The sequence below is a fragment of the Streptomyces sp. NPDC050535 genome, from assembly GCF_044457665.1.
Taxonomy (GTDB): domain Bacteria; phylum Actinomycetota; class Actinomycetes; order Streptomycetales; family Streptomycetaceae; genus Streptomyces.
Genome location: NZ_JBITHE010000002.1, coordinates 291,229 through 406,090 on the forward strand (window position 1 = coordinate 291,229; position 114,862 = coordinate 406,090).

At 71.3% G+C, this 114,862-nt stretch carries 98 protein-coding genes, 1 tRNA gene and 1 pseudogene (2 of these 100 running past the window's edge); 50 read left to right on the plus strand and 50 right to left on the minus strand.

Translation table 11 applies throughout. The features are described from left to right. Positions 1–1,497, plus strand: partial view of a S8 family serine peptidase gene (locus ACIBLC_RS06270; protein WP_399209546.1) — the 3' end only. The gene continues 1,812 nt to the left of window position 1, outside the view; the window shows 1,497 of its 3,309 coding nt (coding positions 1,813–3,309); its start codon lies beyond the left edge, outside the window; it ends in the stop codon at positions 1,495–1,497. A gap of 145 nt (positions 1,498–1,642) precedes the next feature. On the opposite strand, the gene ACIBLC_RS06275 is transcribed toward ACIBLC_RS06270, so the two are convergent. Both ACIBLC_RS06275 and ACIBLC_RS06280 read right to left on the minus strand, forming a co-directional pair. After that, positions 1,643–2,356: a hypothetical protein gene (locus tag ACIBLC_RS06275; protein ID WP_399209547.1), complete on the minus strand. Its 714-nt coding sequence runs from the start codon at positions 2,354–2,356 to the stop codon at positions 1,643–1,645. A gap of 1 nt (position 2,357) precedes the next feature. After that, positions 2,358–2,891, minus strand: coding sequence for a sigma-70 family RNA polymerase sigma factor (locus ACIBLC_RS06280; protein WP_399209548.1), 534 nt, complete (start codon positions 2,889–2,891; stop codon positions 2,358–2,360). A gap of 258 nt (positions 2,892–3,149) precedes the next feature. Between ACIBLC_RS06280 and ACIBLC_RS06285 the strand changes: the two genes are divergently transcribed. Continuing rightward, positions 3,150–4,166 (plus strand): aspartate-semialdehyde dehydrogenase, encoded by a 1,017-nt coding sequence (locus tag ACIBLC_RS06285; protein ID WP_399209549.1) that lies wholly within the window; start codon positions 3,150–3,152, stop codon positions 4,164–4,166. Between the two features lie 190 nt (positions 4,167–4,356). On the opposite strand, the gene ACIBLC_RS06290 is transcribed toward ACIBLC_RS06285, so the two are convergent. Beyond that, positions 4,357–4,830 carry a DUF1203 domain-containing protein gene (locus tag ACIBLC_RS06290; RefSeq protein WP_399209550.1) on the minus strand — a complete coding sequence of 158 codons (474 nt, stop codon included), beginning with the start codon at positions 4,828–4,830 and terminating at the stop codon, positions 4,357–4,359. A gap of 112 nt (positions 4,831–4,942) precedes the next feature. Between ACIBLC_RS06290 and pepN the strand changes: the two genes are divergently transcribed. Further along, complete coding sequence (gene pepN / locus ACIBLC_RS06295; protein ID WP_399209551.1) at positions 4,943–7,528, plus strand: aminopeptidase N; 2,586 nt, start codon at positions 4,943–4,945, stop codon at positions 7,526–7,528. 17 nt (positions 7,529–7,545) lie between these two features. On the opposite strand, the pseudogene ACIBLC_RS06300 reads toward pepN, so the two are convergent. Then, positions 7,546–8,481, minus strand: a pseudogene (locus ACIBLC_RS06300) (EamA family transporter); the annotation flags it as partial. A gap of 194 nt (positions 8,482–8,675) precedes the next feature. Between ACIBLC_RS06300 and ACIBLC_RS06305 the strand changes: the two are divergent. Continuing rightward, on the plus strand, positions 8,676–9,176 hold the full coding sequence (locus ACIBLC_RS06305; protein ID WP_399209552.1) for a MarR family winged helix-turn-helix transcriptional regulator: 501 nt from the start codon (positions 8,676–8,678) through the stop codon (positions 9,174–9,176). A 116-nt stretch (positions 9,177–9,292) separates the two neighbouring features. Here the strand turns inward: ACIBLC_RS06305 and ACIBLC_RS06310 are convergent, their stop codons facing one another. The 4 genes from ACIBLC_RS06310 to ACIBLC_RS06325 all read right to left on the minus strand — a co-directional run bounded on the left by ACIBLC_RS06310 (position 9,293) and on the right by ACIBLC_RS06325 (position 12,856). After that, on the minus strand, positions 9,293–9,541 hold the full coding sequence (locus ACIBLC_RS06310; RefSeq protein ID WP_399209553.1) for a hypothetical protein: 249 nt from the start codon (positions 9,539–9,541) through the stop codon (positions 9,293–9,295). Between the two features lie 59 nt (positions 9,542–9,600). Then, positions 9,601–11,730: a 4-alpha-glucanotransferase gene (gene malQ / locus ACIBLC_RS06315; RefSeq protein ID WP_399209554.1), complete on the minus strand. Its 2,130-nt coding sequence runs from the start codon at positions 11,728–11,730 to the stop codon at positions 9,601–9,603. Continuing rightward, positions 11,731–11,988: a hypothetical protein gene (locus tag ACIBLC_RS06320; RefSeq protein WP_399209555.1), complete on the minus strand. Its 258-nt coding sequence runs from the start codon at positions 11,986–11,988 to the stop codon at positions 11,731–11,733. A 331-nt stretch (positions 11,989–12,319) separates the two neighbouring features. Continuing rightward, entirely contained in the window at positions 12,320–12,856 is a 537-nt protein-coding gene (locus ACIBLC_RS06325) for an HNH endonuclease (protein WP_358819353.1), read from the minus strand. A 273-nt stretch (positions 12,857–13,129) separates the two neighbouring features. On the opposite strand from ACIBLC_RS06325, the gene ACIBLC_RS06330 reads away from it, so the two are divergent. The 14 genes from ACIBLC_RS06330 (at position 13,130) to ACIBLC_RS06395 (ending at position 32,284) form a co-directional block, all read left to right on the plus strand. Next, positions 13,130–14,230, plus strand: a complete 1,101-nt coding sequence (locus tag ACIBLC_RS06330; protein ID WP_399209556.1) for a mechanosensitive ion channel family protein — start codon at positions 13,130–13,132, stop codon at positions 14,228–14,230. A gap of 330 nt (positions 14,231–14,560) precedes the next feature. Next, positions 14,561–15,772, plus strand: coding sequence for an ROK family transcriptional regulator (locus tag ACIBLC_RS06335; RefSeq protein WP_399209558.1), 1,212 nt, complete (start codon positions 14,561–14,563; stop codon positions 15,770–15,772). A gap of 69 nt (positions 15,773–15,841) precedes the next feature. Next, a complete protein-coding gene (locus ACIBLC_RS06340; RefSeq protein WP_399209559.1) occupies positions 15,842–17,179 on the plus strand; it encodes an ABC transporter substrate-binding protein in 1,338 nt (445 codons plus the stop codon). Between the two features lie 6 nt (positions 17,180–17,185). Beyond that, the gene (locus ACIBLC_RS06345; RefSeq protein WP_399209560.1) at positions 17,186–18,130 is read left to right on the plus strand and encodes a carbohydrate ABC transporter permease; all 945 of its coding nucleotides are present in this window, start codon (positions 17,186–17,188) and stop codon (positions 18,128–18,130) included. A 4-nt stretch (positions 18,131–18,134) separates the two neighbouring features. Next, a complete protein-coding gene (locus ACIBLC_RS06350; protein WP_399209561.1) occupies positions 18,135–19,037 on the plus strand; it encodes a carbohydrate ABC transporter permease in 903 nt (300 codons plus the stop codon). Positions 19,038–19,039: 2 nt separating this feature from the next. Then, positions 19,040–20,305, plus strand: a complete 1,266-nt coding sequence (locus tag ACIBLC_RS06355) for a 6-phospho-beta-glucosidase (RefSeq protein ID WP_399209562.1) — start codon at positions 19,040–19,042, stop codon at positions 20,303–20,305. Beyond that, positions 20,302–21,315 carry an N-acetylglucosamine kinase gene (locus ACIBLC_RS06360; protein ID WP_399209563.1) on the plus strand — a complete coding sequence of 338 codons (1,014 nt, stop codon included), beginning with the start codon at positions 20,302–20,304 and terminating at the stop codon, positions 21,313–21,315. Before ACIBLC_RS06355 ends, ACIBLC_RS06360 begins: the two co-directional genes overlap by 4 nt. A gap of 248 nt (positions 21,316–21,563) precedes the next feature. Then, positions 21,564–23,087, plus strand: a complete 1,524-nt coding sequence (locus ACIBLC_RS06365) for a hypothetical protein (protein ID WP_399209564.1) — start codon at positions 21,564–21,566, stop codon at positions 23,085–23,087. Between the two features lie 29 nt (positions 23,088–23,116). Then, positions 23,117–24,136, plus strand: a complete 1,020-nt coding sequence (locus ACIBLC_RS06370) for a glutamate ABC transporter substrate-binding protein (protein WP_399209565.1) — start codon at positions 23,117–23,119, stop codon at positions 24,134–24,136. 82 nt (positions 24,137–24,218) lie between these two features. Further along, complete coding sequence (locus tag ACIBLC_RS06375) at positions 24,219–25,544, plus strand: hypothetical protein (protein ID WP_399209566.1); 1,326 nt, start codon at positions 24,219–24,221, stop codon at positions 25,542–25,544. A 65-nt stretch (positions 25,545–25,609) separates the two neighbouring features. Continuing rightward, positions 25,610–28,099, plus strand: coding sequence for a tetratricopeptide repeat protein (locus ACIBLC_RS06380; RefSeq protein WP_399209888.1), 2,490 nt, complete (start codon positions 25,610–25,612; stop codon positions 28,097–28,099). Beyond that, positions 28,100–29,464: a protein phosphatase 2C domain-containing protein gene (locus tag ACIBLC_RS06385; RefSeq protein ID WP_399209567.1), complete on the plus strand. Its 1,365-nt coding sequence runs from the start codon at positions 28,100–28,102 to the stop codon at positions 29,462–29,464. Between the two features lie 161 nt (positions 29,465–29,625). Further along, a complete protein-coding gene (locus ACIBLC_RS06390; protein ID WP_399209568.1) occupies positions 29,626–30,972 on the plus strand; it encodes a VWA domain-containing protein in 1,347 nt (448 codons plus the stop codon). Positions 30,973–31,045: 73 nt separating this feature from the next. Then, on the plus strand, positions 31,046–32,284 hold the full coding sequence (locus ACIBLC_RS06395) for an FHA domain-containing protein (protein WP_399209569.1): 1,239 nt from the start codon (positions 31,046–31,048) through the stop codon (positions 32,282–32,284). 9 nt (positions 32,285–32,293) lie between these two features. Here ACIBLC_RS06395 and ACIBLC_RS06400 read toward each other — a convergent pair whose 3' ends face one another. Next, positions 32,294–33,286: a methyltransferase domain-containing protein gene (locus ACIBLC_RS06400; RefSeq protein ID WP_399209570.1), complete on the minus strand. Its 993-nt coding sequence runs from the start codon at positions 33,284–33,286 to the stop codon at positions 32,294–32,296. Positions 33,287–33,392: 106 nt separating this feature from the next. Between ACIBLC_RS06400 and ACIBLC_RS06405 the strand changes: the two genes are divergently transcribed. After that, positions 33,393–33,797, plus strand: a complete 405-nt coding sequence (locus tag ACIBLC_RS06405) for a globin (protein ID WP_399209571.1) — start codon at positions 33,393–33,395, stop codon at positions 33,795–33,797. Positions 33,798–33,818: 21 nt separating this feature from the next. Here ACIBLC_RS06405 and ACIBLC_RS06410 read toward each other — a convergent pair whose 3' ends face one another. The 4 genes from ACIBLC_RS06410 to ACIBLC_RS06425 form a co-directional block, all read right to left on the minus strand. Beyond that, complete coding sequence (locus tag ACIBLC_RS06410) at positions 33,819–34,499, minus strand: hypothetical protein (protein ID WP_399209572.1); 681 nt, start codon at positions 34,497–34,499, stop codon at positions 33,819–33,821. Continuing rightward, complete coding sequence (locus ACIBLC_RS06415) at positions 34,496–34,906, minus strand: acyl-CoA thioesterase (protein ID WP_399209573.1); 411 nt, start codon at positions 34,904–34,906, stop codon at positions 34,496–34,498. The genes ACIBLC_RS06410 and ACIBLC_RS06415 overlap by 4 nt, the downstream gene beginning before the upstream one ends. Before the next feature lie 2 nt (positions 34,907–34,908). Continuing rightward, positions 34,909–36,573 carry an energy-dependent translational throttle protein EttA gene (gene ettA / locus ACIBLC_RS06420; protein WP_399209574.1) on the minus strand — a complete coding sequence of 555 codons (1,665 nt, stop codon included), beginning with the start codon at positions 36,571–36,573 and terminating at the stop codon, positions 34,909–34,911. Between the two features lie 221 nt (positions 36,574–36,794). Beyond that, positions 36,795–37,451 carry a TetR/AcrR family transcriptional regulator gene (locus tag ACIBLC_RS06425; RefSeq protein WP_399209575.1) on the minus strand — a complete coding sequence of 219 codons (657 nt, stop codon included), beginning with the start codon at positions 37,449–37,451 and terminating at the stop codon, positions 36,795–36,797. Positions 37,452–37,535: 84 nt separating this feature from the next. Between ACIBLC_RS06425 and ACIBLC_RS06430 the strand changes: the two genes are divergently transcribed. Then, a complete protein-coding gene (locus tag ACIBLC_RS06430; RefSeq protein WP_399209576.1) occupies positions 37,536–39,734 on the plus strand; it encodes an MMPL family transporter in 2,199 nt (732 codons plus the stop codon). A gap of 155 nt (positions 39,735–39,889) precedes the next feature. On the opposite strand, the gene ACIBLC_RS06435 is transcribed toward ACIBLC_RS06430, so the two are convergent. Then, positions 39,890–39,962, minus strand: a tRNA-Arg gene (locus tag ACIBLC_RS06435). A gap of 310 nt (positions 39,963–40,272) precedes the next feature. On the opposite strand from ACIBLC_RS06435, the gene ACIBLC_RS06440 reads away from it, so the two are divergent. The 4 genes from ACIBLC_RS06440 to ACIBLC_RS06455 all read left to right on the plus strand — a co-directional run bounded on the left by ACIBLC_RS06440 (position 40,273) and on the right by ACIBLC_RS06455 (position 46,243). After that, entirely contained in the window at positions 40,273–41,880 is a 1,608-nt protein-coding gene (locus ACIBLC_RS06440; protein WP_399209577.1) for a dynamin family protein, read from the plus strand. A gap of 5 nt (positions 41,881–41,885) precedes the next feature. Beyond that, the gene (locus ACIBLC_RS06445; RefSeq protein WP_399209578.1) at positions 41,886–43,913 is read left to right on the plus strand and encodes a GTPase; all 2,028 of its coding nucleotides are present in this window, start codon (positions 41,886–41,888) and stop codon (positions 43,911–43,913) included. A 209-nt stretch (positions 43,914–44,122) separates the two neighbouring features. Continuing rightward, positions 44,123–44,569: a single-stranded DNA-binding protein gene (locus ACIBLC_RS06450; RefSeq protein ID WP_399209579.1), complete on the plus strand. Its 447-nt coding sequence runs from the start codon at positions 44,123–44,125 to the stop codon at positions 44,567–44,569. 264 nt (positions 44,570–44,833) lie between these two features. Then, positions 44,834–46,243 carry a TQXA domain-containing protein gene (locus ACIBLC_RS06455; RefSeq protein ID WP_399209580.1) on the plus strand — a complete coding sequence of 470 codons (1,410 nt, stop codon included), beginning with the start codon at positions 44,834–44,836 and terminating at the stop codon, positions 46,241–46,243. A 223-nt stretch (positions 46,244–46,466) separates the two neighbouring features. Here ACIBLC_RS06455 and ACIBLC_RS06460 read toward each other — a convergent pair whose 3' ends face one another. Continuing rightward, entirely contained in the window at positions 46,467–47,195 is a 729-nt protein-coding gene (locus tag ACIBLC_RS06460) for a YcnI family protein (RefSeq protein WP_399209581.1), read from the minus strand. A 30-nt stretch (positions 47,196–47,225) separates the two neighbouring features. Next, a complete protein-coding gene (locus ACIBLC_RS06465; protein ID WP_399209582.1) occupies positions 47,226–47,807 on the minus strand; it encodes a hypothetical protein in 582 nt (193 codons plus the stop codon). A gap of 127 nt (positions 47,808–47,934) precedes the next feature. Here ACIBLC_RS06465 and ACIBLC_RS06470 point away from each other — a divergent pair, with 127 nt between their 5' ends. Next, positions 47,935–48,894, plus strand: a complete 960-nt coding sequence (locus ACIBLC_RS06470; RefSeq protein WP_399209583.1) for a D-2-hydroxyacid dehydrogenase family protein — start codon at positions 47,935–47,937, stop codon at positions 48,892–48,894. Positions 48,895–48,980: 86 nt separating this feature from the next. On the opposite strand, the gene ACIBLC_RS06475 is transcribed toward ACIBLC_RS06470, so the two are convergent. Continuing rightward, positions 48,981–49,523, minus strand: coding sequence for a DUF2087 domain-containing protein (locus ACIBLC_RS06475; protein ID WP_399209584.1), 543 nt, complete (start codon positions 49,521–49,523; stop codon positions 48,981–48,983). 185 nt (positions 49,524–49,708) lie between these two features. On the opposite strand from ACIBLC_RS06475, the gene ACIBLC_RS06480 reads away from it, so the two are divergent. Beyond that, positions 49,709–49,981, plus strand: coding sequence for a chaplin (locus ACIBLC_RS06480; RefSeq protein ID WP_399209585.1), 273 nt, complete (start codon positions 49,709–49,711; stop codon positions 49,979–49,981). A gap of 99 nt (positions 49,982–50,080) precedes the next feature. On the opposite strand, the gene ACIBLC_RS06485 is transcribed toward ACIBLC_RS06480, so the two are convergent. From ACIBLC_RS06485 to ACIBLC_RS06525, 9 genes are all read right to left on the minus strand, one after another. Beyond that, positions 50,081–50,947 (minus strand): tyrosinase family protein, encoded by an 867-nt coding sequence (locus ACIBLC_RS06485; protein ID WP_399209586.1) that lies wholly within the window; start codon positions 50,945–50,947, stop codon positions 50,081–50,083. Next, complete coding sequence (locus tag ACIBLC_RS06490) at positions 50,931–51,395, minus strand: tyrosinase family oxidase copper chaperone (protein WP_399209889.1); 465 nt, start codon at positions 51,393–51,395, stop codon at positions 50,931–50,933. The genes ACIBLC_RS06485 and ACIBLC_RS06490 overlap by 17 nt, the downstream gene beginning before the upstream one ends. A gap of 216 nt (positions 51,396–51,611) precedes the next feature. Then, positions 51,612–52,127 carry a hypothetical protein gene (locus ACIBLC_RS06495; RefSeq protein WP_399209587.1) on the minus strand — a complete coding sequence of 172 codons (516 nt, stop codon included), beginning with the start codon at positions 52,125–52,127 and terminating at the stop codon, positions 51,612–51,614. A 107-nt stretch (positions 52,128–52,234) separates the two neighbouring features. After that, complete coding sequence (locus ACIBLC_RS06500) at positions 52,235–52,819, minus strand: vitamin K epoxide reductase family protein (protein ID WP_399209588.1); 585 nt, start codon at positions 52,817–52,819, stop codon at positions 52,235–52,237. Next, positions 52,819–53,316: a DUF5949 family protein gene (locus ACIBLC_RS06505; RefSeq protein ID WP_399209589.1), complete on the minus strand. Its 498-nt coding sequence runs from the start codon at positions 53,314–53,316 to the stop codon at positions 52,819–52,821. Before ACIBLC_RS06505 ends, ACIBLC_RS06500 begins: the two co-directional genes overlap by 1 nt. Positions 53,317–53,547: 231 nt before the next feature. Further along, positions 53,548–53,787, minus strand: coding sequence for a chaplin (locus ACIBLC_RS06510; RefSeq protein ID WP_399209590.1), 240 nt, complete (start codon positions 53,785–53,787; stop codon positions 53,548–53,550). A 102-nt stretch (positions 53,788–53,889) separates the two neighbouring features. After that, a complete protein-coding gene (locus ACIBLC_RS06515; RefSeq protein WP_399209591.1) occupies positions 53,890–54,192 on the minus strand; it encodes a hypothetical protein in 303 nt (100 codons plus the stop codon). 233 nt (positions 54,193–54,425) lie between these two features. Next, the gene (locus ACIBLC_RS06520) at positions 54,426–55,166 is read right to left on the minus strand and encodes a hypothetical protein (protein ID WP_399209592.1); all 741 of its coding nucleotides are present in this window, start codon (positions 55,164–55,166) and stop codon (positions 54,426–54,428) included. Positions 55,167–55,399: 233 nt separating this feature from the next. Next, on the minus strand, positions 55,400–55,639 hold the full coding sequence (locus tag ACIBLC_RS06525; RefSeq protein ID WP_399209593.1) for a chaplin: 240 nt from the start codon (positions 55,637–55,639) through the stop codon (positions 55,400–55,402). 344 nt (positions 55,640–55,983) lie between these two features. Between ACIBLC_RS06525 and ACIBLC_RS06530 the strand changes: the two genes are divergently transcribed. The 9 genes from ACIBLC_RS06530 (at position 55,984) to ACIBLC_RS06570 (ending at position 67,027) form a co-directional block, all read left to right on the plus strand. Beyond that, the gene (locus tag ACIBLC_RS06530) at positions 55,984–57,081 is read left to right on the plus strand and encodes a DUF3344 domain-containing protein (protein WP_399209594.1); all 1,098 of its coding nucleotides are present in this window, start codon (positions 55,984–55,986) and stop codon (positions 57,079–57,081) included. A 40-nt stretch (positions 57,082–57,121) separates the two neighbouring features. Continuing rightward, entirely contained in the window at positions 57,122–58,342 is a 1,221-nt protein-coding gene (locus ACIBLC_RS06535; RefSeq protein ID WP_399209595.1) for a glycosyltransferase, read from the plus strand. Next, positions 58,339–59,775, plus strand: coding sequence for an exopolysaccharide biosynthesis polyprenyl glycosylphosphotransferase (locus ACIBLC_RS06540; RefSeq protein ID WP_399209596.1), 1,437 nt, complete (start codon positions 58,339–58,341; stop codon positions 59,773–59,775). The genes ACIBLC_RS06535 and ACIBLC_RS06540 overlap by 4 nt, the downstream gene beginning before the upstream one ends. A gap of 4 nt (positions 59,776–59,779) precedes the next feature. Continuing rightward, positions 59,780–61,174, plus strand: a complete 1,395-nt coding sequence (locus ACIBLC_RS06545; RefSeq protein ID WP_399209597.1) for an O-antigen ligase family protein — start codon at positions 59,780–59,782, stop codon at positions 61,172–61,174. A gap of 428 nt (positions 61,175–61,602) precedes the next feature. Next, on the plus strand, positions 61,603–63,375 hold the full coding sequence (gene murJ, locus ACIBLC_RS06550) for a murein biosynthesis integral membrane protein MurJ (protein ID WP_399209890.1): 1,773 nt from the start codon (positions 61,603–61,605) through the stop codon (positions 63,373–63,375). Further along, on the plus strand, positions 63,359–64,117 hold the full coding sequence (locus ACIBLC_RS06555) for a polysaccharide deacetylase family protein (protein WP_399209598.1): 759 nt from the start codon (positions 63,359–63,361) through the stop codon (positions 64,115–64,117). Before murJ ends, ACIBLC_RS06555 begins: the two co-directional genes overlap by 17 nt. Further along, complete coding sequence (locus ACIBLC_RS06560) at positions 64,117–65,229, plus strand: glycosyltransferase (RefSeq protein WP_399209599.1); 1,113 nt, start codon at positions 64,117–64,119, stop codon at positions 65,227–65,229. Before ACIBLC_RS06555 ends, ACIBLC_RS06560 begins: the two co-directional genes overlap by 1 nt. Positions 65,230–65,246: 17 nt before the next feature. Beyond that, positions 65,247–65,903, plus strand: a complete 657-nt coding sequence (locus ACIBLC_RS06565; protein ID WP_399209600.1) for a lipopolysaccharide biosynthesis protein — start codon at positions 65,247–65,249, stop codon at positions 65,901–65,903. Beyond that, the gene (locus ACIBLC_RS06570) at positions 65,900–67,027 is read left to right on the plus strand and encodes a GNAT family N-acetyltransferase (protein ID WP_399209601.1); all 1,128 of its coding nucleotides are present in this window, start codon (positions 65,900–65,902) and stop codon (positions 67,025–67,027) included. The genes ACIBLC_RS06565 and ACIBLC_RS06570 overlap by 4 nt, the downstream gene beginning before the upstream one ends. Before the next feature lie 31 nt (positions 67,028–67,058). Here ACIBLC_RS06570 and ACIBLC_RS06575 read toward each other — a convergent pair whose 3' ends face one another. Further along, complete coding sequence (locus tag ACIBLC_RS06575) at positions 67,059–68,378, minus strand: glycosyl hydrolase (RefSeq protein ID WP_399209602.1); 1,320 nt, start codon at positions 68,376–68,378, stop codon at positions 67,059–67,061. Positions 68,379–68,560: 182 nt separating this feature from the next. Between ACIBLC_RS06575 and ACIBLC_RS06580 the strand changes: the two genes are divergently transcribed. Together ACIBLC_RS06580 and ACIBLC_RS06585 are read left to right on the plus strand one after the other, a co-directional pair. Beyond that, positions 68,561–69,823, plus strand: a complete 1,263-nt coding sequence (locus tag ACIBLC_RS06580; protein ID WP_399209603.1) for an ATP-grasp domain-containing protein — start codon at positions 68,561–68,563, stop codon at positions 69,821–69,823. Continuing rightward, a complete protein-coding gene (locus tag ACIBLC_RS06585) occupies positions 69,823–71,070 on the plus strand; it encodes an FAD-dependent oxidoreductase (RefSeq protein ID WP_399209604.1) in 1,248 nt (415 codons plus the stop codon). The genes ACIBLC_RS06580 and ACIBLC_RS06585 overlap by 1 nt, the downstream gene beginning before the upstream one ends. Positions 71,071–71,116: 46 nt before the next feature. On the opposite strand, the gene ACIBLC_RS06590 is transcribed toward ACIBLC_RS06585, so the two are convergent. The 3 genes from ACIBLC_RS06590 to ACIBLC_RS06600 form a co-directional block, all read right to left on the minus strand. Further along, a complete protein-coding gene (locus ACIBLC_RS06590) occupies positions 71,117–71,728 on the minus strand; it encodes a chaplin (RefSeq protein ID WP_399209605.1) in 612 nt (203 codons plus the stop codon). Between the two features lie 135 nt (positions 71,729–71,863). Then, positions 71,864–72,121, minus strand: a complete 258-nt coding sequence (locus tag ACIBLC_RS06595; protein WP_399209606.1) for a chaplin — start codon at positions 72,119–72,121, stop codon at positions 71,864–71,866. A 215-nt stretch (positions 72,122–72,336) separates the two neighbouring features. Beyond that, a complete protein-coding gene (locus ACIBLC_RS06600; protein WP_399209607.1) occupies positions 72,337–72,753 on the minus strand; it encodes a rodlin in 417 nt (138 codons plus the stop codon). Between the two features lie 255 nt (positions 72,754–73,008). On the opposite strand from ACIBLC_RS06600, the gene ACIBLC_RS06605 reads away from it, so the two are divergent. After that, positions 73,009–73,422 carry a rodlin gene (locus tag ACIBLC_RS06605; protein WP_399209608.1) on the plus strand — a complete coding sequence of 138 codons (414 nt, stop codon included), beginning with the start codon at positions 73,009–73,011 and terminating at the stop codon, positions 73,420–73,422. Between the two features lie 196 nt (positions 73,423–73,618). After that, positions 73,619–74,029, plus strand: a complete 411-nt coding sequence (locus tag ACIBLC_RS06610; protein ID WP_383681288.1) for a rodlin — start codon at positions 73,619–73,621, stop codon at positions 74,027–74,029. 54 nt (positions 74,030–74,083) lie between these two features. Here the strand turns inward: ACIBLC_RS06610 and ACIBLC_RS06615 are convergent, their stop codons facing one another. From ACIBLC_RS06615 to ACIBLC_RS06630, 4 genes are all read right to left on the minus strand, one after another. Further along, entirely contained in the window at positions 74,084–76,036 is a 1,953-nt protein-coding gene (locus tag ACIBLC_RS06615) for an AMP-dependent synthetase/ligase (RefSeq protein ID WP_399209609.1), read from the minus strand. 116 nt (positions 76,037–76,152) lie between these two features. Beyond that, a complete protein-coding gene (locus tag ACIBLC_RS06620) occupies positions 76,153–77,766 on the minus strand; it encodes a von Willebrand factor type A domain-containing protein (RefSeq protein WP_399209891.1) in 1,614 nt (537 codons plus the stop codon). A gap of 153 nt (positions 77,767–77,919) precedes the next feature. Beyond that, positions 77,920–78,783: an ABC transporter permease gene (locus ACIBLC_RS06625; protein ID WP_399209610.1), complete on the minus strand. Its 864-nt coding sequence runs from the start codon at positions 78,781–78,783 to the stop codon at positions 77,920–77,922. After that, a complete protein-coding gene (locus ACIBLC_RS06630) occupies positions 78,780–81,437 on the minus strand; it encodes an alpha/beta fold hydrolase (protein WP_399209611.1) in 2,658 nt (885 codons plus the stop codon). The genes ACIBLC_RS06625 and ACIBLC_RS06630 overlap by 4 nt, the downstream gene beginning before the upstream one ends. 116 nt (positions 81,438–81,553) lie before the next feature. On the opposite strand from ACIBLC_RS06630, the gene ACIBLC_RS06635 reads away from it, so the two are divergent. Next, positions 81,554–81,964 carry a GNAT family N-acetyltransferase gene (locus tag ACIBLC_RS06635; RefSeq protein WP_399209612.1) on the plus strand — a complete coding sequence of 137 codons (411 nt, stop codon included), beginning with the start codon at positions 81,554–81,556 and terminating at the stop codon, positions 81,962–81,964. Between the two features lie 27 nt (positions 81,965–81,991). On the opposite strand, the gene ACIBLC_RS06640 is transcribed toward ACIBLC_RS06635, so the two are convergent. From ACIBLC_RS06640 to iolC, 6 genes are all read right to left on the minus strand, one after another. Beyond that, on the minus strand, positions 81,992–83,401 hold the full coding sequence (locus ACIBLC_RS06640) for an APC family permease (protein WP_399209613.1): 1,410 nt from the start codon (positions 83,399–83,401) through the stop codon (positions 81,992–81,994). A gap of 428 nt (positions 83,402–83,829) precedes the next feature. Then, a complete protein-coding gene (gene mmsA, locus ACIBLC_RS06645) occupies positions 83,830–85,332 on the minus strand; it encodes a CoA-acylating methylmalonate-semialdehyde dehydrogenase (protein WP_399209614.1) in 1,503 nt (500 codons plus the stop codon). Positions 85,333–85,346: 14 nt separating this feature from the next. Beyond that, positions 85,347–87,290, minus strand: a complete 1,944-nt coding sequence (gene iolD / locus ACIBLC_RS06650; protein ID WP_399209615.1) for a 3D-(3,5/4)-trihydroxycyclohexane-1,2-dione acylhydrolase (decyclizing) — start codon at positions 87,288–87,290, stop codon at positions 85,347–85,349. After that, positions 87,287–88,102, minus strand: a complete 816-nt coding sequence (iolB, locus tag ACIBLC_RS06655) for a 5-deoxy-glucuronate isomerase (protein ID WP_399209617.1) — start codon at positions 88,100–88,102, stop codon at positions 87,287–87,289. Before iolB ends, iolD begins: the two co-directional genes overlap by 4 nt. 7 nt (positions 88,103–88,109) lie before the next feature. Continuing rightward, positions 88,110–88,961: a deoxyribose-phosphate aldolase gene (locus tag ACIBLC_RS06660; protein ID WP_399209892.1), complete on the minus strand. Its 852-nt coding sequence runs from the start codon at positions 88,959–88,961 to the stop codon at positions 88,110–88,112. Positions 88,962–89,116: 155 nt separating this feature from the next. Next, positions 89,117–90,067 carry a 5-dehydro-2-deoxygluconokinase gene (gene iolC, locus ACIBLC_RS06665; protein ID WP_399209618.1) on the minus strand — a complete coding sequence of 317 codons (951 nt, stop codon included), beginning with the start codon at positions 90,065–90,067 and terminating at the stop codon, positions 89,117–89,119. 122 nt (positions 90,068–90,189) lie between these two features. Here iolC and ACIBLC_RS06670 point away from each other — a divergent pair, with 122 nt between their 5' ends. Next, positions 90,190–91,143, plus strand: a complete 954-nt coding sequence (locus tag ACIBLC_RS06670) for a sugar phosphate isomerase/epimerase family protein (protein ID WP_399209619.1) — start codon at positions 90,190–90,192, stop codon at positions 91,141–91,143. 242 nt (positions 91,144–91,385) lie between these two features. Continuing rightward, positions 91,386–91,586, plus strand: coding sequence for a helix-turn-helix transcriptional regulator (locus ACIBLC_RS06675; protein WP_399209620.1), 201 nt, complete (start codon positions 91,386–91,388; stop codon positions 91,584–91,586). A gap of 99 nt (positions 91,587–91,685) precedes the next feature. Here ACIBLC_RS06675 and ACIBLC_RS06680 read toward each other — a convergent pair whose 3' ends face one another. Beyond that, the gene (locus ACIBLC_RS06680) at positions 91,686–92,720 is read right to left on the minus strand and encodes a zinc-dependent alcohol dehydrogenase family protein (protein WP_399209622.1); all 1,035 of its coding nucleotides are present in this window, start codon (positions 92,718–92,720) and stop codon (positions 91,686–91,688) included. 279 nt (positions 92,721–92,999) lie between these two features. Between ACIBLC_RS06680 and ACIBLC_RS06685 the strand changes: the two genes are divergently transcribed. Further along, complete coding sequence (locus ACIBLC_RS06685; RefSeq protein ID WP_399209623.1) at positions 93,000–93,239, plus strand: heavy-metal-associated domain-containing protein; 240 nt, start codon at positions 93,000–93,002, stop codon at positions 93,237–93,239. A 124-nt stretch (positions 93,240–93,363) separates the two neighbouring features. Next, on the plus strand, positions 93,364–95,628 hold the full coding sequence (locus tag ACIBLC_RS06690; protein ID WP_399209624.1) for a heavy metal translocating P-type ATPase: 2,265 nt from the start codon (positions 93,364–93,366) through the stop codon (positions 95,626–95,628). A gap of 587 nt (positions 95,629–96,215) precedes the next feature. Here the strand turns inward: ACIBLC_RS06690 and ACIBLC_RS06695 are convergent. From ACIBLC_RS06695 to ACIBLC_RS06705, 3 genes are all read right to left on the minus strand, one after another. Beyond that, complete coding sequence (locus ACIBLC_RS06695; protein WP_399209625.1) at positions 96,216–97,505, minus strand: citrate synthase; 1,290 nt, start codon at positions 97,503–97,505, stop codon at positions 96,216–96,218. A gap of 273 nt (positions 97,506–97,778) precedes the next feature. Further along, positions 97,779–100,031, minus strand: coding sequence for an ATP-dependent RecD-like DNA helicase (locus ACIBLC_RS06700; RefSeq protein WP_399209626.1), 2,253 nt, complete (start codon positions 100,029–100,031; stop codon positions 97,779–97,781). A gap of 42 nt (positions 100,032–100,073) precedes the next feature. After that, positions 100,074–101,246, minus strand: coding sequence for a hypothetical protein (locus tag ACIBLC_RS06705; RefSeq protein WP_399209627.1), 1,173 nt, complete (start codon positions 101,244–101,246; stop codon positions 100,074–100,076). A 268-nt stretch (positions 101,247–101,514) separates the two neighbouring features. Between ACIBLC_RS06705 and ACIBLC_RS06710 the strand changes: the two genes are divergently transcribed. The 5 genes from ACIBLC_RS06710 to rbsD all read left to right on the plus strand — a co-directional run bounded on the left by ACIBLC_RS06710 (position 101,515) and on the right by rbsD (position 107,500). Continuing rightward, positions 101,515–102,531: a LacI family DNA-binding transcriptional regulator gene (locus ACIBLC_RS06710; RefSeq protein ID WP_399209628.1), complete on the plus strand. Its 1,017-nt coding sequence runs from the start codon at positions 101,515–101,517 to the stop codon at positions 102,529–102,531. After that, positions 102,528–104,093 carry a sugar ABC transporter ATP-binding protein gene (locus tag ACIBLC_RS06715; RefSeq protein WP_399209629.1) on the plus strand — a complete coding sequence of 522 codons (1,566 nt, stop codon included), beginning with the start codon at positions 102,528–102,530 and terminating at the stop codon, positions 104,091–104,093. Before ACIBLC_RS06710 ends, ACIBLC_RS06715 begins: the two co-directional genes overlap by 4 nt. Further along, positions 104,083–106,038 (plus strand): substrate-binding domain-containing protein, encoded by a 1,956-nt coding sequence (locus ACIBLC_RS06720; RefSeq protein WP_399209630.1) that lies wholly within the window; start codon positions 104,083–104,085, stop codon positions 106,036–106,038. The genes ACIBLC_RS06715 and ACIBLC_RS06720 overlap by 11 nt, the downstream gene beginning before the upstream one ends. Before the next feature lie 116 nt (positions 106,039–106,154). After that, entirely contained in the window at positions 106,155–107,114 is a 960-nt protein-coding gene (locus tag ACIBLC_RS06725; RefSeq protein WP_399209631.1) for a ribokinase, read from the plus strand. Continuing rightward, positions 107,111–107,500: a D-ribose pyranase gene (gene rbsD, locus ACIBLC_RS06730; RefSeq protein WP_399209632.1), complete on the plus strand. Its 390-nt coding sequence runs from the start codon at positions 107,111–107,113 to the stop codon at positions 107,498–107,500. Before ACIBLC_RS06725 ends, rbsD begins: the two co-directional genes overlap by 4 nt. A 38-nt stretch (positions 107,501–107,538) precedes the next feature. Here the strand turns inward: rbsD and ACIBLC_RS06735 are convergent, their stop codons facing one another. The 3 genes from ACIBLC_RS06735 to ACIBLC_RS06745 all read right to left on the minus strand — a co-directional run bounded on the left by ACIBLC_RS06735 (position 107,539) and on the right by ACIBLC_RS06745 (position 110,174). Beyond that, positions 107,539–108,420, minus strand: coding sequence for a hypothetical protein (locus ACIBLC_RS06735; RefSeq protein ID WP_399209633.1), 882 nt, complete (start codon positions 108,418–108,420; stop codon positions 107,539–107,541). Between the two features lie 104 nt (positions 108,421–108,524). Beyond that, positions 108,525–108,941 carry a hypothetical protein gene (locus tag ACIBLC_RS06740; protein ID WP_399209634.1) on the minus strand — a complete coding sequence of 139 codons (417 nt, stop codon included), beginning with the start codon at positions 108,939–108,941 and terminating at the stop codon, positions 108,525–108,527. Between the two features lie 171 nt (positions 108,942–109,112). Further along, a complete protein-coding gene (locus tag ACIBLC_RS06745; RefSeq protein WP_399209635.1) occupies positions 109,113–110,174 on the minus strand; it encodes an ArsR/SmtB family transcription factor in 1,062 nt (353 codons plus the stop codon). 450 nt (positions 110,175–110,624) lie between these two features. Between ACIBLC_RS06745 and ACIBLC_RS06750 the strand changes: the two genes are divergently transcribed. Further along, positions 110,625–111,614, plus strand: a complete 990-nt coding sequence (locus ACIBLC_RS06750; RefSeq protein WP_399209636.1) for a helix-turn-helix domain-containing protein — start codon at positions 110,625–110,627, stop codon at positions 111,612–111,614. 189 nt (positions 111,615–111,803) lie between these two features. On the opposite strand, the gene ACIBLC_RS06755 is transcribed toward ACIBLC_RS06750, so the two are convergent. The 3 genes in view from ACIBLC_RS06755 to ACIBLC_RS06765 are tightly spaced (at most 26 nt apart) and all read right to left on the minus strand, a layout consistent with a single transcriptional unit that may run on beyond the window. Beyond that, entirely contained in the window at positions 111,804–112,619 is an 816-nt protein-coding gene (locus tag ACIBLC_RS06755; protein WP_399209893.1) for a sugar phosphate isomerase/epimerase family protein, read from the minus strand. Between the two features lie 26 nt (positions 112,620–112,645). Continuing rightward, positions 112,646–113,797: a dihydrodipicolinate synthase family protein gene (locus ACIBLC_RS06760; protein ID WP_399209637.1), complete on the minus strand. Its 1,152-nt coding sequence runs from the start codon at positions 113,795–113,797 to the stop codon at positions 112,646–112,648. Continuing rightward, positions 113,794–114,862: the 3' portion of a Gfo/Idh/MocA family protein gene (locus ACIBLC_RS06765; protein ID WP_399209638.1), read on the minus strand. 83 nt of this gene lie beyond the right edge of the window; 1,069 of the gene's 1,152 nt are visible here — the last part of the coding sequence; its start codon lies beyond the right edge, outside the window; its stop codon occupies positions 113,794–113,796. The genes ACIBLC_RS06760 and ACIBLC_RS06765 overlap by 4 nt, the downstream gene beginning before the upstream one ends.

Genomic DNA, 114,862 nt, shown 5'->3' on the forward strand with positions numbered 1-114,862 from the left:
GAGCAGAAGGGCATCGACCTCACCCCGGCCACCCTGCGCACGGCTCTCGCCTCGACCGCCGATCACATCAAGGGTGTTCAGGCGTACGAGGAGGGCGCGGGCCTCATCAACATCCCGGACGCGTGGCGGTCCATCAAGGCAGGCGCGACCGCTCACGAGTACACGGTGAAGGCGCCGGTCGACACCGCGATCGACTACGCGCTGAAGACCCCGGGCTTCGGCACCGGCCTGTACGACCGTGAGGGCGGCCTCAAGGCGGGCCAGAAGAAGACGTACGACGTCACGATCACGCGTACGTCCGGCGCCGACAAGGCGATCCGCCACGAGCTGTACTTCGAGAACAACGCCGCCGGCACCTTCAAGGTCGTCGGCGACGACGTGGTGAAGCTGCCGCTGAACCAGCCGGTGACCGTCAAGGTCCAGGCCGCGCCGAAGTCGGCCGGTCTCAAGAGCGCGATCCTCGAGGTCGACGACCCGAAGACCGAGGGCGTCGACAAGCAGGTCCTGTCGACCGTCGTCGTCTCCGCGCCGGTCAAGTTCACCTACTCGGCGTCGGGTTCGGTGCAGCGCAACAGCACCACGTCGTACTTCGTCACGGTCCCCGAGGGCGCCACGTCCCTGGAGGTCGCGATCGGCGGGCTGAAGGGCCTGAGCCAGACGCGGTTCATCGCGATCCACCCGTACGGCGTTCCGGTCGACAACACCTCGACGCCGTACTGCTACAACAACTATCTCGACGGCAACGGCTGCAAGCCCGACGTGCGTTCGTACGCGGACCCGCAGGCCGGCGTCTGGGAGATCGAGGTCGAGTCGCGCCGTACGTCGCCGCTGCTCGACAACCCGTACAAGCTCGACGTCTCCGTGCTCGGCGTGGCCTTCGACCCGGCCGTCGTGACCGTCCCCGAGGCCAAGGTCGGTGTCCCGGCCCCCGCTTCCTGGACCGTGACGAACAACTACGCCGCGCTGGAAGGCACGTTGAAGGGCGGTCCGCTCGGCTCCTCGCTGACCGCGCGGCCGACCATCGCCGACGCCGCGACGCAGACGACGACGGTCGAGGTGCCCGCGGGCGCCGAGTCCCTCGACGTGTCCATCGGCAACGTCTCGGACCAGGCCGCCGACCTCGACCTGACGGTGTACAACGCCGCCGGGACCGTGGTCGGTTCGTCCGCCGACGGTGACTCCGAGGAGGCCGTCTCGGTCGCCTCGCCGGCCGCGGGGACGTACACCGTCGAGGTCGTGGGCTACTCGATCCCGTCGGGCTCGACCGCCTACGACTACCAGGACGTGTTCTTCTCGTCCGCGCTCGGCACGGTGTCGGTCGACCAGTCGACGCCGGTCAAGCTCGCCACCGGCGCTTCGGCCTCGGTGTCCGCCTCGGTCACCGCCGCGGCGGCGGCGCCCGAGGGACGCGAGTTCTTCGGGCAGGTCCAGCTGGTGAACGCGCGCGGCACGGTCGCGGGCCTCGGCAGCGTGAAGATCGAGAAGGTCACGCCGTAGTCGTCACGCACGGCTGATCGTGGGGCGGGCGTCCGGTTGCGGGCGCCCGCCCTTTCTCGTGCGGCCTGTCATTCGCGGGCGCCCGGGCCCGGCCGTTCGCTGGCGCCCGGCTGTTCGCCGCCGCCCGGCGTTCACCGTCGCCCGGCTATTCGCAGTCCAGGGCGCGGGAGTCGGGCAGCGCCTGCTCGATCGAGGTCCGGTCACGGGCGATCTCCCGCTCGCCCGTGATCCAGATGTCGGGCGACGCCTGGTCCCTCGGGATGGCGACCAGGACGTGGTCGCCCGTGCGGAGCCGGGGGCCTGCGTTCTCGTCCATCAGGAAGGTGATCCGGCCCTTCCCCCTGTCCGGCTTGTAGTAGCGGCTCACGTCCAGGGTGACGCTGTCCCGGGTCGCGCCGGGGACCTGCTCGACCCGCGCGACCGTGCCCTCGGCGACGAGGCGGGAGCAGGCGAGATAGCCCGGGGCGCTGAACGAGGATCCGCCGCTGTCCTCCGCCTTCGCCCCGCTGTCACTGTTGCTGCTCATCGCTCCGCTCCCGCCCTGCGCGAGGAGCCAGCTCATGCCGACCACCACCGCGGCCACGGTGACCACGGCGAGAGTGCCCAGAGTCAGGACCAGCGGTCGGAGCCTGCGTTTCCTGGGCGCTCGCACAGACACAGGCACCGGGTTCGGGTCCGCCGCTTCCGTCCGGTCCGCCAGCACGTCCCCGAGGACCGTCAACTGCTCGCGCAGCAGCGCCACATCCGCGGTCGCCGCCCCGTACTCCGCCATGAACTCGGCGTCGTCCTCGGCTCCTTCGGGCAGCGGTTCGTCCGTGATCGCGGCCAGGAGCGCGTCGGCACCTTCGTACTCAGCCACGTCACACCACCTCGTCCTCGTGCAGGCGGGCGCGCAGAGCCCGAACCGCCGTGTGCAGCCTGCTCTTGACCGTGCCCTCCGGGATGCCCAGCTCCTCGGCGATTCCGCGGACGGGCAGGTCGGCGTAGAAGCGCAGGACGAGGACCTGACGCTGGGAGTCGGGCAGTTCGTCCAGCCCCTGGGCGACGGCGAGCGAGAGCACGCTGGAGTCCTCGTCACGGGCGTCCGCGGGCTGCCGGAGCGAGGCCAGCCGCTCGCCCAGCCGCTCCTGACGCCGCTTGGCCCGGTGCCAGTCCATCGCCAGGTTGGAGGCGACGACCGCGGCCCACGCGGACACGTCGCGCGGCGCCTCGTCCCCCTTCGCCGCCCGCTCCAGCAACCGCAGGCGGACCTGCTGCACCCCGTCCGGCAGGTCCGCCTGCGGAACCCCGCCGAGCGCGAGCACCGCCCGCACCCGGCGTTCCTGCGCCGCGTCCAGCGGGTCGTCCACCCCCTGGACGTCCCCCTGACCGCGGCGGGCCTTTCTGCGCAGCACAGCACCCCTCCCCTCCCGCGTTTCCCCTACGACGCCGGGGCGGGCCGAAACGTTCGCCCGATCCGGCGTTCTTTTTCCGCGTTCCTTGCGGCGAGAGTCCCGGCGAAGTACGTCACACCGGTCCGGGACCCGGCGTTCCCGCGACCTCTCCGCGTCCCATTCCTCGGGCGGCAGGGCGAAAGGATTGGACACACGGGCACTGGTCAGACGCATGATGGAAGCGCCGGACCACGTCATACGCAAGCAGAGGGAGTCGCCGTGAGGGTCGGAATCGTCGGAGCCACCGGTCAGGTCGGCACAGTGATGCGCAGGATCCTGGTCGAGCGGAGCTTCCCCGTCGACGAGCTGCGCCTGTTCGCCTCGGCCCGCTCGGCCGGTTCGGTGCTCGACGGTGTGACGGTCGAGGATGCCGCCACGGCCGACTACTCGGGCCTGGACATCGTGCTCTTCTCGGCGGGCGGCGCGACCTCCAGGGCACTGGCCGAGAAGGTCGCCTCCCAGGGCCCGGTCGTGATCGACAACTCCTCCGCCTGGCGCAAGGACCCGGACGTACCCCTCGTGGTCTCCGAGGTGAACCCGCACGCGATCGCGGACCGCCCCAAGGGCATCATCGCGAACCCGAACTGCACGACGATGGCCGCGATGCCGGTCCTGAAGCCGCTGCACGAGGAGGCGGGGCTCGAGGCGCTCGTCGTCGCGACCTACCAGGCGGTCTCCGGATCCGGTCTCGCCGGTGTCGCCGAGCTGCACGGCCAGGCCCTCAAGGTCGTCGCCGAGGCCGACAGGCTCACCCATGACGGCGCGGCGGTCGACTTCCCCGAGCCGCAGGTCTACAAGCGCCCCATCGCCTTCAACGTCCTCCCCCTCGCGGGCTCCGTCGTCGACGACGGTCTGAACGAGACCGACGAGGAGCAGAAGCTCCGCAGCGAGTCCCGCAAGATCCTGGAGATCCCCGCCCTCAAGGTCTCCGGCACCTGCGTCCGCGTCCCGGTGTTCTCCGGGCACTCGCTCCAGGTGAACGCCCGTTTCGCGCGTCCGCTGAGCGCGGAGCGCGTCACCGAGCTGCTGGCCGGTGCCCCGGGCGTCGTCCTCTCCGACATCCCGACCCCTCTCCAGGCGGCCGGCCAGGACGCGTCGTACGTCGGCCGCATCCGCCCCGACGAGACCGTCGACCACGGCATCGCGCTGTTCATCTCCAGCGACAACCTCCGCAAGGGCGCGGCCCTCAACGCGATCCAGATCGCGGAGCTGGTGGCAGCGGAGCTGAACGGCTGACCCCGGGTTTCCTCGCCCCCTCCGCCCCTTCCCGTCCCGTACCTGAGGGCTGCGCCCCCAGACCCCCCTTTCGCGCTCCGCGCTCGTCCTCAAACGCCGGAGGGCTGAAAGATTTCAGCCCTCCGGCGTTTGAGGAGCGGGGTCCGGGGGCGGAGCCCCCAAGGGACGGGAAGGGGCGGAGGGGGCGAAATCACTCCCCCCTGCGCACCTCGTACAGGAAGCACCCGTACTCCACCGCCCGGACGTGGACCAGGGCCACCTCCGGATCGGCGAACGCCTCCGCGAACACGGCCGGCTCCAGGACGTCCACCAGGCGCCCCCCGAGGATGCGCCCCTCGGCGGAGTAGCGGCGGACGGTGCGGTGGGCCCCGGCGAAGGGGTAGCCGTGCGGGTCCGGCCCCGGACACTCCCGCGCGTGGATGAAGACCGGCCCCTGCTCGTCGTACGCCCCCGGATCGGCGCCCGTTTCCGCGGCCCAGCGACGCAGCGGGGCGTACGAGACCAGGGCGATCAGCTCTCCTGGCTCGCTGCGGCGCAGACAGCAGCGCAGCGGCGCCCCGCCTTCCTCGTCGGTCACGGAATCCCGCTCGCGTCCCGCGTCGTCGGCGACACGCAGCTCCTTGAGGATCACGGGAGTGATGGGTCGTGCGGTGTAGGTCGTCATGGCTCCAGCGTCACGCGCGCCCGCCCGGTTCTCCGGCGGTAAACGGACATCGCGTTCCGCGTGGCTCCCGTGGAAGGATGGCGCAACCCACCCATAACGAGGAGATGACCGCGTGCCTGGCACAAACCTGACCCGCGAAGAGGCGCAGCAGCGGGCGAAGCTGCTCACCGTTGACTCGTACGAGATCGATCTCGACCTCTCCGGCGCGCAGGAGGGCGGCACCTACCGGTCCGTGACCACGGTGCGCTTCGATGTCGACAAGAGCGGCGACGACAGCGGCGCGGAGTCCTTCATCGACCTGGTGGCCCCGGCCGTCCACGAGGTCACCCTGAACGGCGACCCGCTGGACGTCGCCGCGGTCTTCAAGGACTCGCGGATCGCGCTCCCGGGCCTGCTGGAGGGCCGCAACATCCTGCGTGTCGTCGCGGAGTGCGCCTACACCAACACCGGTGAGGGACTGCACCGGTTCGTCGACCCGGTCGACGAACAGGCCTACCTCTACACCCAGTTCGAGGTCCCGGACGCCCGCCGCGTCTTCGCGTCCTTCGAGCAGCCCGACCTGAAGGCCACCTTCCAGTTCACCGTGAAGGCGCCCTCCGGCTGGACCGTCATCTCCAACTCGCCGACGCCCGAGCCCAAGGACGACACCTGGGTCTTCGAGCCGACGCCGCGGATCTCGACGTACATCACGGCCCTCATCGCCGGCCCGTACCACAGCGTCCACAGCGTGTACGAGAAGGACGGGCAGACCGTTCCGCTCGGTATCTACTGCCGTCCCTCGCTCGCCGAGTTCCTCGACTCGGACGCCATCTTCGAGGTCACCCGGCAGGGCTTCGACTGGTTCCAGGAGAAGTTCGCCTACGCGTACCCGTTCAAGAAGTACGACCAGCTCTTCGTGCCGGAGTTCAACGCGGGCGCGATGGAGAACGCGGGCGCGGTGACGATCCGGGACCAGTACGTGTTCCGGTCCAAGGTGACCGACGCCGCGTACGAGGTGCGCGCGGAGACGATCCTGCACGAGCTGGCGCACATGTGGTTCGGCGACCTCGTGACCATGGAGTGGTGGAACGACCTGTGGCTGAACGAGTCGTTCGCCACCTACACCTCCATCGCCTGCCAGGCGTACGCCCCCGACTCGCGCTGGCCGCACTCCTGGACGACGTTCGCCAACTCCATGAAGACCTGGGCGTACCGGCAGGACCAACTGCCGTCCACGCACCCGATCATGGCGGAGATCCGCGACCTGGACGACGTGCTCGTCAACTTCGACGGGATCACCTACGCCAAGGGCGCGAGCGTCCTGAAGCAGCTCGTGGCGTACGTCGGCATGGACGAGTTCTTCAGCGGTGTGCAGGCGTACTTCAAGGCGCACGCGTACGGCAACACGCGGCTCAGCGACCTGCTGGGCAAGCTGGAGGAGACCAGCGGGCGTGACCTTCGGACCTGGTCGCAGAAGTGGCTTCAGACCGCGGGCATCAACATCCTGCGCCCGGAGATCGAGACGGACGCGAACGGTGTCATCACGTCGTTCGCGATCCGCCAGGAGGCGCCGGCCCTGCCCGCCGGCGCCAAGGGTGAGCCGACGCTCCGCCCGCACCGCATCGCCGTCGGGCTCTACAGCCTGGACGAGAACAGCGGCAAGCTGCTGCGCGACGAGCGCGTCGAGCTGGACGTGGACGGCGACCTGACGGCCGTACCGGAGCTGGTCGGCAAGCGTCGCCCGGACGTCTTCCTGCTCAACGACGACGACCTGTCGTACGCCAAGGTCCGCCTCGACGAGGACTCCCTCGCCTTCGTCACCGAGCACCTGGGCGACTTCGAGTCCTCGCTGCCCCGCGCCCTGTGCTGGGCCTCGGCCTGGGACATGACGCGCGACGCGGAGCTCGCGACCCGCGACTACCTGTCGCTCGTCCTGTCGGGCATCGGCAAGGAGTCCGACATCGGTGTCGTGCAGTCGCTCCAGCGTCAGGTGCAGTTGGCGATCGAGCTGTACGCCGACCCGAACGCCCGCGAGGCCCTGCTGACCCGCTGGACGGACGCGACGCTGGCCCACCTGCGGTCCGCCGAGGCCGGCAGCGACCACCAGCTGGCCTGGGCGCGTGCCTTCGCGTCGACCGCCCGTACGCCGGAGCAGCTCGACCTCCTGGAGGGCCTGCTCGAGGACCGCGAGACCATCGAGGGCCTCGCCGTCGACACCGAGCTGCGGTGGTCGTTCGTGGGCCGGCTCGCGGCGGTCGGACGCTACGACGAGGCGGAGATCACCTCCGAGTACGACCGGGACAGGACGGCGGCGGGTGAGCGGCACGCGGCCACCGCCCGGGCCGCGCGTCCCACCGAGGAGGCGAAGGCGGTGGCCTGGGCCCAGGTCGTCGAGTCCGACAAGCTCCCGAACGCCGTGCAGGAAGCGGTGATCGGCGGCTTCGTGCAGACCGGCCAGCGCGAGCTGCTCGCCCCGTACACGGACAAGTTCTTCGCCGTGGTGAAGGACATCTGGGACTCCCGTTCGCACGAGATCGCCCAGCAGATCGCGGTCGGCCTCTACCCGTCCGTGCAGGTCTCCGAGGAGACCCTCGCCAAGACGGACGCCTGGCTGGCCTCCGCGGAGCCCAACGCGGCCCTGCGCCGGCTGATCTCGGAGTCCCGCTCGGGCGTGGAGCGGGCCCTGCGCGCACAGGCGGCGGACGCCGCCGCGTCGTAGTCGGTCGTACGAGACTGCGGCGCGGACGCTGCTCCGCCGTAGTCGGTCGTACGTGACCGGGGGCGTCCGGCGTTGCGCCGGGCGCCCCTCTTCGTCCCCAGCTGCCCGAACACCGTCGCCCCGAACGCCACCGCCATGCCCGCGAGTTGCACCGGTGTCAGGGTCTGCCCCAGCGCCGCCCAGCCGATCACGGCCGCGGTCAGCGGTGAGAGCGGGCCGAGGAAGGTCACCTGGGTGGCGGTGAGCCGGCCGATTCCGCGGAACCAGAGCCAGTACGCGACCGCGGTGTTCGCCAGCGCGAGATACAGGTATCCGCCGACCGCGCGGCCGTCCAGCGCGGGCGGCGCGCCCTCGACGACGAGGGCGAGCGGCGCGATCAGCAGCCCGCCGGCCGTCAACTGCCAGGCGGTGAGCGCCAGTGGGCCGACGCCGTCCGGGCGCCCCCAGCGTTTGGTGAGCACCGTGCCGGTGGACATCGACGCGGTCGAGGCGAGCGCCGCGAGCACGCCCACCGGGTCGAGCGCGCCCGCCGCCTCCAGGACGACGAGGCTGACTCCGAGGGCGGCGGCGATACCGGTGAGGAGCGTACGGAGGGTCGGGCGGTCGCCGAGCAGCAGCGCCGAGAGCCCGGCGACCAGGAGCGGCCCGATCGAGCCGACGACCGCCGCCATACCGCCGGGCAGCCGGTACGCGGAGAGGAACAGCAGCGGGAAGAACGCCCCGATGTTCAGCGCGCCCAGCACCGCCGCCTTCCCCCACCAGATGCCGCGCGGCAGCACCCGGGCCAGCGCGAGGAGCAGCAGCCCGGCGGGCAGCGCTCGCATCAGCCCGGTGAACAGCGGCCGGTCGGCCGGCAGCAACTCGGTGGTGACGGCGTAGGTGCTGCCCCAGGAGATGGGGGCGAGGGCGGTGAGGGCTATGAGGAGGGCGGGGGCGGGGCGGTTCGCGGCCATGGGGCATCCGATTCGCAATAGGGGCCGTTCGAAGCAGACCGGCAGAAGTTGGCCGGCAGAGGCAGGTCGGCAAAAGCAGGTCAATAGCAAGTAGCTTAGCCCTAAGGTACTTTTCGTCAAGCCACTTTGCACCAAGCAACTTGCCATCAAGCTACTTTCTTGCGACCGACCGACCCGCGACGGATACTCACCCCATGAACACGCCCAGGGACCCCGTCGACGCGATCATCGAGCAGTGGGCCTCGGTGCGGCCCGACCTCGACACCGCGGCGATGGAGGTCTTCGGCCGGATCTACCGGCTCTCCCGCGCACTGGGCGACCGCACGGAGAAGGCTTACGCGCCCTTCGGCATCTCGCGCGGCGAGTTCGACGTACTGGCGACCCTGCGCCGCTCGGACGCCCCGTACACGCTCTCGCCCCGGCAGCTCTCGGCGACGCTCATGATGACCACGGGCGGCATGACCGGACGCCTCGACAAGCTGGAGCGCGCGGGCCTGCTGCGCCGCTCACCCGACCCGCACGACCGGCGCGGACTCCAGGTGACGCTCACCGACGAGGGCCTGCGCCTGATCGACCGGGCCGTCGGCGCGGGGCTCGCCGTCCAGACGGAAGCCCTCTCCGCGCTCGACGACGAGCAGGCCGCCCAACTGGCCGAGCTGCTCCGCCGGTTGCTGGCGGGCTCGCCGGGCTCCTAGCGGGCACGCCGGGACCGGGAAACGCGTCGAGGGAGTCGGCGGACCCTACCGGGTGCGCGGACTCCCTCGACGGAAACGCATCACGAACTTGGAGTTGGGGACGAGAGGAAGCGGACCTAGCCCGCCTTGCCCCGACCCAGGTTCTTGTCGGACTTGTCGAGAACCATCACGAGGCCGGCGATGACCGCGAACAGCAGGATCGGGGCCGCGACGTAGAGTCCCAGCGTGTCGATCACGCTCAGGCCCGGACCGGGGTCGTCACCGTCGTCGCGGCTGATCGCGAGCGCGGGAGACGTCATGAGCAGCATCATCAGCGTCGTACCGGCAGCCAGGGCGCCGGCGCGCAGGGCGTTCTTCTTGTCCACGGTGCCAACGTAGCGAACGCCCGGGCGGGCCGCGCGCCCGGGGGTGCCGTACGGAGGTCTCAGCGGCTCCCGTCCACATCGCCGGCCGTGTCGGGATCGGCCTCCCCGCCGGTTCCCGTACGGGTCCGCAGTACGTCGATCAGCGCGTGCAGCCGGGGCGAGGCCGCCAGTTCCTCCAGTGTCACCGGCCGCCCCTCGGCGTCGGCGATGGGCAGCCGCCAGTTCGGGTACTGGTCCCAGGTGCCCGGCAGGTTCTGCGGGCGGCGGTCGCCGACCGTGTCCGGGAGCCAGACGCCGACCAGCCGGGCCGGGGTGCGCAGCAGGAACCGGTGCACGGCCTGGATCTCGGCCTCCTCCGAGACCGACGAGAACCCGCCGGTCGCGCCCTGGAGCAGTCCGAGCCGGGCCAGCAGCGCCAGCCACTCCCCCGTCTCCGCGGCGGCCGCGGCCCGTTCCTGGTCCAGCGTGCCGGTCAACAGGCCGAGCCGGTCACGGAGTTCGACGTGCTCGCCGGTCAACCGGGCGGCGGTGGAGGGGAGATCGTGGGTGGTGGCGGTGGCCAGGCAGTCGGCGCGCCAGAGTTCGGGGGGAAGGGGCTGTCCGTCGCCGTCCCAGTCCCGTTCGAACCACAGCACCGACGTGCCGAGCACCCCGCGCTCGTGCAGCCTCTCGCGCACCCCGGGTTCGACGGTGCCGAGGTCCTCGCCGATCACCAGCGCCCCGGCGCGCGAGGCCTCCAGAGCCAGTATCGCGAGCATGGCCTCGGCGTCGTAGCGGACGTACGTGCCTTCGGTGGGCGGCTGTCCCTGCGGGACCCACCAGAGCCGGAACAGCCCCATGACGTGGTCGATGCGCAGGGCGCCCGCGTACCGGAAGAGGGCGCGCAGCAGGCGGCGGTAGGGGGCGTAGCCCGACTCGGCCAGGCGGTCCGGTCTCCAGGGCGGCAGGCCCCAGTCCTGGCCGCGCGCGTTGAAGGCGTCCGGGGGCGCGCCGACCGACATGCCGGCCGCGAAGTACTCCTGCTGGGCCCATGCGTCGGCGCCGTCCGGATGTACTCCGACGGCGAGGTCGTGCACCAGCCCGACGGGCATGCCCGCGTCGCGCGCGGAGCGCTGGGCGGTGGCGAGCTGGGCGTCCGTGAGCCAGGCGAGGCGGCTGTGGAAGTCGACGCGGTCCATCAGCTCACCCCGGGCACGGGCGGTCTCGGGCGAGCGCGGGTCGCGCAGACCGATCGGCCACTGCTGCCACCGGGAGCCGTACACCTCGGCGAGCGCGCACCAGGTGGCGTGGTCCTCCAGCGCCTCGCCCTCCTCGGCGAGGAAGTCGACGTACGCGGCCCGCCGTCCGGGTCCGAGGGGCACCTCGTGCACCAGTTCCAGCGCCGCGCGCTTGAGCTCCCACACGGCGTCGCGGTCGATCAACTCGCCTTTGCGCAGCACGGATTCACGCAGCCGCGCGGCACCTTCCAGCAGCGTACGAAGCTGCTCCTGGTCGTCGACGTAGGCGAACTCGGCGACGTCCTCGACCCGCAGATGCACCGGGTCGGGAAAGCGGCGGGAGGAGGGCCGGTAGGGGGAGGGGTCGGTGGGGGTGCCGGGCACGGCCGCGTGCAACGGGTTGACCTGCACGAATCCGGCGCCCAGCGCCCGGCCGGCCCAGGCGGTGAGCTCGGCGAGGTCGCCCAGGTCGCCCATGCCCCAGGAGCGGCGGGAGAGGAGGGAGTAGAGCTGGACGAGGATGCCGTACGTGCGTCCGGGCGGCGCGGGCAGCCGGGCGGGGGCCACGACGAGGTGGGCGTCGGCGGTGCGGCCGTCGGGGGCGGTGGCGTGCAACGTGTGCACTCCGAGCGGGAGTTGCTCCGCGGACGCGCGGGTCTCGCCCTGTTCGGTGTCGATGCGGACGCGGGTGCCGTCCGGCAGTCCGGTCAGTTCCCCGGGTACTTCGCCGCCCCAGCTCACCACCGTCGGCGGCAGCAGCCGGTCCCGTGCCGCGGTCTCCCCGGAGGCGAGGGCGGCGGCGACGGCCTCCGGCGTGGTCGCGTCGACGCCGAGCGCCGCGAGGGCCGCGACGACGGCGGTGTCCGAGGCCGCGACCGTGCGGTCCGGGGACGGGTGGTAGGAGGTGCCGACGCCGTGCAGTCCGGCGAGCCGGGACAGCGGCGTGGGGGGCGGGTCCGCGGGCCTTGCCATCTAGACCCCCGACGCGGCGCCGGTGGAGGTGGGCTCGCTCGTCAGGTGCGCCGCGTCGGCCAGCGGCGGCTCACTGGTCAGCGGTTCGGCGTCGGGGAGCGGGGGTTCGCTGGTCAACGGCGTTTCGGCACTGCTGCCCTCGGCGCTGAGGACACCCAGCGGCGGGTCCTCGCGCGGACAGGAACGCTCCAGGTCGTCGGACAGCTCCGCCTCGTGTTTGGAGAGGGCCGAGAGCAGAAGGTGTGCCGATGCGGCCACGAGGGCTCCTTGTCGTCGTACGGCGGCCCAGGGCCTCTCGAGCCCCGGCGGGTCACCGGCAGCCCTACCCAGCGGGCGCGACGGCAGACGTACACGGACGGACAACATGGCAGTGGTCACATTCCGCTCCCCGGGGACCTCTCAAGACTCGTACAGACTGGCGATTTCGGCCACTCTCGACGCCGACCCACACACTCGGCGGAAACCACGCCAGGCGTGACATTTCGCACAGTCTCCCCGCACACGGCGAAACTTGCCCTGTTGCGGCTCCCCCGGGAGGCACGGGGGGCCTTCCGGGGAGCCGGAACAGGGCAAGACGAAGGCCCGGATCTCAGGCGGAGATGCCGTCGATCCGGGCCATCGCGTCGTCCGCGCCGTACGGCTGGAGGTATGGCAGCCAGCGCGGGTCCCTGTGTCCGGTCCCGATGATGCGCCACGCGAGCCCCGTCGGCGGGGCGGGTTTATGGCGCAGGCGCCAGCCGATCTCGACCAGGTGGCGGTCGGCCTTGGTGTGGTTGCAGCGGCGGCAGGACGCCACCACGTTGTCCCAGGCGTGCTGACCTCCGCGGGAGCGCGGGATGACGTGGTCGACGCTGGTTGCGACGCCACCGCAGTACATGCACCGGCCGCCGTCGCGGGCGAAGAGCGCGCGACGCGTAAGTGGAACGGGCCCCCGATAAGGGACCCGTACGAACCTCTTCAGCCGGACCACGCTGGGTGCGGGGACAGTAACGGTCGCGCTGTGCATGAAGGCGCCGGATTCCTCGAGGCTGACAGCCTTGTTCTCCAGGACGAGGACGAGCGCGCGGCGGAGCGGTACGACGCCGAGCGGCTCGTACGACGCGTTGAGGACCAGGACGTGCGGCACGGATGCCTCCTTGTACGCCGGCGGCGCGTGGCTCGCGCCGGGACGATCTGTGGCCAGTGTCCCCGAACGCCTGGTGGAAGCGCCACCATGTGCCGGTAACGGGCTGGGAGTGTTTTCGACCACACCTCTCCACATCCCCAGGTGAGTAGGGCCTCTCCCCTGAACATCGCGACGATCGACACACAATGCCCCGTTAGTGTGGTGGTTCTGCCCGATCGGTGTCCCCCATATGTCCCTGCCGCGGGCGGACAGCTACGCCTGGAGGTACCTGCCGTGTCCTTGCCCGTCCTATTGGCCGCCGTTACGCCGTCGCCCTCCCCCTCTCCTTCGTCCTCGGCGACGAACCCGGCGACCGCAACGCTCCAGGACGCTCAGGAAAGCGCGACGAACGCCGCGAGCTGGGTCGAGCAGAACTGGTCGACGTGGCTCAGCATCGGCCTGCGGGTCCTGCTGATCGTGGTGATCGCGGCCGTGCTCCGGGTGGTGGTACGGCGCTCCATCAGCAAGCTGATCGAGCACATGAACTCCACCGCTCAGGCGGTGGACGGCACCGCGCTCGGCGGCCTCCTGGTGAACAACGAACGCCGCCGCCAGCGCTCCCAGGCCATCGGCTCGGTGCTCCGCTCGGTCGCGTCCTTCGTGATCATGGGCACGGCCGCGCTGATGGTCCTCGGCACCTTCGAGATCAACCTGGCGCCGCTGCTCGCCTCGGCGGGAGTCGCGGGCGTGGCGATCGGTTTCGGCGCCCGCAATCTCGTCACGGACTTCCTCTCCGGCGTCTTCATGATCCTGGAGGACCAGTACGGCGTCGGGGACACGGTCGACGCGGGCGTCGCCTCCGGCGAGGTCATCGAGGTCGGCCTGCGCGTGACGAAGCTTCGCGGCGACAACGGCGAGGTCTGGTACGTCCGCAACGGCGAGGTCAAGCGCATCGGCAACCTCTCCCAGGGCTGGGCCACGGCCGGCGTCGACGTCACGGTCCGCCCCTCGGAGGACCTGGACCGAGTCCAGTCCGTCCTGCACGAGGTCGGCGAGGCCATGAGCAAGGAAGAGCCCTGGAGCGAGCGGCTCTGGGGCCCGATCGAGGTCCTCGGCCTCGACAACGTCTTCCTCGACTCGATGGTCGTCCGCGTCTCGGCGAAGACGATGCCCGGCAAGGCGCTGAGCGTCGAACGCGAACTGCGCTGGCGTATCAAGCGGGCCTTCGACGCCGCCGACATCCGCATGGTCGGCGGCCTCCCGGTCCAGCCGGACGGCGAGCCCTCGGCCGCCGACCCGACCGCGGGCATGGCGGCCCCGTCCGCCTATGCCTCCTCCACGTCCCCGCAGTCCCAGGCGGCTTCCCCGCTGGCCCCGTCGAACGTGACGAAGTAGCCGGCCCCACCGCCGATCCCCGGCCTCGGCGCCGGCCCCGGCCCCGGCCTCGCCCCCGGCGCCGTCCCCGGCCCACCGCCCGAACACAGCACGGCCGCACGGTCACCCGGTCGGGCAGCCCACCCACGAGGGCGCCCCCATGTCCAGGGGCGCCCTCAGCCATTCGCAGGTAACGAGTTCGTTGCCACCGGCGGCCGCTATTGACGCCCCCGTTGACCGCGGCTTACTTTCCTCCCATCAATAGGAAACCTTCCTAACAATGATCTTCCAGTGGACTTCGCGGCGCCCACGCTGAGAAGCTGAGCGGCTGAAAGGCAGGTGGCGACACACATGGCAGGATCCGCGGGCACGCCGGGTACTCCAAGCGTTCTGCGCGCCATGAACGACCGCGCCGCGCTGGACCTGTTGCTCGCGCACGGCCCGCTGTCGCGGACCCGGATCGGCAAGCTCACCGGGCTGTCCAAGCCCACCGCCTCACAGCTCCTCGCCCGCCTGGAAGCGGCCGGACTCGTCCTCGCCACCGGAACCAGCGAGGGACGCCCGGGCCCCAGCGCCCAGTTGTACGTGGTCAATCCAGGCGCGGCCTACGCGGCGGGCCTGGACGTCACCCCCGAGCGCATCCTCGCCGCCGTCGCGGACGTCACGGGGCGGACCGTGGGCGAGTACGAACTGCTCACCCCTGGACGCCGTCCCGCCCAGTCCGTCGCACGCCAGGTCACCGACGCGCTCGACGGCGCGGTGAAGGCGGCGGGGCTCGCCAGGGACGACGTACGCCGGGTCGTCATCGGGACGCCCGGCGCCTTCGACCCCAACACCGGCCGGCTGCGCTACGCCTCGCACCTGCCCGGCTGGCACTCCCCCGGCATTCTCGACGAGCTGGCGGCCGCGCTGCCCATGCCCGTCGAGTACGAGAACGACGTCAACCTCGTCGCCATCGCCGAGCAGCGGCTCGGTGCGGCACGGGGGCACGAGGACTTCGTACTCCTGTGGAACGAGGGGGGACTCGGCGCCGCCCTCGTCCTCGGCGGGCGGCTGCACCGCGGCTGGACCGGCGGCGCGGGCGAGGTCGGCTTCCTGCCGGTCCCGGGCGCGCCGCTCGTACGGCAGGTGACCAAGGCGAACAGCGGCGGCTACCAGGAGCTGGCCGGTTCGCAGGCCATCCCCAAACTGGCACGAGAGCTGGGCATCCGGCCCGTACCCCACGGTCCGTACGCCGAGGTCGCCGCCGCCCTCGTCCAGCAGGCCGCCGCCCGGAACGAGGGCCCCCACCGGCAGCTTCTGGAGACGTACGCGACCGGGCTCGCCACCGGTCTGGCCTCGCTCGTCTCCGTGCTCGACCCCGAACTCGTCGTGCTCAGCGGCTCCTCGCTCACCGCGGGCGGCGAACCCCTGCGCGCGCTGGTCCAGGCCGAACTGGAGGAGCTGGCCCCGTCCCGGCCGCGCCTCGTGATCGGCGACGTACACGAACACCCCGTGCTGCGCGGCGCGTTGGAGAGCGCCCTGGCAGCCACCCGCGACGAGGTCTTCGACACCTCCCGCTGAACCCGTAAGCCCGTTTCCGGCCTCACCACCGCCCAGTCCAGCCCCGCCCTGCCCTAGGGAGACCTCGCCATGCCCGGAATGTCCCGAAAGGCGGCTGCCGCGCTCGCCGCCTCCGCCTCCATAGCCCTCCTCGTCTCCGCCTGTACCGGCTCCACCGAATCCGGTGCGGACGACGACGCTTCCAAGGACACCACGATCAACTTCTGGCACGCCTGGAGCGCGCCCGGCGAGGTCGAGGGCGTCAAGACCCTGGTCGCGGGCTTCGAGAAGTCGCACCCCAACATCCATGTCAACGTCGTCGGCAACATGACGGACGACAAGGTCAACCAGGCGCTGCGCGCGGGCGGCAGCAAGGCCCCCGACGTCGTCTCGTCCTTCACCACCAACAACGTGGGCAAGTTCTGCTCGTCGGGCGCCTTCGTCGACCTCAATCCCTTCTTCGAGAAGGCGGGCATCGACCCGGAGAAGACCTTCCCGAAGGCCATGAACGAGTACACCCAGTTCGAGGGCAACCGCTGCACGGTCCCGCTGCTCGGCGACGCCTACGGGCTCTACTACAACAAGACCGCCTTCGAGGCGGCGGGCATCACCAGTCCCCCCAAGACCTGGTCCGAGTTCGAGGCCGACGCCAAGAAGTTGACCAAGTCCAAGGGCGACAGCTTCTCCCAGCTCGGTTTCATGCCGAACTACCACGGCTGGGAGTCGACGACCGAGCACTACTTCGGGCAGTTCTCGCCGACGTACTTCGACTCGTCCGGCAAGTCGAACATCGCCAAGGACCCCGCTTTCGAGGCCGGTTTCACGCTTCAGAAGAAGCTCGTCGACGAACTCGGCGGCTATCAGAAGCTGGAGAAGTACCGTTCCAAGCTCGGTGACGAGTGGGGCCCCAAGCACCCCTTCCACACCGGCCAGGTCGCCATGCAGCTGGACGGCGAGTGGCGGCTCGGCATGGCCGAGGAGGCCAAGCCCGGCTTCGAGATCGGCGTCGCGCCGCTGCCCGTCCCCGACGACCAGGCGGACCAGTACGGCAAGGGCTACATCACCGGCACCATCGCGGGCGTCGCCGCCACCAGCAAGAAGCAGAACGCGGCCTGGGAACTGGTGAAGTACATGACCACGGACACCGACGCCGTGGTCGGATTCGCCAACGCCATCCACAACGTGCCCTCGACGCTCGCCGCCCTCAAGTCGCCGAAGCTGAAGTACGACCCGCGTTTCAAGACGTTCCTGGACATCGCGTCGAACCCGGACTCGACGACAACTCCCGCGTCCATCAACGGCGGTACGTACCTCGTGACGATCCAGCAGTTCGGATACGACTACGAGAGCGGCAAGGAATCCGATCTGAAGGCGGGCCTGAAGAAGGCCGCCGCGCAGATCGACACGGACATCGCTCAGGCCAAGTAGCCCGCGATGAGCGCCACTTACACACTGCGCGCCAAGCGCCGCCGGGCGGCGCTGAAAACGGCCGCCTTCATGTCGCCCTGGCTGATCGGTTTCACGGTCTTCTTCGCTTACCCGCTGCTCTCGACGGTCTACTTCTCGTTCATGCACTACGACGGCTTCAAGCCGCCGACCTGGGTCGGAACGAAGAACTGGGCCTACGTCTTCGAGAACTACCCGCTCTTCTGGCCCGCCCTGCGCAACACCCTCTGGCTCGTCGTCGTCATGGTCGGCCTCCGGGTCCTCTTCGGACTCGGGGTCGGCCTGCTGATCACGAAGATCAGGACCGGCACGGGCGTCTTCCGGACCCTCTTCTACCTGCCCTACCTCGCCCCGCCGGTGGCCGCCACGATGGCCTTCGCGTTCCTCCTCAACCCCGGTACGGGGCCGGTCAACTCGATCCTGGAAGGCATCGGGATACCGGCGCCGGGCTGGTTCAACGACCCGTCCTGGTCGAAGCCGGCCCTGACCATGCTGGCCCTGTGGGGCGTCGGCGACCTCATGGTCATCTTCATGGCCGCGCTGCTCGACGTGCCCAAGGAGCAGTACGAGGCGGCGGAGTTGGACGGCACGTCGGCGTGGCAGCGGTTCCGGTACGTGACCCTGCCGAACATCTCGCCGATCGTGATGTTCGCGGTGGTCACCGGCGTGATCCAGGCCATGCAGTACTACACGCAGCCGCTGATCGCCGGGAAGGTCGCGTCGGGCGTCATCCAGGGCGCGGGAACCCAGTTCGAACCCGGCTATCCCGACAAGTCGACGCTCACCCTCCCCCAGCTCGTCTACAACCTCGGCTTCCAGCGCTTCGACTACGGCTCCGCCTGTGTGGTCGCGCTGGTGCTGTTCGCCCTGTCCATGGTGTTCACCGCGTTCCTGATGCGGCGCCGGGGCGGTCTCATCCAGGCAGGTGACTGACACCATGACCACTCAAGTACTGGACAAACCAGCCAAGTTCGGAAGCCCCGCGCCCGTCTCGCCCGCCGAGCGCACCGCCCGCCGCCGGACCCTCCTGGAGTGGATCGCCGTACACGCCCTCGGCGTCGCGGCCGCCCTCTTCTTCGTCCTCCCCTTCGTGTTCGTCTTCCTGACCTCGCTGATGAGCGACACCCAGGCACTCAGCCGCGACCTGATCCCGGACACCTGGGAGTGGGGCAACTACCAGAAGGTCTTCGACACCCCGGGCTTCCTGACCTGGTGGAAGAACACCCTCCTGTACGCCGGCGCCGGCACCGTCCTGACCGTGGTCTCCTCGATCCCGGTCGCCTACGCGCTGGCCAAGTTCCGCTTCCGCGGCCGGAATCTGTCACTGATGCTGGTCATCTCGATGATGATGCTGCCGCCGCAGGTCGTCATCATCCCGATGTACCTGTTCTGGGCGAAGCAGCTGGACCTGTCCGGCACCCTGTGGCCGCTGATCATCCCGATGGCGTTCGGAGACGCCTTCTCGATCTTCCTGCTGCGCCAGTTCCTGATGACGATCCCGAACGAGTACCTGGACGCGGCGAAGGTCGACGGCTGCGGAGACCTGCGGACGCTCCTGAAGGTCGTCCTGCCGATGGCGAAGCCGGGGATCGCCGCGGTCGCCCTCTTCCAGTTCTTCTACGCGTGGAACGACTACTTCGGGCCACAGATCTACGCCTCCGAGAATCCGGGGGCCTGGACGCTCTCCTACGGTCTGGAATCGTTCAAGGGCGCGCACCACACCGACTGGAACCTCACCATGGCCGCGACCGTGCTGGTCATGGCCCCCGTGATCCTCGTGTTCTTCTTCGCGCAGAAGGCGTTCGTCGAGGGTGTCACGCTCACCGGAGTGAAGGGCTGACCATGAAACTCGCAGTAGTGGGCGGGGGTTCCACCTACACCCCCGAACTCATCGACGGCTTCGCCCGGTTGAGGGACACCCTGCCCATCGAGGAGCTGATGCTCCTCGACCCGGCCGCGGACCGCCTGGAGCTGGTGGGCGGTCTCGCCCGGCGCATCTTCGCCCGCCAGGGGCACCCGGGCCGGATCGTCACCACCGGCAACCTGGACGCGGCCGTCGAGGGTGCCGACGCCGTACTGATCCAACTGCGGGTCGGCGGACAGGCGGCACGCAACGAGGACGAGACCTGGCCGCTGGAGTGCGGCTGCGTCGGGCAGGAGACGACGGGCGCGGGCGGCCTCGCCAAGGCGCTGCGCACGGTGCCCGTGGTCCTCGACATCGCCGAACGCGTCCGCCGTGCCAACCCGGACGCCTGGATCATCGACTTCACCAACCCGGTCGGGATCGTGACCCGCGCCCTGCTCCAGGCCGGCCACAGGACCGTCGGCCTGTGCAACGTGGCGATCGGCTTCCAGCGGAAGTTCGCCGCCCTGCTCGGCGTCACCCCCGCCGAGGTGCACCTGGACCACGTGGGGCTCAACCACCTGAGCTGGGAGACCGGGGTGCGCCTCGGCGGCCCCGAGGGCGAGGACGTCCTCCCCAAGCTCCTCGCCGGACACGGCGACACCATCGCCGACGACCTGCACCTGCCACGCTCCGTCGTCGACCGCCTCGGCGTCGTCCCGTCGTACTACCTGCGCTACTACTACGCGCACGACGAGGTCGTGCGGGAGCTGCGGACCAGGCCCTCACGGGCGTCCGAAGTGGCGGAGATGGAAAGGCGGTTGCTGGAGATGTACGGCGACCCGACGCTCGACGAGAAGCCCGAGCTGCTCGCCCGGCGCGGCGGCGCCTACTACTCGGAGGCGGCCGTGGACCTCGCGGCCGGTCTGCTCGGCGGTGGCGGCAGCCCCTACCAGGTGGTGAACACGTACAACAACGGGACGCTCCCCTTCCTGCCGGCCGACGCCGTGATCGAGGTGCAGGCCGCGGTCGGCTCCCAGGGGCCGTCACCGCTGCCGGTGGAACCCGTGGACCCGCTGTACGCGGGCCTGATGGCCAATGTGACGGCGTACGAGGACCTGGCACTCGACGCGGCCCTGCGCGGCGGCCGGGACCGGGTGTTCCGTGCCCTCCTCGCCCATCCGCTCATCGGCCAGCACGCGTACGCCGACGCCCTCACCGACCAGCTGATCGCGCACAACCGGGAGCACCTCGCGTGGGCATGACCTCATCGGGACCCGGCGCCGGGACGGCCGCCGGGTCCCCCACCGCGGCGCTGGTCCTGGCCATCGACGCGGGGAACAGCAAGACCGACGTCGCCGTGCTGGCCGCGGACGGACAGGTGATCGGTACCGCGCGCGGTGGCGGTTTCCGGCCGCCCGCCGTCGGGGTGGAGACGGCGGTGGACGCGCTGGCCGAGGCCGTCGTCCGGGCCTTCGCCGAGGCCGGCGTCACCTCGGTCGCCCATGTCGCCGCCTGCCTCGCCAACGCCGACCTCCCGGTCGAGGAGGAGCGGTTGGCGGCCGCGCTGCACGCGCGCGCGTGGGGGACGAGCGTGGAGGTGCGCAACGACACCTTCGCGATCCTGCGGGCCGGGATAGCAGAGCCGCGCGGAGTCGCGGTGGTGTGCGGGGCGGGCATCAACTGCGTGGGTATGCGGCCCGACGGGCGCACCGCCCGCTTCCCCGCGATCGGGCGTATCTCCGGTGACTGGGGCGGCGGTTGGGGTCTCGCGGAGGAGGCGCTGTGGCACGCGGCACGCGCCGAGGACGGCCGCGGCGGCCCCACCGCCCTGGCCCGCACCCTCCCCGCCCACTTCGGCCTTCCCTCCATGTACGCCCTCATCGAGGCCCTCCACCTGGAGCACCTCGGGAACGCCCGCCGCCACGAGCTGACGCCGGTCCTGTTCACCACGGCGGCCGACGGCGACCCGGTCGCCCGTTCCCTCGTCGACCGCCTCGCGGAGGAGGTGGTCGCCATGGCCACGGTCGCCCTGACCCGCCTGGCCCTCCTGGAGGAGCCCACCCCGGTCCTCCTCGGCGGCAGCATCCTCGCCGCCCGCCACCCCCAACTCGACGCCCGGATAAGGGAGCTGCTGGCCGACCGCGCCCCCAAGGCGGTCCCCCAGGTGGTGACGGCCAGCCCGGTCCTGGGCGCCGCGCTGCTCGGCCTGGACCATGTGCGCGCCCCGGAGGCGGCACACGCGCGCGTGCGGGCGTTCTACGAGGAGGGCTGAACCGGGTGCGGGGGGCGGGGAAACCCGCCCCCCGACGCCTGCCCCGAACGGGAACCGAACACCTGCCGAGGGCGTGTTCAGGGAAAGGGGGCTGCGGGGAGCTTCGGGCTGCGCCGCGATCCGAACAAGATCGAGTCAAGAACTGTGCGAATGTCGGTCACTGCGACGATACTTGCGGCCGTGCATCTCGTCCGTGCTCCCCGCGCACCGGACAGAGGTGACAGACGGATGACCATGGGGGAGGTCACGTGACATACCCGCCGAACGGCAGCGCGGCGCCACCGGGGACACCTGGGCAGAGCGGCCCACCGGGTCTGTCGGTACGCCCGGCCGCACCCACGATGCCGGCCCTGCCGCCGCAGGCCGGTCCCGCCGTACCGCGGCCGGCCGGACCCGCGACACCCGACGCCCCGCACCCGCCCGCGCACACACCCCCGCCCGCTCCCCCACGCCGCACGGCCTGGGCGGAAGGCGTGGACTCCCTGCGCTCAGCGGCGACGACGGAGCCGGGCCGGCTGCGGATCATCGGCGCCGTACTGGCCCTGCTGGTCGTCGCGTTCGGCGCGGTCACCGCCTGGCAGATGACGGACCGCTCGGCCGCCGCGGACGACGTGCTGAACAGCAGCCAGCCGCTGAGCGCCAGCGCCGCGGACATCTACCGCTCGCTCGCCGACGCCAACACGGCCGCCTCCAGCGGCTTCCTCGCGGGCGGCCAGGAGACCGAGGAGTCCCGCAAGCGGTACGAGGAGGACATCCAGACCGCCGCGGAGAAGCTCGTCACGGCCGCGGCCAACTCCGAGCCGGGCTCCCCGTCGGAAAAGACCATCACGAAGCTCAACAAGCTGCTCCCGGAGTACAAGGGCCTGATCGAGCGGGCCCGCGCCAACAACCGGCAGGGCTTCCCGCTCGGCGGCGCCTACCTGCGGTACGCGAACGCGACGATGCAGGACGAGATGCTCCCGGCCGCCAGGGATCTCTACACCAAGGAGAACCAGCGTCTGGAGGCCGACTACGCCGACGCCACGCCCTACCCGTGGATCGCGATAGGTCTCGGCCTGCTCGCACTCGGCGGCCTCGCCTGGGCCCAACGGCGCAACTACCGTCGTACGAACCGGGTGTTGAACCACGGCATGGCCGCCGCCACCGCGGCCTCCGCGGTCGTCCTGCTCTGGCTGGTCGTCGGGCACAGCGTGGCCCGGGCGGGGCTCAACGAGTCCTACGACCACGGCGTCCGCTCCCTGAACGTGCTGAACGACGCCCGCCTCGCGTCCCTGAACGCGCGGGGCAACGAGAACCTGACCCTGGTCAGCCGGGGCGCGGAGACCAAGGAACTGCCGGACGGCACGGTCGTGGACCTCTTCGACTACGACTTCCAGCAGGAGATGGACGACCTCACCAAGAAGCTGGCCGCCGCCTCGGCCCTCGCCGACGACAAGGCGGGCGAGCAGCCCGTGGCCACCGCGACGGGCAACATGAAGGTGTGGAAGCTCCGTCACCTGGAGGCCCGCGAGGCCGACGACAACGGCAACTACCAGGCGGCGCTGGACAAGGTGATCGGTTCCAAGAGCGACGAGCCGACGGGCGAGTGCTTCGACGGCGTCGACGAGAACCTGAGACTGGCGCTGGAGCACGAGGAGACCGAGTTCAAGAAGTCGGCGGGCGACGGCCTGGACGCGCTGACCGGTCTGCCGGTGGGTGCGGCGGTCCTGGCGGTGCTGGCGGCGGCGGGCGCGGTTCTCGGCATCGGGCGCAGGCTTTCGGAGTACCGGTGAGAGGGGGAGCGGTGAGAGGGGGAGCGGCAATGGGTGCACGACGTCTGAGGGCAAGCCTGAAGGGCTGGGGCGGCGTGGGTGCGATGGCCGTCGTCTGCGCACTCACCGCGGTGTTCGCCCTGTTGCTGCCGTTGAGCGGCGCGAGCGGGGACGGCAGCACCGGCATAGGCGGCCAGGGCGTGGGCAAGGGCACCCAGGCGAAGGCCGAGGAGTGCACCGACCCGCAGAACCAGAGCCTGACCCCGTCCGGAGTGAGCGGCGCGACGATCGAGGCCATCAAGAACCGCAAGGACCCGCGGCTGATCGTCGGCGTCGACCAGAACAGCTTCCGCTGGGGCTACCGCGACCCGAACAACACGGAGAGCGGCAGCGACCTCGAGGGCTTCGACATCGACCTCGTGCACGCGATCGCCAAGGACATCCTGGGCGACGAGAACGCCGTGCAGTTCCGCGCCATCCCCACCAACCAGCGCATCCCCGCCATACAGCAGGGCAAGGTCGACATGGTGGTCCGCACCATGACGATCACCTGCTCCCGGCTCGATGACGTCGCCTTCTCCGCGCCGTACTTCGAGACCGGCCAGCAGGTCCTGGCTCCGATCGACTCGACCATCAAGGGGTACGACAAGTCGCTGGCGGGCAAGAAGATCTGCACGGCGACGGGCTCCACCGCGTACGACAAGCTGGACGCCGACAAGGAGGCGGGCAAGCTCGCCTCCACCGCCGACATCTCCACCACGGTTCCCAACCAACTCGACTGCCTGGTGAGGCTCCAGCTCGGTGAGGTGGACGCCGTGGTGACCGACGGCGCGCTGGCCGCGAGCCAGGCCGCCCAGGACCCCACCGTCCAGCTCAAGGGCAAGACCTTCACCACCGAGTACTACGGCGTGGCGATGAAGAAGGGCGCCGACGACCTGGTGCGCCGGGTCAACCGGGTCCTGGAGAGCTACCGCGGGAACGGCTGGCGGACGGCGTACGACAAGTGGCTCTCCCCGACCCTCGGGGCGGACTCCCCGTCGTCGGATCCGCCCGCCCCGAAATACAAGTAGCGGTCGTGTAGCGGTACGAACGGCAGTGGCAGTACGGGTAGCGGTACGAGTAGCCGACACGAGCGGAAGCGAGAGGTGATCGATGGGCGTCACGGGACCCCCCGAGCCGGTGCTGGACCGGGACGAGGTGGACCGTGCGCTGGCGCGGCTCGGCGCGGAGCACGAGGCCATCGAGACCTCGCTCCTCGCCCTCCAGGACCACGCGGGCCGCAGACTCCTGGAAGGCGCCGAACTCACGGGCACGACCAAGGAGCGCTGGGCGGCCGCCGACGCGTCGATCACCCTGCTGTGGGCGTACTTCGACGCGTACACGGACGCGTTGCGCTCCGGCCGCGAGATCCGCTCCCGCAGACGCTGGTCCAGCCGCGAGGACCTGCTGGAGCTGACCGAGCTGCTGCGCGGCGCGAGCATCACGGTCGCCGGGTCCGCCACGGCCACCGCCAACGCGCCGACCCTGGCCGGCACCGGCAAACTCAGCGAGCGGTTCTCGCTGGTCGCGCTGGTGGAGCGGATGAACGAGCTGTACGCGTCCTCGCTCGACATGGTCATCGCCGCGGACGCGGTCTGGTCCGCGCTGCCCGCCCGGATCGATTTACTGGCCGCGGAGCTCCAGCGCACCCGCCGGCTCGCGCACTCCGTCGGCGTCCGCCCGGGCGAGCACCCCTCGGGCGACGACCTGGAGCGGATCACCCGTACGCTCACCACCCTGCGCGAGCGCGTGGTGTCCGACCCGCTGGCCTTCTGGGTTCCCGCGAAGGGGAGTTCGGCGCCCGGCGGCGGACGCCCGGACACCACGACGTACGACCGCGAGGCGCGCGCCCTGGAGGACGTGCGCCGGGAGATCGACGCCGTGCTCACCGTCCGGCAGGACGCCGAGGCGCGCCTGGTGAAGCTGCGTGACGTGCTCAGCCGCGCGGACCGCACCCTCGCGGAGGCGAGGAACGCCCGCGGTGAGGTGCTCGCGAAGATCGCCGCGTCCGAGGTGCCCGCGGTCAGCGGCCCGCCGACCGTGCTCCAGGAGCAGTTGCAGACGGCCGCGGAGTACCGCAGGCACGCCCAGTGGCACCGGCTCTCCCCGCTCCTGGAGGCGCTGGAGGAGAAGGCCGAGGACGAACTGCTGCGCGCCCGCGAGTCGTTGACCGCGGTCACCCAGCCACTGGCGGTCCGCGCGGAGCTGCGCGGCCGCCTCGACGCGTACAAGGCGAAGGTGGCCCGGCACGGCCTCGCGGAGGACCCGTTCCTCATCGAGCGCTACGACGCGGCGCGCCGCATGCTGTGGAGCGCGCCCTGTGACCTGCGGGTCGCGGGGGACGCCGTACTGCGCTACCAGCACGCGGCGGCCGACCTGCTCAGCCCGCGGGTGCCCGAGCAGGGCAATGGGCCACAGGACCGTAGGGGGGAATCGTGAGTCAGCAGACTGTGGGTGAGCAGCGGGAGTGCCAGCGGCCCGGTTGCTCGGGGTCGTACGAGGACATGGGCGGCGGTGAGCTGTACTGCGACACGTGCGGGCTCGCGCCGGTCGTGTCGGCGGGCGGGGCGGTGGGGTCGCCGCCGACCGGGATCACCGCGGGCGGCCGGAGCTCGCGGGGCTCGGCCAGCACCAACAGCGCCAGTTCACGGGCGAGTTCGCGTGCGTCGTCGCGCTCCTCGCAGTCGCGGCGCTCGGTGTCCGGGCGGCTCTCCCGCGCACTGTCCGGCAATTCGACGGGCCGCTCGGTCTCGGTCCGCAGCTCCGGTTCGGCCGCCGGTTCCACCGGGCGCGGCCGGCTCGGTGCCGGCCTGGTCGAGGTACCGGGTGTGCCGCGGCCCGACCCGCGCGGGATGGTCCAGGAGAACCCGGAGGTGCCCGAGCGCAAGCGGTTCTGCTCGCGCTCCGACTGCGGTGCTCCGGTGGGGCGTTCGCGCGGCGAGACGGCCGGGCGCACGGAGGGGTTCTGCACGAAGTGCGGCAACCCGTACTCGTTCGTGCCGAAGCTGGCCGCGGGTGACATCGTGCACGGCCAGTACGAGGTGGTGGGCTGTCTCGCGCACGGCGGGCTCGGCTGGGTGTATCTCGCCGTCGACCGCGCCGTGTCCGACCGCTGGGTGGTCCTCAAGGGCCTGCTCGACACGGGCGACCAGGACGCGATGGCGGCGGCGATCTCCGAGCGCCGCTTCCTCGCGGAGATCGAGCACGCCAACATCGTGCGGATCTACAACTTCGTCGAGCATCTCGACCAGCGCACCGGCTCCCTCGACGGCTACATCGTCATGGAGTACGTCGGCGGCAAGTCCCTCAAGGAGATCGCCAACGACCGTCGCACGGTGGCCGGGAAGCGGGACCCGCTGCCGGTCGAGCAGGCCTGCGCGTACGGCATCGAGGCCCTGGAGGCGCTCGGCCATCTGCACAGCCGCAACCTCCTGTACTGCGACTTCAAGGTCGACAACGCGATACAGACCGAGGACCAGCTCAAGCTGATCGACATGGGCGCGGTGCGCAGGATGGACGACGACGAGTCGGCCATCTACGGCACGGTGGGCTACCAGGCGCCCGAGGTCGCCGAGGTCGGCCCCTCCGTCGCCTCCGACCTCTACACGGTCGCCCGCACGCTGGCCGTGATGACCTTCGACTTCCAGGGCTACACGAACGTGTTCGTGGACTCCCTGCCGGACCCGGACAACATCGAGGTCTTCCGCCAGTACGAGTCCTTCTACCGGCTCCTGGTGCGGGCCACCGACCCCGACCCGGCCCGCCGGTTCGCCTTCGCGCAGGAGATGGCCGAGCAGCTGACGGGCGTGCTGCGCGAGGTCGTCTCCGTGCAGACCGGTCGCGCCCGCCCGTCGCTCTCCACCTTGTTCGGGCCCGAACTCAAGGTCACGGACACCGAGTTGTTCGGACGGCTGGACGGGGACGTGTCACGGCTTGGCGGGCGGGCCGTGCCGGTGGGGCGCCGTCAGCGGGCCATTTCCGCGGCGGCCGACAACGGCCGGCTCCCCATCACCTCGGGCGTCACGGGTCGGGCCGGGGCCGGCACCCTGGTCAGACCCGTCCAGGGCGCCACCACCGCCCTCGCGCTGCCCGTACCCCGGGTGGACCCGGGCGACCCCAACGCCGGTTTCCTCGCCGGGCTGATGGCCTCCGCGCCCGCGGAGCTGATCACCGCGCTGCACGCGGCGCCGACCGGTTCCCTGGAGCTGCGGCTGCGCGAACTGCGGGCCCGCCTGGAGATGGGCGAACCTGCCGACGCGGCAAGGGCGCTGGAGGCCCTGGAGAGGGACCACCCGGACGACTGGCGGGTGGTCTGGTACCGAGGCGTCGCGGCGCTCGCGAGCGGCGAGTACGAGGTCGCCGCGCTGTCCTTCGACGCGGTCTACGACGCGTTCCCCGGCGAGCCGGCCCCCAAGCTGGCCCTCGGCGTGTGCGCGGAGGTGCTCGGGCAGCTGGACAACGCCGCCGAGTACTACCGCCTGGTGTGGACGACCGACCCCAGCTACGTGAGTTCGGCGTTCGGCCTGGCCCGCGTACAGCTCGCCTCGGACGACCGCCGTGGCGCCGTACACACGCTGGAGTCCGTACCGGAGTCGTCGATCCACTACACGGCGGCGCGGGTCGCGGCCGTCCGGGCGCGGCTGCGGCAGCGACTCGCCGAAGAGGCGGCCGCCGCACCGTTTTTGGACGACCTGACGGCGGCCGCGGGGCAGGTCGAGGCGCTGGACGGATACGGTCTCGACGCGGTGCGACGCGAGCAGTTGTCCACAGAAGTACTGGGCTGCGCCCTGGACTGGGTACTCTCCGGTAGCCAGGTTTCCCCTCCGGTTTCCGGTGGCGGACGGGCGCTGCTCGGCAACGCACTGGACGAGCGCGGCCTCCGCTTCGGCCTGGAGCGCTCGTACCGCACGCTGGCCCGCCTCGCGCGGGGCGGCGAGGAGAGGATCGACCTGGTGGAACGTGCCAACCGTTACCGCCCCCGGACGTGGGTGTGATTGATGTCCCAGATGCCCCAGCCGACGGCCCTTTCGCGGTGCCCCAGTTGCGAGGAGCCGCTGGAGGCGGGTGACCGCTTCTGCGGTGCGTGCGGATACGACCTGTCGGCGGTGCCCACACCGCCGCAGGACGATCCGACGATCACCATGAACGGCGCGTCGCCGCACCCCCCTTCGGCCGTCCCGTCCGTCGACTGGCCCGTCGCGCCCGAGGTGGACAGCTCCAACACACCGGCGCCGGTGCACCGGGCGGCGGACATCCAGGGCACCGACTCGGCCGGCTCCGAACTCCCGCACCCGGGACGCGAGTCCGCGGGCGTACGGTTCGACAGGCCGCGCGAGCCGGACGAGTACCCCCTGGCTCCCCCGGCCGAAGCGCTCTCCGCGCCACTCGCCGGCCCGCCCCTCGCCGACCCGCGCACCGCCGATCACGCGACGCCCGCCGCGGGCACCAGGCTGTGTGTCGCCTGCCGCTCGGGCAGTGTCGACAGCGACGGCTACTGCGAGAACTGCGGGCACGCGCAGCCACGCGAACGCGACCACATGGAGCAGGAGTTGAGCGCGGTCTCCGCGGTCAGCGACCGGGGCCTGCGCCACCACCGCAACGAGGACGCGTTCGCGATCTCCTCGACCGCGCTGCCCGACGGCTCACCCGCCGTCGTGGCGATCGTCTGCGACGGCGTCTCCTCGGCGACCCGCCCCGACGAGGCCTCTCTCGCCGCCTCCCGCGCGGCGAACGAGTCGCTGCTCGCGGCCCTGCCGCTCGGCACGCACCCGCAGCAGGCCATGCACGAGGCGATCATCGCCGCCTCGGAGTCCGTCAACTCCCTGGCGGACCCGCCCGCTTCGCACGACGAGCACGCCCCGCACGTGAACGCGCCGGCCTGCACCCTCGTCGGCGCCGTCGTCACCCCCGCCCTGCTGATCATCGGCTGGGTCGGCGACAGCCGCGCCTACTGGGTCCCCGTCGACCGGAGTTCACCCCCGGCCCGGCTCACCGAGGACGACTCGTGGGCCGCGCAGATGGTCGCGGCCGGCCTGATGAACGAGGCCGAGGCGTACGCCGACGAGCGCGCCCACGCCATCACGGGCTGGCTCGGCGCGGACGCGTACGAACTGGAGCCGCACACCGCTTCCTTCAAGCCGGACCGGCCAGGTGTAGTGGTGGTGTGCACCGACGGGCTGTGGAACTACGCCGAGGCGGCCGAGCACCTGGCCGAGGTCGTACCCCTCGACGCCGCCGAGCGTCCGCTGCACAGCGCGCAGGTCCTGGTCGGTCACGCCCTGGACGGCGGGGGCCACGACAACGTAACAGTGGCGGTCGTGCCGTTCCCGGCCCCCTCGCAGGGGGCAGGATCGGCCTGAGGCCGCGGAACTGGAACGGGCCAGGGGTCGTTGAACGAGCAACGGCCCCGGCCCGCGAGACGGGAACGGCCTCGGACCGGAGGGGACCGGTCCGAATACAGTCATCGCCTCCGTACCGCCTAGCCGCGTAAGACGGGGGACCTGAGGGGGACGAAGAAGGCATGGCCAATTTCTCGAAGTCGAACGTGCCGCAGTTCTCGGTCGACGTCTACCAGAACGAGTACCTGCCCGACGGCGCCCGCGAGGTCAACGCGATCGTCACGGTGAGCTCGACGGGCGGCGGCACCATCGGAAGCGCGGTAGCCGCGCCCCACCTGTACACCGCCGGGCAGGGCCCGGACGCGGCCGTGGCGATCATGGTCGACTGTTCGGGCTCGATGGACTACCCGCCGACCAAGATGCGCAACGCCCGTGACGCGACGGCCGCCGCGATCGACACGGTCCGCGACGGCGTGCACTTCGCGGTGATCGGCGGCACGCACATCGCCAGGGAGGTCTATCCGGGCGGCGGCCGGCTCGCGGTCGCCGACGCGGCCACCCGCGACCAGGCGAAGCAGGCGCTGCGCAAACTGAGCGCGGGCGGCGGTACCGCGATCGGCACCTGGCTGCGCCTCGCCGACCGCCTGCTGTCCTCGGCGGACGTCTCGATCCGGCACGGCATCCTGCTCACCGACGGCCGCAACGAACACGAGTCGCCCGAGGACCTGAAGGCCGCCCTGGACTCCTGCACCGGACGCTTCACCTGTGACGCGCGCGGTGTCGGTACGGACTGGGAGGTCAAGGAGGTCACGAGCATCGCCTCGGCGATGCTCGGCACCGCCGACATCGTCGCCGACCCGGCCGCCCTCGCCGCCGACTTCACGCACATGATGGAGACGGCCATGGGCAAGGAGGTCGCGGACGTCGCGCTGCGGCTGTGGACGCCCGTCGGTACGGAGATCAAGTTCGTCAAGCAGGTCGCCCCCACGGTCGAGGAGCTGACCGGCCGCCGCACCGAGGCGGGTCCGCGTGCCGGGGACTACCCCACCGGTTCCTGGGGCGACGAGTCGCGTGACTACCACGTGTGCGTGCAGGTGCCATCGGCCGCCCTCGGCCAGGAGATGCTGGCCGCCCGGGTCTCGCTGGTGATCCCGCAGAGCGACGGAAGCGTGCAGAACCTCGGCGCGCAGGGGCTCGTACGGGCGGTGTGGACCGATGACATGGCGGCCTCCACGTCGATCAATCCGCAGGTCGCGCACTACACGGGTCAGGCGGAACTGGCACAAGTCATCCAACAGGGTTTGGACGCCCGCAAAGCGGGAGATGTCGACGGGGCAACGGCCAAGCTGGGCCGCGCCGTTCAGCTCGCCAGCTCTTCCGGCAACGCCGATACTGCGAAACTGCTTTCGAAGGTGGTGGACGTGGTCGACGCCGCGGCAGGTACTGTGCGATTGAAGGCAAGGGTCGAGGAAGCAGACGAAATGACCCTTGAGACACGGTCCACAAAGACTGTTCGTGTAAAGAAGTAAGCGAGCCCGGCTCCCCCAGGAGCCGGAGTAACCCGGCCGAACCGGCCGGAAAAGGAGAGGGGGAAGCGCCGACATGCCGACCTGCCCGAACGGACACCAGTCGGGTTCCGACGACTGGTGCGAGGTCTGCGGTCACCGCATGGCCGGTGCCGTGCCCCCGCCCTCTCCCCCACCGCCCGCCGCCGGGTACGGCTATCCGCCGCCGCCCGGCCCCGGCGGGCGTGGCCATCTCGCGGCCGTGCCCGACTCCGCTCCGGAGCTCTGCCCGCAGTGCCGGACGCCCCGCGAGGGCGCCGCGCCGTTCTGCGAGCAGTGCCGGTGGAACTTCCTGACCAACACGGCGACCTCGTACACACCCGCCGCTCCCCGTCCGCAGGCGCCCCTGCCGGGGAGTCCCGGCGGTCCGGGGGGCCCCGGAGTCCCTGGTGGGCCGAATCCGGCGCAGAGGTTCCAGCAGGGGCCTCCCACCGGCCCCGGCCCCGGCCCCGGCCCCGGTCAGGATCCGTTCGACTACCAGAGCTCGCGGCCCTCGCAGATGAACCGTCCCGCCGAACCGATTCCGCCGGGTCCGCCCGCCCCGTACGGCGGCGGCCCCTCGCCCTTCGGCGACCCCTCGCGTCCGGTCCCGCCGCCCCCCGGGCCCACGCCCGGCGGCCCCGGCGCCCAGCAGGCCTACACCCAGCAGCCTGCGGCGCCCGCGTACCCCCAGACCACCCAGCCGCCGCCCGGTCAGGGCTTCGGCGGTGACGACGACTGGGTGATCTCCCCGCCGTCGGCGGGCAGCCCCGGCGGCCCCGGCACGCAGCCCGGCCCCGGTGCGCCCCAGGGCGGCTACGGCTATCCGCGGCCCGGCGCGACCCAGGCGCCGCCCGGCCCGGGCGCCCGCCCGCCCTACCAGCAGCAGCCGCTGTCGTGGACCGTGACGATCGGTCCCGACCGCGAGTACTTCATGGCGATGATGCAGCGCTCGGGGCCCGAGGCCGCGGGCCTGAACCTGCCCGCGTACTCGCCGGAGCAGCAGCGCCCGCTCACCGGCAACCAGATGACGATCGGCCGCCGCCGGCACTCCACCGGTGAGTCCCCCGACATCGACCTGTCGGTGCCCCCGGAGGACCCCGGCGTCTCGCACCAGCACGCGGTCCTGGTCCAGCAGCCGGACAGCAGCTGGGCGGTCGTCGACCAGAACTCGACGAACGGCACCACGGTCAATGGCGGCGAGGAGCCCATCCAGCCCTTCGTGCCGGTGCCGCTCCAGGACGGCGACCGGGTGCACGTGGGCGCCTGGACGACGATCACCGTCCGGCGCGGCTGACCGGGGGCGTCACGGCAGCGGCCAGGCGTACGGCCCCTCGGGGTCGTCCAGCCAGGCCCACACGCGCTCGCCGCTGACCGTGATCCCGTACCGCTCGCGCACCGGCCGCCCCTCGCGTTCCCACAGGGCGTACGCCTCGTGCGGCTCCAGGGTGCCCGCCGTCAGGGTCAGCAGGAACCGGAACAGGTCGTCGCTCCTGACCCGGGGCGGCAGCCCGCCCAGGTGCGGCGGCTCCTGCTCGGGCCGGGTGCCGCCGCCGCGCAGCGGCACGAAGTAGGCGGCGGTGTGCAGGAAGCGCCCTTCGGCGTGCGCACGGTCCCGCACCCGCAGCGCGATCAGGCCGGTGGCCAGCGGCGCGAGGATCCGGGCGCCGGGGGTGCACTGGGGCAGCCAGCCGTGCGGGACCGAGGTCAGCGTGCAGGTGGCGATGATCCGGTCGAAGGGAGCGCGCTCGGGGACTCCGCGGGCGCCGTCGCCGGTGACGACGGCCGGGTGGTGTCCGGCGGCGGCCAGGTGGCGGCGGGCGGACTCGGTGATCTCCGGGTCGAGGTCGACCGTGGTCACCAGCGCGTCGCCGAGCCGGTGGGCGAGCAGAGCCGCGTTGTACCCGGTCCCGGCGCCGATCTCCAGCACGGCGTTCCCGTCCGCCACCGCCAGCTCGGTCAGCATCTTCGCCATCAGCGACGGCTGGCTGCTGGAGGAGAGCAGTTCGCCGTCCCGTACCCGGGTGGCCAGCGGCGCGTCCGCGTACGCGCCCCGCAGCCACTGTTCCCTGTTCCGCGGGTCGGGGTCCCCGCCCCACAGGCGCTCGAAGCCGCCGACGGCTCCGACGGTTCCGACGTAGTAGTACGGCACGAAGAGATGGCGCGGCACCGCCTCGAACGCCTCCCGCCAGACCGGATCGCGCTCCCAGGCCCCACTGCTGTCGATCTCACGCACCAGCCCCGCCCGCGCCGCCCTGGCGAGGTCGTCGGGTTCTTGGTCGAGAGCGTGCGCGCTCATACCTCCACTGTGCTGCGGGAGCGGCCGGGAGGCGAGTGGCGGACCGGCCTCGGTGGGTGGACCTAAGCCTTGAGTCCTCGGTCACCCCGTCTGAGACCATGGACAGGTGAACGAGATTCGGCGCGGCACACTTCAGGAGCAGACCTTCTACGAGCAGGTCGGCGGGGAGGAGACGTTCCGCCGCCTCGTGCACCGGTTCTACGAGGGGGTCGCCGGGGATCCGGAACTGCGGGCGATGTATCCCGAGGAGGACCTGGGTCCGGCGGAGGAGCGCTTCACGCTGTTCCTGATCCAGTACTGGGGCGGCCCGACGACGTACAGCGAGAACCGCGGCCACCCCCGGCTGCGGATGCGGCACGCGCCCTTCGCCGTCGACCAGGCCGCGCACGACGCCTGGCTGAGGCACATGCGCGTCGCCGTCGACGAGCTCGGCCTCTCCGAGGAGCACGAGCACACGCTGTGGAACTACCTGACTTACGCGGCGGCTTCGATGGTGAACACGGCCGGCTGACCCGCGGGGCGGCCTCGGAGTTCAGCGGACGCTGACGTCCAGGGCGCCGAGTCCCGCCCGGCGTACGGCGATCGACCCGAACGGGGTGCGCAGCCGCAGCCACGCGCCCGACGAGTACAGCCCCAACGCGCTGTCTTCCCGGGCGACTTGAGCGCCGGGGCGGAGGAATCCCAGGGACTGCGCCGCGTGCGCGGCCCGTACCGGCAGGCCCGTGTCACCGATCGGCCGGGACCAGATCTCCCGCCCGATCCCGTCGAGTTCGGCCCGGGTACGCCGCTCGACCGCCAACTCCTGCGTGCGGGACCGGAATTCGGCCACCGCCGCGCTCACCATCGCCCGTACGGCGTCCGGCGCGGGCAGCCCCGGCTCCTGACGCCAGCCGCGGCGGGGCGGCAGCACCCCGGCCCACGGTGGGCCCGTGACGGCTCCGGGGACGGCCGCCGTGGCCGCCGACTCGTCGACGGACTCCAGGAGTTCACCGACGGAGACGGTCACGTCGAGCCCGTTCTCGTACGGCTTGGCGAGGCGCGCCGTACGGATGGCGAGGACCTCGAAGGACGGCGGGCGCCCGAAGACCGCGAGCGTGCTGCCGGACGCCTGGAGGCGTACGGCGGCCGCGCGGTCGTAGTGGATCAGCCGGGCGAGGAAGGCGGCGAGGTCCGCCGCCTCCCCCTCGTCGGCGAGGTACAGCAGGGCCGTCATGCGGCGACGGCCTCGTCCTTGTCGTCGCGGTACTCCGCGAGGAACTCCCGTTCCTCGGCGGTGAGTCGGCGCGGCCGCTGGGCCTCGAAGTCGAACGGCACTATCACCGTCGAGGCCCGGACGTAGACCTGGTCCGGGTCCTTGACCTCGTAGGTGATCGTGAAGGAAGCCGCCCGGATCTCCGTGATCCACAGCTCGATGTCCACCGGCGTGTGCCGGTGGACCAACTGCCGCTTGTAGTCGATCTCGTGGCGCGCCACCACCGACCCCTGCTTGAAGTCCTTCTCCGGGCGGAACAGGAAATCGATGCGCGCCTCCTCCAGATAGCGGAGGAAGACCACGTTGTTGATGTGGCCGTACGCGTCCATGTCCGCCCAGCGCAGCGGGCAGCGGTAGATGTGCCGCAAGGTCAGCCCCGGGTCAGCTTCTTGTAGGTGGCACGGTGCGGGCGCGCCGCGTCCGCACCGAGTCGCTCGATCTTGTTCTTCTCGTACGACTCGAAGTTGCCCTCGAACCAGTACCACTTGGACTCGCCCTCGTACGCGAGGATGTGCGTCGCGACCCGGTCCAGGAACCAGCGGTCGTGGGAGATGACCACGGCCGCACCGGGGAACTCGAGCAGCGCGTTCTCGAGCGAGGACAGGGTCTCCACGTCGAGGTCGTTCGTGGGCTCGTCGAGGAGCAGCAGGTTGCCGCCCTCCTTGAGGGTCAGCGCCAGGTTCAGGCGGTTGCGCTCACCGCCGGAGAGCACACCGGCGGGCTTCTGCTGGTCCGGGCCCTTGAAGCCGAATGCGGACACGTAGGCCCGCGACGGCATCTCGACCTGACCGACGTTGATGTAGTCGAGCTCGTCGGAGACGACGGCCCACAGCGACTTCTTGGGGTCGATGTTGGCGCGGCTCTGGTCGACGTAACTGATCTTGACCGTGTCGCCGACCTTGATCGCACCGGTGTCCGGGGTCTCAAGGCCCTGGATCATCTTGAACAGCGTGGTCTTGCCCGCGCCGTTCGGGCCGATGACGCCCACGATGCCGTTGCGCGGCAGGGTGAAGGACAGGTCGTCGATGAGGACCTTGTCGCCGAACGCCTTGGAGAGGTTCTGGACCTCGACGACGATGGAGCCGAGCCGCGGGCCCGGCGGGATCTGGATCTCCTCGAAGTCCAGCTTCCGCATCTTGTCGGCCTCGGCCGCCATCTCCTCGTAACGGGCAAGGCGCGCCTTGGACTTGGTCTGGCGGCCCTTGGCGTTGGACCGGACCCACTCCAGCTCTTCCTTGAGGCGCTTCTGCCGCTTCTCGTCCTTGCGGCCCTCGACCTTGAGGCGGGTGGACTTCTTGTCGAGGTACGTGGAGTAGTTGCCCTCGTAGGGAATCGCGCGGCCGCGGTCCAGTTCGAGGATCCACTCGGCGACGTTGTTCAGGAAGTACCGGTCGTGAGTGACGGCGACGACGGCGCCCGCGTACTTCGTGAGGTGCTGCTCCAGCCAGTTCACCGACTCGGCGTCGAGGTGGTTGGTGGGCTCGTCGAGGAGGAGCAGGTCCGGAGCCTCGATCAGCAGCTTGCAGAGGGCGACGCGGCGCTTCTCACCACCGGAGAGGTTGACGACCGGCCAGTCGCCGGGCGGGCAGCCCAGCGCGTCCATGGCCTGCTCCAGCTGGGCGTCGAGGTCCCAGGCGTTGGAGTGGTCGAGGTCGTCCTGGAGCTTGCCCATCTCCTCCATGAGCGCGTCCGAGTAGTCGGTCGCCATCAGCTCGGCGACCTCGTTGAAGCGGCTGAGCTTGCCCATGAGCTCGGCGGCGCCGTCCTGGACGTTCTCCAGGACCGTCTTGGTCTCGTCCAGCTCCGGCTCCTGCATGAGGATGCCGACGCTGAAACCGGGAGACAGGAACGCGTCGCCGTTTGACGGCTGCTCGAGGCCCGCCATGATCTTGAGAACGGTGGACTTACCGGCACCGTTCGGCCCGACCACACCGATCTTCGCTCCGGGCAGGAAGCTCAGGGTGACGTCGTCAAGAATCACCTTGTCGCCGTGCGCTTTGCGCGTCTTGCGCATGGTGTAAATGAACTCAGCCAAGAGAAACCGTCCGGACGCTTGAAATCGGCAGTGGGCAGATACATCCCATCTTGCCTGACTGCCCTGCCCGGGGGGAAACCCGTTCGGCGAGGGCTCCGTGACCTGCCCCTTCGCCGATCACGCCGACAGCCGCCCTGCCACCGCCCGTCGCCACCGCCCGACACCCCCCGGCTCCGGGCACCCCGGCCCCCTCGCTCCCCTACGTCCATCTGGCGCCGCGCCTACCGCGTGAGCCCCGCGACGATGGCCGTGAGCGTCCCCTCGATCGCCGCGTCGCGCTGGTCGACGGGCAGCAGGGCGAGCGGGCCGTCGAGGATGAGCAGGGCCAGCCCGTGGACGGTCGACCAGGCGGCGATCTCGGCCGCGGGCCGGTTCTCCGGGCGCATCCGGCCCGACGCCACGAGCGCGTCGAGCGTGTCCGCGAGGTGCACGAAGGCCGCGTACTCCGGCCGTTCCTCGGGGACTTCGAGGCCGTTGAAGTCCCCCTCCCTCCTCTCCTCCATCGGCGTCCGGCAGAAGGCGGTGCGGTAGAGGCCGGGATGTTCGATCGCGAACCTCACGTATCCGCGGCCGATCGCCACCGCCCGGCGGACCGCCTCCTCGCCCGGATCGTCGAGCGCCGGCAGAACACGTACGGCCTCGAGCATCGAGTCGGCGAGCGACTGCTGGCCCCGGATCTTCACCGCCTCCAGGAGGTCCCCCTGCCCGCTGAAGTGGCGGTACGCGGCGGTGGGCGACACGCCGACACTGCGGGCCGCCTCACGCAGGACGACACGCTCGGGGCCGCCTTCCGCGGCGAGTTCGAGGGCGACCTCGATCAGCGCGTTGCGCAGGTCGCCGTGGTGGTAGCGGGACTTGCCGCCGGTGATCGGTTCCATGACACCATCCTGCCCGAAGTTGACGCCGTTAACATTATGTGCCACCGTCCATGTTAACGACGTAAACATCCAGAGGTGATGACCGTGTACGACCGAATTACGGAGCTGGCCCTCCGCCGGGGGCGGCTCGTACTGATACTTACCGCGGTGGCCGTGATCGCCATGGGAGCCATCGGCTTCGGGGCGTTCGGCAAGCTCCTGGGCGGTGGCTTCGAGGACCCGAACGCGCCCTCGACCCGCGCCGAGAAGCTCATCGACGAGAAGTTCGGCGGTGAGAGCAACCTGGTCCTGCTGGTCCGGCCCGACGGCGGCGCGATCGACTCCCCCGCCGCCGAACGAGCGGGAAGCGCCCTCACCTCGGACCTCAAGGACGAGCCGACGGTGGCGAACGTCGTCTCGTACTGGGACACCGACGCCTCCTCACTGACCTCCCGTGACGGGAACGCGGCCCTGATACTGGCCCACATCGAGGGCGACGAGACCGAGCGGGCCGACAACGCCACCGCGATCATCGACGAGTACACCGGCGACCGGAACGGCCTGACCGTGCGGGCCGGCGGAGAGGCCGCGGTCGGCAAGGACGTGACCAACCAGGTCGCCAAGGACCTCGCGGTGGCCGAGGCGATCGCCGTGCCACTGATCCTCATCCTGCTGGTGATCGCCTTCGGCAGTGTCGTCGCGGCACTGATCCCCCTGGTCATCGGGCTGATCGCGATCGTCGGCACGTTCGCCGAGCTGTACGTCCTCGGGAGCCTCACCGACGTCTCGGTGTTCTCCATCAACCTCACCACCGCTCTCGGCCTGGGTCTCGGCATCGACTACGCCCTCCTCATGATCAGCCGGTTCCGCGAGCATCTCGCGGAGGGCGCGGACGTCCCCGAAGCGCTCCGGCACACCGTGCGCACCGCCGGCCGGACCATCACCTTCGCCGCGGCGACCGTCGCCATCGCGCTCGCCGCGCTGCTGGTCTTCCCGCAGTACTTCCTCCGCTCGTTCGCCTACGCGGGGATCGGCGTCGTCGCCATCGCGGCCTTCAGCGCCCTGCTGGTCGTACCGGCGCTCCTCGCCGTGCTCGGCCACCGGGTGAACAACGGCCGGCTGCCCTGGGCGGACACCGTACGCAGCGCCGAGGCGCCGTTCTGGGGCCGGCTGGCCCGTACGGTCATGCGCAGGCCCGCCCTGACCGCGCTGCCGGTACTCGCGATCCTGCTGCTCGCCGCGAGCCCGCTGCTCGGCGTCACCTTCGGCACGCCGGACGAGCGGGTGCTGCCGGAGAGCGCGCAGAGCAGGCAGGTCGCCACCTCGGTGCAGGACGACTTCACCGGCAGCGACGAGTCCGCGGTGCAGATCGTCACGACCGGGCCCGCGTCCCGGGCCGGACTCAGCACGTACGCCACCGACCTGTCCCGGCTCGACGGCACGACCCGCGTGGAGACCTCCGCCGGCACCTTCACCGACGGCCGGTCCACCCCGCCGGGCCCGGCAGCCGCCGCGCTCGGCCGGCCGGACGCCCAGCGGATCACCGTCGTCAGCGACCTCACCCCCAAGTCGGACGAGGCGCAGACCCTGGTCGAGGAGGTACGGGCGGTGGATCCGCCCGCCGGGACCGAGACCCTGGTCGGCGGCACCGACGCGCGGCTCGTCGACTCCCGGGACTCGATCGCCGACCGACTCCCGTACGCCATCGGCCTGGTGGCGGGCACCACGTTCATCATCCTGTTCCTCTTCACCGGCAGTGTGGTGCAGCCGCTGCGTGCCCTGGTCCTCAACGGCATCAGCCTCAGCGCGGCCATCGGCGTCATGGTGTGGATCTTCCAGGACGGGCATCTGTCCTCCCTGCTCGGCTTCACGCCCCAGCCGATGGACACCTCGATGACCGTGCTGATGTTCTGCATCGCCTTCGGCCTGTCCATGGACTACGAGGTCTTCGTGACCAGCCGGATCAAGGAACTGCACGACGTGGGCGCCGACACGGAGACCGCCGTCACCAGCGGGCTCTCCCACACCGGCCGCATCGTGACCATGGCGGCGGGCCTGCTCGCGGTGAGTTTCTTCGCCTTCGGCACCGCCAATGTCAGCTTCATCCAGATGTTCGGGCTCGGCAGCGGTCTGGCCATCCTGATCGACGCGGTGGCCGTACGCGGCGTACTCGTCCCCGCCGCCATGCGACTCCTCGGCCGCACGGCCTGGTACGCCCCGAAGCCGCTCCGCGCGGTGCACGAGCGGCTGGGCATCTCGGAGAGCGCACCTGCCGAGGAGGGACGCACACCGGCCAAGGTCTGACTCCGCTCACCCGAGACGCCCGGCCGGGCTACCCGGCCGGGCGTCTCTTTCGCGTCTTCGCGTCGGCCGGTTCGGCCGCCCAACCCTGGGATGAGCAGCGCGACTTCGGCACGCCGGTCAGCAAAATGCCCTCCCGATGGGAGGGCGGAGACTTGCGCCCCCGGCAGGACTCGAACCTGCGGCCAAGCGCTTAGAAGGCGCCTGCTCTATCCACTGAGCTACGGGGGCCGGGTGTGGTGGCCTGTGTCCTGGTGCCCGGGTGTGGGCTGATCCCTGACCTTGCCGGGACAAGGATAGAGCTCCTGAATCCCTGTCCCTCGCGCTTCGCCTCCGTGGCTCGATGTGGAGGTTCAGTGAAGCGGTCCTGATAATCGCAGGTGGGTACGAATCGTGCACCGCTTTTGACGTCTCCCGCATCGGGTGTTGTGCACTCGTTATGCCTGCGCCCCAGTCATCCCTTCCGCCCCGTATGCCCCTGTCGGCGCGCAGACATACCCATATGCTTCAGAAAGCCGCCAAAATTGGGCATTCTTCGCATGTGGTGACCTTGGACGTACGGCCTCAGCTGCTCGACGCACTCTCCGCCCTGCGCGACCGTGTCGCCGCCGCACGCTTCCCGCTGCCCCTGGCGGGGGCGCCACGCGCGCGCGCCAACCGCGACGAACTACTCGCACAGCTCGACGATTATCTGGTGCCCCGGTTGAGAGAACCCGAAGCACCCCTCCTCGCCGTCATCGGAGGTTCGACCGGCGCCGGGAAGTCCACGCTGGTCAACTCCCTTGTGGGGCGCCGGGTCAGCGAGGCGGGCGTGCTCCGGCCGACGACCCGAACGCCGGTGCTGGTGTGCCACCCGGAGGACCACCACTGGTTCAGCGGGATGCGCGTGCTGCCCGACCTCACGCGCGTGTGGGTGCCCCATCAGGAGCCCGGCGACGACCTGCCCACGCTCGGCGAGCGCGGCGAACGGGTGCTGCGGATCGAGACCGCGGACACCCTCCCCCGCGGCCTCGCCCTCCTGGACGCGCCCGACATCGACTCCCTCGTCGCCGACCACCGGGTACTCGCCGCCGAGCTGATCTGCTCGGCCGACATCTGGGTCATGGTCACCACCGCCGCCCGGTACGCCGACGCCGTGCCGTGGCATCTGCTGCGTACGGCCAAGGAGCACAAGGCGACCCTGGTCACCGTGCTCGACCGGGTGCCCCACCAGGTGGTGTCCGAGGTCTCGCGGCAGTACGGCGCCCTGCTCACCAAGGCCGGCCTCGGCGAGGTGCCGCGCTTCACGGTGCCCGAACTGCCCGAGTCCGCCTGGGGCGGCGGCCTGCTGCCCGCCAGCGCCGTCGCTCCCCTGCGTACGTGGCTCGCGCACCAGGTGGAGGACCAGGGAGCCCGGCACGAGGCGATGGCCCGTACCGCGTACGGGGTCCTCGACTCGCTGAAGTCACGGATGCCCGAGCTGGCCAGTGCGGCCGCCGCGCAGTACGCCGCCGCGCTGCGGCTCACCGCGGCCGTCGACGGGGCGTACGACAGCGAGCACGCGCGCGTGAGGGGGCGCCTGCAGGCCGGGGCCGTGCTCTCCGGGGACGCGCTCAAGCGGTGGCGCGCCTATCCGCTCGACTGCACGGCGGGCGAGCTGCTCGACGCGCTCGTCGAGAGCCTCGGCTCGCTGCTGCTGTGCTCCGTGACGGCCGCCGACGAGCGCGTGGACGAGGCCTGGCGGCGTGAACCGGCCGCGGGCGCGCCGGGGCTGACCGACCGTGATCCGACGCTGGAGAGCGCCGAGCACCGGATCGGGATGGCCGTACGACGGTGGCGGCGGATGCTCGAGGAGTACGCCGAGGAGGAGGTGCGCGACCTCGAGAGGAGCGCCGCGCAGGACGCGGAGGTGGTCGCCGCGCTGGTCGCCACCACGCTGCTGGGCGGCCGCAGGGCGCGGTCGGCCGGTGAGGGGCTCGCCGAGCGGATCGGGGCCCACAGTGCCCTACGGCTGCGCGACCGCGGCGGACGGCTGCTCACCGACTACCTCGACAAGGCCCTGCACACCGAACGCGAACGCCGGCTCGCCCCGCTCGACGCACTCGACGTACATCCAGAACCCCAGGCCGAACTCATCGCCGCGCTGTCCGTACTGCAGAAGGAGAGGTGACCGCGGTGACTGCCGTCACTGACCGCACGGATCACGCCGACCGCCCCGACCAGCCCGGGGAGGACCACGTCGAAAACGCCTCCCCCGAGGAGGGCGCATCCGAAAAGGACCTCCCCGGGAACGCCGGTTCCAAGGACGAGGAGAAGAACGAGAGCAAGGGCAAGGCCGAGGAGAACACCGGCGACGGCGCGCGCTCCGAGGAGAAGGCCCCCTCCGGAGACGTCCACGCGCGCGTGGAGCGGCAGGAAACGGGACAGAGGCGCGTGGAACGTCAAGAAGCGGGCCACGCGCGCGTGAAGGCCGAAGACCCCTCCGCACGCGCGGAGGACGGCCCCGCCTGGGACGACGGACTGATCGCCCGGCGCGTGTCCGAGACGGCCGAAGCTCACGCGGCGCCGGTGGTCGAGGCCAAGCCTCCGGTACAGGCCCCGCCGGCCCCTCTCGCGTACGACGGAGCGCTGCGCTCACGCCTCGACGCGCTGCGCGAACTGGTGGGGCTGTCCCGCACCCGGCTCGACAGCAGGACGCTCGCCGAGGCGGGCCAGGTCCTCGACGAGGCGGCGGCGCGGCGCAGGCTCTCCGGCCAGCACACCGTCGTCGCGATCGCCGGGGCCACCGGGAGCGGCAAGTCGCAGCTCTTCAACGCGCTCGCCGGGGTGGCCATTTCGGAGACCGGTGTCCGCAGGCCGACGACCGCGGCACCCATCGCGTGCAGCTGGAGCGACGGCGCGGCCACGCTCATCGACCGGCTCGGCATCCCCGGAAGGCTGCGCAGACGCCCGATGCAGAGCCCGGAGGCCGAGGCGCAACTGCGCGGCCTCGTCCTGGTCGACCTGCCCGACCACGACTCCGCGGCGGTCCAGCACCGCGAACAGGTGGACCGCATCCTGGCGCTCGTCGACGCGGTCATCTGGGTGGTGGACCCGGAGAAGTACGCGGACGCCATCATCCATGAGCGCTATCTGCGGCCCATGGCGGGGCACGCGGAGGTCACCTTCGTCGTCCTCAACCAGGTGGACCGGTTGCCCGGTGAGGCCGCCGACCAGGTCCTCGACGATCTGCGGCGGCTCCTCGACGAGGACGGGATCGCGCTCGGCGAGTACGGCGAACCGGGCGCGACCGTGCTCGCGCTGTCGGCCCTGACCGGGGACGGCGTCGGCGAACTGCGCGAGTCGCTCGGCCAGTTCGTGGGCGAGCGGGGCGCCGCCGCCCGCCGGATCTCGGCCGACGTGGACGCCGCCGCGGCGCGGCTGCGGCCGGTCTACTCGACCGGGCGGCGGGCCGGCCTCAGCGAGGAGGCGCGCGACGAGTTCGCGGCCAGGCTCGCGGACGCCGTGGGCGCTGTCGCGGCCGGCGACGCGGCCGAGCGCGCGTGGCGCCGCAACGCCAACCGCGCCTGCGGCACGCCCTGGCTGCGGCTGTGGCGCTGGTACGAGGACCGGCGCGAGCCCCCGACCGGACGCCTGACGGTACGGGCGCCCGAGGACGAGGAGGCCACCGCACGCCAGCGCGTCGAGCAGGCCGTACGGACGGTCGCGGACCGGGCGGCGTACGGACTGCCCGCTCCCTGGGCGCAGGCGGTCCGCGAGGCGGCCACGCGGGGGGCGCAGGGGCTGCCCGAGGCACTGGACGAGATGGCGGTGCGCGCCACCTCGCCGGTGGGCCGGCCGCCGCGGCCCGGCTGGTGGCCGGTCGCCGTGTTCGCGCAGGCCTCGATGACGATCCTTCAGATCATCGGCGGGCTGTGGCTGCTGGGGCAGATCATCGGCATCACCTCGCCGAACCTCGGGGTGCCGGTGCTGCTGATGGTGACGGGCATCATCGGTGGCCCGGCCGTCGAGTGGAGCAGCAGGATGGCCGCGCGCGGACCCGCCCGGCGCTACGGGCTCGAAGCGGAACGGCGGCTGCGGGAGGCCGCCGCGGGGTGCGGAAGGGCACGGGTGCTCGATCCGGTGGCGGCGGAGCTGCTGCGCTACCGAGAGGTCCGGGAGCAGTACGTGCGGGTTCTGGGTGCGGCGGCGCCCGTCGGCTGACACGGCACGACCGCGTGCGCTCGGTGCGGCACCACCCCGCCGGGTGACGCGGTTGTCCACAACCGGCCGGCGGCACACAGCTCTCAGCGGGCCCGGCCCGGCGAAGGCAGTCTGAACTCGCGGCGATCGCAGCGCATGCGGTCGCCGCGACAGACGCGACAGACGCGGCAGACGCGGCAGACGCATTCGTACGGGAGAGGGGTTCGGGGATGAACGAGACGACGGTGTGCGCGGTGGGCAACGTGGCGACGCCACCTGTGTACCGGGAGCTGGCCAACGGGGCGTCGGCGAGGTTCCGGCTGGCGGTGACGGCGCGGTACTGGGACCGCGAGAAGAGCGCGTGGACGGACGGACACACCAACTTCTTCACGGTGTGGGCCAATCGGGCGCTCGCCACGAACGTGGGGGCGTCGGTGTCGGTGGGCGATCCCGTCATCGTGCAGGGCAGGTTGAAGGTGCGCACCGAACAACGCGACGGCCAGAGCTGGACGTCGGCGGACATCGACGCGGTGGCGATCGGCCACGACCTCTCACGCGGTACGTCGGCCTTCCGGCGTGCCTCCAAGGGGGACACCGGATCGACTCCGGCCTCCCAGCCGGAACCCAGTTGGGAAACGGAGCCAGAGACTCGGCCCGAACCGGCCGGAGTGACGTAACGCCAGGGCACAAGTGGCCTGACCGAACTGCGGCTTATCGACAAGTACATCCGAGCAGTTCTCGTGGATTTGTCGATAAGCGCAGCTCACAGGCGTGTTGGGCGATAACGATTCCGAGTCGGATCGGTTATCGGATGACATGACTGGGGAGTGTGGTGCGCCGCGTCCCTAGGATGCCCGACATAGCCAGTGGATCACGAGGCTTCTGATTCTGCCGGCGGGACCGTCCCCCCATGTCAACGGGTCCTGCCCGAAAGGGATTCTGTGTTTTCTTCGTTCTCAGCGTTGTCCGCGCGCAGGCGAGGGGCCGCCCGCCTCGCCGCCGCGACGTTGGTGTCAGGGCTCGTCGCCGCGGGGGCGCTGGCCACCGCAGGTGCGGCCGTCGCCGACGAGACGCCGCGGAACCAGGGTGGGGCGACGGCCACCATAGGCGGACTGAAGACCTACGGGTCCGCCGTCATACATGACAACGGCGAGGACCAGCCGGTGTCCGCGGGCCTGTTCGAGATGTCCGTGGACAACGGCGGCACCCTCCAGACCTACTGCGTCGACCTGTACAACCCGACGCAGAAGGACGCCAAGTACCAGGAGACCGCCTGGAGCGGCACCTCGCTGAACGGCAACGCGGACGCGGGCAGGATCCGCTGGATCCTGCAGAACTCCTATCCGCAGGTGAACAACCTGGCGGCGCTGGCCGAGAAGGCCGGGGCCGACGGTCTCACCGAGCAGGACGCGGCGGCCGGCACCCAGGTGGCCATCTGGCGGTACTCGGACGACGCCGACGTGGACGCGGTGGACCCGCGGGCCGAGAAGCTCGCGGACTACCTGGAGAAGAACGCGCGGAACCTGGCGGAACCCGCGGCCTCGCTGACCCTCGACTCGCCCGCGGTCTCCGGTCACGCCGGCGAGAAGCTCGGCCCGGTCACGGTGCACACCAACGCGGACAGCGTGACGGTGACGCCTCCGGCGGACGCCGCCACCAGCGGGGTGAAGATCGTGGACGAGGACGGCAAGGAGCTCACCTCCGCGACCGACGGAAGCCGGCTCTACTTCGACGTGCCGACGGACAGCGCGGACGGCTCGGCCTCACTGACCGTGCAGGCTTCGACGACCGTGCCCGTCGGGCGCGCCTTCGCCTCGGAGACGCGCAGCCAGACCCAGATACTCGCCGGGTCCAGTGAGTCGACGGTCGCCGCGACGGCGACCGCCGACTGGGCCGAGGAGGGCGCGATACCCGCGCTGTCCGCCGAGAAGAACTGCGCCGAGGGCGGCGTGGATGTCACGGCGGCCAACACGGGCGACGAGGCGTTCACCTTCGAGCTGGTGGGCATCGAGCACACCATCCCGGCGGGCGAGTCGCGGACGGTGACGGTTCCCCTCCAGGAGGACCGGGCGTACGACTTCGTGATCAAGGGCGCGGACGGTTTCGAGAAGCGGTTCACCGGCATGCTCGACTGCGAGACACAGGGCAGTGCGAGCGAGGTCACGACCCAGACGGTGGGTGAGCCGAGCCCCGCCACGTCGGTGAGCACCTTCACCGACACCACCGACCTCGCCGCGACCGGGAGTTCCGACGCCACCCCGGTCATCGCGGGCATAGCCATCGTCCTCGTCATGGTCGGCGGCGCGACGATCGTCCTGGTCGACAAGAAGAAGACACCGGGGCAGCACTGAGGGGTACAGCACCTTGGCAACTCAACAGTGGGTGAGCGCGACAAGGTGATTCGGTGAGTTCGCGGCCCCGGCCCGCCCGTCGGGCGCCCGGGGCCGCGTCGTCCGCCCGCTCATGACGGTCCGGTCCATGGTGCGCGGGCGGCCGCACGGAAGCTGGAGCGGTGGTACACCGGTCCGCCCCGCCGACGGGAGTTGGGCCCGGCGGGGCGGCGGCCGCTCGTGGCTAGGAGCGGGAGGCGCGGGAGCGGGCCAGGGCGAACCCGGCCGCGAGCAGACCGAGGACTCCCACGACCAGGCCCGCGATGCCCAGGCCGCGAGCGGTCGAGTCACTGTTCGCGGTCGAGTTATCGGCGGCGGAAGCCGCGTCCGCATTCGAGTTCGGTGACGCCGCCCCGGAGTCGGCCGCGGTCTTGGTCGTGAGGGCCAGCACCGGCGCCGGGTTCTCCGGCTCCTCACCGCCCTGCTCGGCCTCCTCGATCCACCGGGCGACATTGCCGTCCGAGTAGGTCTGGAGCGTCTTGAAGGCCAACTGGTCGGCATCGTCCGGAAGCTGGCCGAAGGCGACGTCGAAGTCCTGGTACTCGCCGTGGCGGATCCTGCCGCCGGTCCAGGTGATCTCCGAGACGGCTTCGGTGATCGTGCCGTCGTCCGTCTTGACGGGTGTCTTCAGCTTGGTCGTGGTCACCTGCGCGGTCCAGCCCTCCTCCGGAGTGACCAGAACACCCAGGACCGGATGGTCGGTGGGCAGGAAGACCTGCACCTTCGTGGTGCTGGCGGTGTCCTCCTCGTTGGGGACCCGGAAGGTCAGAACGCCGTCCGTGGCGCCCTTGGCGTAGCTCTCGGGGTGGACGGTCACATGGGCGAAGGCCGCGCCCGCGGCGGCCAGGACCGCGGCCGAGGTGAGGCCGGCGACGAGACCGGCCCGGCGCAGGGAGGTGCGTATCGGGGACATCAGGGAAGCTCCGTACTGGTGAGGATGAGGTCAGGACGTGCACACGAGCCCCGCAGGCGGCCCCCGGCGGGAGACGGCGTGCCGCAACAGCACCTGCCGGAGCGGCCGCGGTTCGGCGGCGTTCCCGCATACGAGGTTCCAGCGGGCCTGGGTGTGGGACGGCCCGGTCCGCCCCCGCCACCACGCCACGAGCCCCGGCACGAGCGTCACCGCCCGGCGCAGCAGGGACCACAGCGCGGCCTCGCCGCGCCGCAGCCACCAGGTAGCCAGGAGAGCGGCCGCGAGGTGGGCGGAGGTGGCGTGGGGCGTCATCGCGTGGTGGTGCGTCATGTGCGCCCCGTGCGTGTTCATCGCCATGCGCGGCCGCGCCGCCTCGAACCCGAGGTGCAGTCCGGCCTGCGCGGCCAGCATCGCGCCGCCGATGCCGGCCAGCGACCGCTCCCGGCCGCCCAGCAGGCAGCCGGCCGCGAAGAGGGCGAGCGCTCCGGCACCGTCCGCCCACAACGGCGGCGCTTCGCCCGTCGCCAGTCCGTGTCCCCCGACGGCCAGCAGGACGCACAGCACGGCGAACACCGCCGCGCGCAGGCTCCGTACCGCCAGGGACGCACTCATGGGTGCACAGACTGCCATGGAGAACGAGCGGCCGTCGCTGCTTCCGGAGGAGCCGCCTCCTGGGGCCCTGCCGGGGTGCCCTCCAACCGCTCGGATAGGGTCCGGTCGAGTCTGGAAGGGACCTGACATGCGACTTCGCTGTGCCGTGCTGGACGACTATCAGGACGCCGCGACCGAGATCGCCGACTGGTCACCGGTCGCCGATGACGTGGAGGTCGTCGGTTTCCCGCGGCACTTCGCCGACGAGGACGCGCTGGCCGCCGCGCTGGCCGACTTCGACATCGTCGTCACCCTGCGCGAGCGGGTGTCGTTCCCGGCTTCGCTGCTCTCCCGGCTGCCCCGGCTGAAGCTGCTGATCGCCTCCGGGATGCGCAACACGGTGATCGACTACGCGGCGGCCGAGGCGCACGGTGTGACCGTGTGCGGCACACCGAGCTCCTCGACTCCGCCGGTCGAGTTGACCTGGGCGCTGCTGCTCGGCCTCGCGCGCGGGCTCGTCACGGAGAACGAGGCGTTGCGGACGGGCGGCCCCTGGCAGAGCACCGTCGGCGCCGATCTGCACGGCCGCCGGCTCGGGCTGCTCGGGCTCGGGAAGATCGGCGGCAGGGTGGCTCAGGTGGGTCTCGCGTTCGGGATGCGGGTCAGCGCGTGGAGCCAGAACCTCACTAAGGAGCGCGCCGACGAGGTCGGTGTGGAGCAGGCCGCCACCAAGGAGGAGCTGCTGGCGAGCAGCGACTTCGTCTCCGTGCACCTCGGGCTCGGCGACCGCACCCGCGGCCTGATCGGCGCCGCCGAGCTCGCCCTCCTCAAGCCGACCGCCTACCTCGTCAACACCTCACGCGCGGCGATCGTCGACCAGGACGCGCTGCTCGCCGCCCTGCGCGAGGGCCGGATCGCCGGAGCGGGCGTCGACGTGTTCGACGTCGAGCCGCTCCCCGCCGGCCATCCGATGCGCTCGGCCCCGCGCCTGCTCGCCACCCCGCACCTCGGCTATGTGTCCCGGGCCAACTACGAGGCGTACTACACCGGGGCGGTCGAGGACATCCAGGCGTTCCTCGCGGGCACACCGGTACGCCTCTTGGGCTGAGCGGCTTCCCACCGAGGCGGCGCGAGCCGGCTGATCAAGCCCGTACGCCCCCGAAACCGACAACGGGCGCCCCCGAGCCGGCCGGCTCACGCCTCCGCAGGCCGCCAGTACATCCCGTGCTGCCGCCGCAGATGCCGAAGGTCCACCAGATGTCGCCGCAGCGTCACATGGTCGACCGGCGAGTCCTCGCACCAGGAACGCAGCCTCTCGTTGACGGTCCGCTCCGGGTACTCGACGCCCGGCTCGAAGGTCCGTTCGGCGATGTGCCGGAGAACCACCAGCTTGCGCTGCCACTGGGCGGGCAGCCGCACCAGACGCCCTTCGCGCACGAAGGTCCGCAGGACCTCCTCGGTGCGCTCGTCCCCCGACCCGTGGTTCTCGGCGGAGGATGCCCGCGCGGAACGGGCGAGTTCCCTGAAGCGGTCGTAGGCGACGCTCAGTCCGCCGTCGCCGCCCGCGGCGATCGCGCCCTGGTCCCGGAGCCGGCGCAGCGCGACGGTCGCGTCCTTCGGAGAAAGTCCCGCCTTCTCCATGACCTTCGCGGGGGTGTCCGCGCCGAGGGCCACCGCGGCGAAGGCTCGGGCCCGGGTCTCCTCGGCGAAGAGGCCGATCAGTTGGTCGGTTGGCATGCGCGGCAGGTTACGGGAGAGCGCACCGCGAGCCGAAGCGATTTTCCACCCGCGGCCACCGCCCTCCCGGGAGGGATCCGCCGAGGAACGCCGTGGGCGGCCGTGACCAGTGGTGGGTGAACGCGTTGAAGGGTGAGTGCGGTCGCGGTCGTGCGGTCGCACTCGTCGAGTCAAAGGAGAACGTGATGTCTCGCATCGCGAAGGTAGCCGGTGTCGCTCTCGGCACGGGTGCCGTGGTGCTCAGCGGGGCCGCTATGGCCATGGCGGACGCCGGTGCTCAGGGCGAGGCCGTCGGTTCGCCCGGCGTCGTGTCGGGCAACGTCATCCAGCTCCCGATCAACGTGCCGGTCAACGTGTGCGGGAACACCATCAGCGTCATCGGTGTGCTGAACCCGGCGTTCGGCAACACCTGCGTCAACAACGGCGGCCACCACGGCCCCAGTGGCTACGGCAACTGACCCGACGCACGAACGAGAAGGCCCTCGGCAGTACGTACTGCCGGGGGCCTCGCAATTCCACTCGGGCGGCACCACTCGGATGCTTCCATTCAAGCTCGCTCACGCGTACCGATAGATCGCGGAGTGGTCCTCCAGCTCGTCCGGCGACACACCCCACGGCGCCAGTTCCTCGTGTCGCGCGACGATCCGCCCGTGCTGTTCGTTGCCCGGCCCCGGTGGCCGCTCGGGCAGGTAGCGGGCGCCGCGGTGCCGCTTCTGCCAGCGGGACCACTGAAGGTCGACAAAGGAGTGGTGCAGCCAGAAGACGGGGTCGTTGACCGAGGCGCCGCCGAGCATGTGCCCGCCGACCCAGCGGTGCACACGGTTGTGGTTGCGCCAGGCCGCGTTCCCGGACCCCTGGCCCCACCCTTCGAGCCGGTTGCGGAACCCCTTGGTGGACGTGGAGTTCCAGGGCGCGGTGTCGTAGACGGGGTCAGCCAGAGCGGAGTCCAGCTCCCTCTTCGTAGGCAGCTCGATCGGTGCCTGCGGGCGGCCGAACTCGCGGGTGAGGAACTCGCCGTCGGTCATCGACTCCGTGATCCGCCAATCGCCCTGGGCGTAGGCGAAGGGCCCGGTCATGACCTGCCGGTCGGACCGCCGCCCGTTGCCCCCGAGCAGGTCGGCGGTCCAGGGCGCGGCCGACGACGTACGGTCGCGCGTCCAGTCCCAGTACGGCACGCTCACCCCGGAGTCCACACGGCGCAGCGCCCGTTCGAGCTCCAGCAGGAACCGCCGGTGCCAGGGCAGGAAGGAGGGCGCCATGTGGGCCGTACGCAGTCCGCCGTCGCCGTCCGAGACGTAGTACTCGATGTGCGTGCGGACGAACTCGTCGTACTCGCCCCTGCGTTTGATCTCCAGCATCGCGCCGACGAAGCGGCGCCGCTCCGCGCGCGTCAGCGTGCTGACGTCCTTACGTGTGTACACCATGCCGGTGACCGCTCCCCTCCGCGTTCATGGCACGCAACTGCTCCGAGGGGCCGAGTTCGTCGATGGCGGCGCGGGCCGCGGTCAGCGCTGTCGGGTACGACCCGTAGTGGTCCACCATGCTCAGATAGGTGCCGTCCGCGCGGCGCATCAGCGGCAGCGGTCGGCCGTCCACGGTGATCCGCCACTCACCGTCGCCGACCGCGGCGCGGCCGTCCATCCCGGTCTTCGAGCCGAGAAGACGGCGGCCTCGGTACATCTCGTCGAACGGGAAGTCCTCGGGGCGGGCGGGCAAGGGAGGGCGCGGCGGTCGCGAGGCCGCGACGACCGGGGTCAGCGCCGCGGCGACGGCCGACACGAGCAGGCCGCGCACGACATCCCGCCGGGTCCCGCGCCGCGAACCCACCGGACGGCCTGGCTCCCCCGCGTTCCCCGGGACGACCGGTTCCATCGCCCTCACCGACACCGCGCTCGACACTCTGCTCGGCACTCTGTTGACGAACATGGTTCTCTCCTCGCCGAATCAGCGGACCGGCCTGACAGCCTGACCAGCCGGATCAGCCGGTGCGGGTGCGGCCCGTGCCCGTCGGTGTCGTTCGGGATCAGTCGCGGGGTGGTGCGGGCGGCAGGCCCGGGTGGGGTACCCGGGCCTCGCCCCGTCCGGCCGTTACGCCCCCGCCCCCGTGGCCACGTTCGCCCCGAGCACCGTCTGAAGCAGCGGTGTGAGTACGGCGGCCTGAGGGAGCTTCGGCTCCGGCAGGCCGAAGTTGTCGGGGTTGGGCGGGGTGAGCGGAGTGTCCACCGACAGTCCGGGGGTCAGGGTCTGCAGGTCGGCCGCGGGCGCGCCGAGTCCGAGGTGGTCGAAACCGTCCCCGAGGACATGGGGAAGGGGCGTGCGTACGTCCACTCCGGGCAGCCCGGCACTGACCGGCAGCTGCGGCAGCGCCCGCTCCGGGAGCAGCCGGCCCTCGACATACCGGGGGCCGTCGGGGTTGCCCGGCATCGGTACCGGGAGCTGACCGGAGATCTTGGGCAGCTGCACGTTGAGGGCCCTCTCCACACCGTCCAGCGGTACGGGGACGGGGACCGTCTCGCCCGCGACAGCGGGGGTCGCGGCGGCACCCACCGCCGCCACGACGCCGGTCAGGACAGCGGCAAGGGTTCCTCGAGTGGTCGGCTTCATCTCAGGTACGGTCCCTTTCAGGGTTCGGGGTTCGGGGGTCAGCGTCCGTATCGCGTAACGATCCCGAGAACCTCATCAGCGCAAGATTCCCCCAACGAGCCCAATAATCAGCTCGTCCAGAAGTCCCACCATCGGGTCAGGATCAGCATTCCGACGATGCCGATGTGCAACAGCGGCAGGACCCAGGTGAATTCGGTGAGGAACGCCCTCAACCAGTGCGGCGCGGGCAGGAATTCATTCCGTACGTTGAACGACGTCACGTACCAGAACATGAGGATCGTCGCGACCCAAGCCAGACAGCACCACAGGCACAGTGAGTTGATGCGGTAGAGCGACTGGAACTGCAGCCAGGTGCAGAATCCGACACCGAAAAGCGTGCCCGCGTTTAGTAGCAGCCAGTACCAGCGCGGAAAGGCCGCCCCGCTGAGCAGACCTACGCCGACGCAGATGACGATGCCGTACGCCACCAGTCCCAGCATCGGGTTGGGGAACCCGAAGGCCGAGGCCTGGTCGCTCTTCATGATGTTGCCGCAGGAGACAACCGGGTTCAGGCTGCACCCGGGCACGAAGTCCGGGTTCTCCAGCAGCTTGAACTTGTCGATCGTGATGACCCAGGAGGCCAGCAGACCGGCCGCCCCCGTGATCACCAGCAGCAGGGCGAGCGCACGGCCGCCACCCGCGGTCCGTGCCATCAGCCGCGCAGGCGGCGAGCGGGCAGCAGCACGTGCGCCGCGCTGTTCAGGGTCTCCTCGTCACCCGCGAAGGCGGCCAGGTTCTCCGGGTCGACGGGCTTGCCCGGCTCGGCGTCGGGCCAGGGGCGGGTGGCGAACAGGAAGTAGGCGTAGCCGCGTTCGCCGATCGCCGCGAGCCACTCGGGGGGAACGACGCACTGGGCGTTGAGGGACGGCATGGTGACGACGGCCTGGCCCGACTCGACGAGGAGCTTGAGCGGCAGGCTCGGGTGCTGCGAACCGTCGAGGAGCGTGTCGCCGACGGGCAGACCGTTGTCGCTCAGCAGTCGCTCGACGGCGGCCGTGGTGGCCTCCGGGCCGCCCTCGCTGTCGCCCAGCGAATAGGCGAGGAGGTACGGCATGTCGCCGTCGGGGGCGTCGCCGCTGAAGGCCATCACGGCGAGTGTGCCGAGATCGGCGGCCCGGAAAGGGCGTGTTTCGCTTGAGGTTGAGGTCACCGCGGAACCTTATCGACGCGCCCGAACGGGCCCGCCCCTTTCTCACCCGACCGGGCGACAAGCACCCGGCCGACCACACGAACGAGGGACGTTATTCGAACAACGCCCACCTGGCAGACACACCCGGAAACAAGCGCCCGAGAAGACGCGGCAGACACCGCGAAGGGCCGATTCCGCGAAGTACGGAAATCGGCCCTTCCGGTCTGCGTACGACTCAGCCCGTGTACGACGTCACTTGTTGACGCAGGTGTTCCCGAACGCCGGGTTGAGCAGCCCGATGACGTTGACGGTGTTGCCGCAGAGGTTCACCGGAACGTGCACCGGTACCTGGACGACATTGCCCGACAGGACGCCGGGGGACTTGACCGCGGCCCCCTCCGCACCGGCGTCGGCGAAGGCGCTGCCCGAAGCGGCACCCGCGGCCATTCCGGCGGTGGCGATAATCAGAGCGGCTTTCTTGGCAGTGTTCATCGTCAGCCCTTTCCTCGGAGATTTTCTCCAGAGTATGGAGGTGCCATTGAGCCTCGCGGAAAAGACACGCGATGAAATGAACCGATTAGCTCGGGTCAGGGGTCAGCCCTGGAGGGGAAGTCCGCCGAGGAGCGCCGTGGGGCCGCCGGCCGAGTTGAGCGCGTCCGTCGCCCTGTTCACGGCGTTGAGCGGTGAGTCCGCGTTCTCGGTGTTGAGCGCGTCCGACTGGTGCTGGAGGGGCTGCACGTCCTTCAGGCTGAGCGTGCCCTGGCTGGTGATGGTATCCAGGGCGCCGTTGAGGCTGGTGGGCGTGAGGTCGGAGGCCTCGTAGGCAAAGGCGGGCGCGGCGGCACCAGCGATGGCGATGGACCCGGCAACGACAGCGGCGGCCTTCAGGGACTTCATCGTGTTCCTTTCTTCGGCAACTCATGTCACCAGAGGGAAATGGGCGTACGCGCTGGATAACGAGGACCGGACGCGACGGAAACCCCGTGTGCAGAAATTTCCTGCACCCCACCCGAATGAACGGCGCGTCGAATTCTCATATAAGAGCGAATGCGAAAAGCCGTCGTGCCGACCAGGGCGGTCGGCACGACGGCGGGGTGGCGCTGCTTCGCCTCAGGCACCGCTCCCCGTACTCAGGAGGGCAGAGGACCGCCCGTAGGAAGGGCCGGAGCCGCGGGAACCCCCGGGACCGCCGGCACGCCCGGCAGCGACGGGAGGCTCGGCAGACCCGGCAGGTTCGGCGCGGGCAGGCCGCCGCCCAGGACGATGGCGACGACGAGGTTGACGAGGCCGGTCACCACGGCCGTCGCCGCCGGGACCACTCCGGCGGGATCGCCGGAGGTGACCGCGGCGAGCAGCGTGGCGACCGCCTTCTGGAGGGCTGCGAGCGCGTCGCCCTTGAGGTCCGCGGGTACCGCGGCACGGGGCCCGCTCGCGCCGGGAGCCTTGTCGTCCTGGGCCTCACCACTCTTGGGGAGCCCGGGCAGCGCCGGGGCCGCCGGGACGGCGGGCGCCGCGGGAACGGCCGGTAGCGCCGCCGGCGGTGCCACCGGAGCCGCAGCCGTGAGCTTGGCGATCGCGTCCTTCACGGCCTGGCCGTGCTTGGCCGCCTCGTCGGCGGAGAGCTGGCCGTTGTCGGCCTTCAGCGCGGCGTTGAGCAGATCGGTGACCGGGGTCAGCACGGCGCCGATGTCGGCCAGGGACTGGGCCTGCGCCAGGAGCGCGTCCGCGCCGGGGACGGGCGCCGCCACCGCGGAGGTGTGGCCACGCGCCGGGTCGCCGTCCGCCGCTATGGCGGCCGGTGCGGCGATCCCGAGCAGAAGCGTGGCGCAGAGTGCGGAGGACGCGATGCGCCGTGCGGGCAGAGCACGCATGGATGGTTCCCTTCGATGGTTCTTCCGGGCCTTGCCTACTCACCGTGAAAGCGGTGATCGCCCTCTGCAACCGATCGAGTGCCCCGTGTAGCGACCAGACGGCCGCGGCACAGGCGTCCTCCCAGGTGAGACGCCCTGCCGGGAGCCGGGACCCGCTTCCCCCCATTCGGGGCAACGCGAACCGGCCGCCCTCCCGTTGGGGAGGACGGCCGGCAGAAGGGGCCGCGACGACGTCAGTCGTTGACGCAGGTGTTGCCGAACGCGGGGTTCAGCAGACCGACGACGTTGACCGTGTTGCCACAGACGTTGACCGGGATGTGGATCGGGGCCTGCAGGACGTTGCCCGACAGGACGCCCGGGGAGTGGGCGGCCGCGCCGTGTGCGTCGCTGTCGGCGGCGGCGATGCCGGCGGTGCCCGCCACAGCGGCGGCGGCAACGGAGGTCAGGGCCAGGCCCTTCGCGATACGCGACATGGAGAAATGCTCCTTGGGGTCGACACAACATCCGGGCGGAGATGCCCGGCTCTGGAATCAACGCGTGGCGCTCGCGCGGGTTGTGCCTCCGAAAGGGTGATCTCCCAAACGGCCTGACTTCACCATTCCGACACACTTGTCAGCTTTCACCGATAAATACGGATAGCGGCTAGTGTTGCGTTCCTCCCGAGGCCGCTTGTCAGCAGGCCTCACACGACGTCGGAAACAGCCGGGAGCCATCCCGCACATATGTGATCTGCAGATTTCCGTCGATCCGGAGTACACCGAACCCTCCGGACGTCCGCTGGGTCCAGAACCTTTTCCCCGAAAGGGCACCGCCGGTCATGCGTAATTCCCCGGTTCCTCTGCTGCGCCGTGCGATGGTCGGCTGTTCTGTCCTTGCCACCCTCCTGGCACCGGGCTGCCCCGCGACGGCCGCACCGTCCGCCGCCGAGGCGGAGAGCGTCGATTTCACCCAGCGGTATCACGCGCTTCAGCACGGCGGAATCGTCCGGGCGGCCAACTCGTCCATCAGCTGCCGTACGGCGCTCACCAACGCCGCGGCGTCGCCCTGCTCATCCGCACGGGCGGACGGACCGGCCGTGAACGGCGACTTCGACATGTTCTACATCGACGTCGACAAGGACCCGAACACGTACAACTCCAGCCTCGGCGAGGTCCGTTTGCCGCAGGGCGCGCGCGTCACGTACGCGCGGCTCTACTGGGGCGGCAACCTCCGGGTCGGTGAGCAGAAGCCGCCGAAGGACAACGGACGGGTGCTTTTCGCGGAGCCGGACGGCGAGTACAAGGCCGTGCTCGCGGACACCGTGGTCGGGCACCGGGTGGCGCACGGGGCCGACGCCTTCCAGGCCTCGGCGGACGTCACGAAGCTGGTGCGGGCCAGCGGTTCGGGGCTTTATACGGTGGCGCAGGTCAATGTGGCGATGGGCCGTTCCGCCGCCGGGGCCTGGGGCGGCTGGACGCTGATGGTGGCGTACGAGAAGGAGTCGGAGCCGTTGCGCCACCTGGCGATGTGGGACGGCTTCGACGCGCTCGGCCCGCGCGAGGACCAGGTGATCCGGCTGGGCGGGCCGCGGATCCCCGAGGGGGCCGGCGGCCGTGCGGGACTGGTCGCGTACAACGGCGACCGCGGGAGCCGGGGCGACTCGCTGACCGTTTCGGCCGGGCGCGGTGAGCCGGCCGTGCTGGGCGACGGGGCCAACCCCCTCGACGACGTCCTCAATTCGACGATCAGCGAGCCGGGACCGGACGCGGTGGAGCGGGTGCCCGCGTATTCGAACACGCTCGGCTACGACTCGGATGTCTTCGAACTTGGCAAGGGGATCGAGCGCGGGGGTGACCAGTTGACCTTCCGGCTCGTTTCGCAGCGGGACACGGCGTGGGTCGGGGCACTGTTCACCGCCGTTGACGCGAAGCAGTGACGCGCGCTCCCGCGCGCCGCCCGTGAGCGAGGAACCGCGCATGCAACTGTCAACCGACCCTCCGTTGCGGGTCCTGCACATCACCCAGCCGGTCGACGGCGGTGTCGCCCGGGTGGTGACGGACCTGGTGAAGGCGCAACTCGCCGCCGGAGCGCACGTCACCGTCGCGTGCCCGGGCGGCAGCGGCCTGGCACAGAAGCTCCGGGCGCTCGGCGGCGACGTACACGACTGGCAGGCGACGCGTGCGCCGGGACCCTCGCTGCTTCGGGAGGCACGGCGGCTCGGACGCGTCGTCGCCGAGGTGCGGCCCGACGTGGTGCACGCGCACAGCGCCAAGGCCGGGCTCGCCGCCCGGATCGCCGTGCGCGGGCGGGTACCGACGGTTTTCCAGCCGCACGCCTGGTCGTTCGAGGCCGTCGGCGGGGTCACCGCGGGGCTCGCGCTGAAGTGGGAGCGGTGGGGCGCGCGTTGGGCCTCCCGGGTGATCTGCGTGAGTGAAGCGGAGCGCGATACCGGCGTACGCGCTGGAGTGCACGCTCCCTGGCGGGTGATCTCCAACGGGATCGATCCGGCGCGCTTCCACCCCGCGGCCGTGGACACCGTACGGGCCGGTATTCCGCCGCTCGCCGAAGCGGGCGTCGGGCCGGCGACCCCCCTGGTGGTCTGTGTCGGGCGGCTGTGCCGGCAGAAGGGGCAGGACGTCCTGCTGGAGGCCTGGCCCGAGGTGGTCCGGCGGGTGCCCGCGGCCCGGCTCGTACTGGTCGGCGACGGTCCCGACGGCGAGCGGCTGCGCGCCGGAGCGCCCGGCGGGGTGCTGTTCGCCGGGGCCGCCGAGGATGCCGTGCCCTGGTACCAGGCCGCCGATCTGCTGGTGCTGCCGTCCCGTTGGGAGGGCATGGCGCTGGCCCCGCTGGAGGCCATGGCCTGCGCGCGGCCGGTCGTACTGACAGACGTGGACGGCGCCCGCGAGAGCCTGCCGCCGGGTCTGACCGAGCGCTGTCTGGTGCCGTCGCAGGCGCCCGGCCCGCTCGCCCACACGATCGCCGAACTCCTGTCCGACCCGCTGTTGCGCGAATCCCTCGGCCACCAGGGACGCCGCCACGTACTGACCACGCACGACGTGCGCCGCACGGCCGACGCGGTCGCGGACGTCTACCGCGAGCTGCTCGCTCCCGGGCCCGGCGCACCCGCCGAGCCCCCGAGCGGTGTGCGCGCCGCGAGCGGGGAACCCACCGAGTGCAGGGAGTCCATCCACTCGTGACTGCGGAAAGCACCGTTCCCTCCCCCGGCGGACAGCCCCGGGAGTACGGATCCTCACCCGTCTCGGTCATCCCCCCTCGCGGGGCCGCCGACGGCTTCAGATTCCCGGCCGGACAACGGCCCACCGTGCGGCGGGCCTCGCGGCTGCCGCTGATCACCGTGGACGGCGGTGCGGCGCTGCTGGCCGGACTGGCGCTCACCCAGACCCAGCGGCAGCCGCTCCTCGTGCTCGCGCTGGTGCTCGGGGTCCTCTGGCTGAACGCGCACGCGTCGCTGTACCGCGCCGAGCCCGTGCCCGCCGTACTGGACGAACTGCCCGCGGTCTGCGCGCGGATCGCGGTGGCCTGGTGCGTGCCCGCGGCCCTGCTCGCGGCCCTCTTCCCCGCCCACGCGCTGTCCGCCCGGACCCTGGCCGTGGGCTGTGTCCTCCAGTCGGCGGCGAGCTGCGCGGGGCGCGGCGCGCTGCACTGGCGGCGGCGCCGGGTCCTCGTAATGCGTCCCAGCGCGGCCCTGGTGATCGGCCCGGCCGCGACGGCGCAGCGGGTGGCCGCGGCCTTCCTGCGCCATCCGGCGTGCGGAGTACGGCCGGTGGGCGTCGTCGCCGACCAGCCGGCCGGAGGCGAGGGTCTGCCGGTCCTCACCACGGGCGAGGAGGTGCAGCGAGCCCTGATCCAGAACAGTGTGCGCGCCGTGCTCGTGGTGAAGTCGGGCGGCGAACGCGAGCCGCTGCTGCGGGCGCTGGCCGAGGCGGGCTGCGTGGTGTGGGAGGTCGACGCGGACTCCCCGTCGTACGACAGCGGGCAGCGCGGCCGGCTCGCCGGGTTCTCCTGCCGGCAGCTGTCCGCCCCGGGGCGCCGTGGCAGTGTCGCCAAGCGACTCCTCGATGTCGCCGTGTCCGGGACGCTGTTGCTGCTCGTCAGCCCGCTGTTGCTGGTGTGCGCGGTCACGCTGCGGCTGATCGACGGCCCCGGTGTGGTCTTCCGGCAGGAGCGCATCGGCAAGGACGGGCGCCCCTTCACGCTGCTGAAGTTCCGCTCCCACCGCCCGGTCGACGCGCACGAGGCCGCGACCCGCTGGAGCGTGGCGAACGAGCGCGAGATGAGCCGGTTCTGCCACTTCCTGCGGCGCACCTCGCTGGACGAGCTGCTCCAGCTCTGGAACGTCTTCTGGGGCGACATGAGCCTGGTCGGGCCGCGCCCCGAACGCCCGTACTTCGTAGGGAAGTTCAGCCAGACGTATCCCGGCTACGCGGCCCGCCACCGCATGCGGACCGGCATCACCGGGCTGGCCCAGATCCACGGGCTGCGCGGCGACACCTCGATCGAGGACCGCTGCCGGTTCGACAACGCCTACATCGACAACTGGTCGCTGTGGCAGGACATCTGCATCCTGCTGCGCACGGCCGCCTCACTCGTACGTCCGACGGGGAGCTGACCCGGTGAGTCAAGCCCTGCCCCTGTCGCCGCTCGGTACCGTGACGTCCGTCCTCGGGCGGGCGCTTCCCGTCCTGCCGGTCGTCGCGGTGATCGCCCTGCTCGGGCTGCCGGTCGCGCCCGGCGGCGAGGGCGGCGCGACCGTGGCCGACGCCGTCTCCGGGCTCGTCGTGCTGTGCTGCGCGGTACGGCTGCTGCGCGGCCGGCGACGGCCCTTGTCCCGTACGGCGGCGGTGGTCATCGGGCTGCCCGTGGTCGGCATCGCGGTCGCGGCGGCCGGGGCGGCGAGTCCGGGGGCCGGGATCACCGGCCTCGCCCGCTATCTCCAGATCTTCGTGCTGGTCCCGGCGGCCGTGCTGCTGCTGGTGCGGGACCGGCGTGACTTCCGGCTGCTGGCCTGGTCGTTCGTCGGTCTCGCGCTGTGGCAGGGGGCCATCGGGGTACACCAGTTCGTCACCGGGACCGGTGCCTCCTACCAGGGCGAGGACATCCGGGCGGTGGGGACGTTCGGGGCCTCGGACATCATGGGGATGGCGACCGTGGTGGCGTTCGGGCTGGTGTGCGCGGTGGGGCTGGCGCTCGGGTCGGACGGCGCACGGCAGCGTACGGCCGCCGGGGTGTGCTCGCTGGTACTGCTGCTGCCGCTCGCGGTGTCGTTCAGCCGGGGCGCGTGGATCGCCACGGTGGCGGCGTGCGGGGCGCAGTTGGTGCTGGCCGGGCTGCGGCGCACGGTGAGGGTGGGCGCGGTGGTGGCCGCGGTGGCGGTGATCCTCGTGGGCGGGTTCGGCGTCGGCAGCGCGATGCTCCAGGAGCGGATCAGCAGCATCACGCAGGTCGCCGACGCGCCGGACCAGTCGGTGACCGACCGGTACACGATGTGGGCGGCGGCAGTCGACATGTGGCGCGAACATCCTTTGACCGGCGTCGGGTTGAAGGGTTTCCCCGAGCACCGGGACGGCCACGCCTCGCTCGCCCTCTCCTCGGGCAGCGACACCGCGGGCGCGGGGGCCGCGTTCCGCAAGCAGCCGCTGCTCTCCCCGCACAACATGTATCTCCTCGTCCTGAGCGAACAGGGTCTGATCGGCCTCCTCGCCCTGGCGGGCAGCTGGCTGGCACTCCTGGCGTGTGCGCTGCGGGGGCTCGTACGCGCGCGGCGGGCTCCGTCGGGGAACGGGACGCCGCCGGGCCTCGACTGCGCGCTGGTCGCCTGCGGGCTGCTCGGCTGGCAGTTGATCGACTTCATGTACGCGGACATCGGCGGGCCCTCGACGGTACTGACGGCTGTCTGTCTCGGACTCGTCGGGTGGTGGGCGCTGGTGGATCCGGCCTCCTCGTCCCCGCAGCCACCAGCCAGGGCAGTGGCCGCACCGGCATCACTCGAGGAGGCCTCGGCGCGATGACGGTGACGCCGCCTCGGGCCGGGGCCGAGGGTGGGGCGGGTGGCGAGGCCGACAGCGCGGCCGGGCCTACGGTCAGCGGGACGGGCGGCAGCGCGATGGCCCGGCCGGCGGGCCGCGGCGGCGTCACGAACGCACACCGCACCGACACCGCCGCGGTCACAACCGACGCCGACGCCCATGCCCGTGCCCGTGCCGACGCCGACGCCCATGCCCGTGCCGACGCCGACGCCCATGCCCGTGCCGACGCCGACGCCCATGCCCGTGCCGACGCCGACGCCGACGCCGACGCCGACAAGATCGCGGGCACGACCGGCAGCGGTGTGCTCGCGGGCCCGACCCGCGGCAACACGGCGACGCACCCAACCAGCGGCGACAAGGCCGCAGGCCCAGCCGACGGTTGCCAGGTCACGAGCGCGACCACCGGCAGCATGGCGGCGCGCCCAACCCGCGCCGGCAAAGTCGCGAGCCCCACAGGCAGCGGCGTGGCTGTCGGCAGCGGCAGCGGCAGCGGCAGCGGCAGCGGCAGCGGCAGCAGGGACGCGGTCGGGGGACGGCCCGGTTCTCGGGTCGGCGCGGGTTCCGTTCCGCTTCCGGCCGCCCGTACCGCGCCCCGCGCATCCGGCGCCCCGAGGTCCGACGAACCGCCCTCCTCCAACCGCTTCCTCGCGAAGGCGGCCCTGGTCACCGTCGCCCTCTCCATCGCCGGAGCCCTGCTCGGCCTCGGCCGGGACCAGGCGCTGGCGCATCTGTTCGGGGCCGGGACGGAGACGGACGCGTTCCTGGTGGCGTGGACGGTGCCGGAGTTCGCGTCGACGCTGCTGATCGAGGACGGGCTGGCCTTCATCCTCATCCCGGCGTTCAGCATGGCCATCGCGCGCCGGGCGCAGGGAGCCGCGGGCGATCCGGTCCGCGCGCTGGTCGCCAGCACCCTGCCCCGGCTGTCGTTCGCCTTCGTGGCCGCCTGCGCGCTGCTGATCGCCGGGGCGCCCTACCTGGTCGAAGGACTCGCACCAGGGCTGCCCGACCCCCAACTCGCCGTGGACTGCACCTGGTTGACCGCGACCTGTGTGCTGGGCTTCGGGTTCGCCGGGTACTGCAGTGCCGTGCTGCGGGCGCATCGGCGTTTCGTGGCGCCCGCGGTGATCTACGTGGCGTACAACACCGGGATCATCACGGCGATGTTCGTCCTGGGCGGCCACTGGGGCGTGCGCTCGGCGGCCCTCGGGGTCGCGGTGGGCAGCGCGTTGATGGTCGCCGTGCAGGCGCCCTCGCTGTGGCGGCAGCTCCGGCGCAGGGAGATGGCGGCGGACGACGTGGGCGTCGAGGAGCCGCGCCCCCCGATGGACCTGAGCCTCGTCAGCACGGTGCTGCTCTTCGCGCTGTGCCGTCAGTCCCAGGTCCTCATCGAACGCTTCCTGGCCTCCTCGCTGCCGGCCGGCGCCATCTCGCATCTGAACTACGCCCAGAAAGTGGCCCAGATGCCGATGGTGCTCTCCCTGATGCTGTGCACCGTCACCTTCCCGGTGGTCGCGCAGGCGATCGCCGAGGGCGACACCGAGCGCGCCCGCGACCGCGTGGAGCGCGACCTCGCGCTGGTCTCCTGCACGGTACTCCTGGGCGCGGCGGTGGTCTTCGCATGCGCACCGCAGATGATCCAACTCCTTTTCCAGCGGGGCGCGTTCGCCGCGCACGACACGGCGGCCACCGCCTCCGTGATGCGCGTGTACGCCCTCGGGCTGCTCGGCCACACACTGGTCGGCGCGCTCGTCCGCTCGTACTTCTGCGGCGGCCGGCCCACCTGGTACCCGCTGTTCGCGATGACCGTGGGGATCATCGCCACCTCCTGGATCGGCGCGCTGACCGTCGGCTCCTGGGGTGTGCTCGGGATCGCCGCGGCGAACGCCCTCGGCATCACCGTCAGCGCCGCGCTCCTGCTGTACGGCATGGGCCCGCGCAGTGTGCCGATCCGCACCCGCAAGGTGCTCGTCGAGCTCAGCAGACCGGTCCGCGCGGCCGTGGCCGCCGCCGCGGTGGGCGGGCTCTGCGCGAACCGCGTGGACTCGCCCGTGCTCGCTCTCCTCGCCGGCGGTACCGCCACGACCGGCGTCTTCGCCCTGCTCGCCTGGGCCCTGGGGGTCCAGGGCTTCGCACCCGCCCTCCGTTCGCTCACACAAAGGCTCCCGCATGCCCGTATCCGCTGACTCGGCACCCGTCACCAGACGCCTCGACACGACGGCCCCGTGGGTCGCCATGTACCACTCGGTGGGTGACCCCGCCGACGACCCGTACCGCATCACGGTCTCGCCGGACCGCCTCCACCAGCAGCTGACCTGGCTGCGGAGGCGCGGCCTGCGGGGCGTGAGCATGAGCGACCTGCTCGCGGCCCGCGCCCGGGGCAAGGGCCGCGACCTCGTTGGCCTCACCTTCGACGACGGGTACGCCGACTTCGTCGAGAACGCCCTGCCGCTCCTCCAGCGCCACGACTGCGGCGCGACCCTCTTCGTCCTGCCCGGCCGGCTGAGCGGCGACAACGCCTGGGATCCGCTGGGCCCCCGCAAGCCGCTGCTGAGCAAGCAGGGCATCCGGCTCGCCGCCGCCTCCGTGGGCATCGAGATCGGCTCGCACGGGCTCACCCACGTCGACCTCACCCAGGCCGACGAGGCCGTCGTGTACGCCGAGGTCGCCGAAAGCCGGGCGGTGCTCTCGGAGTTGACAGGCGCTCAGGTCGAGGGCTTCTGCTATCCGTACGGGACGATCGACCAACGGGTCGTGGACGCCGTACGCAACGCCGGATACACGTACGGCTGCGCGATCGACCCCGGCCCGCTGACCGGCCCGCACGCGCTCCCCCGCGTCCACATCGGCGAGAACGACACCGCCGTACGCCTGTTGCTGAAGCTCAAGTTGCACCGCCTGCGCAGGCGTCCGGTCGAGGGGGTCTGATGAAGGCCCTGCACATCATCACGGGCCTCGGGGTCGGCGGCGCCGAGCAGCAACTGCGGCTGCTGCTGCGCCACTTGCCCGTCGACTGTGATGTCGTCACCCTCACCAACCCGGGCGCGGTGGCCGACGGGCTCACCGACGACGGCGTGCGCGTCACGCACCTCGGCATGGGCGGCAACCGCGACCTCGGCGCGCTCCCCCGCCTGGTGAAGCTGATCCGCGCGGGCCGGTACGACCTCGTGCACACGCACCTCTACCGGGCCTGCGTGTACGGGCGGATCGCCGCGCGGCTCGCGGGAGTCCGGGCCGTCGTGGCCACCGAACACTCCCTCGGCGACTCCCAGATGGAGGGGCGCAGGCTCAACGCGGGTGTGCGGGCGCTGTACCTGGCCAGCGAGCGGCTCGGCCGGTCCACCGTCGCCGTCTCGCCGACCGTCGCCGACCGGCTGCGCCGCTGGGGCGTGCCCGCGCCACGCATCGAGGTCGTGCCCAACGGCGTCGACCTGGCCCGCTTCCGCTTCGACCCGGTGCTGCGCGAGCTCACCCGGCGCCGCCTCGGGCTGCCGGAGGGCGCGTACGTCGTCGGCGGGGTCGGCAGGCTCACCGCGGGCAAGCGGTTCGACGTCCTCATCCGCGCACTGGCCGAACTGCCCGAGGACCACTGGCTTCTGCTCGTCGGCGGCGGCGCGGAGGAGAGCGTGCTGCGGCGGGCCGCGCAGCGGTCCGGGATCGCGGACCGGGTGCTGTTCACCGGCGAGCGGCCCACCGGCGGCCTGCCCGGGGCGGATCTTCCGTCGCTGATAGCGGCCATGGACGTCCTCGCCTCGCCCTGCGCCGAGGAGGCGTTCGGGCTGGCCGTCGTCGAGGCGCTGGCGGCCGGACTGCCCGTGCTGTACGTCTCCTGCCCGGCCGTCGAGGACCTGCCGCCCGGCGCCGCCCTCGGTGCCCGCCGGGTCCAGGGCAGTTCGGACTCGTTCGCCCGCGCCCTGCGCAGGGTCCGCGAGGAGGGCCCCGCGCCCCGCTCCGCACCGGATGCCGCCCACCACTACTGCATCACCCGCAGCGCCGCACAGCTCATGGACGTGTACGCGGCCGCTGTGTCCCGTACCTGAATGGGAGTGAGTTCCTGATGACCGAAATCCCCACCAGAGGCCTCCGCCCGAACGCGGTGGCGATCGCCCGCGCGAAGACCATGCCCCCCTGGTCCCTGCTCGCCGCCGGCGCGGTGCTCGGCGGGCTGCTCGGCGGCGCGTACGGCGTCGTGAAGGCCCCGACGTACACGGCCACGAGTTACGTGGTCGCCGTACCGAACGAGAAGTCGGACCCGGCGGCGGCCCTCGGCTTCGCCCAGGCCTACGGCCGGGTCGCCACCCAGCTCGCCGTGCTCGGAGACGCGCAGGTGTGGGCCGGTGTGCCGGTGAAGACGCTCCAGTCGAGCGTGCGGACCGCGACCTCCCCGGACGCCCCGATGGTCTCCGTGTCGGCCACGTCCTCGCGTCCGGACCTGGCCGCCGACATGGCCAACGCCGTCTCGCGCGCGCTGACCCGGCACGCGAACGACGCCCAGGCCGACACGCACGTGGAACTCCAGCAGTTCGCCCGCGCCACCAAGCCCACCGAGGCGTCCTCGGCCTCGCCCTCGGTGACCGGGCTCGTGGGCGCCAGCGCGGGCGGCCTGCTCGGCGGACTGGTACTCCTCGTGCGCCCCCGGCGCGGCACGGACACCGCCCGCCCGGCCTCCGTGCCGAGCCCCGCCACGGCCGCCGACGTGCGCGGCCAGATGTGAGCGGCACCCTGCGGACGGCACCGGCCGGGACGCTGGTGAGCGAAGTCGTCACCGACGAGCGCGAGTTCGCCGAACTCGGCCCGGCCTGGGGGCGCCTGTACCGGAACTGCGCCGCGGCCACCCCGTTCCAGAGCCACGCCTGGCTGCACTCCTGGTGGCTCTCCTACGGCACTCCCGGCCGGCTCCGTCTGGTCCTCGTGCGTGAGGGCGGCGAACTGCGGGCGGTGGCACCGCTGATGCGCGTACGCCGTCCGCTGCCCGCGCTGGTACCGCTCGGCGGGGCGATCTCCGACTACGGGGACGTCCTCATCGACGACGAGCACGCCGACCGGGCCGCGGCCGTCCTCACCGAGGGCCTGTCGGCCGCCGCCCGTACCGCGCTCATCGACTTCCGCGAGGTGCGGCCCGGCGGCGCGGTGGAGCGGATCTTCGACCGCTGGCGTGGACCGCGCAGCCGGGTGCGCGACTCGCTCTGCCTGGAGCTGCCGGCCACGTCGATGGACGAACTGGTCGGCCGGCTCCCCTCCTCGAAGGCCCAGCGGGTGCGGGCCAAGCTGCGCAAACTCAGCGCGCTCGGGGTCGAGCAGCGCGCCGTACGGCCTGACGAGGTGGACGCGGCGCTGCGTCGGCTGCTCGAACTGCACCAACTGCAATGGCAGGGGCGGAAGGTGACGTCGGAACACCTTCAGGAACGGTTCTCCGAGCATCTGGTCCGGTCGGTCGCTCCGATGGTGCGCTCGGGGGACGCGGTGGTCACCGAGTTCAGGCTCGACGACACGGTGATGGCCGTGGACCTCACGCTGCTGTCTCGGCGGCTGGCGGGCGGTTATCTGTACGGCGCCCATCCGCAGCTGCGCGAACGCAAGGCGGACGTGGCGGTGATACTGCTCAACGCCTGCGCCCAGCACACCGAGGCGGGCGGACGCGCGGCGCTGAGCCTGCTGCGCGGCGACGAGCCCTACAAGCGCCACTGGCGCCCGGACCCCGTCGTCAACCAGCGCCTGCTGCTGGCCCGGCGGCGGACGGCGCCGCTGCTGTCGGCGGTCGTCTGGGACGTCGCCGCGCGCAGCCGGGGCAAGGAGCTGTTGCGACGCTGGAGGGAACGCGGTGGCGGCGGGTCCTGAGCGACCCGCCGCCACCGGTCTCACGCCCGGGTCACCTGCCGCGCGACCACCAGTCGAAGCGGAGGCAGAGCTTCCCGCCGATCCAGTACTCGACCCAGTCGCCCAGGTTCACCGGCGAGCAGTTGGGCGGGCGCACCGGATTGGGCGGCGGAGTCGGCTCGGGTGTGGGATCGGGGGTCGGGTCGGGCGTGGGATCGATCCGGCCGGCCAGCGCCGCGCGGTAGATCTCGGACGCCTTCGGGTTCTCCGCGCACTGCCACACTCCGTGCGGGCAGTAGTCGGTGACCGTGTTGTACAGCGGCTTGTGCTCGTCCATCCACGCGAGCATCCGCTTCATGTACTCCGCATTGTCACCGTTGCGGAAGAGACCCCATTCAGGATAGGAAATGGGCTTGCCATGGGATTTGGCGAAGTCCACGTGCTCCTGAAGGCCGTAGGGCTCTTTCACCTGCTCGTCGAATGAGAGCCCCGACGGCTGGTCGTACGAATCCATACCGATGATGTCGACCGTGTCGTCCCCCGGATAGCACTGCGTCCAGGGGATGGCGTCCCGGCCGCGGTTCGGGGTGAAGTCGAACCGGAATTTCTGTCCCGGCACCGCCCGCATGGTGGTGACGATTCTGTTCCAGTACTTCTTCCAGGCCTCCGGGTCGGGACCGCAGCGATGGGTGTAAGTGATGCCGTTCATTTCCCAGCCGAGCACGATGACGGTGTCCGGCACGTTCAGCTCGACAAGACGCTCGGCCAGTGCGCGGAAGTGCTTGTCGAACGCTCCGGACGCGGCCTGCCGCAGCAGTTGGCGGACCTCGGCGTCGGAGACGCGCCCCTCGTTGCGCTCCATCATCGGCACGTTGAGGACGAGCATCCGGTCGTCCTGTTCAAGCCGCCAGTCCGCCCATACGTCGAGGAAACCGGGGGCGCCCTCGATGTTGCTCCAGCGGTCGCCGGGCAGGTACGTGTGCCCGACGCGGAGCTCGGTACCGCCCAGCCACTTGCTGAGCTCGGCGATCCGGGCGACACCGCGGGCGCCGTAGTCCAGGTAGGCGCCGACGGCGGGTGCCTTCTCGGCGGGCTTCGGTTCCGCGGCGGGGACGGCCGGTGCGGGCGTCTGCACGGGAGCCGCGGGGGTCACGGGTGGCGTGAGTGGTCCGGACTGGGTGAGCGGTGCGGGCGTCACGGGTGTCGTCGGCGCTGTCACCGACGCCGGTGTCGGCGCCGGAGGATCGGCGACTCCCATCACCCCGGCGCCCACGGCGTATCCCGGACCCGACGCCAGGGCGACCGACGCGACGATTCCGGCCGCGACGCACGCCACCCGCCTGCTCCGGGGCCGTTGCTGCTGTGGGGCCATGCCTGCTCCTCTCTCCACTCTGCTGCTCCGACGACACATTCCGTCTTCGGATACTCCGATTTACCTTCTGTCAGCTTCCGTCTACTGACACTCAGTCATATGAATACCCATTCCGCCAACCGAGGCTTCGGCCTTTGAGTGTGCCGGTCACCCGCACGGGTGACCGACCCGAAGGAAATTGCGTGCCGTTTCTCGACACCCGCGTCCCCGCCGTGCTTCTGCGGATCGACCGGAACCCCTTTCACCACGGAACGCTGGGCGCCGTACGCTCACTCGGAAGAGCGGGCGTTGAGGTGCATGTGGTCGCCGATTCAACGGGAAGTCCCGTCCGCAGGTCGCGTTTTGTCCGCGAGATGCATCCCCCGCCGGCGCCCGGCGCATCCACCGGAGAAATCGTCACCGCATTGCGCCGAGTGGCCGCGCGGGTATCCCGTCCGGCCGTCCTCATCCCGATGGATGACGCGAGCGCCGTCGCGGTGGGCCGGTGCCGTGAACACCTCGCTCCCTCCTATCTGCTGCCGCAGCAGCCCGGTGCCCTCGCCGAACGGGTGGCCGACAAGGCGGAACTGGCCGCCGTGTGCGAGAGAGCGGGCGTTCCGCACCCGGTGACGCTCATCCCGGACAGCCCCGAGCAGGCGGCAGCGGCGGCCTGGCAGTTGGGGCTGCCGGTGGTGGCGAAGTGGAGCCGCCCCTGGCTGCTGCCCGCCGGATCGGGGCTGCGCAGCACGGTAGTGGTGCGCTCGGCGCGGGAGGCGCAGGCGCTCTACCTGCGCGCCGAGGAGGCGGGCAGCCGACTGCTGTTGCAGGCGTTCCTGCCGCCGGGGCCCGACCTCGACTGGTTCTTCCACGGGTACGTCGACCGGTCCGGAGCGGTGTGCGGAGGCGGCCCCGGCCGCAAGCAACTCGCCTGGCCGCGCGGCGCCGGACTGACCGCCGTCGGCCGCTGGACCCCCAACCCGCAACTCCAGTCGCTCGTCGAACAGCTCATCGGGGACCTGGGCTACCGCGGTGTCTTCGACCTCGACTTCCGCCGGGACGGCGCGAGCGGCCGCTACCACCTGCTCGACTTCAACCCCCGCCCCGGCGCCCAGTTCCGGCTCTTCGCCGACGGGGCCGGCCTCGACGTCGTACGCGCCCTGCACCTGGACCTGACCCACCGTCCGCTGCCGGATCCCGCGCCGCTGCCCGGCCGCGCGTTCGTGGTGGAGAACTACGCCCCGCTCAGCGCACTGCTTCCCAAGTCCGGCGGGAGCGAGCTGGCCTGGCACGCGCGGGACGATCTCGCGCCCGGGCTGGCGATGTGGGCGCTGTGGGGCCGTCATGTGACCCGGCGGCTGCGGGACCGCGCACAGCGTCCGGCGCCCGTCGCCGCGCAGCCGCGGATCGTACGGCAGTCGGGCCCCCAGAATCCCCTGACCGATGACGAGAAAGCGAGCAGCTGCTGATGTACGACCTTCTGGTGGTGGGAGCCGGTCCGTACGGCCTGTCCGTCGCCTCCCATGCCGCCGCGGCCGGGCTGAGCCTGCGCGTCCTCGGCCGGCCCATGGCGTCCTGGCGGGACCACATGCCCCCCGGCATGTTCCTGAAGTCGGAGCCGGCGGCGTCGAACCTCTCGGACCCCGGGGGCCGCTGGCGCCTGGACACCTACTGCGCCGGTCAGGGCGTGCGGGCCCGGCACGGCGAGCCGATCCCCGTCGCGATGTTCGCCTCGTACGGCCTGTGGTTCGCCCGCAACGCGGTGCCCGAGGTCGACGAACGCACGGTGGTCCGGCTGAGCACGGTTCCCGGCGGCTTCGAGGCGGTCGTGGACGACGGCGAGGTCCTGCACGCCCGCACGGTCGCTCTCGCCGTCGGCGTGCTGCCCTTCGTCGAGGTGCCGGCCGCGCTGCGCGAGCTGGGACCCTCGTACGTCTCGCACAGCAGCGACCACGGCGAGCTCGGCCGTTTCCGCGGCCGGGACGTCACCGTGATCGGTGGCGGCCAGGCCGCGCTGGAGACGGCGGCACTCCTCGCCGAACAGGGCGCCCACGCCCGGGTCCTGGCCCGCGCCGGCCACCTGAACTGGAACGACGTGCCGCCCGCCCTGGAGCGCCCGTGGTGGGAGTCGGCCCGCACCCCGCACAGCGGTCTCGGCTGCGGCTGGCGCAACTGGTTCTACGCCGAGCGCCCCAACCTCTTCCACCGCCTCCCGGAGACCACCCGGGCCCGGATCGCGGCCACGGCACTGGGCCCGGCGGGCGCCTGGTGGCTGCGCCACCGCGTGGAGCCGGCCGTCGAACTGCTGCTGGGCCACGAGGTCGCGGCGGCGTACGTGACCGGGGGCGGCGTACGCCTGGAGACGGTGGGCCGGGGCGGTGAGCCGGCCTCTCTGGAGACCGAACACGTCATCGCGGCAACGGGGTTCAGCGCGACCCGCGAACGGCTCGGACTGCTCGCCGACGAGCTGCGCGGGGAGCTCGCGGCGGTCGCCGACGGTTCGCCCGACGTCGGCCGGGACTTCGAGTCCTCGGTGCCCGGCCTCTTCATGGCAGGCCTGGTGACGGCGTCCGGCTTCGGCCCCGCGATGCGCTTCGTGCACGGCGCCACGTTCACGGCGGAGACGCTCGTACGAGGGGTACGGCGGCGGCTGCGCACGGCGCAGGTGCCCGTACCGCAGCGGCGGCGCGAGGCGCTGGACCCGGCCCGGCGGTGACGCGGACTCGGGTGCCGGGCGCGTGACGCGTCCGGCACCCGGAACGCTAGCGACGGGACGCGGCTCGGCCTCGTCGGTACAGGACGGTTCCGCCCGCGAGCAGCGCGGCGCTGGTCGCCGCGGTCGCGAGGAGGCCCTCGCCACCGGTCTCCGCCAGGGCGGCCACGGACTCGGACTCGGCGGACGACGAGGACCCGGGAGGCGTCGCCCACGGCGGGGTGCCGGGGGGCGCCTCCTTCAGCGGGACGCCGGGGGGCGTCGTCGCCGGTGGGGTCGTCGGGGGCGCCTTCGGCGGAGGCGTGGCCGACGGAGGCGTCGACGGCGGGGTCCACGGTGTGTCGCCGTAGCCGCCGGGGCCATCGTCATGGCCACTGCCGTGACCGCCTGTCTGCCCGCCGCCCGAGTGGCCGTAGCCCTCGTCCCCGTAGCCGGAGGAGTCAGGACCCGGGCCGTTGGCGCAGGAGTTCCCGAACGCGGGGTTGAGCGCGGCGAGCACGTCGACGGTGTTGCCGCAGGCGTTCACCGGCGCGTTCAGCGGAAGCTGGAGGTTGTTGCCCGACCCGACGCCGGGCGAGTCCTCGGCGGTTCCGTTCGCGTTCGAGCCGGCGAACGCGGGGGTGCCGTAAAGGGAAAGGACGCTCGTCGCGGCGGCGGCCACGACCACTCCCCTACTCAGGGTCTGTCGCAATCTCGTGGTCTTCCTGCTCGAAGTGAGGAAAGCCGGCCCCGGAACCAGATGAGGCGTTCCGAAGCCGGCTGTCACCCAGCCGAATTGGCTGATGTGCGGTCTACGTCAGTCGTTGACGCAGGTGTTGCCGAACGCGGGGTTCAGCAGGGCGATGACGTTGATCGAGTTGCCGCACACGTTGACGGGAACGTGGATGGGAACCTGGATCACGTTGCCCGAGAGGACACCCGGGGAACCGATGGCCGCACCCTCGGCGCCCGCGTCCGCGAAGGCGGGGGAGGCGAATCCCAGAGCCATGATCGCGCCAGCGACGACGGCAGCGCTCTTCTTGAGCTTCACGTGCTTTCCCTTCTCTGCGGTCATGCCCCTATGACGGCCGAAACCGAGCGAGCACAGTATGAACGGCTCGCACCATGACCTACAGGCTGTGAACGAGGGAAAGCCGGACGAAGAAACCACACAACGTGAGTGAATTGTGAATTCACTCGAATCGCCCTGCGCAAGCGGAAACCCGGAAAAGCCCGGGCCGGCCGACGTGTGATGACGACGGGCGGCCCGGGCCACTTCGGAGCGACGGTTCAGCTGCCGCTGGCGCCGTTGCCCGACAGGACCGGGATGTTGTCCAGGATGTGCGAGAGGGGCTCGTCGCCCTTGGCCTGGGTGGAGTTCTCGGCGCACTGCTGGTTCTGCGGGGCCGAGAGGACCGGCACGTCCTGGAGGACGGTGACCGGCACCAGGACACCGACGAGCGAGGCCGCGTTGGCCTTGACCGGCAGGCCGACACAGAGCTTGTTCACGGAGCCCTGGACCAGCGAGAGCTGGGGGCTCTGCTTGCCCTTCGTCTTGGCGTTGCCGTACGACTGCTCGGCGCCGTTGCCGTTCACGGTGGTGACGCCCTCGTCGTTCCCGATGGCAAGCGCCTGAGACGCGGAAGCCGCCGAGACACCGACGACGGAAACGGCGACCGCCGCCGTGGCCATTGCCTTCTTGAACATTTCTCCGGTGTTCCTTTCGTGGGCGAGATACACACGTACCTGCTCCGCCTCAACTGAAGGGCGGGCGATTGGTTCCTCAAGGTCACCCGATTGGCCCGTTCGCCTCCCGGAATTCGCGGAAAAGCTCGCGCGCGTGCTCCGTACCGGCGGGTTTCGCACATGGGCCATTGGGGTGAATCGCAGCAACTATGCGGGCCGGGCGCAGTTGTCCAGGGCGCTCCGGTGGACGGGGTTACTCCAGAAGGGACCATGCAAGTGATCAAGAAGGTTATGGCTGCCGCGGCGGTCGCCGCTTCCGTCGCCGGTATCTCGGCTGCCGCCGCGCCCCAGGCGCTGGCGATCGGCAACGACAACGGTGTCACCACCGTGAACGGCAACGGCGCCGCGCAGGTCTACGGCAACCAGGAGACCTACGGAAAGATGAGCCCGCAGATGGCGCTCGTCCAGGGCTCCCTGAACAAGCCCTGTGTCGGCCTGCCGGTCAAGGCCAACCTGGCCTCGCTCGTCGGCCTGGTGCCGGTCACCGTCCTGCAGGACGTGCCGATCCTCTCCGCCCCGCAGAACCAGCAGTGCACCGAGAACTCCACCCAGGCCAAGGGCGACGAGCCCCTCTCGCACATCCTGGACAACATCCCGGTCCTGTCCGGCAACGGCGCCAGCGGCAGCTGATCTCTCAGCATCGCGTGCGGCGGGCCGCTCCTGGGAGCGGCCCGCTACTCCTCTCACCTCAACGGCGACGCGTCAGCTCCGGTCCCGCGGAATCCCTGTGGGCCAAACGGGGCACACCGCGCAACCATGCCGTCCACCGCACTGTTGATCATTACGCGGCTCCGCAAACGGAGTCCACTCCACGAAGGGAACGAACATGAAGAAGCTGCTCGCAACCGCCGCCATCGCCGCCTCCGTCGCCGGTATCTCGGCCGCCGCCGCGCCCCAGGCTCTCGCCATCGGGAACGACGACGGCGTGACCACGACCAACGGCAACGGTGCCCTCCAGTCGTACGGCAACCAGGCCACGCACGGTGACATGAGCCCCCAGCTCGCGCTGGTTCAGGGCTCCCTGAACAAGCCCTGCATCGGCCTGCCGGCCAAGGCCAACCTGGCCTCGCTCGTCGGCCTGGTCCCGGTCACCGTCCTGCAGGACGTGCCGATCCTCTCCGCCCCGCAGAACCAGCAGTGCACCGAGAACTCCACCCAGGCCAAGGGCGACGAGCCCCTCTCGCACATCCTGGACAACATCCCGGTCCTGTCCGGCAACGGCGCCAGCGGCAGCTGATCGCAGCTACCGGGTAGAGCGGGCCGCCGAGCATCTCGGCGGCCCGCTCTCTTTTCATGCCCGGCGTTCCTGCTCGGCCCCCGGCGCCGCGCCGTCGTAGAGCGCCGCGATCTCGCCCGCGTACGCCGCCGACACCGCGTGCCGCCTGACCTTCAGGGACGGGGTGAGCAGCCCGTTGTCCTCGGTGAACTCGCCTGCCACCAGGGTGAACCGGCGAACGGACTCGGCGCGTGAGACCGCTTCGTTGGCGTGGTCGACGGCTTTCTGGACGTCGGCGCGTATCCGGGGGTCGGCCGCGAGTTCGGACAACGGGGTGTCGGCGGGCAGTCGGCGTACGGCGAGCCAGTGGGCGACGGACTCGGGGTCCAGGGTGATCAGGGCCGCGATGTAGGGGCGGTTGTCGCCGACGACGACGCACTGGCCGACGAGCGGGCGGCTGCGCAGCCGGTCCTCCAGGACGGCGGGGGAGACGTTCTTCCCGCCGGAGGTGATGAGCAGGTCCTTCTTGCGGCCGGTGATGGTGAGATAGCCGTCGCCGTCGAGGGAGCCGAGGTCGCCGGTGGCGAACCAGTCGTCCCGCAGTACCGCGTCCGTCGCCGCCGGGTTGTTCCAGTAGGCGCCGAAGACCACGCCGCCCTTGATGAGGACCTCGCCGTCGTCGGCGATGCGGACGGCGGTGCCGGGGACCGGGAGGCCGACCGTGCCCGGGCGGGGGCGCAGGGGCGGGACGATCGTCGCCGCGGCCGTGGTCTCGGTGAGGCCGTAGCCCTCGTAGACGATGATTCCGGCGGCGTAGAAGAAGAGGTTGAGGTCGCGGTCGAGCGGGGAGCCGCCGCTGATGGCGTAGCGGGCCCGGCCGCCCAGTTCCCTGCGGATGCGGCGGTAGACCAGCAGGTCGTAGAGCGCCCAGGCCGCGTACAGGCCCGGTCCCGGTCCCTTGCCCGTCCCCAGGAACTTGTTCAGGTACGCCTCTCCGAAGCGGACGCCGACGCGGTCGGCGCGGTCGAAGGAGGCGGCACGGCCGATCTTCTCGGCGGTCGCGCGGCCGGTGTGGTGGATCTTCTCGAAGAGGTAGGGCACGCCGACCAGGAAGGTCGGCCTGAACTCCCGCAGGGCGGGGCGGAGTTCGTCGGGCTTGATGCTCGGGCAGTGCCCCACCTCGATGCGGGCCATCAGGCAGGCGATCTGGAGGGTGCGGCCCATGATGTGGGCGAGCGGGAGGAAGAGGAGGGTCGAGGCGGTCTGGCCGGTGACCTCCTCGAAGACGGGGTGCAGCAGCTCGACCGTGTTGGCGGCCTCGGCGTGCAGGTTGGCGTGGGTGAGGACGCAGCCCTTGGGCCGGCCGGTGGTTCCCGAGGTGTAGCAGACGGTGGCGGTGGTGCCGGGGGTGAGGGCGGCGCGGCGTTCGGTCACCTCCTTGTCGGGGATGTCCCGGCCCAGGGCGGCGAGTTCGGCCAGGGCGTGCGCGTCCAGCTGCCGGACGCGCGGGGGTTCGGGATGCCGGGCCGTGCCGGTGGCCACCGTGTCCGCGTTCTCGGCGGTCTCGACGATCACCACCCGGGCACCCGAGTCGCGGACGATCCAGTCCACCTGCTCGGCGGAAGAGGTCGCGTAGACGGGGACGGTCTGGCCGCCCGCCGCCCAGATCGCGAAGTCGAGGACCGTCCACTCGTAGCGCGTCCGGGACATCACCGCGACCCGGCCGCCCGGTTCGAGGCCGTCCGCGATCAACCCCTTGGCGGTTGCGGTGACTTCGGCGGCGAAGGACTCCGCGGTGACCGGGCTCCAGGTGCCGTGTTCCCGGCGGCGCAGGACGACGGCGTTCGGGGCCTCGGCCGCGTTGGTGAAGGGCAGGTCGGCGGTGCTGCCGGTGGTGGGGTCCTGAACCAGACGGGGGGTGCGGGCCTCTCGGACGGTGCCGGTGGAGTCCCTGGTCAGCTCCACCTCGGTGCGGGACGCGAGGCCGACGCGCTTCCTCGCCCGCTTCAGATCCTTGCGTACGCCCATGACGGCTCCCGGTGGCGGGGTTCCTGAACATGGGTCAACTTACCGGTGCGTAACAGGAATTCAATGGGTCGCGCGGGGTTCGCGTTCGCCGGGTGGCGGCCCGGCGAACGGGTGGGTCAGCGGCTCATGCCCGTCGCCGTTTCGATGGTGTCGGCTAGTTCGCGTACCGCCTTGTCCTCGGTGTCGGCCGCCAACTCGTCCGCTCGGGAGCGGAGTTCGGTCAGGGGCAGGCTGCCCGGGAGCCGGGTCCAGCGGTTGTCGCCCTGGCGGAGGGCGTCGGCGAAGTACGCGGCGACGGCGGTGACCTGGAGGCGGTCGGCGGAGTTCCAGAGGTCGTCGTCGAGGTCCCCGGCCTCCAGTTGGCCGGACTCCTCGTGCGGGGTGCGGGTTTCGGGGTCGAGCCAGCGGACGCTCGCGGTGGCGAGGTGGCCCGAGCCGCCGGGCCGTGTGCGGACGGCGTAGAGGGCGGTCACCGTGTGGCCGGGGCCGACCTCGCCGCCGTCGACCCGGTCGTCGCGGAAGTCCTCGTCGGCGACCTGGCGGTTGTCGTAGCCGATGAGCCGGAACTGCTGGACCGTCTCCGGGTCGAAGGCGACCTGCGCCTTGGCGTCACGGGCGGTGAGGTCGATGTTCCGCGGGAGTTCCTCGCAGAAGACCTCGCGGGCGTCCTCGGTGTCGGAGACGTACGTCGTGTGGCCGTCGCCCCTGTCGGCGAGGCGTTCCATCAGGGCGTCGCCGTAGTCGCTGCCGACGCCGACGCCGAAGAGCGTGATGCCGTGCTCGCGGCGGTTGTCCGCGACGCGTTCCAGGATCGCGTCGGCGTCGGTGTCGCCGGTGTTGGCGAGGGCGTCGGAGACCAGGACGACACGGTTGTTGGCGCCCTCGCGCAGGCCCTCGGTGGCGGTGGCGTAGCCGGTTTCCACGCCGGCGCCGAGGTTGGTCGAGGACTGGGGTTCCAGGCTGTCGACGGCGTCGTGGACGCGGCCCCGGTGGTCGCCGAGCCGGGTCATGGGGAGGATGGTCTCGGCCTCGTCGCTGAAGGTGACCAGGGCGACCGAGTCGTCGTCGCGGAGGCGGTCCGTCATCACACCGAGGGAGTCCTGCGCCAGGTCGAGGCGGCCCGGTTCGTCCATGGAGCCGGAGACGTCGATGACGAAGGTCAGGGCGGCGGGCGGGCGTTCGTCGTCCCCCTCGTCCGCGCGGGTGGCGAGGCCGACCCGGACGAGCGACCAGTCCTCGTCGTCCGTGCGGGCGCCGTCGACGGTGACCGAGAAGCCGTTGCCGTCGGGGCGTTCGTAGTCCTGGCGGAAGCTGTTGACGAACTCCTCGGGGCGGATCGTCGACGGGTCGGGCATCCGGCCGTCCGCGAGGGTGCGGCGGGCGTAGCCGTAGGAGGCGGTGTCGACGTCGAGGGCGAAGGTGGAGAGGTAGTCCGGGGACGGGGCGATCTCCCGGCCCTCGTCGTTCTGTTGCTCGCCGCTCCGTTCGCCGTTCGGCTCGCCGTTCTGTTCGCCGTTCCGCTCGCCTTCCGTGGTGCCCGACGAGTAGGCGGGGGCGGGCGGTGGGGCGGTGCCGTCCTCGCGGTCCGACGAGTAGCCGTGATCTCCGCTGCCGCCCCCGCCGCAGCCGGTGAGCAGCAGGGCGCCCGCCGCGCTCAGGGCGAGCAGTGCTCCGCGCAGTCGACGGCCGCGTACGGTGACGGCCCTCGCCCGTATGTGGTCCTTCCCCATCTGTGCCCCCTCGGTGAGCGGCCCGTTCATGGGCCGACGTCTGTGACTGTGACGTCCGAGGGGGCCGGGATGTGCGCTACGGAGCGTTGCGGATGGATCTCGAAGCGGCCACGGCGGGCGGCCGTCGAGACCGGTAGGTGATCCTCCGGAGACCTACGACACGATGTCCTTGCGCCGGAAACCCCGGAAGGCCAGGGCGAACAGCACGAGCGCGTACGTTACCGAGACCGCCGTGCCCTGGATCATGCCCGACCACTCCAGATGCGGCTGGACGGCGTCCGCCCAGGCGAACTGCCAGTGCGCGGGCAGGAAGTCGCGCCAGTCTCCGAGGGCGGTGACGGCGTCCAGCACGTTCCCCACGATCGTCAGGCCGACCGCTCCGCCGACCGCGCCGAGGGGGGCGTCCGTCTTGGTCGACAGCCAGAACGCGAGCGCCGCGGTGACCAGTTGGGAGACGAAGATGTACGCCACCACGACCACCAGGCGCTGCGCCGCGGTGCCCGCGGAGAGCACGCCGCCGGTGGGGATCTCCAGCGGGCCCCAGCCGTAGGCCACGGTGCCCACCGCCACCGCGACGACCGGCAGCAGCACCATCGCGGCGAGGCTGAGGCCCAGCGCGACGGTGAGCTTGGACCAGAGCAGCCGGGCCCTGGGCACGGGCGCCGCCAGCAGATATCTCAGCGAGGACCAGCTCGCCTCAGAGGCGATCGTGTCGCCGCAGAACAGGGCGACGGGGATCACCAGCAGGAAGCCGGCGGAGACGAAGAGGTTCACCGCGGCGAAGTTCGCGGCCGACGAGGTGGCCGTGTCCATCAGCGTGATCTGGTTGCCCCGGCCGTCCGGGGTGCCGCCGATCGCGAAGGCCGCGACGAGCACGAAGGGCAGCGCCGCCAGGATCGCCGCCATGACGAGGGTGCGGCGCCGCTTCAGCTGCCGGAGCAGCTCCACCCGCAGCGGCAGTGTCCGGCGCGGCCGGTATCCGTCGGCCGTCTCGGCCCGCTCGACGAGGGTGCTCATGCGTTGCCCCCGATCAGGGTGAGGAAGGCGTCTTCGAGCCGGCGGTGCGGGCCCACCGATTCCACGGGTACTTCGAGCCGGACGAGCTCGACGACCAGGCGCTGGGCGCTGCCGCCGGGGTCGAGCCTGACCAGGATCCCGTCGTCGGTGACGACGGCCGAGGCAACGCCGGGCAGTGCGCCCACCTTCTCCGCGACCGGCTCGTCCACACGGGTACCGGTGCCGACGAGGAGGGTGTCGCCGGAGCCGATGATCTCGGCCACCGGGCCGGCCTGCATCAGTCGTCCGCGGTCCATGACCACCAGGTGGGTGCAGGTCTGCTCGACCTCGGCCAGCAGGTGGCTGGAGACGATGACCGTGCGGCCGGCGGCGGCGTAGCGGATCATCACCTCGCGCATCTCACGGATCTGCGGCGGGTCGAGGCCGTTGGTGGGTTCGTCGAGGATCAGCAGGTCCGGCAGGCCGAGCATGGCCTGCGCGATGGCCAGGCGCTGGCGCATGCCCTGGGAGTAGGTGCGGACCGCGCGGGCCAGCGCGTCGCCCAGGCCCGCGATCTCCAGGGCCTCCGCCAGGTGGGCGTCCTCGGCGGGACGGCCGGTGGCCTGCCAGTACAGCTCCAGGTTGTCGCGGCCCGAGAGGTGCGGGAGGAAGCCCGCGCCCTCGACGAACGCGCCGACCCGGGAGAGGACCGGCGCTCCCGGCTGGATCTCGTGGCCGAAGACGCGGATCTCGCCGCCGTCCGGCTTGATGAGGCCCATCAGCATGCGCAGGGTGGTCGTCTTGCCCGCGCCGTTCGGCCCCAGGAGGCCGAGGACCTGGCCCTTCTCCACACGGAAGGACAGCTCCCGTACCGCGTACCGGTCGGCCGACCTGGCGTACCGCTTGCTCAGGTCGGTGATCTGGAGCGGGACTTCGGCCAGCTCGGGGTCGGGCGGTCCCGCGGTCGTGCGGCGGCGGCCGGTCAGCAGCAGGGCCAGCGCGGCCAGTGCTCCGGCGGCCGGCAGCCACCAGACCCAGGCGGGGAGCGCGGCGGCGGCCGTCGTCACGGCGGGCGCGGTGGGAATCCGCAACGCGCTCTTCAGGGAGGCCGTGTACGTCGCCGGGGCTGTCGGGGACGCGTAGCCGAGGTCCGTCGAGGCCAGTACCAGGCGCAGCCGGTGGCCCTGCTGCACCTCGTGGTCGATGGCCGGCAGCGTGAGGGTGACGTCCTTGCCCGCCTTGGCTCCCTCGACGCGCACCGGGGTCACCAGCTGTGAGGGGAGCACCTGTTGGGCGCCGCCGGGGCCGACGTCGTACACCTTCGCGAAGAGGACCGCCTCGTCGGTGCTGGCCTCGACGTGCACCGTGACCTGCGGTGATCCGGTGATCCACAGGTCGTCGGTGAACGCCGGGGACATGAACTGCGCGTACTGCCCGGGGAAGTCGAGCGACACCCCGACGCCGAGGGAGGAGAGCTGGGAGAGGCCGCCCGTGCCGCCCAGGCCGGGGAGGGCCGAGATGGCGGGCGGGTTCGCGCCCGCGGGGTTCTCGAAGGTCTGCTCGCGTCCGGCCAGGGTCACGGAGTGCTCGCCGCTCTCCAGGCCGGGGTAGGTGTCCCCGCTCGCGCCCCGGAGCTGGGCGGCGCCGTCGGTGGAGTCGATGCCTCCGGTGCGGGTGACGCGGAACGCGGGGCCGGTGTCGACGCCCGGCTCGTCCTTCAGATAGCGGTCGAACCAGGAGCCGACCCGGTCCTGGACGCGGTCCGCCTCCAGGTCGCCGCCGTCGTGGCCGCCGGAGATCCAGTCGACGTCCACGGGAGCGCCGTTGGCACGGATCGCCTTGGCCATCGCGTCGGCCTGGCCGAGCGGGAAGAGGGAGTCGGTCTGGCCCTGCACGATGAGCGTGGGCACCTTGATGCGGTCGCCGACGGCGGACGGGCTGCGCTCCTCGAGGAGTTTCGTGGCGGCCGCGTCCGGCTTTCCGGATTCCGCGACCCTGTTGTACATCTCGCACAGCCGCGGCTCGAACCTGTCGCAGCCGCCCCCGGAGTTGATGAAGATGCCGGCCCAGAGCTTCTTGAAGACGCCGTTCGGGAAGAGGGCGTCCGACAGGTTCCAGTAGGTGATCGCCGGGGCGATCGCGTCGACCCGCTGGTCGTACGCCGCGGCCTCCAGGGCGATCGCCCCGCCGTACGAGGCGCCGGTCATGCCCACGCGCGGGTCGCCGCTCCTGTCGAGCTGGACCTCGGGGCGTTTCGCGAGCCAGTCGATGAGCTTGGAGACGTCGGCGACCTCGGCGTCCGGGTCGTTCAGGCCGATCTTGCCGGTGGACTCGCCGAAACCGCGCGCCGACCAGGTCAGCACCGCGTATCCGTCGCGCGCGAGCCGCTCCGCCTGCGCTCTGACGTCGTCCTTGCTGCCGCCGAAGCCGTGCGTGAGCAGGACGGCGGGGCGGCGGTCCGAGCTCGGTCCCGCGGTGAAGTACGAGGTGTCGACGCTCACCCCGTCGCCCATGTCCATGACGCGGTCGGCGCGCCGCACGCGCGGGGCGTCGTCGGAGGCGACGGCCGTCCATGTCCCGGCGCCGGCGAGCACGACGACGGCGGCCGCGGCGGCGATCCACCGTCGCGGCCTCCGCAGTGCCGGACCGCGCAGTCGGGGCAGTCGAAGATCCATGTGTCAACGGTACGGCCCGCCGCCGACAACCGATGCCGCCGCCGGTCTGAACCCCCGCCCATCCCAGGGGAGTACGGCGCCCTCCCGGCATACCGCGCCCGTGGTACGAACGACCCATGGAGATTCGCCGTGCCGTCACCGTGGACGAACTGATCGCCGCCGGACACCTCTTCGACCATCCCGTCCGTCCCGAGTGGGCGGGGGCCTTCCTCGACCGGCAGGGCCACCATCTCTTCCTCGCGTACGAGGACGGGGGTCCCGTCGGGTTCGTCAGCGGCGTGGAGACGGCGCACCCCGACAAGGGACACGAGATGTTCCTCTACGAACTGGCGGTCGACGAGCCGTACCGGCGGCGCGGTATCGGGCGGGCGCTGATCCGGGAACTCGCCGCGCTGGCCCGCGAGCGCGGCTGTTACGGGATGTGGGTCGGCGTCGAGACCGGGAACGACGTCGCCCTCGCCGCGTACCGCAGCGCTGACGGCAAGGACGACGGGACGGCCACGGTGGTGACCTGGGACTTCGGCTGACACCCGCTCCTGGAGCAGGGGTCGCGGTTACGCCCGCGCGTCCTCGGGGATCGACACCAGCCACCGGGTCTCGCGGCGCGGGCGCAGGTAGAAGGCCCAGTACAGGCTGGCGAAGGCCGTGATGCCGCCGGTCCACAGGAGGTACTGGGTCGCCTGTCGGCTCAGGACGTAGGCGAGGACGGCGATCAGCAGGACCGGTACGGCGGGCCACAGGGGCATGCGCCAGGCGGGTGTGCGGGCGTGCGAGCCTCGTCGGGCGAGCAGCGCGGCGACCGCGACGAGCAGGTACATGCCGGTGACCGAGACGCCCGTGACGCCGTACAGGGTGTCCAGGTCGACGAAGCACAGGGCCGCGCCGGGGACGCCCACCAGGAGGGTGGCGACCCACGGGGAGCCGAAGCGGCCGAGCCTGGACAGGACGCCGTTGACCGGCTCGGGCCAGGCCTTGTCGCGGGCCGAGGCGAACAGGACGCGGGAGTTCTGGATGACCATGACGATGCCGGCGTTGATGATCGCGAGGGCGACGCAGAGGCTGACGAAGGTGCCGACGGCGGAGTTCGACCAGGCGGTGACCATGGTGCTGATGTCGCCGCCGGTGAGGGCCGAGAGGTCGGGGGCGCCCAGGGTGATCGCGACGACCGGGACCAGGATGATCACGGTCGAGATGGCGAGGGTGGCCAGGACCGTGCGGGCGACGTTGCGGCGCGGGTCCTCCAGTTCCTCGGAGAGATAGACCGCGGTCGAGAAGCCCTGGGTGATGAAGAGGGCGATCGCGAGTCCGGAGACGACCAGCATGGCGGTCACGGTGTCGGTGTGGCCCCCGGAGCCGGCCACCTGCATCGAGGTGAGGCTGCCGAGGCCGCGCTCGCTGTGCGAGAAGCCGAGGACCGCGACGACGGCCGCCGCGATGACCTCCAGGACCAGGAAGACGCCGGTGATCCAGGCGTTGGCCCGCAGGTCGAGCAGGCCCGCGAGGGTGGCGAGGAGCATCACGCCTGCGCCGGCCAGCGAGGGGTTCAGGTGCACGATCGGTGCCAGGTAGTCGGCCGTGCCCATGGCGATCACCGGCGGCACGATCATGACGACCAGCAGGGAGAGGACGAAGACCAGCCAGCCGGCGAGCCGTCCGGCCATCGTCGAGACCATGGCGTACTCGCCGCCCGCGCTGGGGATGAGGGTGCCCAGCTCCGAGTAGCAGAACGCCACGGCGACACAGAGCAGCGAGCCGATCGCGATGGTGAGCGCGGTCGCCGTGCCGAGCGACGAGAAGAGGTCGGGCACGACCACGAAGAGCGTGGAGGCGGGCGTCACGCAGGAGAGGGTCAGCAGGGTGCCGCCGACGATGCCGATGGAGCGCTTGAGCTTCCGGGGGTCGCCGGAAGCCGTGGGGACGGTGTCCGGGACGGCTGTCCCGACAGGGCGGAGCGTGTCGGTCATGCGGCGGTTCCGATCGACTCGTGTCGTGCGTCAGGTGATTCGGTCGGGAGCGTTATCGCCTCCGGCGGCTCGCGTCGTTCACCTCTTCGTCCGCTCCCGGCGTTGATGGAACCTTGACGGAAACCGTTGCGTCAATGGCCGTTCACCTACGGAATCCGCAGAAGCGGAGCGGCACAAGTCACATCTCTTTCCCAGGCCTTGGCATCACGGTGCGGCAATAACCAGGCCCCAGCGAAATATGACCTTGCTTTCAAAGGCGTTACGGCGAACACGCTTACGCCATCCCTTTCATCACCTCTGAACGAGAACCGCAGCGCGGGAGTCGAAATCCGCCAGGATTGATCCGGCGGCAGAGCGTCGGCCGGGACACGACACGACGGTGCCCCGCCCCGCGGCTCACGAAGCCGGGGGCGGGGCACCGAGGCGTTTCAGTGGTTGCGCGGGAATCCCAGGTCGACGCCGGTCGGGGCCTCCGAGGGGTCCGGCCAGCGGGTCGTGACGACCTTGCCGCGGGTGTAGAAGTGCGTGCCGTCGTTGCCGTAGATGTGGTGGTCCCCGAAGAGGGAGTCCTTCCAGCCGCCGAAGGAGTGGTAGCCGACGGGGACCGGGATCGGCACGTTCACGCCGACCATGCCCGCCTCGACCTCGAGCTGGAAGCGACGGGCGGCGCCGCCGTCCCGGGTGAAGATCGCGGTGCCGTTGCCGAACGGCGAGGCGTTGATCAGCGCCAGGCCCTCCTCGTACGTCTCCACGCGCAGCACGCACAGCACCGGGCCGAAGATCTCGTCCTTGTACGCGTCCGAGGTGACCGGCACCCGGTCGAGCAGCGAGAGGCCGATCCAGTGGCCGTCCTCGTGGCCCTCCACCGTGTAGCCGGTGCCGTCGAGGACGACCTCGGAGCCCTGGGCGGCCGCGCCCGTGACGTAGGAGGCGACCTTGTCGCGGTGGGCGGCGGTGATCAGCGGGCCCATCTCGGAGGCCGGGTCGTTGCCGGGGCCGATCTTGATCTTCTCGGCGCGCTCGCGGATCTTCTGGACCAGCTCGTCGCCGATCGCGCCGACCGCGACCACGGCCGAGATGGCCATGCAGCGCTCGCCCGCCGAGCCGTAGGCGGCGGACACGGCCGCGTCCGCCGCCGCGTCCAGGTCGGCGTCCGGGAGGACCAGCATGTGGTTCTTCGCGCCGCCCAGGGCCTGTACGCGCTTGTGGTTGGCGGCGGCGGTGGTGTGGATGTGCCGGGCGATCGGGGTCGAGCCGACGAAGGAGACGGCGGCGACGTCCGGGTGCTCCAGGAGGCGGTCGACGGCCACCTTGTCACCGTGCACGACGTTGAAGACGCCGTCCGGCAGACCGGCTTCCGCGAGCAGTTCGGCGATCTTCATCGCCGCCGACGGGTCCTTCTCCGACGGCTTGAGGACGAAGGTGTTGCCGCACGCGATGGCGAGGGGGAACATCCACATCGGCACCATGGCCGGGAAGTTGAACGGCGTGATGCCGGCCACGACACCCAGCGGCTGGCGGATCGAGGACACGTCGACCCGGGAGGCCACCTCGGTCGACAGCTCGCCCTTCAGCTGCACGGTGATCCCGCAGGCCAGGTCCACGATCTCCAGGCCGCGCGCGACCTCGCCGAGCGCGTCCGAGTGGACCTTGCCGTGCTCGGCGGTGATCAGCTCGGCGATGGCGTCGCGGTTGGCGTCGAGCAGCGCGCGGAACTTGAAGAGGATCGTGGTCCGCCTGGCCAGCGAGGACTGGCCCCAGGTCGCGTAGGCGTCCTTCGCGGCGGCGACCGCGGCGTCGACCTCCTCGGCGGTCGCGAAGGCGACCTTCGTGGTGACCGCGCCGGTCGCGGGGTCGGTGACCGGCCCGTACGCCCCCGACGCACCGTCGACGGGCTTGCCGCCGATCCAGTGGTTGACGATCTTCGTCATGACCAAGAACTCCTTCACAGATGGCGGCGTCGGGCGGCGACGTGCCTTTCGTACTCCTCGCGCGCCTTGACCGCCGACGATCGGGTCGCGGTCTCGGCCACAGGAACATCCCACCAGGCTTGGGCCGGGGGCGCGCCCGACACTGTGTCTGCCGTTTCGGTCTCCACGTAGACACATGTGGGAGTGTCCGCGCTCCGCGCCTCGGCGAGGGCCGCGCGCAGGTCACGGACGGTCTTCGCGCGCAGGACGCGCATCCCCAGGCTGGCCGCGTTGGCGGCGAGATCCACCGGCAGCGGCGCCCCCGTGTACGTACGGTCCTCGGCGCGGTAGCGGTATGCCGTGCCGTACCGCTCGCCGCCGACCGACTCGGAGAGGCCGCCGATGGAGGCGTACCCGTGGTTCTGCAGGATCAGGACCTTGATCGCGATGCCCTCCTGCACGGCCGTGACGATCTCGGTCGGCATCATCAGGTACGTGCCGTCGCCGACCAGCGCCCAGACGGGACGGTCCGGGGCGGCCATCCGCACCCCGATCGCGGCCGGGATCTCGTAGCCCATGCAGGAGTAGCCGTACTCGACGTGGTACTGGTCGCGCGACCGCGCCCGCCACAGTTTGTGCAGGTCACCGGGGAGGGAGCCGGCCGCGTTGATCAGGATGTCGTTCTCGTCGACCAGCTCGTCCAGGACGCCGAGGACCTGCGGCTGGGTGGGCCGGATGTCGAGGTCGTCCGCCTCGTACGCCGCGTCGACGCGGTACTCCCAGCGCTCCTTGTCGTCGCCGTACTCGGTGGCGTACGCCGGTTCGGCGCGGTGCTCGTGCAGCAGCAGCGCCTCGGTGAGGGCCTCGAGTCCGGCCCGCGCGTCGGCGATCAGCGGGATGCCGGAGAGCTTGTGGCCGTCGTACGGGGCGATGTTGAGGTTCAGGAAGCGGACGCCCTCGGCGGTGAAGAGGGTGCCGGAGGCGGTGGTGAAGTCGGTGTAGCGGGTGCCGACGCCGATCACCAGGTCGGCGGTGCGGGCCAGTTCGTCGGCGGTCGCCGTGCCGGTGTGGCCGATGCCGCCGACGTCCTGCGGGTGGTCGAAGCGCAGCGACCCCTTGCCGGCCTGGGTGGAGGCGACGGGAATGCGGGTGGCGGCGGCGAGTTCGGCGAGCGCGTCCTCGGCGCGGCTGTGGTGGACGCCGCCGCCCGCGACGATGAGGGGACGGCGGGACTCGCGGATCACCCTTACGGCGGTGGCCAGTTCGGACATGTCGGCCGCCGGGCGGCGCACGGTCCAGGTCCGCTCCGCGAAGAACTCCTCGGGCCAGTCGTACGCCTCCGCCTGCACGTCCTGCGGCAGCGCGAGCGTGACCGCGCCCGTCTCGACCGGGTCGGTGAGCACGCGCATCGCCTGGAGGGCGGCGGGGATCAGTGCCTCGGGGCGGCTGATCCGGTCGAAGTACCTCGACACCGGGCGCAGACAGTCGTTGACCGACACGTCGCCCGCGTAGGGGAGTTCGAGCTGCTGGAGCACCGGGTCGGCGGGGCGGGTCGCGAAGGTGTCGCCGGGGAGGAGCAGTACCGGGAGGTGGTTGACCGTCGCGAGGGCGGCGCCGGTCACCAGGTTCGTGGCGCCGGGGCCGATGGAGGTGGTGACGGCGTGCGTGGAGAGCCGGTTGGACTGGCGCGCGTAGCCGACCGCCGCGTGCACCATGGACTGTTCGTTACGGCCCTGGTGGTACGGCATCTCGTCCGCGTACTCGACGAGCGCCTGGCCGAGCCCGGCGACGTTGCCGTGGCCGAAGATCCCCCAGGTGGCACCGATCAACCGCCGCCGCTCGCCGTCCCGTTCCGTGTACTGCGCGGCCAGGAACCGCACCAGCGCCTGCGCGACCGTCAGCCTGGTGGTCGCACCGGGCCCCTTGGACGCGTTCGACACCGCTGCCACCTTCGTCGCCTTCGACGTCGGCTCTGTCATTGGTACCCCTCGGTGTGCTCTGGGTGGAAGCAGATCCGCCACTCCCGCTCCTCGCCCGGTCCCGCCATCACGTTCAGGTAGTACATGGCGTGGCCGGGCTGGGCGATGGACGGGCCGTGCCATCCGTCGGGGACGAGGACCGCGTCTCCGGTGCGGACCTCGGCGAGGACGTCGGATCCGCCCTCGTGCGAAGGGAATACGCGCTGATAGCCGAATCCGTTCGGGCCGTCGATCTCGAAGTAGTAGATCTCCTCGAGCTCCGACTCGAGGCCCGGCCGGTGCTCGTCGTGCTTGTGGGGCGGGTACGAGGACCAGTTGCCGCCGGGCGTGATGACCTCGACGGCGATGAGCTTGGCGCACTCGAAGGCGTCGGCGGAGGCGAAGTTGCGCACCTGACGGGCGCAGTTGCCACTGCCGCGGTCTTCGACGGGTACCTCCGGCGCGGGGCCGTAGCGGGCGGGGAGTCGGCGCTCGCACTTCGCTCCTGCCAGGGCGAAGCGGCCTCCCACGCCGGAGGCGATCTGTGCCCGGGCGTCACGGGGCACGTAGACGAAGTCGGTGACTCCGCTGAACACGCTGTCCCTGCCCAGGATTTGGAACTTTTCGTCCTCTATGTCCACCGTACAGCCGCCGTTGAGCGGCAGCACGATCCATTCGCTGTCGCCGGTGGTGAAGGTGTGCGTGCCGCCCGGCTCCAACTCCACCACGCGCAGGCTGCTGTGGGTCCAGCCGGCCCGCTCGGGGTCGATGTCGACGGCGTACAGCGAACCGGCGGCGGCGCCCCGGGGGACGTACAGGTCTTTGCTCGTCATCCGGTCCTCACAGCAGTCCGACGGCGGTGTCCACGGCCGCGATCACATCGCCGTCGGCCGGGTAGAGCAGCGAACGGCCTACCACCAGGCCCTGGACGGTGGGGAGCTGGAGCGCCCCGCGCCACTTCTCGTACGCGCCCTCCTGGTCCTCGCCGACATCGCCGCCCAGGAGTACGGCGGGCAGCGTCGACGTCTCCATGACGCGGGCCATGTCGTCGGGGTTCTCGGTGACGGGGACCTTCAGCCAGGTGTACGCCGAACTGCCGCCGAGGCCGCTCGCGATGGCGATGGACTTGGTGACCGCCTCGGCGCTGAGATCGTTTCGGAGGGTGCCGTCCGGGCTGCGACGGCAGAGGAACGGCTCGACGAACACCGGGAGTCGCCGCTCCGCCATCTCGTCGATGACCCGGGCGGTGGACTCCAGGGTGCGCAGCGAGCCCGGGTCGTCGTAGTCGATGCGCAGCAGCAGCTTGCCCGCGTCGAAGCCGAGCCGGTCGATGTCCCGCGGGCGGTGCCCGGTGAACCGGTCGTCCAGCTCGAAGGAGGCGCCCGCGAGTCCGCCGCGGTTCATCGAGCCGAGCACGACCTTGTGGTCGAGCGCCCCGAGCAGCAGCAGGTCGTCGAGGATGTCGGCGGTGGCGAGGACGCCGTCGACTCCCGGGCGGGAGAGCGCGACGCAGAGCCGCTCCAGGAGGTCGGCGCGGCTGGCCATCGCGAACCTGCGGTCGCCGACCGCCAGGGCGCCGCGGGCCGGGTGGTCCGCGGCGACGATCATCAGCCGGCCGCTGTCGTCGACGAGCGGGCGGCGGGGCCGACGCGCGGCGGCCTCGGCGATGGCCTCGGGATGGTGGGCGCGGATGCGGACGAGCTCGGCGACATCGACTCGACGGGGCGCGTCCGGGGCGCTCGCCTCGTGCGGGGACGAGCCGCCCGAGGTGCCCTCCTCACGCGGGGACGCGCCGTGCAACGCCGGGTCGCCCCCTTCGTTTCTCGCACCGCCGACCTGACCGGCCCTCACAGCACCGCTCCTGCCGTGAGCGCGTCCTCGACCTCGACGGGGGACGGCATCGCGGAGGAGCACTCCAGGCGGGACGCGACGATGGCGCCCGCGGCGTTGGCGTACCGCATGATCCGCTCCAGGTCCCAGCCGGCGAGCAGGCCGTGGCAGAGCGAGCCGCCGAAGGCGTCGCCGGCGCCGAGGCCGTTCAGGACCGTCACCGGGAGGGGCGGGACCTCGGCGGAGGTGCCGTCGCGGTGGACGGCGAGGACGCCCTTGGGGCCCTGCTTGACGACCGCGAGTTCGACGCCGGCGTCCAGCAGGGCGCGGGCGGCCGCGTGCGGTTCGCGCTCTCCGGTGGCGATCTCGACCTCGTCGATGTTGCCGACGGCGACGGTGGTGTGCCGCAGGGCCTCGGCGTAGAAGGGGCGGGCGGACTCGGGGTCCGTCCAGAACATGGGGCGCCAGTCGAGGTCGAAGACCGTCGTACCCGACCTGGCGCGGTGGGCCAGCGCCGCGAGCGTCGCCGTACGGCTGGGCTCCTCGCTCAGGCCTGTGCCGGTCACCCAGAAGATGCGGGCCTCACGCAGGGCGTCGAGGTCGAGGTCGTGCGCGTCGATCTCCAGGTCGGGGGCCTTGGGCTGCCGGTAGAAGTACAGCGGGAAGTCGTCCGGCGGGAAGACCTCGCAGAACGTGACCGGGGTGGGCAGACCGGGGACCGGGGTGACCCAGCGGTCGTCGACACCGAAGTCGCGCAGCGCCTCGTGGAGGTAGGCGCCGAAGGGGTCGTCGCCCGTGCGTGTGATCACCGCCGTACGGCGTCCCAGCCGGGCCGCGGCCACCGCGACGTTCGTCGCCGAGCCGCCGAGGAACTTCCCGAAGGTCGTCACCCGAGCCAGCGGGACCCCTGCCTGCAAGGGATAGAGGTCCACACCGATCCGCCCCATGGTGATCAGGTCGTACGCCATCGAGTTCCCTTCGCTTCGGCTGCACCCAGGTCTAGCCGGGTGCGGGGAGCCCTGTCAACGTTTTGTCCAGACATTCGGACCAGGCCTTGACACGTCCTTGGTGCCGCCGGAAGCTGACGCTCATGACGTCGTTGTCACCGCAGTCCTCTCCGCGGCCCTCTCAGCAGGCATCGCCTCCGTCCTCACTGTCCCGTATCCGGGTCGGTTCGGCTCCCGACTCGTGGGGCGTCTGGTTCCCCGACGACCCCCAGCAGGTCCCCTGGCAGCGCTTCCTCGACGAGGTGTCCGGGTCCGGGTACGAGTGGATCGAGCTGGGCCCCTACGGCTATCTCCCCACCGATCCGGCCGTCCTGAGGGACGAGACCGCGCGGCGCGGGCTCACGGTCTCGGCCGGCACGGTGTTCACCGGGCTGCACCGTGGTCCCGACGTGTGGGAGTCCACCTGGGCGCATGTCTCGGACATCGCGGCGCTCACCCAGGCGATGGGCGCCGAGCACCTGGTGGTCATCCCCGCGTTCTGGCGGGACGACAAGACGGGCGACGTGCTGGAGGACAGCACGCTGACGCCCGCGCAGTGGCGCGATCTGACCACCCAGACCGAGCGGCTCGCCCATGAGGTGCGTGAGCGGTACGGGCTGCGGATCGTCGTCCACCCGCACGCCGACACGCACATCGACAGCGAGGAGAACGTCACCCGTTTCCTCGACGCGACGGATTCCTCGCTGGTCTCGTTGTGCCTGGACACCGGGCACTACGCGTACTGCGGCGGCGACAGCGTCAAGCTGATCGAGACGTACGGGGAGCGCATCGGATACCTGCACCTCAAGCAGGTCGATCCGCGGATCCTGGCCGAGGTGCGGGCGGACGAGGTGCCGTTCGGGCCCGCCGTGGCCCGTGGCGTGATGTGCGAACCGCCGTCGGGCGTACCGGCGTTGGAGCCCGTCCTCGCCGCCGCGCAGCAGCTCGACGTCGACCTCTTCGCGATCGTCGAGCAGGACATGTACCCGTGTCCGCCGGACAAGCCGCTGCCGATCGCGCGGCGCACGCGGGCGTTCCTCAGGTCCTGCGGGGCGTAGGGCCTGTCCGGCCGTTCCCGTCGCCGTCCGCCCATTGCGTCACTCGTGTCACAAATACCCGCCTCCTGTCACACATGTCGCGTGTACGCGGGTTTTGGGTCACACCCGGTCGACAGGCACTTCCCGGTGCTCACTCTGTGTCGTTCACGGAGCACAGGCTTTGTTGATCACCAGCGCAGTGCCCGGCTCCCCCGACGGCCGCCCCCGGCCGCCGCCGTGGCACGCGCGGGGAGGTGCCACTCATGACCGACCGCAGGCTCTGGTCGTACAAGGAGATCGCGGCGCACATCAAGGTGCAGCCGGACACCGTGCGGTCGTACCGCAAGCACGGGCTGCTGCCGCCGCCCGACCACGTGGAGAGCGGCAAGCCCTACTGGTACGCGGACACCGTGCGGGCCTGGGTCGCCGCCCGCCCGAGAAACCGCGGGCGCCGGGACGACTGACTCCCTTCCCGCACGATTCCGTCACGATTCCGTCCCCGCGCCTGTGCCCCGCCGTCGCACGCACGGCACAGGCGCGTACGGGACACAAGGCGTCCCCGGTCAGCTCCACGGCTCGATGACGGTGACGCCCGCTGCCGGCGCCGTCCCCATCGCCGCCAGCGCGGCCGGAGCCGCGTCCAGCGGGATGGTGGCGGTGACCAGGAGGTCGGGGCGCAAGACACCGGCCCTTACCAGTTCCAGCATGCCGGGGTAGGCGTGCGCCGCCATGCCGTGACTGCCCAGGACGTCGAGTTCGAGGCCGATCACGCGGGCCATGGGGATCTCGGGGGCCGCAGGCAGCAGTCCGACCTGGACGTGCCGGCCGCGGCGGCGCAGGCCGTTCACCGAGGCCGCGCAGGTGGCCGGGGAACCGAGGGCGTCCAGCGACAGGTGGGCGCCGCCGCCGGTCAGTTCGCGTACCGCCTCCGCCGTGTCCGCCGCCTTCGACGCGTCCACGACCGCCGTCGCCCCGAACTTCCGTGCCAGGTCCAGCGCCTGGGGCGACACGTCGACTGCGACGACCCGGGCCCCGGCGGCGGACGCGATCATCACGGCGGACAGGCCGACGCCCCCGCAGCCGTGCACGGCGACCCACTCCCCCGCGGCGAGCCTGCCCCGCGCGATGACCGCCCGGTACGCCGTGGCGAACCGGCAGCCCAGCGAGGCGGCCGTCGCGCCGGACATCCCGTCCGGCACCGCGACCAGGTTCACATCCGCGTGTTCGAGCGCCACGTACTGCGCGAAGGAACCCCAGTGGGTGAACCCCGGCTGGGTCTGGCGCTCGCACACCTGCTGGTCGCCCGCGGCGCACGAGGGACAGCTGCCGCAGGCGCAGACGAACGGCACGGTGACCCGGTCACCGGGGTGCCAGCCGGTGACGCGGGCACCCACCGCCTCGACGACCCCGGCGAGTTCGTGGCCCGGCACGTGCGGCAGCGTGATGTCCGGGTCGTGGCCCATCCAGCCGTGCCAGTCGCTCCGGCACAGCCCGGTGGCCTCGACCCGCACCACGACCCCGTGCTCCGCGGGCGCCGGGTCAGCCACCTCACGCACCTCGGCCGGCTCCCCGTACCGCTCGAACACCACTGCGCGCATCCGTCTCGCCCCTCGCCGTCGGCCCGTGGATCAGCATGCCGAAGCGAACGCCGGGCGCGCCACCGGGCGGGCGTTTCCGGGTGCCCCCGCGGGCCTTGCCGAACTCGGTCTCCCAGCGCGGACGGGCACGGTCATCGACACCGGTCGGCGACGGTGACGCCACTTGGAGATGTACCCCCTAGGGGTATAGCCTGCATAGCAGGAGGCAACCCTGGAGCCCCAGGACTCCCCTCCTGTCTACGTACGCACGCCCGAGATGCCTCAATGAGGAGTAACGCCATGACCTCGCAGACCGACACCCAGGGTTCCGTCACGACCGTCTACCAGGTGAGCGGAATGAGCTGCGGGCACTGTGAGGGTTCCGTCTCCGGCGAGCTCTCCGGGATCGCCGGCGTCAGCTCGGTGAAGGCCGTGGCCTCCACCGGCGAGGTCACCGTGGTCTCCGCCGCCGCCCTCGACGAGGACGCGGTGCGCGCCGCGGTCGACGAGGCGGGCTTCGAGCTCGTCGGCAAGGCCTGAACCAACCCCTCCGCGACACCCTCCGCAGCACCTGGCGCCGTGGCAGGCACCAGCTCTCCACACCGGGCCGTACCGACCAGCTGATACTGGCTCCGTACGGTCCGGTTCGTTCCTTGGAGCCGGCATGACCACCTCAGCACCCGCGACACCCACGGCGGAGACCACTCCCGCCTCGGAGATCGAGCTCACCATCGGCGGTATGACCTGCGCCTCCTGCGCGGCCCGCGTCGAGAAGAAGCTCAACCGCATGGACGGCGTCACCGCCACGGTCAACTACGCGACGGAGAAGGCGAAGGTCTCGTATCCGCAGGGGGTGGTGGTCGCCGATCTGATCGCCACCGTCGAGAAGACCGGGTACACCGCCGAGCGGCCGCCGCCCCCGCCCACGGCAGGTTCCGCGCCGGACTCCGCCGGGGAGCGCGACCCCGAACTGGCCTCCCTGCGCGAACGCCTGACCGTCTCCGTCCTCCTCGCCCTCCCCGTCGCCCTGCTGTCGATGATCCCGGCGCTCCAGTTCGACAACTGGCAGTGGCTGGCGCTCACCCTGGCCGCGCCCGTGGTCGTGTGGGGCGGACTCCCCTTCCACAGGGCCGCGTTCACGAACGCGCGGCACGGCGCGGCCACGATGGACACCCTCATCTCGATCGGCACACTGGCCGCGTTCGGCTGGTCCCTGTGGGCGCTGTTCTTCGGGGACGCGGGCATGGAGGGCATGCGCGAGGGCTTCTCGTTCACCGTCTCGCGCGCGGAGGGGACTTCGGCGATCTACCTGGAGGTCGCCGCGGGTGTCATCGCGTTCATCCTGCTCGGCCGCTATCTGGAGGCCCGCTCCAAGCGGCAGGCGGGGGCGGCGCTGCGGGCGTTGATGGAGCTGGGCGCGAAGGACGTGTCCGTCCTGCGGGACGGGCGTGAAGTACGTGTCCCCGTGGACCGGTTGGCCGTCGGGGACCGTTTCGTCGTACGGCCCGGCGAGAAGATCGCCACCGACGGCACCGTCGTCGAGGGCACCTCGGCCGTCGACGCCTCCATGCTGACCGGCGAGTCGGTGCCGGTCGACGTCGGCGCGGGCTCCGCGGTGACCGGCGCGACCGTGAACGCCGGGGGCCGGCTGGTCGTCGAGGCGGGCCGGGTCGGCGCGGACACCCGACTCGCCCGGATGGCACGGCTGGTGGAGGACGCGCAGAACGGCAAGGCGGAGGTGCAGCGGTTCGCCGACCGGATCTCCGGGGTCTTCGTGCCGGTGGTGCTGCTGATCGCGCTCGGCACGTTCGGGGTCTGGCTGGCGGTCACGGGTGACACGGCCGCCGCCTTCACCGCGGCCGTCGCGGTGCTGATCATCGCCTGCCCGTGCGCGCTGGGACTGGCCACGCCGACCGCCCTGATGGTCGGCACGGGACGCGGCGCCCAGCTCGGCATCCTCATCAAGGGGCCCGAGGTCCTGGAGTCCACGCGCCGCGTCGACACCGTCGTCCTGGACAAGACCGGGACGGTGACGACGGGACGCATGAAACTTCAAGAGGTCTACGTCGTCGGGGGCACGGCCGAGAACGAGCTCCTGCGGCTCGCAGGAGCCCTGGAGCACGCCTCCGAGCACCCGATTGCCCAGGCGATCGCGACAGGCGCTCAGGAGCGCGTTGGCGCGTTTTCGCCTCCGGAGCACTTCGAGAACGTTCCGGGGCGCGGGGTACGCGGGCGCGTGGCGGGCCACGAGATCACGGTCGGCCGGTTTCCGGACACCCCGCCGACGCTCCCGGACGAACTGGCGCGCGCCAAGTCCGCCGCCGAGGCGGAAGGACGTACCGCCGTCGTGGTCACCCGGGACGGCGCCGCGGTCGGTGTGCTCACCGTCGCCGACGCGGTCAAGGAGACCAGCGCCGATGCCGTGCGCGAACTGCGCGCCCTCGGGCTCACGCCGATGCTGCTCACCGGGGACAACCGGGCGGTCGCCGAGTCCGTGGCGCGTGCCGTCGGGATCGACGCCGCGGACGTGATCGCCGAGGTGCTGCCCGAGGGCAAGGTCGATGTCGTCAGGCGGCTCCAGGGCGAGGGGCGCAGCGTCGCGATGGTGGGCGACGGGGTCAACGACGCGGCGGCACTGGCCACCGCGGACCTGGGGCTCGCGATGGGCACCGGCACGGACGCGGCGATCGAGGCGAGCGATCTGACGCTGGTGCGCGGGGATCTGCGGGTGGCCGCGGACGCGATCCGGCTGTCGCGCCGGACCCTCGGCATCATCAGGGGGAACCTCGTCTGGGCCTTCGGATACAACGTGGCGGCGCTGCCGCTGGCGGCGGCCGGACTGCTGAATCCCATGATCGCGGGAGCGGCGATGGCCTTCTCGTCGGTGTTCGTGGTCACGAACAGCCTTCGGCTCAGGGCATTCTCATGATGTTCGGGTGAGAACCCCCCTAGAGTCCGGGGAGAGCCTCACATAAGCTCTTCACAAGGCTCGCGCAACTTCCTTACGCTTGGGCCCCTGGTATTCCTATTTGGGGTCTCTTGCGTATCTTCAGGACATATGCAAGAGACGCAGGTCACAGTGATGTGAACGTAACCAACAAAGGGGTTCGTGAGTCTAAGTTGGCGATGTCAGAAGCGTCTTGGGGGGCGTGACTGGCATCTGGGGATGTCTTGGGGGACGTCCCTGGAACTGCGTTGCCGGGGCACGTACACCGGGGAGCTTTGAGCGGCCCTCCCGGCGGTACGCGTCCCGGCCAACCGCACCCTCGTGACCGAGGTTTTGCTCGTTCCGCTCGCAGCCAGGCCGCTCAGTCGGTCCGTTCAACCAGCTCGTCCAGCAAGATCACAGCGATTCAGGCGCTGTCCACAGACGCCCGGCCGGATCCCGTGGGGGGAATCCGCACCGGGACAAGGAAAGCGCCCTGACTGCCGGCCCGTGGGGGGACCGGTAGCAGGGCGCTTTCCGTTTTGTCCGTGTGTGCCGCTAGGCGCGCGGCCGTTCGGCGAGTTCCGTGCTCAGCGGCCCTCGACCGGGACGAAGTCGCGCAGGACCTCGCCCGTGTAGATCTGCCGGGGGCGGCCGATGCGGGAGCCGGGCTCCTTGATCATCTCGTGCCACTGGGCGATCCAGCCCGGGAGGCGGCCGAGAGCGAACAGGACCGTGAACATCTCGGTCGGGAAGCCCATGGCGCGGTAGATCAGCCCCGTGTAGAAGTCCACGTTGGGGTAGAGGTTGCGCGAGACGAAGTACTCGTCGGAGAGCGCGTGCTCCTCCAGCTTGAGGGCGATGTCCAGCAGCTCGTCGGACTTGCCCAGGGCCGAGAGGACATCGTGCGCAGCGGCCTTGATGATCTTCGCGCGCGGGTCGAAGGACTTGTACACCCGGTGGCCGAAGCCCATCAGGCGGACGCCGTCCTCCTTGTTCTTCACCTTGCGGATGAAGGAGTCGACGTCGCCGCCGTTGGCCTGGATGCCTTCCAGCATCTCCAGGACGGACTGGTTGGCGCCGCCGTGCAGCGGGCCCCAGAGGGCGGAGATGCCGGCGGAGATCGAGGCGAACATGTTCGCCTGCGAGGAGCCGACCAGGCGGACCGTGGACGTCGAACAGTTCTGCTCGTGGTCCGCGTGCAGGATCAGCAGCTTGTCCAGCGCGGAGACGACGACCGGGTCGAGCTCGTACTCCTGCGCCGGGACCGAGAACGTCATGCGGAGGAAGTTCTCGACGTACCCGAGGTCGTTGCGCGGGTAGACGAAGGGGTGGCCGATCGACTTCTTGTAGGCGTAAGCCGCGATCGTCGGAAGCTTGGCGAGAAGGCGGATCGTCGAAAGGTGACGCTGCTTCTCGTCGAAGGGGTTGTGGCTGTCCTGGTAGAACGTCGACAGGGCGCTGACCACCGACGACAGCATCGCCATCGGGTGGGCGTCGCGCGGGAAGCCCTGGAAGAAACGCTTGACGTCCTCGTGCAGCAGGGTGTGCTGCGTGATCTCGTTCTTGAAGGTGGAGAGCCCGTCCACGTCCGGCAGTTCGCCGTTGATCAACAGCGAGGCCACCTCAAGGAAGGTGGAGTGCTCGGCCAGCTGCTCGATCGGATAGCCGCGGTACCGGAGGATGCCCTCCTCACCGTCGAGATAGGTGATCGCGGATTTATAGGCGGCGGTGTTCCCGTATCCGCTGTCCAGCGTCACCAGACCCGTCTGTGCGCGCAGCTTCCCGATGTCGAAGCCCTTGTCGCCGACGGTGCTGTCGATCACCGGGTAGGTGTACTCGCCATCGCCGTAACGCACTACTACAGAGTTGTCGCTCACGTCATCCCTCACCGACGTTGTCCCTCTTCTTCGAGGTGCCCTGACTGTCTCTACCATCCCCCATTTGGCCCTGGAGAGTGCACTCGGGGTCGACCATTGGGCCTATTGGCGGCACTGAGTGCCGCCAACTTACTCATCCTGCCCCCCTTCGCCAGGATTCCGGAAGTGCTGTGTGACCTTTACGACTCGTTTGATCGATCATTTTTCCCGGAGCGGCGTCCGGAGGCCTCCCGAGAGGTCCCGAACGGCCCGGTGGGGACGGATCGCGGCTCGTCAGGCCCGCGCCAGCCGGAAATCCAGGGCCGTGCACCGCCGGCCGGCGGAAACCGTGCGGACCGCCTGGCCGATCGCCTTTCGGGAACCGACGAGGACGACCAGCTTCTTGGCGCGGGTGACGGCCGTGTAGAGGAGATTGCGCTGGAGCATCATCCACGCACCGGTGGTGACCGGGATCACCACCGCCGGGTACTCACTGCCCTGGGAGCGGTGGATGGTCACCGCGTAGGCGTGGGCCAGCTCGTCCAGTTCGTCGAAGTCGTACGGCACCTCCTCGTCCTCGTCCGTCCGCACCGTCAGGCGCTGTTCCTCGGCGTCGAGGGAGGTGACGACGCCGACCGTGCCGTTGAAGACGCCGTTCTCGCCCTTGTCGTAGTTGTTGCGGACCTGGGTGACCTTGTCTCCGACGCGGAAGACCCGGCCGCCGAAGCGCTTCTCGGGGAGGTCGGGGCGCGCGGGGGTGATGGCCTGCTGGAGAAGGCCGTTGAGGGCGCCCGCACCCGCCGGGCCCCGGTGCATCGGCGCGAGGACCTGGATGTCGCGGCGCGGGTCGAGCCCGAATTTGGCCGGAATCCGCCGGGCCGCCACGTCCACCGTGAGCCGGCCCGCCTCCTCGGTGTCGTCCTCGACGAAGAGGAAGAAGTCCTTCATGTTGTCCGTGTGGGGGTGCTGCCCGGAGTTGATCCGGTGCGCGTTCGTCACCACCCCGGACTGCTGGGCCTGCCGGAAGACCCGGGTGAGCCGGACCGCCGGGACGGGGCCGCCCTCGGCGAGCAGGTCGCGCAGCACCTCACCGGCGCCGACGCTGGGGAGTTGGTCGACGTCTCCCACGAAGAGGAGGTGGGCGCCCGGAGGCACCGCCTTGACCAGCTTGTTGGCGAGGAGCAGGTCGAGCATCGAGGCCTCGTCGACTACCACCAGGTCGGCGTCCAGCGGACGGTCCTTGTCGTAGGCGGCGTCGCCGCCCGGCTTCAGCTCCAGGAGCCGGTGCACGGTGGAGGCGTCGGCCCCGGTCAGCTCGGCAAGACGCTTGGCGGCGCGGCCCGTGGGCGCGGCCAGGACGACCTTCGCCCGTCTGGCGCGCGCCAGTTCCACGATCGAGCGGACCGTGAACGACTTGCCGCAGCCGGGTCCGCCGGTGAGCACGGCGACCTTCTTCGTGAGCGCGAGCCGGACCGCCTCCTCCTGCTCGGGCGCCAACTCCGTGCCCGTACGCCCCTTCAGCCAGGTCAGCGCCTTGTCCCAGGCGACGTCGCGGAAGGCGGGCATCCGGTCCTGGTCGGTGCGCAGGAGCCGCAACAGCTGTGCGGACAGGGAGAGTTCGGCGCGGTGGAAGGGGACCAGGTAGATGGCCGTCACCGGCTCGCCGCCGTCCGGGCCCGGCACCTTCTCCCGGACGACACCGGGGTCCTCGCCGTCCTGTGCGGGTGCCGCCAGCTCCGCGAGGCACTCGATGACCAGGCCCGTGTCCACCTGTAGAAGCTTCACCGCGTCCGCGATCAGCCGCTCCTCGGGGAGATAGCAGTGGCCCTGGTCGGCGGACTGCGAAAGGGCGTACTGCAGGCCTGCCTTGACGCGCTCCGGGCTGTCGTGCGGGATGCCGACGGACTGGGCGATCTTGTCGGCGGTGAGGAAGCCGATGCCCCAGACGTCGGACGCGAGGCGGTAGGGCTGGTTCTTCACCACCGAGATCGACGCGTCGCCGTACTTCTTGTAGATACGGACCGCGATCGACGTGGACACCTCGACGGTCTGGAGGAAGAGCATGACCTCCTTGATCGCCTTCTGCTCCTCCCAGGCGTCGGCGATCTTCTTGGTGCGCTTGGGGCCGAGCCCGGGGACCTCGATGAGCCGCTTCGGCTCCTCCTCGATGATCTGGAGGGTGTCGATGCCGAAGTGCTGGGTGATCCGGTCGGCGAAGACCGGGCCGATGCCCTTGACCAGGCCGGAGCCGAGATAGCGGCGGATGCCCTGGACGGTGGCGGGCAGCACCGTCGTGTAGTTCTCCACCGTGAACTGCTTGCCGAACTGGGGGTGGGAGCCCCAGCGGCCCTCCATCCGGAGCGACTCCCCCACCTGGGCGCCGAGCAGTGAGCCGACGACGGTGAGCAGGTCGCCGCCGCCGCGGCCGGTGTCGACCCTCGCGACCGTGTATCCGTTCTCCTCGTTGGCGTACGTGATGCGTTCGAGTACGCCTTCGAGTGTCGCGAGCCGCCGTTCGCCTGCGGGGTCCGCCGCCTGATGGGACATGGTCGAAACGGTACCGCCGGGGTCCGACAACGGTGGGCGGGATCAGCGGCGGCCCTGCGGCCGGGCCTGTACCTGACCTCCCCGCTCCAGCCCCCGCGCCGGTTGTCCGTCCGTGTTCCCGCGGTTCGCTTCCAGCGGCCTGCGGGGAATTGCCTGCGGGGAGTAGTCGTTCGCGGAGCCGCCGACGGGGTTCGACGGCGCCCGGTCAGACGGGTTCGGAGCCGCCGGCGTCCCCCTGACGGCTCCGAACGCATCCGCGTCCGACCCCATCATGGGCCTCGAGACGGCGTTGCTCCTCGCCTCGGCGACCCGTACCGCGTGAAAGTCCCACCGCGGCGTAGGACCGAAGCCGACGCCCGAGGCCGCCGGGTTGTGGTCCACCGGGCCCGAGGCCGCCGGGTTGTGGTCCACCGGGCCGGGGGCCACCGGGCTGGGGGCCGTCGGGTTGGGGGCCGTCGGGTTGGGGGCCGTCTGACCGGAGAAGCCGGGCACATCGGGTCCCGTGCCGGCCGACCGCTGCGAGATTCTGGCCTCTGCGGCGCTGACAGCCAGGGCCCGCCGCATGTCCCGCCGGAAGTTCGCGTCACCGGGGCTGGAAGCCACCGGACTGGAGGCCACCGGGCTGGAGAAGCCGGGCACATCGGGGCCCAGGTCAATCCGGTTCGCGGCCTCCTCGAAGCCGAGAGACGTGGCCAGCCACATGTCCCGACGGGAGTCCGACGCGGCGGCAGGGCTGGAGGCCAACGGGTCGGCGGCCAGAGGGCTGGAGGCCACCGGAGGGAAAGGGCCGGGGACGGCGGACACCGGGGCTTCCCACGCCTGCGGGCGGGTGGCGTCTTCGAGGCTGGCGGCCATGGCCAGCCGCACCTGCTCCTGGAACTCCGCTTCCGACTGGAGGGACCGGTCCGGCTGAACCGGCACGTCGAGACTGCGCAGCTCGGCTTCCCGCAGGTCGCTCTCGAACCGCTCCTGCGGGTCGTAGGACGGGGGCTCCGTGCCGCGGATTCCACGCTCCTGAACGATCGCACGGTCGTACCTCCTCACGAAGTCCTGCGAGGGAGCTTCCTCGGGTGCGGTATGCGGGTGGTAGCCGGGAGGTTGCTCCGCCCTGGTCGGATCCCTCGGCGTGAAGTCCCACGGCCCCTGGGGCTGGTCGGGGTAGAAGCCCGGGTAGTCCTCGGAACCGGCGGGAGAGCCGGTCGGCGAGTTCGTCATCGTCCTCTTGCTTCCTTCTGTCGGGCCGCCGCTGCCACAGGAGCCTCGGCCGTACCGTGAATGCCGCTGTGCCCCACGGGTCCAGGACAGACCCACAACGTCACGCGCGTCCCGCCGGTTCACTTGCCCGCGGGCACTCCGAGCGAGCGCTGCCGCGACCCGCGCTGGGTCACGATTGGGTTTCGGCCCCCTCCACCCCCTTGCCCCGGACCCGTGTAATCGATTCCAATCCTCCGTGTAATCGATTCCACAAGGAGGTGGAGCGGTGATGGCGAGCATCAAGGATGTCGCCGCGGAGGCGGGTGTCTCCGTTGCCACGGTGTCCCGTGTGCTGAACGACCACCCGTCCGTGAGCCCCGACGCGCGGACCCGCGTCCTCGCCGCCGTCGCGGCGCTGGGCTACCGCCCGAACGCCGTCGCCCGCTCCCTGCGCACCGACCAGACCCGCACCCTCGGCCTGGTCATCAGCGACGTGCTGAACCCGTACTTCACCGAACTGGCCCGCTCCGTCGAGGAGGAGGCCCGCGCGCTCGGCTACAGCGTGATCATCGGCAACGCCGACGAGCGGCCCGACCTCCAGGACCACCACGTACGGACCCTGCTGGACCGGCGTATCGACGGACTGCTCGTCTCCCCCGCCGACGGCGGCTCCCCCGGGATGCTGGACGCCGCGCGCGCGGGGACCCCGATGGTGTTCGTGGACCGCTGGATCCCCGGCCTCGACGTACCCGTCGTACGGTCCGACGGACGGGCCGCGGTACGCGATCTCGTCGCCCACCTGCACGGCCTCGGCCACCGCAGGCTCGCCATCATCGCGGGCCCGGCGGCCACCACGACCGGCAGCGAGCGGGTCGAGGCCTTCCGCGAGGCCATGGCGGAGTACGGACTTCCGCTGCCCGGCGCCTACATAGGGCAGGGCGACTTCCAGGCCGAGAGCGGGCGGCGGGCCACCGAGCGGTTCCTCGGGCTGGCCGAGCCGCCCGAGGTCGTCTTCGCCGCCGACAACCTGATGGCGCTCGGCGCGCTGGACGCGATCCGCGCGCGCGGAATGCGGGTTCCCGAGGACATCGCGCTCGCCGCGTTCGACGACATCCCGTGGTTCGTGCACACCGATCCGCCGATCACCGCGATCGCCCAGCCGACGGGCGAACTCGGCCGGGCCGCCGTACGCGCCCTGGTCGACCGCATCGAGGGGCGGCCCCCGCAGTCCGTCACCCTCCCCGCCCGTCTCGTCGTACGCCGCTCGTGCGGCGAGGCCCCTGCCACAGAGAGGAGCAACCCGTGAGCCGCCCGGACGAGTTGCCCGGTACCGGTTCGGACCAGTCGCCTCGCACGGGCGCGGACGAACTGCTGCGTATCGAGGGCATCCGCAAGACCTTCCCCGGCGTCGTCGCGCTCGACAGCGTCGACTTCGACCTGCGCCGCGGTGAGGTGCACGTACTGCTCGGCGAGAACGGCGCGGGCAAGAGCACCCTCATCAAGATGCTCTCCGGCGCCTACCACCCGGACGCCGGACGCGTCCTCGTCGACGGCGAGGAGGTCCGCATCCAGGGGGCGCAGGACTCCGAGCGTCTCGGGATCGCGACCATCTACCAGGAGTTCAACCTCGTCCCGGACCTGACCGTCGCCGAGAACATCTTCCTGGGGCGGCAGCCGCGCCGCTTCGGGCTGATCGACCGGAAGACGATGGAGGCCCGGGCCGCCGAACTGCTGGAGCGGGTCGGGGTGACCGTCTCCCCCGACACGCGGGTGCGTGAACTCGGCATCGCCCGGCTCCAGATGGTCGAGATCGCGAAGGCGCTGAGCCTGGACGCCCGCGTGCTGATCATGGACGAGCCGACCGCGGTGCTCACCTCCGAGGAGGTCGAGAAACTCTTCGCGATCGTGCGCCGGCTGCGCGAGGACGGTGTCGGCATCGTCTTCATCACCCACCACCTGGAGGAGATCGCCGCCCTGGGAGACCGGGTCACGGTCATCCGGGACGGCAGGAGCGTCGGCCAGGTGCCCGCGTCCACACCGTCGGACGAACTCGTACGCCTGATGGTGGGCCGGTCCATCGAGCAGCAGTATCCGCGTGAACGCGCGGAGGCCGGGGCCGCGTTGCTGAGCGTCGAGGGGCTCACCCGGGACGGCGTCTTCCACGACGTGTCCTTCGAGGTGCGGGCCGGCGAGGTCGTCGGTATCGCGGGGCTCGTGGGGGCCGGACGTACGGAGGTCGTCCGGGCCGTCTTCGGCGCCGATCCCTACGACAAGGGAGCCGTGAAGGTCGCCGGTTCCGCGCTGCGCCGTCATGACGTGAGCGCCGCGATGGAGGCGGGCATCGGGCTCGTCCCCGAGGACCGCAAGGGCCAGGGGCTGCTCCTGGACGCCTCGGTGGAGGAGAACCTCGGGCTCGTGACCATGCGGGCGGCCACCCACGCCGGTCTGGTCGACCTCAAGGGACAGCGGGCCGCCGCCACGCGGGTCGCCGAACAGCTGGGCGTCCGGATGGCGGGACTCGGCCAGCACGTGCGCACCCTCTCCGGCGGCAACCAGCAGAAGGTCGTCATCGGCAAGTGGCTGCTCGCCGACACCAGAGTGCTGATCCTCGACGAGCCGACCCGCGGCATCGACGTCGGCGCCAAGGTCGAGATCTACCAGCTGGTCAACGAACTGACGGCCGCGGGCGCCGCCGTCCTGATGATCTCCAGCGATCTGCCCGAGGTGCTCGGCATGAGCGACCGGGTGCTGGTGATGGCGCAGGGCCGGATCGCCGGCGAACTCTCCGCCGACGAGGCGACCCAGGACTCCGTGATGGCCCTCGCCGTCAGCACGAACACCGAAAAGGAGGCCCACCGTGGCCACTGACACGCTCAAAAGCACCTCGGGCGCGAGTGGCGCCTCGGCGGTCCGCCGCCTCCTGCTCGACAACGGCGCGCTCACCGCGCTCATCGTCCTCGTCGTCGCCATGACGGCACTGTCCGGCGACTTCCTGACGACGGACAACCTGCTCAACATCGGCGTCCAGGCGGCCGTCACCGCCATCCTCGCCTTCGGCGTCACCTTCGTGATCGTCTCGGCGGGCATCGACCTGTCGGTCGGCTCCGTCGCCGCGCTCTCCGCCACCGTCCTCGCCTGGACGGCGACTTCGGAGGGCGTGCCGGTCTGGATCGCGGTACTCCTCGCGATCGCCACCGGCATAGCGTGCGGCCTGGTCAACGGCGTGCTGATCTCGTACGGGAAACTGCCGCCGTTCATCGCGACGCTCGCCATGCTGTCGGTGGGCCGGGGACTCAGCCTGGTCATCTCGCAGGGCAGCCCGATCGCCTTCCCCGACTCGGTGTCCCACCTCGGTGACACGCTCGGCGGCTGGCTGCCGGTGCCCGTCCTGGTGATGGTCGTGATGGGCCTGATCACCGCCCTGATCCTCGGACGGACGTACATCGGCCGCTCCATGTACGCGATCGGCGGCAACGAGGAGGCCGCGCGGCTGTCGGGTCTGCGGGTGAAGAGGCAGAAGCTCGTCATCTACGCGCTGTCCGGCCTGTTCGCCGCCGCCGCGGGCATCGTGCTCGCCTCCCGGCTCTCCTCCGCCCAGCCGCAGGCCGCGCAGGGTTACGAGCTCGACGCGATCGCCGCGGTCGTCATCGGCGGCGCCTCCCTCGCGGGCGGTACCGGCAAGGCGTCCGGCACGCTGATCGGCGCGCTGATCCTGGCGGTGCTGCGCAACGGGCTCAACCTCCTTTCCGTGTCGGCCTTCTGGCAGCAGGTCGTCATCGGTGTGGTGATCGCACTCGCGGTGCTGCTCGACACGCTGCGGCGCAAGGCGGGGGCGACCCCGGTGTCCGGTGCCTCGGGCAGCGGCGGCAGGGGCAGGGGCAGGCAGGCGGCGACGTACGTGATCGCGGCCGTGGTCGCGGCGGCCGTGGTGGGCGCGATGTCCTTCCTGCACACCGGCTCGTCCTCGACCGCGACGACGAAGGTGGGCCTGTCCCTCTCGACGCTGAACAACCCCTTCTTCGTACAGATCAAGGCGGGTGCTCAGGAGGAGGCGAAGAAGCTCGGGGTGGACCTGACCGTGACGGACGCCCAGAACGACGCGTCGCAGCAGGCCAACCAGTTGCAGAACTTCACCAGTTCGGGCCTCGGGGCGATCATCGTCAACCCGGTGGACTCGGACGCGGCGGGCCCTTCGGTGCGCTCCGCGAACAAGGCCGACATCCCCGTCGTCGGCGTCGACCGGGGCGTGAACAAGGCCGACACGGCGGCCCTCGTCGCCTCCGACAACATCGCGGGCGGCAAGCTCGCCGCGAAGACCATGGCCGAGAAGCTGGGCGGCAAGGGGACCATCGCGATCCTCCAGGGCCAGGCGGGCACGTCCGCCAGCCGTGAGCGCGGGGCCGGGTTCACCGAGGGTCTGAAGGACTACCCGGGCATCAAGGTCGTCGCCAAGCAGCCCGCGGACTTCGACCGCACCAAGGGCCTCGACGTCATGACCAACATGCTCCAGGCCCACCCCGACATCCAGGGCGTGTTCGCCGAGAACGACGAGATGGCGCTCGGCGCGGTCAAGGCGCTGGGTTCCAAGGCCGGCAAGTCGGTCGCGGTCATCGGCTTCGACGGCACGCCCGACGGGCTGACCGCCGTCAAGGCGGGCACGATGTACGCCTCCGTGGCCCAGCAGCCGACGGAACTCGGCCGAATCGCGGTGGAGAACGCGCTGAAGGCCGCCGAGGGTAAGAAGGTCGAGAAGACGGTGATGGTGCCGGTGAAGGTGGTCACCTCGCGGAACGTCGACGAGTTCAGCGGATGACACCGGTGGGCGCGGCCGGCTTCGGCGGATGACCCGGTGAGCGGCCGGACGGACGATCGGTCCGGCCGGCCGCTCACCCGACGCGTTCCCGACCGACCTTTCTAGGGAGACAGTTCATGTACGACTACGACCTGCTGGTCGTGGGCTCGGCCAACGCCGACCTGGTGATCGGAGTCGAGCGACGGCCCGCGGCCGGGGAGACGGTCCTCGGCTCGGACCTGACCGTCCACCCCGGCGGCAAGGGCGCCAACCAGGCGGTCGCCGCCGCCCGGCTCGGCGCCCGTACGGCCTTGCTGGCCCGCGTCGGCGACGACGCGCACGGCCGGCTGCTGCTGGACTCGCAGCGGGCCGCCGGTGTCGACACCGTGGGCGTGCTGGTGGGCGGGGCGCCCACCGGCGTCGCGCTGATCACGGTGGATCCGTCCGGGGACAACAGCATCGTGGTCTCGCCCGGCGCCAACGGGCGGCTGACGCCCGGGGACATCCGCGCCGCCGGGAGCCTCTTCCAGGCTTCCCGGGTGGTCTCGACGCAGTTGGAGATCCCGTTGGAGACGGTCGTGGAGGTCGTACGGAATCTCGCCGAACACGGCCGGTTCGTACTGAATCCCTCGCCGCCCCGGCCACTTCCGCGCGAGGTGCTGGCGGCCTGCGACCCGCTGATCGTGAACGAGCACGAGGCGCGCGTGCTGATCGGCCCGGGTGCGGGTCCGGAGCCCGAGGACTGGGCGCGGGACCTGCTCGCTCTGGGCCCGAGCTCCGTGGTCATCACCCTGGGCGCGCAGGGCGCGCTGGTCGCGGTGCGGGCCGGGGCGCGGGTCCGGGTGCCGTCGGTGCCGGTCGAGGCCGTGGACACGACCGGGGCGGGCGACTCGTTCACGGCTGCGCTGGCCTGGCGGCTGGGGCGCGGGGAGTCGCTGGTCGACGCCGCCGCGTACGCCGCCCTGGTGGGGGCCGCCGCGGTCACCCGGCCCGGTGCGCAGGAGTCCTTCCCGACGGCCGGGGAGGTCGCCGCCCTGGCCGCCGCCTTCCCGTCGCCGGACGACGGCACGCGGCCCTCGCGAGGTGGGTCCCAGTGAAGAGGGCCGGAATTCTCAACCGTCATCTCGCGGGCGCGCTGGCCGAGTTGGGCCATGGGGACGGGGTCCTGGTGTGCGACGCGGGGATGCCGATACCGACGGGACCCCGGGTCGTGGACCTGGCCTTCCGGGCCGGGGTGCCGTCCTTCGCGGAGGTGCTCGACGGGCTGTTGGAGGAGCTGGTGGTGGAGGGCGCCACCGCCGCGCGTGAGGTCCGGGAGGCGAATCCGGAGGCCACGGCCCTGCTGGAGGCGCGCTTTCCGGGGCTGTGGACGGTCTCGCACGAGGAGCTGAAGTCGCTGTCGGCGAACGCGCGACTGGTCGTACGGACCGGGGAGGCCCGGCCGTACGCGAATGTGCTGCTGCGCTGCGGGGTGTTCTTCTGAGCGGACGGGCCGGTTCGATGCCGGTTCAGGGCGCTGGTTCAGGGCGCCGGGAAGGCGAGGCGTACGCCGAGCCGCTTCTCGGACTCGCGGAGTGCCGGGACCAGGGTCGCTCGCAACTCGCTTATCTCGTCGGCGTGTTCGGTGACGAAGCGGGCGCGCAGCCGTAGCCGGGCCGGTTCGCGGACGGCTTCGACGGGGCGCATGCAGGCGGCGTAGGCGCTGCCGAGTTCGCGTTCCACGTACGGGAGTTCGGCGGGGGCCGCGGAGTTCAGGTTGGCGTCGACCAGGGCGAAGAAGCCGTTCTCGTCACGGACTCGCAGGCCGTGCCCGGCGAGGCAGTCGGGCAGGGTGCCCACGGCCCGGCGGACGGCGGGATCGGTGCGCAGGGAGGCGAGGGCGTCGAACCACCGCGCCTGGAGCGGGGCGTAGGTCTCGCTCAACTCCTCGGCGGCGGCCGTGCCTTCGGCCTGGCACCGGCGTACCGCGGCGGCGCTGCCGGAACGGGCCACGACGGGCCGCGCGGCGGTGGTGGGCACCTCGGCGCTCTGGCTGAACCCGTGCCGGGCGAGGAAGTCCAGGTCGGGCAGCTCGGAGAACCGGATGTAGGCGAGCGGGACCTGTTCGGGAAGGGCGATGCCCCGGTCGCTCGCGCACAGGGCCGCGGCGGCACGCGCCGTCTGCTGCCCGAAGGTGCCGAGCCCCTGGGTCCAGCGGGTCTCGGCGCCGGTAGCCGGGAAGAGCATGCGTACGGGGTCGTCCGGCAGGGCGTGGCTGAGGCGGGCGGGGGTCACCGGGGAGGGCGGGCGGCCCGACGCGTCGGGCGTGCCCGACGGGCCGGAGCCCGCCGAGCAGGCGGCCGAACAGAGGGCCAGCAGCGCGGCGGTGGCCGCGGCGGCGATACGGGCCGGAAGCTGAATCACCGGACGGGCTCCCCTCTGCGTAGTCCTCTGTGTCTTCTCGGCTCCCGCCGGCCGGGGGTGCGGCCTGCTCGTGACAACACCCCCGGGGTCACGGAATCGGCGTGCTAGTGCGTGATGTTGACGGAGTCGCCGCCGTTGGCGAGGCTCGCGACCGTGAACGGGGTGTTGTCGTTGACGTCGGTGCACAGCCAGTACGTGGAGTCGTTGACGCTGTGGCTGCCGTTGAAGGCGTGGACGTAACCGGCGGAACAGGTGAACCAGGTGCCGTTGGAACGGCGCAGTCGCCCGGCGAACCAGTCGTTGGCGTAGCCGGAAGTGTCGTTGGTGTAGGTGAGGTTGAGGTCGCCGCAGGTGCTGCTGGCGGACTTGTAGCGGATGGTGCCGACGCCTTCGTTGCCCCCGGTCGTCAGCCCCTGCGTCACGCAGGCCTGCGGTGCGGCCGACGCCGCCGGGGCGAGAGCCACCACGCAGGTCGCGGCGGAGACCAGGGCGAGTGCGCTGGCCATGACGGTTTTGTTCATGGGTGTTCCCCCTTGGTTGGGCGTGCGGGCCTTGGCTGGCAGTGCGGGCGGGTATCGCGTCCCACGCGTGCGTCCCATGCGTGCGCCCCGCTCGTGTGTGCCTTGAGCGCGCCTCGCGTTTGCCTCGAGCGCGGCTCGCCGATGACGCTCGCAGACAGGGGCGGGCCCGTACTACGAACTTCGACCGGAGTCGAAAGTCCGAGACCCGGCGGCGGACGCCGGTACTCCGGCGGTGGCGGAGGGGTCCGTGACACGGGTGGGACCGTAGGGACGGAGCATCGCCGCGCCGAGCGGGGTGAGGGTGTGCAGCACGGTGTTGTTGGTGCGCTGGCTGGCGATCAGGCCCGCGTCGCGCAGCACGGTGGTGTGATGCGTGGCGGTGGCGGGCGAGACGCCCAGGAAACGCGCCAGTTCCGACGTGGTCGCGCCCTCGGCGAGCGTGCGCAGCGCGGCGGCGCGGGTCTTGCCGAGGAGCGCGCCGAGGGAGGCGTCGGACGGTCGCGCGGGCGCGGGGAGCCGGTCGCGGTGCAGGGGATAGATCAGCACCGGCTCGAGGGTGCCGTCCGCCAGGGCGATCGGGGCCCGCCAGCAGAAGTACGAGGGTACGAGGCGCAGTCCGCGCCCGCCGAGATGCAGGTCCCGGTCCTCGATGTAGTCGACCTGGAGGACCGGCGACCGCCAGTGCATGGTGGGCGCGAGGCCGGCGAGCAACCCGCCGATGCCCGTGTCGAGGGTCTCGCGGGCCCGCAGTGCGGACTCACCGGTGATGCGCGCGCCGATGCGGTCGTGGTGCGGCGCGATCACGGCGTTGTGGTAGGCACGGATGACCTTGGCGAGCTCCTCGCGGTTCGCGCGTTCGACCAGGGTCGGAGCCCAGGGCGGCGCGCCGCTGATCTGGCGCAGCTTGCGCATTTCGAGGGCGACGCGGCTGGGCGGGGTGTCGATGATGGCCGTGAGCCCCGGGTCCAGCCCGTCGGCGGCCTCCCGGGGGGTCAGGAAGTCCGGGAAGTAGCGTGCCAGAGGGACGACCGGGACGAGGAGCCTGCGCACCGCGTCACCGAGCTGGGTGCCGACGAGGGTGTCGCGGGTGCTGCGGTACCAGTCGGCGTAGGCCCAGCGTCCCTGCGAGGTCTGTAATCGGTGCAGGCTGCAGACGGTCTCCCAGAGCGGATCGGGTTCCCTGGCCAGCCGGAGACGCGCGAAGTCGTCGGGCCCGAAGTGGATACGCAGCACAGTTCTCGCCCCCTGCGTCGGCTGCCGTCGCGCACGGCTCTGCTCATCCGTGCACAGCTCTGTGCACGGAGCAGCGTGGCGACAGCTTCCACAGGAGGGAACGCCTTATCCAGCCGCCTCCTGCCGTCACTTGGGCCGGAATACGGGTTGACGCCATCCGGAGCGGGCAAGGGAGCCGGTCGGGCGGCCGGCGCGGACAGCTTCGAGGGGACCCGGTCCGTCGACCGGGCCCCCTCGGGTTCCCCTCCGAATCAGAACCCCCGCAATCCCCCCGGATCCCCCTCCAGAAGTCCTGATGCCATGTACGACCCGCGAGGTCGGGGAAGGGTTGCACGGGGTTGCGGAATTTTTTCGGCGGAAGGATTCAGTGGAAGGATTCGGCGGAAAGATAAAGTGCCTTTGCGCCGAAGAAGGCGCAGGTACGGGGGACTTGGAGGAGAACGGGGCGAAATGATCGGGACGGTGTTCCGGAGCGAGGACGTACCTGTGGAAGACAGGTTCGAGTACTGGCGGGAGTTGATGGACCGGACGATCGCGCCCAGCGACATCAGCAGTGACTACGCCGCCGATTTCTGGGCGGAGCAGCGGTTGCTGGAGCTGGGGCCGGTGACCGTGTGGCCGGCGTCGTTCCTGCCGATGCGGTTCCGGCGGAACGCGAAGCTGATACGGCAGTCCGATCCCGAGGAGTACCACCTGTCGCTGGTGCTCGACGGCACGTTGGGGCTCGACCACGCCGGGCGGACCGACCTGTACGGCCCGCGGGATCTGTGGGTGAGCGACACCTCGCGGCCGTACGACGTGGGGCCTCCGGACGGCGCCGACCGGCGCACGGTCACGGGGGTTGGCGTGGAGTTCCCGAAGTCACTGCTGCCCATACCGCCCGACCGGGCAGGGGAGTTGCTCGGCAGGCGGCTGTCCGGGCACGAGGGAACGGGCGCCCTGCTGTCGGGGCTCCTCACCGGCCTGAACCAGGAGTCCAACTCCCTCCGGCCGTCCGAGGCGCCCCGCCTGGGCAGGGTCCTGCTCGACCTGCTGACGGCCTGGTTCGCGCAGGTGCTCGACACGGAGGCCGAGCTGCCTCCGGAGACCCGGCACCGGGCCATGACCGAACGCATACGCGCCTTCATCCGGCAGAACCTGCACGACCCGGAGCTGACACCGCCCGTCATCGCCGCCGCGCACCACATCTCCCTCAGCTATCTGCACCGGCTCTTCCAGGAGGAACGGTCCGGCCAGACGGTCGCGGCCTGGATCCGCGACCAGCGTCTCGAGGGCGCCCGCCGTGACCTGTCGAACCCCGCGCTGCACGCCACCCCGATCCACGTCATCGCCGCCCGCTGGGGCCTCCCCCGCAGCTCCGGTTTCACCCGCGTCTTCCGCACCGCGTACGGAACCTCGCCCAAGGAGTACCGCTTCCGGACGGCGGGCGCAGCGAAGTAGACGCAACGTCAAGAACCTGTGGACTCACTGGTAACGACAGCCCCAGGAGTCACAGCGCATTCTGGTCAGGCGGTTCTCGGACAACTCCCTGACCAGCAGGCGAGCCCGACCTCGGGGCTCCATCCCGGCAGGGGAGGGATGGAGCCCCGAAAAAATCCCGGCGACCGGGCCCCGCCCTCGGGCCGGCCCCTACCCCGCGTGCTCGGCGTGCTCGGCGTGCTCGGCGAACCGTGCCGCCGTCTCCGCCAGAACCTCGCGCCCGTCCCGCGCCCACAGCTCCTCGTTGAACAGCTCGACCTCGATGGGGCCTGAGTAGCCCGCCGCCTCGACGTACGAGCGCCACTCGCGCATGTCGATCGACCCGTCGCCGATCTGGCCACGGCCGTTGAGGACGCCCTCGGGCAAGGGGGTTGTCCAGTCGGCGAGTTGGAAGGTGTGGATGCGGCCGGCGGCGCCCGCGCGGGCGATCTGCGCGGGCGCCGTGTCGTCCCACCAGATGTGGTATGTGTCCACCGTGACGCCCACCTGGTCCGCGGGGAAGCGTTCCACGAGGTCCAGGGCCTGGGCCAGGGTCGAGACGACACAGCGGTCCGAGGCGAACATGGGGTGCAGGGGCTCGACGGCCAGCCGCACGCCCCGCTCCGCCGCGTAGGGGCCCAACTCCCCCAGCGCGTCTGCGATGCGCTCCCGCGCGCCGTGCAGGTCCTTGCTGCCGGCCGGCAGTCCGCCGGAGACGAGAACCAGGGTGTCCGTACCCAGCGTCGCCGCCTCGTCGACCGCCGCACGGTTGTCCACCAGGGCGGCGGCCCGCTGACCCGGTTCGATCGCCGTGAGGAAGCCGCCCCGGCACAGGGTGGTCACCGCAAGACCGGCGTCACGGACCAGCTTGGCGGTCGCGTCGAGCCCGTACGACTGGACCGGTTCGCGCCAGAGGCCGACGCCCGGAACGCCCAGGTCGAGGCAGGCATCGACCAGTTCGGGCATCGACAGCTGCTTGACCGTCATCTGGTTGATGGAGAAACGCGACAGGTTCACTGGGCCACTCCGTACAGGGAAAGCATTGTCCTCATCCTCGTCGCGGCCAGCTCCGGATCCGGGAACAGGCCCAGCCCGTCGGCCAGTTCGTAGGCGCGGGCGAAGTGCGGGAGTGACCGCGCCGACTGCAGTCCGCCGACCATCGTGAAGTGCGACTGGTGACCGGCGAGCCACGCCAGGAAGACGACTCCGGTCTTGTAGAAGCGGGTCGGGGTCTGGAAGAGGTGCCGGGACAACTCGACGGTCGGGTCGAGGAGTTCACGGAAGCCCCGCACATCGCCCGTGTCCAGCACCCGTACGGCGTTCGCCGCCAGTGGCCCCAGCGGGTCGAAGATGCCCAACAGCGCGTGGCTGAAGCCCTGTTCATCGCCCGCGATCAGCTCGGGGTAGTTGAAGTCGTCGCCGGTGTAGCAGCGCACGCCCTGCGGGAGCCGGCGTCGGATGTCGATCTCACGGCCGGCGTCGAGCAGCGAGACCTTGATGCCGTCCACCTTGTCCGGGTGGGCCGCGACGACCTGCAAGAACACCTCGGTGGCCGCGTCCAGGTCGCTCGATCCCCAGTAGCCCTCCAGCGCCGGGTCGAACATCGGCCCGAGCCAGTGCAGGATCACGGGGTCGGACGACTGCCGGAGCAGATGCCCGTACACCTCCAGGTAGTCCTCGGGCCCGGCGGCGGCCTTCGCCAGCGCGCGCGAGGCCATCAGGATCGCCTGGGCGCCCGACTCCTCGACGAGGGCCAACTGCTCCTCGTACGCCTTGCGGACCTCCTCCAGCGAACCCCCCGTGAGCTGGTCCGTGCCGACGCCGCACGCGATCCGCCCGCCGACCGCCCTGGCCTCGGCGGCCGACCGGCGGATGAGTTCCGCCGCGCCCGCCCAGTCGAGCCCCATACCGCGCTGAGCCGTGTCCATCGCCTCCGCCACACCGAGCCCGTGGGACCACAGGTGCCGGCGGAAGGCGAGGGTCGCGTCCCAGTCGACGGCGGCGGGCGAGTCGGGGGACACGTCCGCGTACGGATCGGCGACGACGTGCGCCGCCGAGAAGACCGCACGAGAGGTGAACGGGGCGCCGGTGGCAAGGGCGAGGGGTTCGGAGCGCGGCTCGTACGCTCTCAACACCCCTGAACTGTCCGGCAGTTGGATCGTCACAGCGAGATCTCCGGTACGTCGAGGCGGCGGCCCTCGGCCGAGGACCGCAGGCCCAGCTCGGCGAGCTGGACGCCGCGGGCGCCGGCCAGGAGGTCCCAGTGGTAGGGCGCGTCGGCGTAGACGTGCCGGAGGAACAGCTCCCACTGGGCCTTGAAGCCGTTGTCGAACTCGGCGTTGTCGGGGATCTCCTGCCACTGGTCGCGGAAGGAGTAGGCGGCCGGGATGTCGGGGTTCCAGACCGGCTTGGGGGTCGAACTGCGGTGCTGGACACGGCAGTTGCGCAGCCCGGCCACAGCCGATCCCTCCGTCCCGTCGACCTGGAACTCGACCAGCTCGTCGCGGTTGACCCGCACGGCCCACGACGAGTTGATCTGCGCGATCGCACCGCTCTCCAGCTCGAAGATGCCGTACGCGGAGTCGTCGGCGGTGGCGTCGTACGGCTTGTTCTGCTCGTCCCAGCGCTGCGGGATGTGGGTGGCCGCGATGGCCTGGACGGAGGTGACCCGCCCGAAGAGCTCGTGCAGCACGTACTCCCAGTGCGGGAACATGTCGACGACGATGCCGCCGCCGTCCTCGGCGCGGTAGTTCCACGACGGGCGCTGGGCGGCCTGCCAGTCGCCCTCGAAGACCCAGTAGCCGAACTCCCCGCGGATGGACAGGATCCGGCCGAAGAAGCCGCCGTCGATGAGGCGCTTGAGCTTGAGCAGGCCGGGGAGGAAGAGCTTGTCCTGGACGACGCCGTGCTTGATGCCCTTCTCGTGGGCGAGCCGGGCCAGTTCCAGGGCGCCGTCGAGACCGGTCGCGGTCGGCTTCTCGGTGTAGATGTGCTTGCCCGCCGCGATCGCCGCCCGGAGCGACTCCTCGCGGGCGGAGGTGACCTGCGCGTCGAAGTAGAGGTCGACGGTCGGGTCGGCCAGCACGGCGTCCAGATCGGTGGACCACTCCTCGATGCCGTGCCGCTCGGCGAGCGCTTTCAGGGCGGGCTCGCGACGCCCGACGAGGACGGGTTCGGGCCACAGCACGGTGCCGTCGCCCAGGTCGAGGCCGCCCTCCTCACGCAGCGCG

Bases quoted from the DNA above. Each gene is read 5' to 3' on its own strand.
- ACIBLC_RS06290 (WP_399209550.1), bottom strand. From the start codon at position 4,830: ATGACGACCTACACCGCACGACCCATCACTCCCGTGATCCTCAAGGAG.
- ACIBLC_RS06305 (WP_399209552.1), top strand. From the start codon at position 8,676: ATGAACACGCCCAGGGACCCCGTCGACGCGATCATCGAGCAGTGGGCC.
- malQ (WP_399209554.1), bottom strand. From the start codon at position 11,730: ATGGCAAGGCCCGCGGACCCGCCCCCCACGCCGCTGTCCCGGCTCGCC.
- ACIBLC_RS06335 (WP_399209558.1), top strand. From the start codon at position 14,561: ATGGCAGGATCCGCGGGCACGCCGGGTACTCCAAGCGTTCTGCGCGCC.
- ACIBLC_RS06340 (WP_399209559.1), top strand. From the start codon at position 15,842: ATGCCCGGAATGTCCCGAAAGGCGGCTGCCGCGCTCGCCGCCTCCGCC.
- ACIBLC_RS06345 (WP_399209560.1), top strand. From the start codon at position 17,186: ATGAGCGCCACTTACACACTGCGCGCCAAGCGCCGCCGGGCGGCGCTG.
- ACIBLC_RS06350 (WP_399209561.1), top strand. From the start codon at position 18,135: ATGACCACTCAAGTACTGGACAAACCAGCCAAGTTCGGAAGCCCCGCG.
- ACIBLC_RS06355 (WP_399209562.1), top strand. From the start codon at position 19,040: ATGAAACTCGCAGTAGTGGGCGGGGGTTCCACCTACACCCCCGAACTC.
- ACIBLC_RS06360 (WP_399209563.1), top strand. From the start codon at position 20,302: ATGACCTCATCGGGACCCGGCGCCGGGACGGCCGCCGGGTCCCCCACC.
- ACIBLC_RS06370 (WP_399209565.1), top strand. From the start codon at position 23,117: ATGGGTGCACGACGTCTGAGGGCAAGCCTGAAGGGCTGGGGCGGCGTG.
- ACIBLC_RS06375 (WP_399209566.1), top strand. From the start codon at position 24,219: ATGGGCGTCACGGGACCCCCCGAGCCGGTGCTGGACCGGGACGAGGTG.
- ACIBLC_RS06380 (WP_399209888.1), top strand. From the start codon at position 25,610: ATGGGCGGCGGTGAGCTGTACTGCGACACGTGCGGGCTCGCGCCGGTC.
- ACIBLC_RS06390 (WP_399209568.1), top strand. From the start codon at position 29,626: ATGGCCAATTTCTCGAAGTCGAACGTGCCGCAGTTCTCGGTCGACGTC.
- ACIBLC_RS06395 (WP_399209569.1), top strand. From the start codon at position 31,046: ATGCCGACCTGCCCGAACGGACACCAGTCGGGTTCCGACGACTGGTGC.
- ACIBLC_RS06400 (WP_399209570.1), bottom strand. From the start codon at position 33,286: ATGAGCGCGCACGCTCTCGACCAAGAACCCGACGACCTCGCCAGGGCG.
- ACIBLC_RS06410 (WP_399209572.1), bottom strand. From the start codon at position 34,499: ATGACGGCCCTGCTGTACCTCGCCGACGAGGGGGAGGCGGCGGACCTC.
- ACIBLC_RS06425 (WP_399209575.1), bottom strand. From the start codon at position 37,451: ATGGAACCGATCACCGGCGGCAAGTCCCGCTACCACCACGGCGACCTG.
- ACIBLC_RS06450 (WP_399209579.1), top strand. From the start codon at position 44,123: ATGAACGAGACGACGGTGTGCGCGGTGGGCAACGTGGCGACGCCACCT.
- ACIBLC_RS06460 (WP_399209581.1), bottom strand. From the start codon at position 47,195: ATGTCCCCGATACGCACCTCCCTGCGCCGGGCCGGTCTCGTCGCCGGC.
- ACIBLC_RS06465 (WP_399209582.1), bottom strand. From the start codon at position 47,807: ATGAGTGCGTCCCTGGCGGTACGGAGCCTGCGCGCGGCGGTGTTCGCC.
- ACIBLC_RS06470 (WP_399209583.1), top strand. From the start codon at position 47,935: ATGCGACTTCGCTGTGCCGTGCTGGACGACTATCAGGACGCCGCGACC.
- ACIBLC_RS06475 (WP_399209584.1), bottom strand. From the start codon at position 49,523: ATGCCAACCGACCAACTGATCGGCCTCTTCGCCGAGGAGACCCGGGCC.
- ACIBLC_RS06480 (WP_399209585.1), top strand. From the start codon at position 49,709: ATGTCTCGCATCGCGAAGGTAGCCGGTGTCGCTCTCGGCACGGGTGCC.
- ACIBLC_RS06485 (WP_399209586.1), bottom strand. From the start codon at position 50,947: ATGGTGTACACACGTAAGGACGTCAGCACGCTGACGCGCGCGGAGCGG.
- ACIBLC_RS06490 (WP_399209889.1), bottom strand. From the start codon at position 51,395: ATGGAACCGGTCGTCCCGGGGAACGCGGGGGAGCCAGGCCGTCCGGTG.
- ACIBLC_RS06495 (WP_399209587.1), bottom strand. From the start codon at position 52,127: ATGAAGCCGACCACTCGAGGAACCCTTGCCGCTGTCCTGACCGGCGTC.
- ACIBLC_RS06500 (WP_399209588.1), bottom strand. From the start codon at position 52,819: ATGGCACGGACCGCGGGTGGCGGCCGTGCGCTCGCCCTGCTGCTGGTG.
- ACIBLC_RS06510 (WP_399209590.1), bottom strand. From the start codon at position 53,787: ATGAACACTGCCAAGAAAGCCGCTCTGATTATCGCCACCGCCGGAATG.
- ACIBLC_RS06515 (WP_399209591.1), bottom strand. From the start codon at position 54,192: ATGAAGTCCCTGAAGGCCGCCGCTGTCGTTGCCGGGTCCATCGCCATC.
- ACIBLC_RS06520 (WP_399209592.1), bottom strand. From the start codon at position 55,166: ATGCGTGCTCTGCCCGCACGGCGCATCGCGTCCTCCGCACTCTGCGCC.
- ACIBLC_RS06525 (WP_399209593.1), bottom strand. From the start codon at position 55,639: ATGTCGCGTATCGCGAAGGGCCTGGCCCTGACCTCCGTTGCCGCCGCC.
- ACIBLC_RS06530 (WP_399209594.1), top strand. From the start codon at position 55,984: ATGCGTAATTCCCCGGTTCCTCTGCTGCGCCGTGCGATGGTCGGCTGT.
- ACIBLC_RS06535 (WP_399209595.1), top strand. From the start codon at position 57,122: ATGCAACTGTCAACCGACCCTCCGTTGCGGGTCCTGCACATCACCCAG.
- murJ (WP_399209890.1), top strand. From the start codon at position 61,603: ATGGCGGCGCGCCCAACCCGCGCCGGCAAAGTCGCGAGCCCCACAGGC.
- ACIBLC_RS06555 (WP_399209598.1), top strand. From the start codon at position 63,359: ATGCCCGTATCCGCTGACTCGGCACCCGTCACCAGACGCCTCGACACG.
- ACIBLC_RS06560 (WP_399209599.1), top strand. From the start codon at position 64,117: ATGAAGGCCCTGCACATCATCACGGGCCTCGGGGTCGGCGGCGCCGAG.
- ACIBLC_RS06565 (WP_399209600.1), top strand. From the start codon at position 65,247: ATGACCGAAATCCCCACCAGAGGCCTCCGCCCGAACGCGGTGGCGATC.
- ACIBLC_RS06575 (WP_399209602.1), bottom strand. From the start codon at position 68,378: ATGGCCCCACAGCAGCAACGGCCCCGGAGCAGGCGGGTGGCGTGCGTC.
- ACIBLC_RS06585 (WP_399209604.1), top strand. From the start codon at position 69,823: ATGTACGACCTTCTGGTGGTGGGAGCCGGTCCGTACGGCCTGTCCGTC.
- ACIBLC_RS06595 (WP_399209606.1), bottom strand. From the start codon at position 72,121: ATGACCGCAGAGAAGGGAAAGCACGTGAAGCTCAAGAAGAGCGCTGCC.
- ACIBLC_RS06600 (WP_399209607.1), bottom strand. From the start codon at position 72,753: ATGTTCAAGAAGGCAATGGCCACGGCGGCGGTCGCCGTTTCCGTCGTC.
- ACIBLC_RS06610 (WP_383681288.1), top strand. From the start codon at position 73,619: ATGAAGAAGCTGCTCGCAACCGCCGCCATCGCCGCCTCCGTCGCCGGT.
- ACIBLC_RS06615 (WP_399209609.1), bottom strand. From the start codon at position 76,036: ATGGGCGTACGCAAGGATCTGAAGCGGGCGAGGAAGCGCGTCGGCCTC.
- ACIBLC_RS06620 (WP_399209891.1), bottom strand. From the start codon at position 77,766: ATGGGGAAGGACCACATACGGGCGAGGGCCGTCACCGTACGCGGCCGT.
- ACIBLC_RS06625 (WP_399209610.1), bottom strand. From the start codon at position 78,783: ATGAGCACCCTCGTCGAGCGGGCCGAGACGGCCGACGGATACCGGCCG.
- ACIBLC_RS06630 (WP_399209611.1), bottom strand. From the start codon at position 81,437: ATGGATCTTCGACTGCCCCGACTGCGCGGTCCGGCACTGCGGAGGCCG.
- ACIBLC_RS06635 (WP_399209612.1), top strand. From the start codon at position 81,554: ATGGAGATTCGCCGTGCCGTCACCGTGGACGAACTGATCGCCGCCGGA.
- ACIBLC_RS06640 (WP_399209613.1), bottom strand. From the start codon at position 83,401: ATGACCGACACGCTCCGCCCTGTCGGGACAGCCGTCCCGGACACCGTC.
- mmsA (WP_399209614.1), bottom strand. From the start codon at position 85,332: ATGACGAAGATCGTCAACCACTGGATCGGCGGCAAGCCCGTCGACGGT.
- iolD (WP_399209615.1), bottom strand. From the start codon at position 87,290: ATGACAGAGCCGACGTCGAAGGCGACGAAGGTGGCAGCGGTGTCGAAC.
- iolB (WP_399209617.1), bottom strand. From the start codon at position 88,102: ATGACGAGCAAAGACCTGTACGTCCCCCGGGGCGCCGCCGCCGGTTCG.
- iolC (WP_399209618.1), bottom strand. From the start codon at position 90,067: ATGGCGTACGACCTGATCACCATGGGGCGGATCGGTGTGGACCTCTAT.
- ACIBLC_RS06670 (WP_399209619.1), top strand. From the start codon at position 90,190: ATGACGTCGTTGTCACCGCAGTCCTCTCCGCGGCCCTCTCAGCAGGCA.
- ACIBLC_RS06675 (WP_399209620.1), top strand. From the start codon at position 91,386: ATGACCGACCGCAGGCTCTGGTCGTACAAGGAGATCGCGGCGCACATC.
- ACIBLC_RS06680 (WP_399209622.1), bottom strand. From the start codon at position 92,720: ATGCGCGCAGTGGTGTTCGAGCGGTACGGGGAGCCGGCCGAGGTGCGT.
- ACIBLC_RS06685 (WP_399209623.1), top strand. From the start codon at position 93,000: ATGACCTCGCAGACCGACACCCAGGGTTCCGTCACGACCGTCTACCAG.
- ACIBLC_RS06690 (WP_399209624.1), top strand. From the start codon at position 93,364: ATGACCACCTCAGCACCCGCGACACCCACGGCGGAGACCACTCCCGCC.
- ACIBLC_RS06700 (WP_399209626.1), bottom strand. From the start codon at position 100,031: ATGTCCCATCAGGCGGCGGACCCCGCAGGCGAACGGCGGCTCGCGACA.
- ACIBLC_RS06705 (WP_399209627.1), bottom strand. From the start codon at position 101,246: ATGACGAACTCGCCGACCGGCTCTCCCGCCGGTTCCGAGGACTACCCG.
- ACIBLC_RS06710 (WP_399209628.1), top strand. From the start codon at position 101,515: ATGGCGAGCATCAAGGATGTCGCCGCGGAGGCGGGTGTCTCCGTTGCC.
- ACIBLC_RS06725 (WP_399209631.1), top strand. From the start codon at position 106,155: ATGTACGACTACGACCTGCTGGTCGTGGGCTCGGCCAACGCCGACCTG.
- ACIBLC_RS06740 (WP_399209634.1), bottom strand. From the start codon at position 108,941: ATGAACAAAACCGTCATGGCCAGCGCACTCGCCCTGGTCTCCGCCGCG.
- ACIBLC_RS06750 (WP_399209636.1), top strand. From the start codon at position 110,625: ATGATCGGGACGGTGTTCCGGAGCGAGGACGTACCTGTGGAAGACAGG.
- ACIBLC_RS06755 (WP_399209893.1), bottom strand. From the start codon at position 112,619: ATGACGGTCAAGCAGCTGTCGATGCCCGAACTGGTCGATGCCTGCCTC.